The sequence below is a fragment of the Brevundimonas sp. T2-11 genome (assembly GCF_055397675.1).
Map to the genome: position 1 here is coordinate 113,206 of NZ_AP027920.1, position 115,343 is coordinate 228,548.

Annotated in this window: 86 protein-coding genes, 4 tRNA genes and 3 rRNA genes (2 of these 93 only partly in view); 40 read left to right on the forward strand and 53 right to left on the reverse strand. The window is 67.7% G+C overall.

Annotated elements, in window-relative coordinates:
* A protein-coding gene (locus ACZ5XO_RS00610; protein ID WP_464163417.1) for a benzoate/H(+) symporter BenE family transporter crosses the window boundary here: on the reverse strand, window positions 1-787 show its 5' portion. The gene continues 386 nt to the left of window position 1, outside the view; the window shows 787 of its 1,173 coding nt (coding positions 1-787); the start codon lies at window positions 785-787; its stop codon lies beyond the left edge, outside the window.
* Between the two features lie 92 nt (window positions 788-879).
* A complete protein-coding gene (locus ACZ5XO_RS00615) occupies window positions 880-1,677 on the reverse strand; it encodes an enoyl-ACP reductase FabI (RefSeq protein ID WP_313040424.1) in 798 nt (265 codons plus the stop codon).
* 131 nt (window positions 1,678-1,808) lie between these two features.
* Here ACZ5XO_RS00615 and ACZ5XO_RS00620 point away from each other — a divergent pair, with 131 nt between their 5' ends.
* On the forward strand, window positions 1,809-2,150 hold the full coding sequence (locus tag ACZ5XO_RS00620) for a DUF2794 domain-containing protein (RefSeq protein ID WP_464163418.1): 342 nt from the start codon (window positions 1,809-1,811) through the stop codon (window positions 2,148-2,150).
* A gap of 107 nt (window positions 2,151-2,257) precedes the next feature.
* Here ACZ5XO_RS00620 and ACZ5XO_RS00625 read toward each other — a convergent pair whose 3' ends face one another.
* Window positions 2,258-3,007, reverse strand: coding sequence for a Bax inhibitor-1/YccA family protein (locus ACZ5XO_RS00625; RefSeq protein WP_464163419.1), 750 nt, complete (start codon window positions 3,005-3,007; stop codon window positions 2,258-2,260).
* Between the two features lie 125 nt (window positions 3,008-3,132).
* On the opposite strand from ACZ5XO_RS00625, the gene thpR reads away from it, so the two are divergent.
* From thpR to mmcB, 3 genes are read left to right on the forward strand one after another with little or no spacing between them, the layout of a single operon-like run.
* Window positions 3,133-3,672 carry an RNA 2',3'-cyclic phosphodiesterase gene (thpR, locus tag ACZ5XO_RS00630; protein ID WP_464163420.1) on the forward strand — a complete coding sequence of 180 codons (540 nt, stop codon included), beginning with the start codon at window positions 3,133-3,135 and terminating at the stop codon, window positions 3,670-3,672.
* On the forward strand, window positions 3,669-4,235 hold the full coding sequence (locus ACZ5XO_RS00635; protein WP_464163421.1) for a GNAT family N-acetyltransferase: 567 nt from the start codon (window positions 3,669-3,671) through the stop codon (window positions 4,233-4,235). Before thpR ends, ACZ5XO_RS00635 begins: the two co-directional genes overlap by 4 nt.
* A 26-nt stretch (window positions 4,236-4,261) precedes the next feature.
* A complete protein-coding gene (mmcB, locus tag ACZ5XO_RS00640; protein ID WP_464163422.1) occupies window positions 4,262-4,708 on the forward strand; it encodes a DNA repair putative endonuclease MmcB in 447 nt (148 codons plus the stop codon).
* A gap of 142 nt (window positions 4,709-4,850) precedes the next feature.
* On the opposite strand, the gene ACZ5XO_RS00645 is transcribed toward mmcB, so the two are convergent.
* Together ACZ5XO_RS00645 and ACZ5XO_RS00650 are read right to left on the reverse strand one after the other, a co-directional pair.
* Entirely contained in the window at window positions 4,851-5,405 is a 555-nt protein-coding gene (locus ACZ5XO_RS00645) for an ActR/PrrA/RegA family redox response regulator transcription factor (RefSeq protein ID WP_464163423.1), read from the reverse strand.
* 50 nt (window positions 5,406-5,455) lie between these two features.
* Window positions 5,456-6,985, reverse strand: a complete 1,530-nt coding sequence (locus ACZ5XO_RS00650; RefSeq protein ID WP_464163424.1) for an ActS/PrrB/RegB family redox-sensitive histidine kinase — start codon at window positions 6,983-6,985, stop codon at window positions 5,456-5,458.
* Window positions 6,986-7,043: 58 nt separating this feature from the next.
* Between ACZ5XO_RS00650 and ACZ5XO_RS00655 the strand changes: the two genes are divergently transcribed.
* The 3 genes from ACZ5XO_RS00655 (at window position 7,044) to ACZ5XO_RS00665 (ending at window position 9,733) form a co-directional block, all read left to right on the forward strand.
* Complete coding sequence (locus ACZ5XO_RS00655; RefSeq protein ID WP_464163425.1) at window positions 7,044-7,676, forward strand: SCO family protein; 633 nt, start codon at window positions 7,044-7,046, stop codon at window positions 7,674-7,676.
* Between the two features lie 97 nt (window positions 7,677-7,773).
* Window positions 7,774-9,054 carry a polyhydroxyalkanoate depolymerase gene (locus ACZ5XO_RS00660; protein ID WP_464164946.1) on the forward strand — a complete coding sequence of 427 codons (1,281 nt, stop codon included), beginning with the start codon at window positions 7,774-7,776 and terminating at the stop codon, window positions 9,052-9,054.
* Window positions 9,020-9,733, forward strand: a complete 714-nt coding sequence (locus ACZ5XO_RS00665; RefSeq protein ID WP_464163426.1) for a M48 family metallopeptidase — start codon at window positions 9,020-9,022, stop codon at window positions 9,731-9,733. Before ACZ5XO_RS00660 ends, ACZ5XO_RS00665 begins: the two co-directional genes overlap by 35 nt.
* A 14-nt stretch (window positions 9,734-9,747) precedes the next feature.
* On the opposite strand, the gene ACZ5XO_RS00670 is transcribed toward ACZ5XO_RS00665, so the two are convergent.
* The 3 genes from ACZ5XO_RS00670 to ACZ5XO_RS00680 form a co-directional block, all read right to left on the reverse strand.
* A complete protein-coding gene (locus ACZ5XO_RS00670) occupies window positions 9,748-11,826 on the reverse strand; it encodes a transglycosylase domain-containing protein (RefSeq protein ID WP_464163427.1) in 2,079 nt (692 codons plus the stop codon).
* Between the two features lie 86 nt (window positions 11,827-11,912).
* A complete protein-coding gene (locus tag ACZ5XO_RS00675; RefSeq protein ID WP_464163428.1) occupies window positions 11,913-12,533 on the reverse strand; it encodes a class I SAM-dependent methyltransferase in 621 nt (206 codons plus the stop codon).
* Window positions 12,530-13,465: an alpha/beta fold hydrolase gene (locus tag ACZ5XO_RS00680; RefSeq protein ID WP_464163429.1), complete on the reverse strand. Its 936-nt coding sequence runs from the start codon at window positions 13,463-13,465 to the stop codon at window positions 12,530-12,532. The genes ACZ5XO_RS00675 and ACZ5XO_RS00680 overlap by 4 nt, the downstream gene beginning before the upstream one ends.
* 99 nt (window positions 13,466-13,564) lie before the next feature.
* Here ACZ5XO_RS00680 and ACZ5XO_RS00685 point away from each other — a divergent pair, with 99 nt between their 5' ends.
* The gene (locus ACZ5XO_RS00685) at window positions 13,565-14,680 is read left to right on the forward strand and encodes a Rieske 2Fe-2S domain-containing protein (RefSeq protein ID WP_464163430.1); all 1,116 of its coding nucleotides are present in this window, start codon (window positions 13,565-13,567) and stop codon (window positions 14,678-14,680) included.
* Between the two features lie 168 nt (window positions 14,681-14,848).
* Here ACZ5XO_RS00685 and ACZ5XO_RS00690 read toward each other — a convergent pair whose 3' ends face one another.
* Together ACZ5XO_RS00690 and ACZ5XO_RS00695 are read right to left on the reverse strand one after the other, a co-directional pair.
* Window positions 14,849-15,508, reverse strand: coding sequence for a TetR/AcrR family transcriptional regulator (locus ACZ5XO_RS00690; protein ID WP_464163431.1), 660 nt, complete (start codon window positions 15,506-15,508; stop codon window positions 14,849-14,851).
* A gap of 239 nt (window positions 15,509-15,747) precedes the next feature.
* A complete protein-coding gene (locus ACZ5XO_RS00695; RefSeq protein ID WP_464163432.1) occupies window positions 15,748-17,598 on the reverse strand; it encodes a cation:proton antiporter domain-containing protein in 1,851 nt (616 codons plus the stop codon).
* A 152-nt stretch (window positions 17,599-17,750) separates the two neighbouring features.
* Here ACZ5XO_RS00695 and ACZ5XO_RS00700 point away from each other — a divergent pair, with 152 nt between their 5' ends.
* The gene (locus ACZ5XO_RS00700) at window positions 17,751-19,877 is read left to right on the forward strand and encodes a M13 family metallopeptidase (RefSeq protein WP_464163433.1); all 2,127 of its coding nucleotides are present in this window, start codon (window positions 17,751-17,753) and stop codon (window positions 19,875-19,877) included.
* A gap of 371 nt (window positions 19,878-20,248) precedes the next feature.
* On the opposite strand, the gene hisS is transcribed toward ACZ5XO_RS00700, so the two are convergent.
* The 5 genes from hisS to ACZ5XO_RS00725 form a co-directional block, all read right to left on the reverse strand.
* On the reverse strand, window positions 20,249-21,742 hold the full coding sequence (gene hisS, locus ACZ5XO_RS00705; protein ID WP_464163434.1) for a histidine--tRNA ligase: 1,494 nt from the start codon (window positions 21,740-21,742) through the stop codon (window positions 20,249-20,251).
* A gap of 57 nt (window positions 21,743-21,799) precedes the next feature.
* Complete coding sequence (locus tag ACZ5XO_RS00710) at window positions 21,800-22,984, reverse strand: DUF418 domain-containing protein (RefSeq protein WP_464163435.1); 1,185 nt, start codon at window positions 22,982-22,984, stop codon at window positions 21,800-21,802.
* A 115-nt stretch (window positions 22,985-23,099) separates the two neighbouring features.
* Window positions 23,100-23,663: a hypothetical protein gene (locus tag ACZ5XO_RS00715; protein WP_464163436.1), complete on the reverse strand. Its 564-nt coding sequence runs from the start codon at window positions 23,661-23,663 to the stop codon at window positions 23,100-23,102.
* Window positions 23,663-24,541: a 3-hydroxybutyryl-CoA dehydrogenase gene (locus ACZ5XO_RS00720; protein ID WP_464163437.1), complete on the reverse strand. Its 879-nt coding sequence runs from the start codon at window positions 24,539-24,541 to the stop codon at window positions 23,663-23,665. The genes ACZ5XO_RS00715 and ACZ5XO_RS00720 overlap by 1 nt, the downstream gene beginning before the upstream one ends.
* Before the next feature lie 132 nt (window positions 24,542-24,673).
* Window positions 24,674-25,003, reverse strand: a complete 330-nt coding sequence (locus ACZ5XO_RS00725; protein WP_464163438.1) for a YggT family protein — start codon at window positions 25,001-25,003, stop codon at window positions 24,674-24,676.
* A gap of 124 nt (window positions 25,004-25,127) precedes the next feature.
* Between ACZ5XO_RS00725 and ACZ5XO_RS00730 the strand changes: the two genes are divergently transcribed.
* Window positions 25,128-25,203 (forward strand) — tRNA-Ala (locus tag ACZ5XO_RS00730).
* Window positions 25,204-25,252: 49 nt separating this feature from the next.
* On the opposite strand, the gene ACZ5XO_RS00735 is transcribed toward ACZ5XO_RS00730, so the two are convergent.
* The 3 genes from ACZ5XO_RS00735 to ACZ5XO_RS00745 all read right to left on the reverse strand — a co-directional run bounded on the left by ACZ5XO_RS00735 (window position 25,253) and on the right by ACZ5XO_RS00745 (window position 30,588).
* Complete coding sequence (locus ACZ5XO_RS00735; protein ID WP_464163439.1) at window positions 25,253-26,275, reverse strand: NAD-dependent epimerase; 1,023 nt, start codon at window positions 26,273-26,275, stop codon at window positions 25,253-25,255.
* Between the two features lie 57 nt (window positions 26,276-26,332).
* Window positions 26,333-28,219 (reverse strand): M20/M25/M40 family metallo-hydrolase, encoded by a 1,887-nt coding sequence (locus ACZ5XO_RS00740; protein ID WP_464163440.1) that lies wholly within the window; start codon window positions 28,217-28,219, stop codon window positions 26,333-26,335.
* A gap of 113 nt (window positions 28,220-28,332) precedes the next feature.
* Window positions 28,333-30,588, reverse strand: a complete 2,256-nt coding sequence (locus tag ACZ5XO_RS00745) for a TonB-dependent receptor (protein ID WP_464163441.1) — start codon at window positions 30,586-30,588, stop codon at window positions 28,333-28,335.
* 250 nt (window positions 30,589-30,838) lie between these two features.
* On the opposite strand from ACZ5XO_RS00745, the gene ACZ5XO_RS00750 reads away from it, so the two are divergent.
* A complete protein-coding gene (locus tag ACZ5XO_RS00750) occupies window positions 30,839-32,215 on the forward strand; it encodes a metallophosphoesterase (RefSeq protein ID WP_464163442.1) in 1,377 nt (458 codons plus the stop codon).
* On the opposite strand, the gene ACZ5XO_RS00755 is transcribed toward ACZ5XO_RS00750, so the two are convergent.
* The 3 genes from ACZ5XO_RS00755 to chpT form a co-directional block, all read right to left on the reverse strand.
* Window positions 32,192-33,007 carry a CheR family methyltransferase gene (locus ACZ5XO_RS00755; protein WP_464163443.1) on the reverse strand — a complete coding sequence of 272 codons (816 nt, stop codon included), beginning with the start codon at window positions 33,005-33,007 and terminating at the stop codon, window positions 32,192-32,194. The genes ACZ5XO_RS00750 and ACZ5XO_RS00755 overlap by 24 nt on opposite strands.
* Window positions 33,004-33,387: a response regulator gene (locus tag ACZ5XO_RS00760; protein WP_464163444.1), complete on the reverse strand. Its 384-nt coding sequence runs from the start codon at window positions 33,385-33,387 to the stop codon at window positions 33,004-33,006. Before ACZ5XO_RS00760 ends, ACZ5XO_RS00755 begins: the two co-directional genes overlap by 4 nt.
* A gap of 100 nt (window positions 33,388-33,487) precedes the next feature.
* Entirely contained in the window at window positions 33,488-34,180 is a 693-nt protein-coding gene (gene chpT, locus ACZ5XO_RS00765) for a histidine phosphotransferase ChpT (protein ID WP_464163445.1), read from the reverse strand.
* A gap of 89 nt (window positions 34,181-34,269) precedes the next feature.
* Here chpT and cysQ point away from each other — a divergent pair, with 89 nt between their 5' ends.
* Window positions 34,270-35,055: a 3'(2'),5'-bisphosphate nucleotidase CysQ gene (cysQ, locus tag ACZ5XO_RS00770; protein ID WP_464163446.1), complete on the forward strand. Its 786-nt coding sequence runs from the start codon at window positions 34,270-34,272 to the stop codon at window positions 35,053-35,055.
* A gap of 6 nt (window positions 35,056-35,061) precedes the next feature.
* Here cysQ and ACZ5XO_RS00775 read toward each other — a convergent pair whose 3' ends face one another.
* From ACZ5XO_RS00775 to map, 5 genes are all read right to left on the reverse strand, one after another.
* Entirely contained in the window at window positions 35,062-35,979 is a 918-nt protein-coding gene (locus tag ACZ5XO_RS00775; RefSeq protein ID WP_464163447.1) for an aldo/keto reductase, read from the reverse strand.
* Between the two features lie 2 nt (window positions 35,980-35,981).
* Window positions 35,982-36,224: a BolA/IbaG family iron-sulfur metabolism protein gene (locus tag ACZ5XO_RS00780; RefSeq protein ID WP_464163448.1), complete on the reverse strand. Its 243-nt coding sequence runs from the start codon at window positions 36,222-36,224 to the stop codon at window positions 35,982-35,984.
* Between the two features lie 66 nt (window positions 36,225-36,290).
* A complete protein-coding gene (locus ACZ5XO_RS00785) occupies window positions 36,291-36,815 on the reverse strand; it encodes a GNAT family N-acetyltransferase (RefSeq protein ID WP_464163449.1) in 525 nt (174 codons plus the stop codon).
* Complete coding sequence (gene radC, locus ACZ5XO_RS00790) at window positions 36,812-37,543, reverse strand: RadC family protein (protein WP_464163450.1); 732 nt, start codon at window positions 37,541-37,543, stop codon at window positions 36,812-36,814. The genes ACZ5XO_RS00785 and radC overlap by 4 nt, the downstream gene beginning before the upstream one ends.
* Before the next feature lie 26 nt (window positions 37,544-37,569).
* Window positions 37,570-38,391: a type I methionyl aminopeptidase gene (map, locus tag ACZ5XO_RS00795; protein WP_464163451.1), complete on the reverse strand. Its 822-nt coding sequence runs from the start codon at window positions 38,389-38,391 to the stop codon at window positions 37,570-37,572.
* Window positions 38,392-38,532: 141 nt separating this feature from the next.
* Here map and ACZ5XO_RS00800 point away from each other — a divergent pair, with 141 nt between their 5' ends.
* Window positions 38,533-39,291 (forward strand): competence/damage-inducible protein A, encoded by a 759-nt coding sequence (locus tag ACZ5XO_RS00800; protein ID WP_464163452.1) that lies wholly within the window; start codon window positions 38,533-38,535, stop codon window positions 39,289-39,291.
* Between the two features lie 181 nt (window positions 39,292-39,472).
* Window positions 39,473-40,765, forward strand: coding sequence for an OmpP1/FadL family transporter (locus ACZ5XO_RS00805; protein WP_464163453.1), 1,293 nt, complete (start codon window positions 39,473-39,475; stop codon window positions 40,763-40,765).
* Between the two features lie 90 nt (window positions 40,766-40,855).
* On the opposite strand, the gene ACZ5XO_RS00810 is transcribed toward ACZ5XO_RS00805, so the two are convergent.
* Entirely contained in the window at window positions 40,856-42,331 is a 1,476-nt protein-coding gene (locus ACZ5XO_RS00810) for a DEAD/DEAH box helicase (RefSeq protein WP_464164947.1), read from the reverse strand.
* A 283-nt stretch (window positions 42,332-42,614) separates the two neighbouring features.
* Window positions 42,615-43,265, reverse strand: a complete 651-nt coding sequence (locus tag ACZ5XO_RS00815) for a DUF1345 domain-containing protein (RefSeq protein ID WP_464163454.1) — start codon at window positions 43,263-43,265, stop codon at window positions 42,615-42,617.
* 89 nt (window positions 43,266-43,354) lie between these two features.
* Between ACZ5XO_RS00815 and ku the strand changes: the two genes are divergently transcribed.
* Window positions 43,355-44,194, forward strand: coding sequence for a non-homologous end joining protein Ku (ku, locus tag ACZ5XO_RS00820; RefSeq protein WP_464163455.1), 840 nt, complete (start codon window positions 43,355-43,357; stop codon window positions 44,192-44,194).
* Here the strand turns inward: ku and ACZ5XO_RS00825 are convergent, their stop codons facing one another.
* From ACZ5XO_RS00825 to ACZ5XO_RS00835, 3 genes are all read right to left on the reverse strand, one after another.
* The gene (locus ACZ5XO_RS00825; protein ID WP_292084701.1) at window positions 44,195-44,377 is read right to left on the reverse strand and encodes a DUF3606 domain-containing protein; all 183 of its coding nucleotides are present in this window, start codon (window positions 44,375-44,377) and stop codon (window positions 44,195-44,197) included. It abuts the gene before it with no gap.
* A 90-nt stretch (window positions 44,378-44,467) separates the two neighbouring features.
* A complete protein-coding gene (locus tag ACZ5XO_RS00830; protein ID WP_464163456.1) occupies window positions 44,468-45,652 on the reverse strand; it encodes an MFS transporter in 1,185 nt (394 codons plus the stop codon).
* 17 nt (window positions 45,653-45,669) lie between these two features.
* A complete protein-coding gene (locus ACZ5XO_RS00835; RefSeq protein ID WP_464163457.1) occupies window positions 45,670-46,704 on the reverse strand; it encodes an aldo/keto reductase in 1,035 nt (344 codons plus the stop codon).
* Between the two features lie 88 nt (window positions 46,705-46,792).
* Here ACZ5XO_RS00835 and ACZ5XO_RS00840 point away from each other — a divergent pair, with 88 nt between their 5' ends.
* Window positions 46,793-47,704 (forward strand): LysR family transcriptional regulator, encoded by a 912-nt coding sequence (locus tag ACZ5XO_RS00840; RefSeq protein WP_464163458.1) that lies wholly within the window; start codon window positions 46,793-46,795, stop codon window positions 47,702-47,704.
* On the opposite strand, the gene ligD is transcribed toward ACZ5XO_RS00840, so the two are convergent.
* Genes ligD through ACZ5XO_RS00860 form a run of 4 tightly spaced genes read right to left on the reverse strand, consistent with a single transcriptional unit; the run spans window position 47,701 to window position 57,595 of the window.
* Complete coding sequence (gene ligD / locus ACZ5XO_RS00845; protein WP_464163459.1) at window positions 47,701-50,214, reverse strand: DNA ligase D; 2,514 nt, start codon at window positions 50,212-50,214, stop codon at window positions 47,701-47,703. The genes ACZ5XO_RS00840 and ligD overlap by 4 nt on opposite strands.
* 53 nt (window positions 50,215-50,267) lie before the next feature.
* Window positions 50,268-51,596 carry an ammonium transporter gene (locus ACZ5XO_RS00850; protein WP_464163460.1) on the reverse strand — a complete coding sequence of 443 codons (1,329 nt, stop codon included), beginning with the start codon at window positions 51,594-51,596 and terminating at the stop codon, window positions 50,268-50,270.
* Between the two features lie 42 nt (window positions 51,597-51,638).
* Window positions 51,639-56,165: a glutamate synthase large subunit gene (gene gltB, locus ACZ5XO_RS00855; protein WP_464163461.1), complete on the reverse strand. Its 4,527-nt coding sequence runs from the start codon at window positions 56,163-56,165 to the stop codon at window positions 51,639-51,641.
* The gene (locus tag ACZ5XO_RS00860) at window positions 56,162-57,595 is read right to left on the reverse strand and encodes an NAD(P)-dependent oxidoreductase (protein ID WP_464163462.1); all 1,434 of its coding nucleotides are present in this window, start codon (window positions 57,593-57,595) and stop codon (window positions 56,162-56,164) included. The genes gltB and ACZ5XO_RS00860 overlap by 4 nt, the downstream gene beginning before the upstream one ends.
* A gap of 263 nt (window positions 57,596-57,858) precedes the next feature.
* On the opposite strand from ACZ5XO_RS00860, the gene ACZ5XO_RS00865 reads away from it, so the two are divergent.
* A complete protein-coding gene (locus ACZ5XO_RS00865) occupies window positions 57,859-60,666 on the forward strand; it encodes a M16 family metallopeptidase (RefSeq protein ID WP_464163463.1) in 2,808 nt (935 codons plus the stop codon).
* Between the two features lie 156 nt (window positions 60,667-60,822).
* Entirely contained in the window at window positions 60,823-63,258 is a 2,436-nt protein-coding gene (locus ACZ5XO_RS00870; protein WP_464163464.1) for a membrane-bound PQQ-dependent dehydrogenase, glucose/quinate/shikimate family, read from the forward strand.
* 103 nt (window positions 63,259-63,361) lie between these two features.
* Here ACZ5XO_RS00870 and ACZ5XO_RS00875 read toward each other — a convergent pair whose 3' ends face one another.
* The 5 genes from ACZ5XO_RS00875 to ACZ5XO_RS00895 all read right to left on the reverse strand — a co-directional run bounded on the left by ACZ5XO_RS00875 (window position 63,362) and on the right by ACZ5XO_RS00895 (window position 71,844).
* Window positions 63,362-64,624 (reverse strand): glutamate-5-semialdehyde dehydrogenase, encoded by a 1,263-nt coding sequence (locus ACZ5XO_RS00875; RefSeq protein ID WP_464163465.1) that lies wholly within the window; start codon window positions 64,622-64,624, stop codon window positions 63,362-63,364.
* Entirely contained in the window at window positions 64,621-65,796 is a 1,176-nt protein-coding gene (gene proB, locus ACZ5XO_RS00880) for a glutamate 5-kinase (RefSeq protein WP_464163466.1), read from the reverse strand. The genes ACZ5XO_RS00875 and proB overlap by 4 nt, the downstream gene beginning before the upstream one ends.
* Window positions 65,797-65,929: 133 nt before the next feature.
* The gene (locus ACZ5XO_RS00885; protein ID WP_464163467.1) at window positions 65,930-67,369 is read right to left on the reverse strand and encodes an efflux transporter outer membrane subunit; all 1,440 of its coding nucleotides are present in this window, start codon (window positions 67,367-67,369) and stop codon (window positions 65,930-65,932) included.
* Window positions 67,369-70,644: an efflux RND transporter permease subunit gene (locus tag ACZ5XO_RS00890; RefSeq protein ID WP_464163468.1), complete on the reverse strand. Its 3,276-nt coding sequence runs from the start codon at window positions 70,642-70,644 to the stop codon at window positions 67,369-67,371. Before ACZ5XO_RS00890 ends, ACZ5XO_RS00885 begins: the two co-directional genes overlap by 1 nt.
* A gap of 6 nt (window positions 70,645-70,650) precedes the next feature.
* The gene (locus ACZ5XO_RS00895; RefSeq protein ID WP_464163469.1) at window positions 70,651-71,844 is read right to left on the reverse strand and encodes an efflux RND transporter periplasmic adaptor subunit; all 1,194 of its coding nucleotides are present in this window, start codon (window positions 71,842-71,844) and stop codon (window positions 70,651-70,653) included.
* Window positions 71,845-72,124: 280 nt separating this feature from the next.
* Here ACZ5XO_RS00895 and ACZ5XO_RS00900 point away from each other — a divergent pair, with 280 nt between their 5' ends.
* Window positions 72,125-72,610 carry a TetR/AcrR family transcriptional regulator gene (locus ACZ5XO_RS00900; RefSeq protein ID WP_464163470.1) on the forward strand — a complete coding sequence of 162 codons (486 nt, stop codon included), beginning with the start codon at window positions 72,125-72,127 and terminating at the stop codon, window positions 72,608-72,610.
* A gap of 59 nt (window positions 72,611-72,669) precedes the next feature.
* On the opposite strand, the gene leuB is transcribed toward ACZ5XO_RS00900, so the two are convergent.
* From leuB to ilvD, 9 genes are all read right to left on the reverse strand, one after another.
* A complete protein-coding gene (leuB, locus tag ACZ5XO_RS00905) occupies window positions 72,670-73,770 on the reverse strand; it encodes a 3-isopropylmalate dehydrogenase (RefSeq protein WP_464163471.1) in 1,101 nt (366 codons plus the stop codon).
* Window positions 73,770-74,360, reverse strand: coding sequence for a 3-isopropylmalate dehydratase small subunit (leuD, locus tag ACZ5XO_RS00910; protein WP_464163472.1), 591 nt, complete (start codon window positions 74,358-74,360; stop codon window positions 73,770-73,772). The genes leuB and leuD overlap by 1 nt, the downstream gene beginning before the upstream one ends.
* Window positions 74,353-75,765, reverse strand: coding sequence for a 3-isopropylmalate dehydratase large subunit (leuC, locus tag ACZ5XO_RS00915; RefSeq protein WP_464163473.1), 1,413 nt, complete (start codon window positions 75,763-75,765; stop codon window positions 74,353-74,355). The genes leuD and leuC overlap by 8 nt, the downstream gene beginning before the upstream one ends.
* On the reverse strand, window positions 75,752-76,720 hold the full coding sequence (locus tag ACZ5XO_RS00920) for a branched-chain amino acid transaminase (protein ID WP_464163474.1): 969 nt from the start codon (window positions 76,718-76,720) through the stop codon (window positions 75,752-75,754). The genes leuC and ACZ5XO_RS00920 overlap by 14 nt, the downstream gene beginning before the upstream one ends.
* Window positions 76,704-77,960, reverse strand: a complete 1,257-nt coding sequence (locus ACZ5XO_RS00925; RefSeq protein WP_464163475.1) for a 2-isopropylmalate synthase — start codon at window positions 77,958-77,960, stop codon at window positions 76,704-76,706. The genes ACZ5XO_RS00920 and ACZ5XO_RS00925 overlap by 17 nt, the downstream gene beginning before the upstream one ends.
* Window position 77,961: 1 nt before the next feature.
* Entirely contained in the window at window positions 77,962-78,213 is a 252-nt protein-coding gene (locus ACZ5XO_RS00930) for an ACT domain-containing protein (RefSeq protein WP_375853567.1), read from the reverse strand.
* Between the two features lies 1 nt (window position 78,214).
* A complete protein-coding gene (ilvG, locus tag ACZ5XO_RS00935; protein ID WP_464164948.1) occupies window positions 78,215-79,834 on the reverse strand; it encodes an acetolactate synthase 2 catalytic subunit in 1,620 nt (539 codons plus the stop codon).
* Between the two features lie 129 nt (window positions 79,835-79,963).
* On the reverse strand, window positions 79,964-80,977 hold the full coding sequence (ilvC, locus tag ACZ5XO_RS00940; protein WP_207823861.1) for a ketol-acid reductoisomerase: 1,014 nt from the start codon (window positions 80,975-80,977) through the stop codon (window positions 79,964-79,966).
* 3 nt (window positions 80,978-80,980) lie between these two features.
* Window positions 80,981-82,684, reverse strand: coding sequence for a dihydroxy-acid dehydratase (ilvD, locus tag ACZ5XO_RS00945; RefSeq protein ID WP_464163476.1), 1,704 nt, complete (start codon window positions 82,682-82,684; stop codon window positions 80,981-80,983).
* Between the two features lie 1,093 nt (window positions 82,685-83,777).
* Between ilvD and ACZ5XO_RS00950 the strand changes: the two genes are divergently transcribed.
* The 8 genes from ACZ5XO_RS00950 to ACZ5XO_RS00985 all read left to right on the forward strand — a co-directional run bounded on the left by ACZ5XO_RS00950 (window position 83,778) and on the right by ACZ5XO_RS00985 (window position 96,119).
* Window positions 83,778-85,238 (forward strand): 16S ribosomal RNA (locus ACZ5XO_RS00950).
* Window positions 85,239-85,439: 201 nt separating this feature from the next.
* A tRNA-Ile gene (locus tag ACZ5XO_RS00955) sits at window positions 85,440-85,516 on the forward strand.
* 40 nt (window positions 85,517-85,556) lie between these two features.
* Window positions 85,557-85,632, forward strand: a tRNA-Ala gene (locus tag ACZ5XO_RS00960).
* A 244-nt stretch (window positions 85,633-85,876) separates the two neighbouring features.
* Window positions 85,877-88,656, forward strand: a 23S ribosomal RNA gene (locus ACZ5XO_RS00965).
* 80 nt (window positions 88,657-88,736) lie between these two features.
* Window positions 88,737-88,851: ribosomal RNA gene (gene rrf, locus ACZ5XO_RS00970) — 5S ribosomal RNA — on the forward strand.
* The 16S, 23S and 5S rRNA genes sit together here with 3 tRNA genes alongside, the layout of an rRNA operon.
* 96 nt (window positions 88,852-88,947) lie before the next feature.
* Window positions 88,948-89,024, forward strand: a tRNA-Met gene (locus ACZ5XO_RS00975).
* A gap of 270 nt (window positions 89,025-89,294) precedes the next feature.
* Window positions 89,295-91,001 carry a ShlB/FhaC/HecB family hemolysin secretion/activation protein gene (locus ACZ5XO_RS00980; RefSeq protein WP_464163477.1) on the forward strand — a complete coding sequence of 569 codons (1,707 nt, stop codon included), beginning with the start codon at window positions 89,295-89,297 and terminating at the stop codon, window positions 90,999-91,001.
* A 27-nt stretch (window positions 91,002-91,028) separates the two neighbouring features.
* Window positions 91,029-96,119: a beta strand repeat-containing protein gene (locus tag ACZ5XO_RS00985; RefSeq protein ID WP_464163478.1), complete on the forward strand. Its 5,091-nt coding sequence runs from the start codon at window positions 91,029-91,031 to the stop codon at window positions 96,117-96,119.
* A gap of 72 nt (window positions 96,120-96,191) precedes the next feature.
* Here the strand turns inward: ACZ5XO_RS00985 and ACZ5XO_RS00990 are convergent, their stop codons facing one another.
* A complete protein-coding gene (locus ACZ5XO_RS00990; protein WP_464163479.1) occupies window positions 96,192-97,250 on the reverse strand; it encodes an NAD(P)-dependent alcohol dehydrogenase in 1,059 nt (352 codons plus the stop codon).
* Between the two features lie 232 nt (window positions 97,251-97,482).
* On the opposite strand from ACZ5XO_RS00990, the gene ACZ5XO_RS00995 reads away from it, so the two are divergent.
* From ACZ5XO_RS00995 to ACZ5XO_RS01020, 6 genes are all read left to right on the forward strand, one after another.
* A complete protein-coding gene (locus ACZ5XO_RS00995; RefSeq protein ID WP_464163480.1) occupies window positions 97,483-98,133 on the forward strand; it encodes a phosphoribosylanthranilate isomerase in 651 nt (216 codons plus the stop codon).
* A 41-nt stretch (window positions 98,134-98,174) separates the two neighbouring features.
* Window positions 98,175-99,389 carry a tryptophan synthase subunit beta gene (trpB, locus tag ACZ5XO_RS01000; RefSeq protein WP_464164843.1) on the forward strand — a complete coding sequence of 405 codons (1,215 nt, stop codon included), beginning with the start codon at window positions 98,175-98,177 and terminating at the stop codon, window positions 99,387-99,389.
* A 2-nt stretch (window positions 99,390-99,391) separates the two neighbouring features.
* Complete coding sequence (locus tag ACZ5XO_RS01005; protein ID WP_464163481.1) at window positions 99,392-99,889, forward strand: hypothetical protein; 498 nt, start codon at window positions 99,392-99,394, stop codon at window positions 99,887-99,889.
* 310 nt (window positions 99,890-100,199) lie between these two features.
* Window positions 100,200-101,042 (forward strand): tryptophan synthase subunit alpha, encoded by an 843-nt coding sequence (trpA, locus tag ACZ5XO_RS01010; protein WP_464163482.1) that lies wholly within the window; start codon window positions 100,200-100,202, stop codon window positions 101,040-101,042.
* Window positions 101,043-101,052: 10 nt separating this feature from the next.
* Window positions 101,053-101,943 carry an acetyl-CoA carboxylase carboxyltransferase subunit beta gene (locus ACZ5XO_RS01015; RefSeq protein WP_464163483.1) on the forward strand — a complete coding sequence of 297 codons (891 nt, stop codon included), beginning with the start codon at window positions 101,053-101,055 and terminating at the stop codon, window positions 101,941-101,943.
* An 8-nt stretch (window positions 101,944-101,951) separates the two neighbouring features.
* Window positions 101,952-103,238: a bifunctional folylpolyglutamate synthase/dihydrofolate synthase gene (locus ACZ5XO_RS01020; protein ID WP_464163484.1), complete on the forward strand. Its 1,287-nt coding sequence runs from the start codon at window positions 101,952-101,954 to the stop codon at window positions 103,236-103,238.
* 18 nt (window positions 103,239-103,256) lie between these two features.
* On the opposite strand, the gene ACZ5XO_RS01025 is transcribed toward ACZ5XO_RS01020, so the two are convergent.
* Window positions 103,257-103,877 (reverse strand): TetR/AcrR family transcriptional regulator, encoded by a 621-nt coding sequence (locus tag ACZ5XO_RS01025; protein WP_464163485.1) that lies wholly within the window; start codon window positions 103,875-103,877, stop codon window positions 103,257-103,259.
* Between the two features lie 143 nt (window positions 103,878-104,020).
* On the opposite strand from ACZ5XO_RS01025, the gene ACZ5XO_RS01030 reads away from it, so the two are divergent.
* The 7 genes from ACZ5XO_RS01030 to ACZ5XO_RS01060 all read left to right on the forward strand — a co-directional run bounded on the left by ACZ5XO_RS01030 (window position 104,021) and on the right by ACZ5XO_RS01060 (window position 112,962).
* Window positions 104,021-104,731: a Coq4 family protein gene (locus tag ACZ5XO_RS01030; RefSeq protein WP_464163486.1), complete on the forward strand. Its 711-nt coding sequence runs from the start codon at window positions 104,021-104,023 to the stop codon at window positions 104,729-104,731.
* Between the two features lie 29 nt (window positions 104,732-104,760).
* Window positions 104,761-105,159, forward strand: coding sequence for a DUF2147 domain-containing protein (locus tag ACZ5XO_RS01035; protein ID WP_464163487.1), 399 nt, complete (start codon window positions 104,761-104,763; stop codon window positions 105,157-105,159).
* 79 nt (window positions 105,160-105,238) lie between these two features.
* Window positions 105,239-107,734, forward strand: coding sequence for an acyl-CoA dehydrogenase (locus ACZ5XO_RS01040; RefSeq protein ID WP_464163488.1), 2,496 nt, complete (start codon window positions 105,239-105,241; stop codon window positions 107,732-107,734).
* Window positions 107,734-109,062, forward strand: coding sequence for a 3-oxoacyl-ACP reductase (locus ACZ5XO_RS01045; protein ID WP_464163489.1), 1,329 nt, complete (start codon window positions 107,734-107,736; stop codon window positions 109,060-109,062). The genes ACZ5XO_RS01040 and ACZ5XO_RS01045 overlap by 1 nt, the downstream gene beginning before the upstream one ends.
* The gene (locus ACZ5XO_RS01050; protein ID WP_464163490.1) at window positions 109,059-109,946 is read left to right on the forward strand and encodes a MaoC family dehydratase; all 888 of its coding nucleotides are present in this window, start codon (window positions 109,059-109,061) and stop codon (window positions 109,944-109,946) included. The genes ACZ5XO_RS01045 and ACZ5XO_RS01050 overlap by 4 nt, the downstream gene beginning before the upstream one ends.
* Entirely contained in the window at window positions 109,940-111,226 is a 1,287-nt protein-coding gene (locus ACZ5XO_RS01055) for an acetyl-CoA C-acetyltransferase (RefSeq protein WP_464163491.1), read from the forward strand. Before ACZ5XO_RS01050 ends, ACZ5XO_RS01055 begins: the two co-directional genes overlap by 7 nt.
* Window positions 111,223-112,962 (forward strand): AMP-binding protein, encoded by a 1,740-nt coding sequence (locus ACZ5XO_RS01060; RefSeq protein WP_464163492.1) that lies wholly within the window; start codon window positions 111,223-111,225, stop codon window positions 112,960-112,962. The genes ACZ5XO_RS01055 and ACZ5XO_RS01060 overlap by 4 nt, the downstream gene beginning before the upstream one ends.
* A 249-nt stretch (window positions 112,963-113,211) precedes the next feature.
* On the opposite strand, the gene trxA is transcribed toward ACZ5XO_RS01060, so the two are convergent.
* Together trxA and addA are read right to left on the reverse strand one after the other, a co-directional pair.
* Window positions 113,212-113,544, reverse strand: a complete 333-nt coding sequence (gene trxA / locus ACZ5XO_RS01065) for a thioredoxin (protein ID WP_105564921.1) — start codon at window positions 113,542-113,544, stop codon at window positions 113,212-113,214.
* A gap of 124 nt (window positions 113,545-113,668) precedes the next feature.
* Window positions 113,669-115,343, reverse strand: the 3' end of a protein-coding gene (addA, locus tag ACZ5XO_RS01070; RefSeq protein WP_464163493.1) for a double-strand break repair helicase AddA. 1,778 nt of this gene lie beyond the right edge of the window; only the last 1,675 of its 3,453 coding nucleotides appear in the window; its start codon lies beyond the right edge, outside the window; the stop codon is at window positions 113,669-113,671.

The following is a 115,343-nucleotide window of genomic DNA, read 5'->3' on the forward strand; positions in this document are numbered from 1 at the left end:
CGCCGAAGGGGGCCAGAAGCGTGCTGGTCAGTCCGCCCCAGAAGATCAGCTTTCCGGCGGGCGGGGCGTAGCCGGCGGCCCTCAGCACCACCAGGCCGGGCAGGTTCTGCGACGCCAGGGTCACCAGGTAGAGGGGCAGGGCCAGGCTGATCGCCGCCTTCCAGTCAAAGGCGGGCATGACCGGCGACAGCTGGCCGAACAGGCCGGTTCCGGCGGGCAGGCCGACCTGACCGCGCAGGGCCAGGGCCGCGAAGGCCGCGACCAGAACCGCGGGGAGGGCCCAGGCGGCGGCGACGCGGCGCATGATCAGAAAGACCGCCAGCAGGCCCGCCGCCAGCGCCATATCGGTCGGGAAGACCAGAAAAAGCTTGAGGCAGAAGGGCAGCAGCACCCCCGCCAGCATGGCCGAGGCGACGGCCGCCGGAATGCGCTCGGCCAGCCGTCCCAGGGCCGGGACCAGCCCCGTCAGCACCATCAGGAGCCCGGCGATGACGAAGGCGCCGACGGCGGTGCTCCAGCCCAGTCCCAGCGTCGAGGCGGCCAGCAGGGCGGCGCCCGGCGTCGACCAGGCCAGGACGACCGGCATCTTCAGCCGCCAGCTGAGCACCGCGCCGGGCAGGCCGATGCCGAGGCACAGCGCCGTGACCATGGAGATGATCTGGGCGGGCGAGGCCCCCAGCGTCTGTCCCGCCTGAACGATCAGGGCGACCGTGCCGCCAAAGCCGATGACGGTCGCTACGGCGGCGGCGGAGAAGCTGGCGGGGGGAGGCAGGCGCGACGAACTCATATGGTCAGGCTAGGCCGGGCGACGGCGCCCTGAAAGCAAAAAGGGCCGCCGGCTTCCCGACGGCCCTTCTCATATCCAGAACCCGGTCGGGTTCAGCCCTCCATGTCGTCCGGCAGGCCGACGGCGTGGAAGCCGGCGTCGACGTGGACGACCTCGCCCGTGGTCGAGCGGCCCAGGTCGGAGCACAGCCACAGGGCGGCGCCGGCGACGCCCTCCATCGAGGTCTCTTCCTTGATCAGCGAGAACTGCGCCGACTTGGAGTGCAGGCCGCGACCGCCCGAGATGCCGGCCAGCGACAGGGTGCGCATCGCGCCCGCCGAGATGGCGTTGACGCGGATGTTCTTCGGACCCAGGTCGCGGGCGATGTAGCGGGTCGCGGCTTCCAGGGCGGCCTTGGCCACGCCCATGGTGTTGTAGTTGGGGATGACCCGTTCCGATCCCAGATAGGTCAGGGTGATCATCGAACCGCCGTTGGGCATCAGCCTGGCCGAACGCTTGGCCACGTCGACGAAGCTGAAGGCCGAGATGTTCATGGCCAGCAGGAAGCTGTCGCGCGTGGTGTTGTCGACGAAGGAGCCCTTCAGCTCGTCCTTGTTGGCGAAGGCCACCGAGTGGACGACGAAGTCGATCGTGCCGAACTCTTTCTCCAGCTCCTCGAAGGCCTTGTCCATCGAGGCGTCGTCGGTGACGTCGGCCTGGATCAGCAGCTTGGCGCCGACGCTTTCGGCCAGGGGGCGCACGCGGCGCTCAAGGCCCTCGCCGAGGTAGGTGAAGGCCAGCTCGGCGCCCTGGGCGGCCAGTTGCGAGGCGATGCCCCAGGCGATGGAACTGGAGTTGGCCACCCCCATGATCAGGCCCTTCTTGCCCTTCATCAGGTCGCCGGTGGGCATATCCCAGCCTTCGCTCGTCGCCATGGGTTCGTCTCCGTATCTGAACTTGAACCGCCTTTTGGACGCGTGGCGGGCGGGTGACAAGTCGCGGCGCCGCTGGCGTTTCATCAGGAGCGGTCTAAGTTGGGACCATGAGCCTGGATGCAGACAGTCCCGATGGGCAGCCTCAGACCGGCCCGGTCTTCTTTGACCGGCGCGAACTGGATCAGGTGTTGCGGGTCTATGGCCGGATGGTCGCCGCCGGGGAGTGGCGCGACTACGCCATGATCGGCCACAAGGAGGTAGCGGAGTTCGCCGTCTTCCGCCGCTCGGGCGACGCGCCGCTCTACCGGATCGAGAAGCGCCCGGCCCTGCGCCATAAACAGGGCCAGTGGGCCGTGATCGGCGAGGGCGGGCATGTGCTGAAGCGAGGACGGGATCTGGCCCAGGTGCTGCGGGTCTTCGACAGCCGCAAGTTCAGCGTGGTGGAATAGGGGCGCCGGCCCCGTTCATCCCTGCGGAAGCGGCCCAGTGTGACGGCCAAAGAAAAAGGCCCCGACATCACTGCCGGGGCCTCTCCGAACTCAGTCGTCGCCGACTTCTATTCCCGGCTGCCGCCCATGAAGGCCAGCAGGAACTGGAACAGGTTCACGAAGTTGATGAACAGGCTCAGGGCGCCGAAGCCCGTGGCCACGCCCATGGCTTCCTGATTACCGCCGAGCGCGTAGTAGGTCATCTTCAGGCGCTGGGTGTCGTAGGCGATCAGACCCGAGAAGATCAGGACGCCGAGACCCGAGATGATCAGGTAGAGCGTGCCCGACTGCATGAACATGTTGACCAGCGAGGCGATGACCAGGCCGATCACGCCCATGATCAGGAAGCTGCCCATGGCCGTCAGGTCCTTCTTGGTCGTGTAGCCGACCAGGCTGAGACCGCCGAAGGCCGCCGCCGTGACGAAGAAGGTCGAGGCCAGCGAACCGCCGGTGTAGCGCAGGAACAGGACGCCCAGACCGGCGCCGATGGTGGCGACCACGGCCCAGTAGAGGGTGTTCACCCCCCTGGCGGTCGGGTTCTTCATGAAGAACATGGAGCCGAACAGCATGACCAGCGGCGAGAACTGGATGATCATGCCCAGCAGGGTCAGGCCGATGCGGCCGTCGTCGGTGCGGGCGAACAGCAGCTGTTGCACGGCCGGCACGTTGCCGGTGACGTAGGCGAGGGCGCCGGCGACCACCAGGCCGAGGGCCAGCTTGTTGTAGACGCCCAGCATGAAGGCGCGCAGACCGGCGTCGACGGACATGTCCGCCGACTGCGGAAGCGGGCGCGCATAACCGTTATTGAAGTCGCTCATCGCGAAAGTAGTCTCCTAAGTGGACGGCAAATGCCGACCTTGAGCGGAAATATCGGGACGGACGACCCGCCTTGCAAGGAAAACCCGTCTTCCGAACACCCGTTCCGCCCGCTACCAAGGGTCGCATGTTGCGCCTGTTCACCGCCATTTCGATCCCGGAAGACGTCGCAGAGACGCTTCAACGTCGTCAATCCGGCCTGCCCGGCGCGCGGTGGCGGCCGCTGGACGCCCTGCACGTCACCCTGGCCTTCTATGGCGAGGCGTCGGAACGGACCGCCGACGACCTGGCCTCGGAGCTGAGCCGGGCCGAGGGCGGCGGGGCCTTCGAGATCACCCTGAACGGCGTCGGGGCCTTCGGCGACGCCCATCGCACCCACACCCTGTGGGCCGGGCTGGAGCGGTCGGAGCCGCTGAACGTCCTGGCCGGGCGCTGCCGTTCGGCGGGCGAGCGGGCGGGCGTGCCGCCCGAGAAACGCGAATACCGGCCCCACGTCACCCTGGCCTATCTGAAGCCCCAGGCGAACCCGGATCGGATCGGGGCCTGGATCGCCGGGCACAACCTGTTGCATTCGCCGCCGATCCGGGTGGACCGCTTCGGCCTCTATTCCAGCGTCCTGACCGGCGACGGCAGCGTCTATACGCTGGAGAGGGAGTATCTGCTGTGATCGAGCGTCCGACTTCGCCTCTCGGCCCGACGCTGGAGACGGAGCGGCTGTTCCTGCGCCCTCCGACGCTGGATGACTTTCCGCGCTGGGCCGACTTCATGAGCGACCCCGAGACGACCCGCTTCATCGGCGGGGTGCAGTCCAAGCACGAGGTCTGGCGCGCCATGGCCTCGGTCGCCGGCATGTGGGCCCTGCAGGGCGAGGGCATGTTTTCGGTGATCGAGAAGGCGACGGGGAACTGGATGGGGCGCATCGGTCCGCTGCATCCCTATGACTGGCCGGGTCGGGAGGTGGGCTGGAGCCTGCACCGCGATGCGACGGGCAAGGGTTATGCGGTCGAGGCCGCCGCCGCGACCATGGACTACGCCTTCGACGTCCTGGGCTGGGATGACGTGATCCACTGCATTGACCCCGACAACCTGGGCTCGGAGAAGGTGGCGCTGCGATTGGGCTCGAGCAATCGCGGGCCGGGCCGCATCCCGCCGCCGTTCCAGGATCATGTGGTCAACCTGTGGGGCCAGACACGGGAAGAATGGCGGGTGAACCGGCAGCGCTTGCGATAGGAACATAGGCGGAACATAAAGGTCGTATGGCCGCCGCTTCGCTGCATCTGGAACTGGTCTTCAGCCGCCCGGAGACCACCCTGTCGGTCACGCGCGGGGCGGCGCGGCTGATGCGGGACATGGGCTATGCACCCCTGCTGGAAGTCTGCCTGCCCAATGGGCGGCGCGCCGACGTCATGGCCCTGGGACCCAGGGGCGACGTGGTCATCTGCGAGGTGAAGTCGGGCGTCGACGACTATCGCGTCGATCGCAAATGGCAGGAATACGGGCCCTACTGCGACGCCTTCTACTTTGCGGTGGCGCCCGAGTTCCCGCAGGACATCCTGCCGGACGAGCCAGGTCTGATCGTCGCCGACGGCTTCGGCGGGGCGGTGATGCGTGCGGCGCCGATCACGCCTCTGGCCCCGGCGCGCAGGAAGGCGCTGACCCTGGCCTTTGCGCGGCTGGGCGCGCTCAGGACGATGCGGGATTGACTTTCCTCCCTGTCGCGCAGCGATGGGGAGGTGGATCGGCGGCGTAGCCGACGAGAGGGAGGGGCGGCCCGACGTCAACCGTTCGCGTCGCCCCCTCCACCACTTCGTGGTCCCCCTCCCCACACGTGGGGAGGAAAGAGGGCTACCTCGGCGCGCGTTTCGCCAGGATGCGTTGAAGGGTCCGGCGGTGCATGCCCAGACGGCGGGCGGTTTCCGAGACATTGTGGTCGCACAGCTCATAGACGCGCTGGATGTGCTCCCAGCGCACCCGGTCGGCGCTCATGGGGTTTTCCGGCGGTTCGGGGGCTTCGCCCACCGACAACAGGGCCTTGACCACGTCGTCGGCGTCGGCAGGCTTCTGCATGTAGTCGACGGCGCCGGCCTTGACCGCCGCGACGGCGGTGGCGATGGCGCCGTATCCGGTCAGCATGACGATGCGGGCGTCCTCGCGGCGTTCGCGGATGGCCTCGACCACCTTCAGTCCGTTGCCGTCCTCCAGCCGCATGTCGAGCACGGCGAAGGCGGGGGCGGAGACGCGCAGGGCGTCGCTCGCTTCGGCCACCGAGCCGGCCAAGGTCACGTCGAAGCCGCGCGCTTCCAGCGCCCGACCCATGCGGGTGCGCAGGGCCGCGTCGTCGTCCAGCAACAGCAGGGTCTTGTCGGCCAGGGTGGCGATGCGGGCTTCGAGTTCGGACATTCGGTTCTCCTGACGCTCAGGTCGTGCGTCTGCGCCGCATGGTCAAGGTTTTAGCTCCTGACTGCGACATCAGGTTCCACCTGGGCGCTGCGGGGTTCAAGGGCGGGATCGGCGACCTCCAAGGCCTGTCGCGGCCATCGGACGGTGACGCGGGCGCCCTTGGGCTGACCCTTCTCGCCGTCGCCGGAGCCGACCGAGACCTTGCCGCCGCTGCGTTCCAACAGGGTGCGGGCGATGAAGAAGCCCAGGCCCATGCCGCCCTGGCTGGGGGCGATGGGGGCGGTCACGGGAGGCGGCGTCTTGCGGCCCCTGGCGCGTGAGCCGCCGGGTGAGGCGGCGGCGGCGATCTGGGCCGCGAGCGCCCGGCGCGCCTTGGCCTGGGGGCGGCTGGTGACATAGGGCTCGCCCAGGCGCGGCAGGATTTCCGAGGCGAAGCCCGGACCGTCATCGAGGATGTCGATCTCGATCCAGCCGGCGTCGACGATGGCGGTGACGCGCACCCGGCTGTGGGCGAAGTCGGCGGCGTTCTCGATCAGGGTCGACAGGCCGTGGATGACCTCGGGCAGGCGGTGGACGCGGGGCAGGGGCTGGCCCGGCGGGGCCTTCACAGCCGTCTGGAAGTCCAGATCAAAGCCGCGATGCGGTTCGACCACCTCTTCCAGCAGGGCCTTCAAATCGACGTCGGCGTAGAGGGCGTCGCCTTCCTCGGGCTGGGCCGAGAGCTGTTTCAGGATGTCGCGGCAGCGCTCGGCCTGCTGCAGCATCAGGGCGGCGTCCTCGGCCACCGGGCTGTCGGGAGGCGAGGCGCGCAGCAGTTCCTTGGCCACCACCTGGATGGTGGCCAGCGGCGTGCCCAGCTCATGGGCGGCGGCGGCGGCCAGACCGCCCAGGGCCGCCAGCCTCTGTTCGCGTTGCAGCACGTCCTGGGTGGTGGCCAGGGCCAGTTCCAGCTTCTCGGCGTCGGCGGCCACCTTCCAGGCATAGCCCGAGGTGAACAGAACCCCGGTGGCCAGGGCCAGGCCCATGCCGAAGCGGTAGAGGGGCGGCAGGACCAGATGCTCGTGCAGGCGCCACGGCAGGGGCAGGGACCAGGAGAAGAGGACGGCCAGGGCGATCAGGGCCATGACCCCCAGCACCAGGGCCTGACGCGAGGGCAGGGAGGCCGCCGCGATCGTCACCGGCGCCACCAGCAACAGACAGAAGGGGTTGTCCAGCCCGCCGGTCAGGGCCAGCAGGGTGGCCAGTTGCAGGATGTCGAAGCCCAGCTGGGCCGCCGTCTGCGGGCCGTTGGGCAGGCTGCCGTCGATGCGGCGGGCACGAGCCATGGTGGCCAGGTTCATCACCACCCCTGCGCCGATGGTCGCCAGGCACTCCCACAGGGGCAGGGGGAAGTGCAGGGCGAAATAGGCGGTCAGGATGGCGCAGGTCTGGCCGAAGACGGCCAGCCAGCGCAGCACGATCAGGGTCCGCAACGACAGCCCGCGCCCGCGCCGGGGACGCTCGCGCAGGGCCTCCATGACGCCGGGGCGGCCGGCGGCCTTCACAGCCTGCGACAGGGAGGGGGCTTCTGTGCTGCTCACGCCTCTTCTATAGACCGCCAAGCTGACGGCTGCACCCTCGCCGTCGCAGGAGAAGCCGATGCCGCGTCGTCCCGTTATTCTGTTCGCCGCCGCCTGTGCGGTCATCGCCCTGGCGCTCGGGCTGATCACCATGGTCGTGGTCAAGGGCCGCGAGCAGTCGGCTCAGGTTGCGGAAACGGGAACCGGCCAGCCGACCGTCGGCGGCCCCTTCACCCTGACCAACCAGGACGGGCAGGTGGTCGACCAGTCGATCCTGCAGGGCAAGTGGACCCTGGTCTTCTTCGGCTTCACCTACTGCCCTGACTACTGCCCGACGACGCTGGGCGTGCTGAAAGCCGTGCAGGAGCGCCTAGAAAAGGACCTCGGCGACAAAGCCAGGGACCTGCAGATCGTCTTCATCAGCATCGACCCCGAGCGCGACACGCCGCAACTGCTGAAGGATTATCTGTCGTCGGACGGCTTCCCCACGGGCGTCATCGGCCTGACCGGCACGCCGGAACAGACGTCCCAGGTCGCCAAGGAATACCGCGCCTTCTACCAGAAGGTCGGAGAGGGCGAGGGCTATACGATGAACCACAGCCTGACCGTCTATCTGATGGGGCCGGACGGCCAGTTCCGTAGCGCCGTGGCCCATGACCTGGGACCGGACCGGACCGTGAAGCTGATCGAGAACGCCATGGAGCGCGGCTGATCACCTTTCCCTGATCGGGGGCGACCTTGGTCTGTTTTGCGTCTGAATGCGTTATATGCTGCACTGCCGCATCGGCGGGGGCCGCAGTCGGGGTTTCATGCTCTACGCATTTCACGAGCTCGCCTATCATTCGGCGACGCCGTTCCGGATCGGGGCCCAGATGGCCCGCCAGTTCTGGACGTCGCCCTTCAATCCGGCCTCGGACACGGCCATCGGCCGCACGGCCTACGCCTCGGCCGAGGTGTTCGAGAGCCTGACGCGGCGCTACGGCAAGCCCGCCTGGGGGCTTGAGACCCTCGATATCGACGGTCATGCGGTGCGCACGACCGAGCAGGTCGTCTGGTCCTCGCCCTGGTGTCGGCTGGTGCGCTTCAAGCGCGACGCGGGCGACCTCAAGAAGGCGGGCAAGCCGACCGACGCTCCCGCCGTCCTGATCGTCGCGCCCCTGTCAGGCCACTACGCCACCCTGCTGCGCGGCACGGTCGAGGGCTTCCTTCAGGACCACGACGTCTATGTCAGCGACTGGGAGAACGCCCGGCAGGTGCCGGTGCTGGAAGGCCGCTTCGACTTTTACGATTACATCGACCACGTCCGCGCCATGCTGACGGCCATCGGTCCGCGGGCCCATGTCGTCGGCGTCTGCCAGCCGGGCCCGCCGGTGCTGGCGGCCTGCGCCGTCATGGCGGCCGAAAACGACCCCAACCGGCCCGCCTCCATGACCTTCATGGGCTCGCCCATCGACGCTCGCCTGTCGCCGACCGTGACCAACCAGCTGGCCGAGGCAAAGCCCTTCACCTGGTTCAAGTCGAACATGATCCACACCGTGCCCTGGCCCTATCCGGGGTTCGGGCGCCGCGTCTATCCGGGCTTCGTCCAGCTCTACAGCTTCATGTCGATGAACGAGGACAAGCACGTCGACGCCCATCACCGCTACTTCGAGAGCCTGGTGGTCGGCGACGGCGACGGGGTCGAGAAGCACGAGCAGTTCTACGACGAGTATCTGTCGGTGCTGGACCTGACCGAGGAGTTCTATCTCCAGACCATCGATATCGTCTTCCAGCAGCACCTGCTGGCGCGCGGCCTTCTGGAGCATCGCGGACAGAAGGTCGATCTGACGGCGATCACCGACATCGGCCTGGCCACGGTCGAGGGCGAGAAGGACGACATCTCGGGCGTGGGCCAGACCCAGGCGGCGCACGGTCTGACGCCCCATATCCCTGATGACCGCCGCCTGCTCTATGTCCAGCCGGGCGTGGGCCATTACGGCGTCTTCAACGGCCGCCGTTTCCGCGACGAGATCTATCCGCGGGTGCGCGACTTCATCGCCCAGAACGAGTCCCTGAGTGCAGTATCGGAACGGTCAGCGGCTGCCGCTTGAGGGCGGGGGCGCCCTTCGCCTGTCGGTGAATCCGCGCGCGCGGCGGCTGTCGATCCGCATCGACGCCCGCGCCGGCGAAGCCGTGGCCGTGGCGCCCTCTGAACGGCGTCTGGGCGAGGTGGTGGCCTTTGCGCGCACCAAGTCCGACTGGATCGCCGACCGGCTGGCCGCGCGGGTGGCGGGAACGCCGCTGGAGCCCGGCGCGACCGTGTCCTGGCTGGGCCGCAGCGTGCGGCTGGAGGCGGTCGGCGGGGCCGGGGCGGCGCGTCTGGTCGAGACGCCGGAGGGGCCGGTGATCCGCTCGGGCGGCGAGGGCGAGGCCTTCTCGCGCCGGGTCGAGAACTGGTTCAAGCGGGCGGCGCGAGAGTTTCTGGTCGCCCGCACGGAGGTGCATCTGAGCGCGCTGGGCCAGAAACCGGTCAAGGTGTCGATCGTCGACACCCGTTCGCGCTGGGGCTCGTGCAGTCCGCACAACCGCTCGATCCGCTATTCGTGGCGGGTGATCATGGCCCCGGCCGAGGTGGCGGATTATCTGGCCGCGCACGAGGTCGCCCATCTGGTTCACGCCGACCATAGCCCGGCCTATTGGGCGGTGGTGCATCGACTGGTCGGCGACCATCGGCCGTTCCGCCAATGGCTGCGCGACCACGGCGCGGCCCTGCACGCCGTGGGGCGCTAGCCGCCTTCACCTGCCTAGAAGAAGTCGGCGTCGGCCTTCTTCTCCGCGCGGGGGGCTTCCTTGACGGTCGGTTGAGGCGAGGTCGGCCGGATGACGGGCTGGTCGCCAGGCAGGGGCGCGGGTGTCGGAACCGGCTGGCCGTCGATGATGGGCGGGCCGGGCTCGCCCTCGACCGGCTGGGCGTAGGGGTCCTGAACCTGACCCATCATGTCGCCGACGGGATCGGGCGCGACCCAGCCTTCGGGCAGGGGCGGACCGTTGGGGATGGGCTGGACCGCCAGCCGGGGCAGGGCGGCCTCCATGAAGCCGCGCCAGATGGCGGCAGGCGAGGAGCCGCCGGTCACGCCGCGCATGGCCTTGTTGTCGTCCTTGCCGACCCAGACGGCGGCGACGAAGCCGCCGGTGTAGCCGACGAACCAGGCGTCCTTGTAGTCCGAGGTGGTGCCGGTCTTGCCGGCGATGTCGCGTCCGCCGATGGCCGCCGAACGACCGCTGCCCGAGGTGATCACGCCGCGCAGCATCTGGTTCATGTAGTAGAGCGACGGGTTGTTGATCGTCTGGCCGTTTTCGCCGGCGCCATGGCTGTAGATGACGCGGCCCGAGGGGGTGCGGATGCGGCTGATGCCCCAGGCCTCGACTCGCTTGCCGCCGTTGGCGAAGGCGTCATAGGCCTGGGCCATCTCCAGCGGGCTGACCTCGACGGCGCCCAGGGCCATCGACGGCTGCAGGCCGATCTCGCTGCTGATCCCCAGGCGACGGGCGGCGCGGGCCACGGCGTCGCGGCCGACCTGATCGGCGACATAGGCGGCGACCGTGTTGGTCGACTGGGCCACGGCTTGCGCCAGGGTCATCTGGCCCGAGAAGTTGCCGGAATAGTTCTTGGGCGACCAGCCGCCGATGGTGACGGGCTGGTCCACGACCGGGGTGGTCGGGGTGTAGCCGGCCTCGACCGCGGCCAGATAGACGAAGGGCTTCCACGCCGAGCCGGCCTGACGGCGGGCGTCGGTGGCGCGGTTGAACTGGCTGTCGGCGTAGGAGCCGCCGCCGATCATGGCGCGGACCCGGCCTTCGCCGTCCAGGGCCACCAGGGCCGCCTGTTCGACGCCCCGGCCCTTGTCGCGGTCGAGGATGCGGCGCACGGCGCGTTCGGCGTCGGTCTGCAGGGTCAGGTCCAGGGTGGTTTCGACCACCATGTCCTCGGTCGGTTCGCCGACCAGGCCGCGGATCTGCTTGTCCAGCCAGTCGATGAAATACTGGGCGTGCTGGCTGGCCAGGGTGCGCGAGACGCGGACCGGCTCGGCCACGGCGGCGTCGCGCTGGGCCGGGGTGATGGCGCCGACCTCGACCATTTCGTTCAGCACGACATTGGCGCGGGTGGCGGCGCGTTCGCTCTCGGACACGGGAGAATAGCGCGACGGCGCCTTGAGCAGGCCCGCCAGCAGGGCGGATTCACCGACCGTCAGCTTGTCGGCGCTCTTGTCGAAGTAGCGCTGCGAGGCGGCCTCGATGCCATAGGCGCCGGCGCCGAAATAGACCCGGTTCAGATAGAGGGCGAGGATTTCCTTCTTGGTGAACTTCATCTCCAGCCAGACGGCCAGCATCAGCTCCTGAACCTTGCGCTTCATGTTCTGATCGGGCGTCAGGAACAGGTTCTTGGCCAGCTGCTGGGTGATGGTCGATCCGCCCTGGACCACACGCCCGGCTTTCAGGTTCGAGGCCATGGCCCGGCTCATGCCGATCGGGTCGAAACCGGGGTGGTGATAGAAGCGACGGTCCTCGATGGCGACGAAGGCGGCCGGGACGTAGTCGGGCAGGGCGTCCAGATCGACGGGAGGCGCCATCTGGGTGCCGCGCACCGCGATCAGGGCCCCGGAGCGGTCCAGATAGGTGATCGAGGGCTGGCGATCGACCTCATACAGGCTGGAGGTGTCCGGCAGGTCGCGTGCGAAGATCGCGAAGAAGACGACCGCGAAGATCAGGCCCCAGACGGCCAGAACCGCGCCCCAGTAGAAGAGGTTGCCAAGGAAGGACCGGCGCGGTTTCCTGCCGCCGCCGTGCTCGTTGCGGTCCGGTCCGCCGTCTTTACGCGCCATGAAAGTCCCTCTTGCCAGCGACGCGACCCTAGCCGGTCATGTCGCTGCAGAAAACGCCCCGCTTGAGTTCACGCAAGCGTGAGCGTCTATTTCGCCGAAAGAATGGCGCGCCGGGCCAGCCAGACCCCGTTGTCGCCGCTGTTCTCCACCGTCAGTCCGGCCTCGATCAGAAGGCTGTTGTAAACCTCCGGGGCCAGGCTGCCGTGATAAAGGGGTTCGCCCCGCCATTCCCCGATCGCCTCGCCATGGGCGGGGCCGGCGGTGAACATCAGTCGGCCGCCGTCGGCCACGCGGGCGGCCAGCGCCGGCAGGAGCAGGGTCTGGGCCTCGGGCGTCAGGTGAAAAAGGCTGTGCCAGGCCAGAACTCCGTGGAAGACGCCCTCCGGCAGAGCCTCGCGCATGTCGCCGATGCGCCAGTCGCCCGAGGGCAGGGTGGCGCGGGCGTGGACGATCAGGTCGGGCGCGGCGTCCTGGCCGATGACCTTGAAACCGCGCTCCAGCAGGGCGGCGCCCATGGGCCAGCCCGAGCCGCAGCCGACGTCCAGCACACGGGCGCCGGGCGGCCAGTCCGCCGTGAAACGGTCCAGCCAGGCGACCTCGTCCCAATCGCCTTCATGCTGGCGCAGGGCGGCGCCCCGGTCGCGGATCCAGTCTGCGGCCTTGTCCTGATAGAGGCCGATGATCCGGTCCGCGGCCGGGTGGTTCATCGGGCCAGGAAGGCGTCCAGGTCGCCGTAGAAGGCGGTCGGCTGGTCCAGCATGATGAAGTGGGCGCTGTCGTCGATGCGCTTCAGCCTGGCGCCCGGCAGGTTGGCGAACGACATCTGATAGATGGCGTCGGTGATGGCGTCGGTCATTCGCGGGTCGTTGAACTTGACGTAGAGGACCTCGACCGGGGCGGTGATCTTGCCCAGCTCAGGCCGCAGGTCGGTGACGATCAGTTCGCGGAAGGCGGCGGCCGAGACCTGCTGGTCGCTGTTTTCCACATCGGCCAGGGGGCCGGAGCGGGCGGCCTCGGTCTTGATCATGCCGGTGACGGCGGCCCTGGCCTGGGTCAGATACTGATCGCGGGGGCTGGCGGACTGTGCGGCATAGACCTGATCGGCGACGGGGACGACGCTTTCCGCCGTGGTTCCGGGCGGGCCGAACATGGCGCCCATGAAGGGGATCATGTCCACGACCATCAGCTTGCCGACCAGATCGGGATGACGCGCGGCCAGCATCATGCCCATGGTCCCGCCCATGGAGTGGCCGACGACGGCGGGCCTGGTCAGGCCCTGTTCGCGGATGTAGCGGGCGATCTCCTCGGCCACCGGGGCGGCCACGGGGCCGGTTGCATTGCCCTTGGCCGGGGCGCCGGCGAAGCCCTGTACATGGACGCGGTGAACACGGTAGGCGCCGTTCAGGTGATCGACCGTCCCCTGCCAGACGGCGGGCGAGGAACTGAGGCCGGGGATGAAGATGACGTCCGGGCCCTGGCCCTCGACGGCCACATGGATCCGGTCAGAGGCGAAGGCGGCGTGCTGATGGCCATGACCGGCGGCGTGATTGGTGTGGCCGTCCTGGGCCAGGGCGGGCTGGGCGGCGGCCAGCAGCAGGGCGGCTGCCCCGGAAGCCAGGATGTAAGCGGCGCGGATCATGAAGTCCTCTCCCCGAAGAATTTGACCCAGATTAATTCATCGAGCGAGGAAGGGAATGGGCTTTGGACGACAGGCGGCGCCTGCTGCTAGATAGCGGCCATGACCGTTGACGCTGCTGCACCCTCCGCGACCGCCCCCGAAGCCAAGGCTCCGCCGACCGCCTTCGGCAAGGGCTTCGTGCGTGACGCCTGGTATTTCGTGGCCCTGGCGCGGGATGTGCCGGTCGCCAGCCTGAAGCGCTATGAGGTGATGGACGAGCCGGTGCTGGTCGGCCGGACCCGCGCGGGCGAGGTTTACGCCATGCGCGACATCTGTCCTCACCGCGCCGCGCCCCTGTCAGCCGGGCGTCTGGTGGACAAGCCGGGCGAGGGCGAGACGATCGAGTGCCCCTATCATGGCTGGCGCTTCCGCCCCGACGGCGTCTGCGCCGCCATTCCGTCCCTGGTCGAGGATCAGGCCTTCGAGGCGAACCGTATCAAAGTGCGGTCCTATCCGGTGCGCGAGAGCCAGGGTCTGGTCTTTGTCTGGATGGCCGCCGACGCGCGCAACCCGTCCGAGCCGGACCATGAGCCGCCGCTTTTCCCTGGCGCCGAGGGCGAGGCCAGGCTGGTCGAGGCGATGGATTTCGACAGCCATATCGACCACGCCGTCGTCGGCCTGATGGACCCGGCCCACGGACCCTTCGTTCACCAGCAGTGGTGGTGGAGATCCGAGCATTCGATGCACGAGAAGGCCAAGACCTTTGCGCCGCGCGACTATGGCTGGGCCATGGTGCGCCACGCCCCGTCGTCGAACAGCCGCCTCTACAAGATCCTGGGCGGGGCGCCGGCGACCGAGATCACCTTCCGCCTGCCCGGCTATCGCTGGGAGCATATCCAGGTGGGCGCCAGACAGGTGCTGGCCCTGACCTGCCTGACGCCTGTCACCGAGACCAAGACGCGGATCACCCAGATCTTCTGGTCCGATCACTGGGTGTTCGGGATCGCCAAGCCCTTCCTGCGGATGGGCGTGGTCGCCTTCCTGAAGCAGGACGGCGGCATGGTGAACCTGCAGAACGAGGGGCTGAAATACGACCCGGCCCTGATCTGGATCGACGACGCCGACAAGCAGGCCAAGTGGTATCAGCAGCTGAAGCGTGAATGGACGAAGAGCCGCGCCGAAGGCCGCGCTTTCGTCAACCCGATCAAGGAAGTGGTGCTGCGCTGGAAGAGCTGAAGCTCTTCTAGTGCGCTATGCTCGGGTCGCGGACCCTCGCAGCTTGAGCGCATTCGGCTCTTCAAGCAGCACGACGGTGCTCGGTTAGGCGCGCGAAGCGCCAGGCCGCGTCGGGTCGGGAGGTCCCGGAGGGCCGACGACCGCGGCCCTCCAAGAATGCGGCGGTTCTTACTGCCGTGCGAGTTGGCTGGAGAGGATCAGGTCCAGCTGCTTGCGGATGTGCGGCGTCAGCTCCTCGATGCCCCAGTGGTCGTAGGCGGCGTAGCGGAAGTTGGCGACGAAGACGTCCCAGATCATCCGGCCCATGACCATCTGGTCCAGGTCCTGACGCAGTTCACCCTCGCGGATGCCGCCCTGCAGCACGGCGATGATGGCCTCGATGATCGGTTTGACGAAGGTGCGCGAACGCTCGTCGGCGGCTTCGGGCTGGAACCACGAGCGGGCGATCATGGCCTGCATTAGCGGCAGGTGCTCCAGCGAGCGATGGTAGCCGGCGGTCAGGCCCTCGGCCAGACGCTCGGCGACGCGGCCGTCATGGCCGGCGGCGGTCTGGATGTCCTGCAGCAGGCCGCCCATTTCCTCGGCGAAGACGCACTCGAACAGTTCAGCCTTGTCCTGGAAGTTGGCGAAGACGGCGCCGGTCGACATGCCCGCGCCCTTGGCGATGTCGCGGATGGTGGCGGCGTCGTAGCCGCGCTCGGCGAAGAGGGCGCGTGCGGCGTCCAGCACCTTCTGACGGGTGCGGATCTTGGCGGCCTGGCGGCGGTTCAGCCGGGGCTGACCCTCGGCTTCAGCGGTCTCGGGGGCGGACAGGGTGGTCTCACGCATCAATTAACTACTCTGGCTCGGGAAGGGCTGACGCCCGCCGGTCGTGGAGGGCGACAACCGCGTCAGCTCAGGTTTGCGCCGCCTCGGCGTGAACCTGGTGCAAGACGTCGACTAGCGTCCCAGGGGGGAAGGCGAACTTTCATCACCGAACAATGACCAAAATGGGTCATGAAACGAGAGCAAATCCTGTCGAAGCTTGGCCTTAAGCGCAATATTCATAAGGAATATTACGTAGACGATCAGTCGTCAGCAGGAGGCGTGGCCGTCGCCCGAACAGAGCGGAAGGCGCGCGCGGGTCGCGTCCCGCGATCGTTGGGAGCGGCCGCCTGGAAGGTTCGGCGGAAGCCGTCGCGACGTTCGTGGATGGAGGCGAGAACCAGTCCCATGGGCACGCCGAGATCGACCAGGGTGTTCTCCGCCAATTGAAGGCTGGCCTCGGTTGTCTCGGGCACAGCGTCGGTGACGCCCAGGGCGTAGAGCCGCGCCGCGTGGTGGTCGTCGCGCGCGCGCGCGATCAGGATCAGGTCCGGCCGCAGGGCGCGAGCGGTCTTGACCACTTCATCGACCTTGGCGGGGCTGTCCATGGTGACGATGAGGGCCCGGGCGGCGGACAGGCCGCAGGCGTTCAGCATCTCGGGGCGAGCGGCGTCGCCGTAATAGACCTCATGGCCGTCGGCGCGACCGGCGCGGACGGACGTCGGGTCGGCGTCCAGGGCGATGAAGCGTTGATCGTGCTCGACCAGAAGTTCGCCGACCAGCCGCCCGACCCGACCGAAGCCGACGATCAGCACGGCCCCGTCGGGCGCCAGGACGGCGGCGTCCGGAGACAGGCCTTCGACCTTCGGATCGGCGACGGGCGCGGCGCGTTCGGTCAGCAGGCGGGCCAGGACGGCGAGCAGGGGGACGGTGAACATGCTGAGCGTGGCCGCCAGCATGGCCTTGCGGGTCAGTTCCGGTGTCGCCAGGCCCTCGACCAGCCCGGTGGACAGGATGACGAAGGCGAACTCGCCCGCCGGGCCCAGCACCAGGGCCGTCTCGATGGCCGAGCGGGCGGCCAGGCCCCAGGCGCGGGCCAGAATGAAGATGATCAGAGCCTTCAGCACGATCAAACCGGCGGCGAGGCCCAGCACGGTCGTCGGGTCGGCGGCCACCGCGTCCAGATCCAGCCCAATGCCGACGCCGATGAAGAAGACGCCGAGCAGCAAGCCCTTGAACGGGTCTATGGCGACCTCGACCTCGCGCCGGAACTCGGTTTCGGCCAGCAGGACGCCGGCGACCAGGGCGCCCAGGCTCATCGACAGGCCGACCGCCTGGGCGCCGAGGCCGGCGGCGACCACGACCAGAAGCGAGGCGGCGACGAACAGTTCGCGTCCTTCGCCACGATGCTGGGCGCGGGCGACGGAGCGGAACATGGGGCGCAGTACGAGGCGGCCCAGCAGCACCATCAGGAACAGCCCGCCCGCCGCCGGCGCCAGGGTGAAGAGCGCACGCCCCAACTCGGCGGGCTCCACCGAGGATCCGCTCTGGGCGAGCGTGGCCAGGACCGTGACCGTGATCAGTATGGGGGCGACAGCCACGTCCTGGGCCAGAAGGACGGCGAAGGTGGCGCGGCCGGTCTCGCTGTTGATCCGCCCCTGGGCGGCCAGGACGGGCATGACCACGGCGGTCGATGACAGGGCCAGACCCATGCCGAGGACCGCAGCGCCGGCCAGAGGCTGGCCCAGGGCCATGAAGACGATGGCGATGGCGACGGCGCAGGCGGCGATCTGCAGCATGCCCAGACCGAAGACCAGGCGCCGCATGGCCTTCAACCGCTCCCACGAAAGCTCCAGGCCGATCATGAACAGCAGGAAGGCGACGCCCAGTTCGGAGAGTTGCCGGATTTGCGCCTGATCGCCGATCGTCAGCCAGCTGAGCCAGCCGTCTGACTGGGCGAAGCGCCCCAGACCGTCAGGCCCCAGCAGGACCCCTGCGGCGAGAAAGCCCAGGACGGGGCTGATCTTCAGGCGATTGAACAGGGGCACGACCACGCCCGCCGCCGCCAGGAAGACGACCAGATCCCGATATTCGCCGCCGTGTCCCTGCGTCATCGCGCCTCCGTGGGCCTATTGTGGCGCATGCGATCACAGTATGGCGAGCGGGGTCGCGCCCTAGATGAACTTTTTTTAAGACGCATCGTCGTCCGGGCCGGGACTAGGGTCCGGACCAACGGGCGTTGGGGCCCCATGAGGATTGCTTACGAATGAAGAAATTGCTTGTCGGGGCCGCCGTCGGCGCCCTGTTGATGCCGGCCGCTGCGTTCGCGCATGACGGTCATGATCATGCCTGCGTCGATGACGCCTGCACCGTGTTCGAACTGTTCCAGGCGCCGGCGCCCCAGGGCGGCGCCCAGGGTTGGCAGGGCACGGAAGCGCCCAAGTACGGAACCTGGGGTTTTGATCTGGCGGGACGCGACACCTCGGTTTCGCCGGGCGACAGCTTCTTCCGCCACGCCAACGGCGCGGCCTTCGACAAGATCCAGATACCGTCCGACCGCACCTCCTACGGTTCGTTCGCCCTGCTGCGCGAACTGTCGGACAATCGCATGAAGGCCCTGGTTCAGGGGCTGGCCGCGCGCACGGACCTGACCGCCGGCTCTGATGAGCAGAAGATCGCTGACGCCTATCGCAGCTACACCGACGAAGCCCGGATCGAAGCGCTGGACGCCCAGCCGCTGCAGCCCTTCCTGACCGCCATCCGCGCCGCCGACACCCACGAGAAGATCGCCGCCTATATGGGACAGACCCAGGGGCGCGTGGGCTCGTCCTTCTTCGGCACGGGCATCACCATCGATCAGAAGCAGCCGACGCGTTACGCCGTGACGACCGGCCAGTCGGGCATCGGCATGCCGAACCGCGACTATTATCTGGGCGCGCGTTTCGCGGACAAGAAAGAGAAGTACCAGGCCTATATCGAGCGGATGCTGACCAACATCGGCTGGGCTGATCCGGCGGGCCACGCCGCCGCCATCCTGGCGCTGGAAACGCGGATCGCCGAGGCGCACTGGACCCCGATCGAAAACCGCAACCGCGACAAGACCTACAACGAATACACCATCCGGACCCTGGCGGCTGAAGCGCCCGGCTTCGACTGGAACGGCTACTTCAACGCCGCGGGCCTGGGGTCCATCGAGCGACTGATCGTGCGTCAGAACACGGCTATGCCCAAGATCGCCGCCATCTTCGCCGAGACCCCGGTCGATACGCTGCAGGCCTGGCAGGCCTTCCACACGACCGACGACGCCGCGCCCAATCTGTCGAAGCGTTTCGCGGACGCCCAGTGGGAGTTCCGTGCGCGCGACCTGGCGGGGCAGCCCGAGCAGCGCACGCGTGAGAAACGCGCCATCAGCTTCGCCGAGGGGGCCCTGGGCGAGGCGGCGGGTCGACTGTATGTCGCCGAATACTTCCCGGCCGAGTCCAAGGCCAAGATGGAAGAGCTGGTCGCCAATCTGCGCACCGCCCTGTCGCATCGTATCGACAACCTGACCTGGATGGGCGCCGAGACCAAGGCGGCGGCCCAGGAGAAGCTGCGCAAGTTCACCGTCAAGATCGGCTATCCGAACAAGTGGCGTGACTATTCGGCCCTGGATATCCGCGCCGACGACCTGTTCGGCAATGCCCAGCGCATCGGCCAGTTCCAGTGGAACTATCAACTGAACCGCCTGAACCAGCCGGTCGACAAGGACGAGTGGGGCATGACGCCCCAGACGGTGAACGCCTATTACAACTCGGCCAATAACGAGATCGTCTTCCCGGCCGCCATCCTGCAGCCGCCCTTCTTCGACCCGAGCGCGGACCCGGCGGTCAACTACGGCGGCATCGGCGGCGTCATCGGCCACGAGATCGGCCACGGCTTCGACGACCAGGGCTCCAAGTCCGACGGCGACGGCGTGCTGCGCAACTGGTGGACCGATCAGGACAAGGCGAATTTCGAAGGTCTGACCAAGCGCCTGGGCGCCCAGTACGACTCCTATGAGCCCCTGCCGGGCTTCCACGTCCAGGGCGGCCTGACCATGGGCGAGAACATCGGCGACGCCGCCGGCACGGCCGTGGGTCTGGAGGCCTATCACCTGTCGCTGAACGGCCAGCCTGCGCCGGTGATCGACGGGACGACCGGCGACCAGCGCTTCTTCTACGGCTGGGCCCAGGTCTGGCAGTCGAAGTACCGTGAGGACGCGCTGAAGAACCAGATCGCCACCGACCCCCACAGCCCGGCCGAGTTCCGCGTGATCGGGCCGGTGCGCAACGTCGACGCCTGGTACGAAGCTTTCGGCGTCAAGCCGGGCGACAAGTACTACCTCGCGCCGGAAGACCGCGTCCGCATCTGGTAAGGGCGTCGTTTGATGAATGAAGAGGGCCGGAGCGTCGCTGCTCCGGCCCTTTTTCATGGGGCTTCAAATTGTCGACGATCATTCGAGAATTGAGCGCTGTCCTGTCGATCTGTGGGCGGATCAGTTGGGTTTCAGGCATGAAAAAGCCCGCTGCGGGGGATACATCGCAGCGGGCTTTATCGCTCTCTAAGGAGCGGACGTTTCCTCCCCGAAACGCCTTCAAGATGTCGCTGCGTTTGATCGCTGCGCCTCTCGAGTGAGACCAAATGACGCGAAGGCGGGGGGCAAGTCAATCGAGTCCGGCGCCAAAAAGCAGGCATTTATGACTAAACGTCGATAACCCATGTCCGCAACGCGGATTTACTCGAAGCTTATTCGATAATGCTGCGGATGGTTGCGACCAGATCGCCGCGAGCCACCTTCTGCTGTCCGGGGCGTTCGGCCTTCCAGGCCTCGTTGTCGGCGATCGCGCCCGCGCGGGCGCGTCCGGCGTCCAGATCCTTGATGGTGACTTCGCCAGCGGCCAGTTCGTCGCCGCCGAGGATGACCACGGCGGGTGAGCCGCGACGGTCGGCGTACTTCATCTGCGCCTTCATGCCGGCGCGACCGAGGTAGAGCTCGGCGGCGATCCCGGCGGCGCGCAGTTCCGACACGGCGTCGAGGTAGTGCTGCATGTCGTCCTCGGAGAAGACGATGACCACGACCGGGCCGCGTGTCGCGTCATCGGCGCCGCGACCGGCGGCGCGCAGGGCCGAGGCCAGGCGCGAGACGCCGAAGGAGAAGCCGGTGGCGGGCGTCGACTGACCGGTGAAGCGCGCCACCAGGTCGTCGTAGCGACCGCCGCCGCCGATGGAGCCGAAGCGTACGGTGCGGCCCTTGTCGTCCTTGGTGTCGAGCAGAAGTTCGGCCTCGAAGACCGCGCCGGTGTAGTATTCCAGCCCGCGCACGATGGTCGGGTCGAACTTCACCTCGGCCTCGCCGACGCGCATGGCGGTCAGGGCGCGGTCGATGGCCGACAGCTCGGCCAGGGCCGCTTCGCCCGCCACGCCCAGACCGGCGCCCGCATTGGCGACGGCGTCCAGCACGCCCGCGCGGCTCAGGCCGGGGGTCTCGGCGGAAACGAGGAAGGCTTCGACCGCGCCGATCACGCTGGCGGGCAGGCGGGCGCCCTTGGTGTAGTCGCCGGACTCGTCCAGACGGCCCTCGCCCAGCAGGGCGCGCACGCCTTCCAGACCCAGGCGGTCGTATTTGTCGACGGCGCGCAGGGCGGTCAGGCGCTGGACCGCGTCGGTCACGCCGCCGGCGTCGAACAGGCCGTCGAACAGCTTGCGGTTGGAGACGCGGATCACCGACTGGCCGTCGCCGAGCCCGGCGGCGCGCAGGCCCTCGCAGCCCATGGCGATGATCTCGGCGTCGGCCTCGGGGCGGTCGGAGCCGACGGTGTCGGCGTCGCACTGCCAGAACTCGCGGAAGCGGCCGGGACCGGGCTTCTCGTTGCGCCAGACCGGGCCGTAGGCGTAACGGCGGAAGGGCTTGGGCAGGGTCTCCCAGTTCTGGGCGGCGAAGCGGGCCAGGGGGGCGGTGTGGTCGTAGCGCAGGGCCATCCACTCGCCCGGCTCCTCCGATCCGGCGTCGTCCTGCAGGGCGAAGACGCCCTCGTTGGGGCGGTCGGCGTCGGGCAGGAACTTGCCCAGGGCGTCGGCGTATTCAAAGGCCGGGGTCTCCAGCGCCTCGAAGCCCCAGCGCTCATAGACCTCGGACACGCGCGCGACGATGCGGCGCTCGGCGGTCAGGTCGCGGCCGCGACGGTCGGCGAACCCGCGCGGCGAGCGGGCTTCGGGGCGGATGGGGGCTTCGTCGGTCATGGGGCGGCGATTAAGCCATCAGTTCCGCCGCCGCAACTCACAGTCCGCCCGACGCCCTCAGGCCGTGCGGCGCAGCGGCAGATCGTGTCCATAGCTCAAACGCCGCCACAACCACTCGAACGGCCCCATGGTGAACCTCGACAGCCACAGCGGCGACCAGATCAGCTGCAGCGCCCAGACGCCGACGACGATGGCCCACTGCATCGGATAGTCGACCTGACCGAACAGACGCGGCCCCCATGGCATGTAGAAGATGGTCGTCATGATTAGGGTCTGGGTCAGATAGTTGGTGAAGGCCATCCGCCCCACCGGCGCCAGCCTCTTGCGCAGCCAGCCCACGCCGCGCGTCGTCAGCAGGATCAGCACCGAGGCGTAGGCCAGGGTGATGATCAGCGGATAGGAACCCACCGCCATGGCCCAGCCGCCGGTCGCCTCGACGTCGGCGCCGGCCTGGATCTCGAGCCATTCCAGCACGCCCAGCAGGGCCAGAACCGCCGCGCCGGCCGCCATCAGCATCCCGTAGACGCGCGTCGGAACCCGCCCGTGGAAGAAGCCCGCCTTGAACAGACCCAGGCCCAGCATCATCAACGGCACGGTCGAGAACACATACATGAGCAGGCTCATGCCCTGGGCGACGGCCCAGGCCTTCAGATTCTCCAGCGCCGCGCCTGCCCAGCCGCTCTGATAGGCGGCGATCGAGGCCGCGACCGCCCCGTCCGAGGCGCCGCCGCTGCTCATGGCCTCGGGGAAATGCACTGTCAGCAGCATCATTGCGGCCTGGAGCGTCGCCAGAAGGACGGTCGCCCCGGCGCCGATCCAGATCAACGGTCGGGCGGGCATCGACCGCATCAGCATCATGAACAGGCCGGACCAGGCGTAGAGCAGCAGAATGTCGCCATACCAGAAGGCCGCGCCGTGGATCAGGCCGAACAGGGCCAGGAACAGCAGGCGGCGACGCAGGACGCGCCCCTTCGCCTCGTCGCCCCGTTCGCCGCCGACCAGGAAGATCGACACGCCGAACAGCATGGAGAACAGGGTGACGAACTTCTGCTGGAAGAAGACGGCCACGACCCATTGCGCCACGCCCGACGCATTGGGTCCCGCCGGAAAGGGCGACTGGCCGCTCGTCATCTCGATCGTCATCATCGGCAGGGCGAAGGCGGCGGCGTTGACGGCCAGGATGCCCAGAACAGCCGCGCCGCGCAGCACGTCCAGAGTCTGGATGCGGGCGCCGGCGGACACAGGCCGCGGTTCTTCCGTGAAAATAGTCTGATCCGTCACAGCTTCGCCTCTCCCCCAAAGAGCAGACTGCTCATGGGGGCTTGGACCCGCCGGGGCACCTTAAATCGCCGTAATGTCAGCCGGCGCCGTTCTGCATCAGGCCCATGCGGTTCTTGACGACGGGGGCGGGCGCAAAGGCGATGAAGGCCACGCACAGACCGGCCCAAAGGGCGTAGCTGACGCCCACCAGCACCGCCAGCGGCAGGCCCGCGACGCCGAAGATCAACAGGGTGGTCTCCATCGCGCCCAGGCCCTGGATCAGGCTTTGTGACGCGATCACCGACAACAGGGACATGATGACGGCGATCAGGGTCTGGACTCCGGCGGCCAGCAATCCGCCGAACACCATGAAGCGGCAGACCACGCCGAGACGGGTCGAGGGGCGACCGACCCGCGCATGGGTCTGGCGGAGCAGCCACAGACCGACGGGCGCGGCGATCAGGCCCAGGACCAGCAAGACCAGCCGCCAGTCGGTGTCGACGCCCGAAGCCCAGTTCTCGGGCGGCCAGACGATCAGGGTCAGGATCAGGGGCGGCCAGGCGGCGGCGGCAAGCGCGGCCAGAACGAGCCTTTGCGTCGAACGCTGAGGCGCGACGCGCTTGAGGCCGGGCAGGTCCTCGATCCGGTCGAGGCGCAGCATCAGCGGGTCGGAACCGGCGTGGCGCCGGAATAGTCGTAGAAGCCGCGTCCGCTCTTCTTGCCCAGCCAGCCGGCCTCGACATACTTCACCAGCAGCGGGCAGGGGCGGTACTTGCTGTCGGCCAGGCCGTCGTAGAGCACGTTCATGATGGCCAGGACCACGTCCAGGCCCATGAAGTCCGCCAGCTCAAGCGGACCCATCGGGTGGTTGGCGCCCAGTTTCAGCGCCTTGTCGATCGAGGTGACGTCGCCGACGCCTTCATACAGGACGTAGATGGCCTCGTTCATCATCGGCACCAGGATGCGATTGACGATGAAGGCGGGGAAATCCTCGGATTCGGTGGTGATCTTGCCCAGGTTTTCGGCGAAGGCGACGGCGGCCTCATAGGTGGCGGCCGAGGTGGCGATGCCGCGCACGATCTCGACCAGCTTCATCGTCGGCGCCGGCTTCATGAAGTGCAGGCCGATGAAGCGATCCGGCCGGTCCGTGACCGAGGCCAGGCGGGTGATCGAGATGGACGAGGTGTTGGACGCCAGCAGGGTGTCAGGGCCCAGGTGCGGGGTCAGGTCGATGAAGACCGACTTCTTGACGGCCTCATCCTCGGACGCGGCCTCGATGACCAGATCGGCCTTTGCAGCCTCGGCCAGGGAGGCGACTGGCTGGATGCGGGCCAGGGCGGCGTCGGCCTCGGCCTGGGTCGTCAGGCCGCGCGCGGCGCGACGCGCCAGGCTGGCCGCGATTTCGCCCAGGGCCAGGGGGACCCGTTCGGCCGACAGGTCATAGAGCCGCACCTCATGGCCGCCGACGGCCACCGCCTGAGCGATGCCCGAACCCATTTGCCCGGCGCCGATAACGGCGACTGTCCTGATCGTGGTCATGAATACGCGAATTCAGCGGCCCCGTCGGGACCAGTCGCGCGCACCTTAGGAGCCCGTCCGCCGGGCGCAAGGGGCGGAATGGGGCGGGATTAAGATTCCTGACCGCCCGTGTCCGCGTCTCAACGCTTCGTCTCAGTATGCGCCGACAAGGTTCAGCGCAGCCAGGTGCAGCGGCGGCAGCAGATAGGCCTGCACGCCCTGGATGATCAGCAAGGCTACGATCGGCGTCAGGTCAATGCCGCCCAGGGGCGGTATGATCCGCCGCAGCGGCGCCAGGATGGGGCTGGTGAACCGGTCCAGGAACTCGGCCACCTGGGCCACGAAACGGTTGCGGTAGTTGATCACGTCGAAGGCGAACAGCCAGCTGAGGATCGCATTGGCGATGATGGCGAACAGCAGAAGCTGCAGCAGCGCGCCCAGCACGAAGAAGATGAAGCCGATGACGCCGGCGCCGATGCCCATGAACGAAGTTCCCTTGAATGCAGACCCGTTTCTAGCGGGGCCTTGCGGTAACGCCAAGGATTCCTCCGCGACCCGTTGACACCCCCCCGCGCCGCCCTCTATCTCCCGCTTCTGCCTGTCGGTCGGGGCCGTAGCTCAGTTGGTAGAGCGCGTCGTTCGCAATGACGAGGTCAGGGGTTCGACTCCCCTCGGCTCCACCAAGGCGTTTCCAGACAATCGGATGTCGAGACGGCGACTGTCCGCGCGCGCTCAGTTCTCGCGGTAGAAGTTGCAGTACCAGTCGACGAAACGGCCGACGCCGTCTTCGACCGGGGTCGAGGGGGCGTAGTCGAGGGCGGCCAGGGTGTCGGTCACGTCGGCCTCGGTATTGGCGACGTCGCCGTCCTGCATGGGCATGAGGTTCAGCTTCGCCTTGCGGCCCAGCTTTTCCTCCAGCACCTCGATGTAGCGCATCAAGGCGACCGGGCGGCCGGCGCCCAGGTTCAGGATGCGCCAGGGGGCGACGCCGCTGGTGGCGGGGTTCGGGGCCTTGGCGTCCCAGGTCGGGTCGATGGCGGCGGGGCGATCCAGCGCTGCGACCACGCCCGTGACGATGTCGTCGACGTAGGTGAAGTCGCGGCTCATCTTGCCCTCGCCGTAGACGTCGATGGGCTCGTCCCTGAGGATGGCGCGGGTGAATTTGAACAGGGCCATGTCCGGGCGGCCCCACGGTCCATAGACGGTGAAGAAGCGCAGGCCCGTGGCCGGGAAGCCGAACAGGTGGGCGTAGGAATGGGCCATGGCCTCGTTGGCCAGCTTGGTCGCCGCATAGACGGTCAGCGGGTGGTCGGCCGGATCGCGCACCGAGAAGGGCAGGGCGGCGTTGGCGCCGAAGACCGAGCTGGTCGAGGCGAAGACGAGGTTGGCGGCCTTGGTCGCGCGGCAGCCCTCGAGGATGCTGAGGAAGCCGACGACGTTGGAATCCACATAGGTCTCGGGCGCTTCGAGGCTGTAGCGGACCCCGGCCTGGGCGGCGAGGTGGACGACGCGGCGCGGGGCGTGCTCGGCGAACAGGGCGGCGACACCGGCGCGGTCGGCCAGATCGAGCGTGTAGTGGCGGTAGTTCGGATGGTCTTGCAGCAGAGCCAGGCGGGCCTGCTTGAGCGCCGGGTCGTAGTAGGCGTTGAGGTTGTCCAGGCCGATGACCGTTTCGCCGCGCTCCAGCAGCCGCCGGGCGGTGTGGAAGCCGATGAAGCCGGCGGAGCCGGTGACGAGAACGGGATCGTGGGACATCAGGCTGCGATAGACGTTTGGACGGGGTTTCGCCAGCGGGGCGCGGTCAGGGCAGGGTCAGGGAAGACTCTGGGCCACGGCGGGCGTCGGCTCGGCGAAACGCGCGGCGAAGGTGAGGCCGCAGGCGAGGACCAGGCAGGCGGCGGCCCCGATCAGCACCGGGCGGATCGTGCTGACGGGCGGGCTGAGCGGTCGCAGGAAAAGCAGGGCCAGCAGGCCGATCAGGGCCAGGGCGCCGGGCAGGTCCATGCCGACGCCGAGGAAGACGAAATGGCCCAGACCCATCAGCCAGGCGCCGCCGAGAACGCCCGCGACGGCGGCGGGAATCAGGCTGACCGGGCGGGTCAGCTCCGGACTGATCAGGGCCGCCAGCGCCGCCGCCGTCGCCGCCAGCAGGACGGGCCAGACGAACAGCAGGGCGGCCTCGGGCGCCGCGCCCTGAACCATACAGGCCAGCAGGAAGACGGTGGCGATCAGGCCCAGCCAGCCGCCCCAGGTCGAGGTCGGCGCCTTGACCGGCCACAGCGACAGACCGACGGCGATCACGCCTGCGCCGAGCAGGACCGGGCTGAAGCCGCCGATCAGCAGGACCAGCAGGGTCAGGACGGCGACGGTCGCCGCGACTGTGCGCGGACGCGACCGGCGCGCGCCGGTCAGGAACAGCAGGGCGAGCGCCAGGATGGTCAGGACGGCGCCGGCCTCCATCCACGGCAGACGACGCAGCAGGATGTAGTAGGTTTCGGACGAGGCGGCGCGGCTCGACATCGGCCCGGCCAGCAGGCGCACGGCCTGGGCCAGAACCAGTCCGGCCGACAGGAACCACAGGCCGTCCAGCAGACCGCGCCCGACCTGTCCGGCGGACAGGTTCGTCGCGCGGCGGGCGCGCCAGGCGGCGAAGCCGCCGAACAGGGCGGTCAGGCCCAGCAGGAGCCATCCGGTCGCCGCCGAATGACTGAGCATCAGGCGGCCGAAGACGTCGGCATAGACGGTGTTCGGCCCCTTGGCGGGCAGGGCAGGCGCGCGCAGCAGGGCGTCGGCGGCCTCGAGAGCCTGAGAGCCGAGATGCTGCAGGGCGCCCTGATCGAGATTGTCGGGGGTGGAGTCGGCCGCATGATATTGAGCCGGGCGGCCGATGAAGGCGAAGTTCAGCCCGCCGATCCCGCGATCCTTGGGGATGGTGAAGTCGGTGCCGTTGGGCATCTGCTCGTACATGAAGACGGCCAGGGAGGTGGCGGTGGTCCCGCCATCGGCGTGCATGGCGGCGCGGCGGAACAGGTCGACGGTGGGGCCGGCCTCGCGCCCGGTCTCGAACATGGCGGCGCGACCGCCGCCGCCGCGCGCCTCCAGATTGACCACGGCGCCGATGCGGTCGCGTAGCGGATGCCCGCCGAAGAAGATGCGGGCGCCGTCCAGACCCAGCTCCTCGGCGTCGGTCAGCAGGACGACCAGATCGCGCTCGGCCGGGCCGCGCGCCTGGATGGCGCGAACGGCCTCGAGCACGGCGCCGACGCCGGTGGAATCGTCGGCCGCGCCCGGTGAGCCGACCACGGTGTCATAGTGGGCCATCAGCATGACGGCGGGCTGGCTGCGGTCTTTTCCGGGCAGGACGCCGACCAGGTTGATCGCCTGATTGTTCGCGGCGTCGGGATCGCCGCCGGCCCTTTGTAGCCGCTGGATCGCGCCAGGCGACAGCGGCCCTGCCTGTTCCTGCGGCGACAGGCCCAGCTGGGTCATGCGGGCGGAGAGGTAGGCGCGGACGCGGGCGTGCTCGGCCGAGCCGACCGGGTGCGGGGCCCGGGCGATCTGTTCGATATCGGTCATGGCCCGCGCGGCCGAGAAGGCGGCGACGGGCGCGTCGGCGGGACGGGGCCTGGGAACCTGGGTGGTCCAGACGGCCAGCAAGAAGGCGAGCGTCAGCGATCCGAACAGCAGGGCCAGCCGCATGTGAAAGATCCTCCCCGATCTGTCCGGCAGTAGGACCAAGCTGGACCGGAATGGCAAGAGGGCGGTGACAGGTCTCCCCGTCGCCGCCCTCCGATGCGATCAGCCGTAAAGGCTTAGAAACGCTTCGACAGCTCCACGCCGTACATGCGCGGTTCGTTGACGAAGGCCGTCAGGTTGTTGAAGTCGATGGCGCCGATGACATTGGCCTCGTCCGTGATGTTGCGGACATAGGCGGCGGCTTCCAGACCACGGTTCAGATCCCGCCAGCCTGCGCGCAGGCCGCCTTCGAAGTTGGCGTCCTGACGGAACTCGACCGCTTCATAGAGGAAGAGGTTGAAGTCCTTCTGCATTACCCAGTCGGTCGAGGCGAACAGCTCCTGGTCGTCGCCGATGGGGCGGACGTAGGACAGGGTCAGGTTGGCCGAATACTCCGGGGCTTGCGGGAAGGGGTTGCCGTCGATGGCGGCGCGGTCGCTCGCGCCGACCTTCACGATCGGATCGGTGATGGTGCACAGGTGGTTGCCGCAGATGGCGACCAGCAGGTCCTTGTCCTTGATCTCGGTGTGGTTCCAGGCCACGCCGCCGGCCAGGGTGAAGCCCGCGCCCAGGTAGACGTCGCCGTCGATTTCCAGACCGTAGCCCTGACCCTTGTCGGCGTTGATCAGGCGGTTGGAGTTGTCGATGCCGCCGATGGCCGTGAACTGCATGTCCTCGACGTTGTAGAGGTAGGCCGTGGCGTTCAGACGCGCGCGGCCGTTCCACAGGCGCGACTTGAGGCCGGCCTCATAGGACATGACGGTTTCGGAGTCGGCCGTGGTCAGGACCGGCAGGTTGCGGCCCTGGATCGACGGACCGCGATAGCCGCTGGCCACGCGGGCGAACAGGTTCAGGCTGTCGTTGACCTCGTAGAGGGCGCTGACGTCCCAGCTGACCTTTTCGTCGCCGACCGAGACCTGGCCCTCGGCGTTGGCGGGCGTGCCGACCGTGATGCGGCCGTGATAGTCGCGGTTGTCGTCGGTGTAGCGAAGACCGCCGGTCAGCTTCAGGGCGTCGGTGACCTGATAATTGGCCTGACCGAAGATCGACCAGGAGTCCGACTTCTGCACGATGTCGGTGACCTTGGTCGGCATCAGACCGCCCGTGCCGTTGAAGGTGCCCGACACAAGGTTGATACGCTCGTCCCAGTAGAAGGCGCCGACCTGCCAGCCCAGACGGCCTTCGCCGTTCGAGGCCAGGCGCAGTTCATAGGTGTTCTGCAGCAGGTCGCTGGAGAGGGTGCCTGACTCGACGTTGAACGGGGTCTTGTAGCCCGAACCGACGGGAGCCGAGGCCACGCCGCCGTCGATGTCGCCGTCGCCCTGGCTCCAGCCCTGGAAGGAGCCGACGACGCCCGTCAGGGTCGCCGGACCGAAGTCATAGGCGACCTGCAGCGACTGCGAGGTGGTCTGCTGCTTCTGGAAGTTGTTGCGGCCGCCGTCATACCAGACCGTCTCGCGGTCGAAGTTGTCGTTCAGCTTGTTCGAGCCCTTGGTCAGGACGTTGGCGCGGTTCATCGTGCCCGTGCCCTCGTAGTCGCGGGCCTGCAAGGTCAGCAGGGTCGACAGGCGGTCGGTCGGGGTCCAGGCGACGTGGATGCGGCCGGCCATGTCATCGAAATTGCCCAGGTCCTTGCCGTCCTTGCTGGCGAAGGGGGCGTCCCAGGCGTTGTTGATATAGTCGTCGCGGTGGTTCCACAGGGCGGCGACGCGCACCGACAGGGTGTCGGAGGCGGGCAGGGTCACGGCGGCTTCGGCGCGGGTCGAGCCATAGTTGCCGTAGGTGATCGAGCCGAAGCCGGTGAAGTCGTCGCCGGGCTTGGTCGTGTCGATCTTGATGACGCCGGCGGGGGTGTTGCGGCCGAACAGGGTGCCTTGCGGTCCGCGCAGCACTTCCAGCTGCTTCACGTCAAACAGGGGGAAGCCCTTCAGATAGACGCTTTCCAGAACCAGCTCGTCCATCACCATCGACACGGGCTGCGAGGCGGTGAAGTCGAAGTCCACGTTGCCGAGGCCGCGGATGTAGAAGCGCGGAGCGTAACGACCGTTCGAGCTTTCGACCTGCAGGCTGGGCACCCGGCCCGACAGACTGAGGATGTCGGCGCCGCCCGCTGAAACGGCGGTCAGGGTCTCGGTGTTCATCGCGGTGACGGCGAAGGGCACGTCGCGGATGTTCTCGCTGCGACGCTGGGCGGTGACGACGATTTCATCGACGCTGACGGCCTGTTCGGCGGCGACGTCGGCCTGGGGCGCAGTCTGGGCCAGGGCCGGGGCGGCGATGAGCAGGGCGAGGCTGCTGGCGGAAACCGCGAGGGCGGTGAGGCGAGGGGACATGGGGGAGGGTCCTCATTGAAACTGGCGAGGGCCTAGGTCCATGGCGACGCTTTTTCCAGTATGGACGACGCCTGTTCGATGAAGCTTTCGCGACACGGACACGGTGGCGGAAAACTCGACGCCAATGGGGGAGAAGCCGCGACCGACTCTATTGTGCGGCGCAATGTCTCATGCGAAACGGCGGGGCTGCGCCGCCTGTTTTCGGTGAGATTTCCCTGAATGCGCCGGGCGCGACTGACAGGGACGCCCCATGACGATGACCCCCCTCCATCGCCGCCGCTTCTTCCAGTTGATGGCCGTGGCCGCTTCCGCGCCGGGACTGGGCGCTCTGACGCCCGTGTCCGAGGCGCGCGTTCTGGGCCGGGTTCTGGCCATGTCGGACCTGCATTCGGCCTATGAACGGACAGGACGCTTGCTGGCGGCCCTCGAGGCCGAGATCGCGAGATCGGCTGCGCCGCACCTGATCGCCGTCGACGGGGACGTCTTCGAGCACGGCAATGTCGTCTCGGTGCGATCCGGCGGGGCCATCGACTGGGCCTTTCTGGCCGAGTTGCCGAAATTGGCGCCGACGGTGGTCAATCTGGGCAATCACGACAACGATCTGACGCCTGACCTGCACGAGGTCGTGGCGCGGATGCGGGCGCTGGGGATCGTCGTCGTCAGCAATATCATCGATGCGCGCGACGGCCGGGCCTACGCGGATGCGGTCGTCACCCTGCCTTGGGGCGACCGCAGGCTGCGCATCGTCGGGGCGGGCACGAATGCGCTGAACACCTATCCCAAGGCCAGCCGCGACTGGTTGACGATCCCCGAGCCAGGCGCGTGGGCGAAGGGCGATCTGGCGCGCCTGCTGGACGGAGCCGACCTGATGCTGGTGATGAGCCATGCGGGGGTGGCCGGAGATCGCGACATCCTCCCTCTGCTGCCCGACGGCGCCCTGATGATCGGCGGCCACAACCATCTGCTGTTCCAGAACGAACAGGGGCGCAGCGTCTATGCTCATACCGGATCGTGGAGCAACGCCTATACGACGGCGACGCTGTATGACGACGGGCGGATCATGCTGGGCTCGACAGCCGTGGACCTGGACGCCGCGCCGTCGCCGCGTATCGCCGACCTGATCGCGACGACCCTGGCGACGCATCTGACCGCTGAGGAGAAGGCGGTGCTGGGCGTCAGTCCGCGCGCCCTGACGCTGGGCGAAACGGGGCGCGCCGTCGCCGCCGCCATGGCGCGGGCGGCGGGCGCGGATGCCGGTTTCATCGGCCACACGACCTTGGGAACGGGCCTGCCCGCCGGGCCGGTGACGCGCTACGCCTTCGACGCGGTGGTGCGTTTCGACGGCAAGTTGATGGTCGCTGAGGCGCCGGCCGAGCGGTTGGCGGGTTTCATGGCGCGGGCCAATCAGGACCGACCCATGCCTTTGGCGGAACGCAGCGGCGATTTTCTGTATGGCGCGGGCGTCGAGGGCAGGCGGCCCACGGCGCGCCTGGTCACGACAGACTGGTGCGCGCTGAATCAGGCCGAGTATTTCGGCGTCGATGATCTGGTGTTCAGCGAGTTCGCGGGGCCAGGGGTCAAGGCGACGGCGGCGGCAGGCCTGCTAGGCGGCGCGGCGCAGGGCTGAGGGCGCCTTGACGTAAAGACCCTTGCGGCCGGCCACGGGGCGGAAGGCGATGCTGTCGCCTTCGGGACGTTCGTCGAGGCCGAGGAAGAGGCAGCCGTCGTCCACCAGGCGGCGTTCCAGCATGTCCAGGACGCGGGCGCGTCGCGCCGGCTCAAGATCATTGAGCACGTGGCGGCAGAAGATGACGTCGAACTTACGATCGTCGGCGGGTTCGTCCAGAAGATTGGCGCGCTCGAAGGTCACGGCGCCGCGCAGTTCGGGGCGTGCGCGCCAGTGCTCGTCGACCTGTTCGAACCAGCGCAACATTGTGCGAGCCGAGAGGCCGCGTTGGATCTCGAACGACGTATAGAGGCCGGAGGTCGCCTTTTCGATGGCCGGTCGTGAAAGGTCGGTGGCGATGATTTCGGCGTCCGCGCGGGCTTCGAGCGCGGCGATGGCCAGGGAGTAGGCTTCCTGGCCTGTCGAGGCCCCGGCGGACCACAGGCGGACCTTGCCGCCGGGGCGGGCGGCGGTCAGGGCGGGCATCAGTTCACGCGAGAAAACGTCAAAGACGGCCCGGTCGCGACGGAACCAGGTCTCGCTGTTCAGCAGGGCCTCGATCACCGCCCAGCCGAGCGAGGCGACCGGCTTGCTCCAGAGGCTGGACAGCATGGCTTCGACATTGTGGTAGCCTTCGCGACGGGCGACCGGGCCCAGTCGGTGCTCGGCCAGATGCATCCGGTCGCGCGTCAGCCGAAAGCCGGCGCGCGTCGCCAGCAAGGTCTGAAGACGATCGAAATCTTCCGGCGTCATGACGGTGACTGAACAGCTCCCACTTCGGCGAGTTTCGAAAGAAGGATCTCGCCGTCAAAAGGCTTCATAACATAATCGTCGGCTCCTGCGGACAGGGCTTCTGCAATACGGTCCGCCCGGGTCTCGATGGTGCAGAACAGAACCTTGGGCGTCCGACCGTTCGGCAGATCGCGCAGACGGCGCAGGAAGGCCAGTCCGTCCATGACCGGCATCTGCCAGTCCAGCAGGACCACATGGGGCATGACGCCCATGCAATAGGTCAGGGCTTCGGCGCCGTCGGCGGCTTCGTCCACCTCGAATCCGAGGTCTTCAACAATGCGGCGAGCGACTTTCCGGATGATCCGACTGTCATCGACGATCAGGCAGGTCCTGGGGTCCAAGAGCTTCTTCCCGTTGCGCGCAAGACCGGAGCGCGGCTTGTGCCATGATCGCGCGCGGATGTTAACGGACGATTGGAGGGGCGGTTCAGCGACGTGTCGTCTAGGCGGGGAGGCGGGCGATCAGGCCGACGCGACCCTCGTCGCCAGCGACATCGAGACGTCCCCCGGCCTGGTTGACGGCCAGCCATAACCAGTAGGGCTGGATCCATTGGCCGGCCAGACCCTCGGTCAGGCGTTCACCCTTCAGGCCGGTCAAGGCCTCGGGCTTGAGCCGGGCGCGATTGCCCTCGGCCGAGCCGATCAGCAGAAGACGGCTGTCCTCCTGGCCCGCGGTGATGGTGGCGACGCCGCCGGTGGGCAGGGCGCCCAGGGTCATCCACGCCAGATTGATCAGGATGCGGGCCTGGGTCTTGGTAAAGGTCGCTTCGTCGGCGATGCGCCAGTCGAGCGTCGCCCGTCCGCCCTCGGACAGGTTGGCGACCAGGCCGCGCAGTTCGGCCGAAACGAATTCTTCGCTGGTGGTGGCGGCGCCGAAGGCGACCCGGGCGAAATGGACGTGGGCGACCATCTTCTTCGCGCTCTGGCGGATCAGGCCCATGGCGTCGTCGCGCATGTCCTGAGCCGTCGGATCCTCCAGCAGGTCCAGCCCCGACATAATGGCGCCCGCCGGACTGATGAAGTCATGGCACAGCTTGCCGGCGATGAAGGCGGCCAACTCGGCGCCGCCCAGCGGCAGATCGGCGGCGTTCAGTTCGCCCGGGAGCGCTGCGGCGGGAAGATCGGAGAGGGTCATCGGTCGGACGGTTTGCTGGCGGGAATGGCCAAGGCTGACCTGATTTGCCGGTTCTTGAAACCGGGCGCATGGGCTATCGAAGCGATGACATGACGCACGCCCTTGAAACCGACCTCGCCTCTGGCGCCCTCGCCGAGACCATCGCCGATATCGCGGAAGAGGCGGCGCGTCTGATCCTGCCCTACTGGCGCAGCGGCACGGCGGTCGAGACCAAGTCTGACGCCAGTCCGGTGACCGAAGCGGACCGCGCCGCCGAAGCCTTGATTCTGCAGCGACTGGCGGAGCATTGGCCCGATGTCGAGGCCGTGGCCGAAGAGGCTTCCGCCGCCGATGGCGTGCCCGCCGCCGTCGGAGAATGGTTCTGGCTGATCGACCCGCTGGACGGCACCAAGGGCTTTGTTCAGGGGCGCGAGAGCTTCACCGTCAACATCGCCCTGATGCGCGGCGACGCGCCGGTCGCGGGCGTGGTGACCGCCCCCGCCACGGGGATCACCTGGGCTTCGACGGCGCCGGGCAAGGGGGCGGTGCGTCGCGTCTTCGGCGAGGCCTGGCGGCCGATCAAGGTGCGCGACCGTCCGGCCGAGGGCGTCGCCCTGTTGAGCCACAGCATGACCGACGAGGAGGCGACGCGTCTGGCCGCGCGTCATGGCTGCAGTCAGTGGCAAGGCACGGACTCGTCTTTGAAGTTCTGCCTGATCGCCGAGGGGCGCTTTGACGCCTATCCGCGCACGGGTCCGACCAGCGAATGGGATACGGCGGCGGGTCAGGCGGTGCTGGAGGCCGCCGGGGGGCGGGTTCTGGGCGCGGACGGCCAGCGTCTGGCCTATCGCAAGCCGGGCTTCCTCAACGGACCGTTCACGGCGCTCGGCGGCTAGCGCGCTTCAAGCGGCTGCCGAGCCGACGCGCGCCATCTCTATCTGGGCCGACAGGCCGGGCGGCAGGTCGCGCTCGGGCACGGCGGCCAGGGCTTCCATGCGCTCCGGATTGATGGCGTTGACCATGACGCTGGCGATGGCGGGGTCGGTCAGGGTGAAGGCCAGGCAGATCTCCTCTGCCTTCCAATTCGGCGTCTGGTGCAGGAAGGCGAAGGAGCCGGCGTTGGCCAGGCCCGGTTCGACGGTCTTGGATGCGAAGCCGAACAGACCCTTCTTTTTGGGCGTCGCGCCCGCACCGGCGGCCTTGCGTTCGGTCGACAGGCTTTCGGGGAAGTAGTCGTAGGTGAAGATGGCCATGTCGCGCTCGCGGGCGGCGCGCATCCTGGACCGGATGCGCCATTCCACATTGGCGTGGAAGGGCGTGTAGAGCACGTCGAAGGCTCCGGTCGAGACATAGACGTCCATCACGGGCGCGTCGCCTGATACGCCGAGCAGGCGCACGTGCCCGGCCTTGCGCTGAGCCTTCAGAACGACGAGGGAGGCTTGCGGCAGTTCGTCGTCGGCGGGTTCATCCAGCACGGCCACGTCGAACCAGCCCAGGCCTGAAGCATGCAGGGCCTGATCGATCGCATGGCTCAGCGCCTCCGCCGAAAAGTCGCGATGACCCTTCCTGCGGCCGTCGCCGACGCCGAGAGTCAGGCCGACGCAGACCAGCCGCCGTTCGACGTGACCCAGGGCTTCGCCGACGACCTCGGCCAGAACCGGGTCGGCGTTCTCCAGATGATAGCTGTTCACCCCCGCCTCGAGCGCGGTGAAGATCAGTTCGCTGAGAGCGGCGCGGCCGCGCCCCAGGGCTTCGCTTCCGAGGCGCAGGGTCAGGTTGGAGACCGCCGCGCCGGTGGCGCCGAACGGGCGATACCTCATGTTCAGCCAGCCTCGACGGGGGCCGAGGTCTCCAGCGCCAGGGCGTGCAACTCCCCGCCCATCTGACCCTTCAGCGCGCCATAGACCAGTTGGTGCTGGCGCACGCGCGGCAGGCCCTTGAAGGCGTTGGAGACGATCCTGGCGCGATAGTGGTCGCCGTCGCCCGCCAGGTCCTCGATGGCGATGTCCGCATCGGGGAAGGCCTCGACCAGGTGGGCGCGAAGGACGTCGACGGACATGGGCATGAAGCTACTCTCGAAACCGGAAGGTCGGATCTGAACTGTAAAACCTAAAGAGGTATCCGCCCGCTGTCAGCCCGCAACCGCGCGGGGCCGTTCAAACAGGGTGACGCTTGCCCCCTTGTAGCCGGCATGGGCATAGGGGCGGTAGCCGACCCGCTCGGCCAGCTTCACCGAGGGCGTGTTCTCGGGCGAGATCATGCAGACCGTGCGGGGCTCAGGGCGATGGGCGTCCGTCCAGACGAGGGCCGCCCGCAGCGCCTCGAGCGCCATCCCCTGACCCTGGAAGGCGGGGGCCACGCCCCAGCCCAGCTCCGGCGCGTCGAGCGGCGGGTCGATTTCGCGGCGGTAGTCCAGAACCCCGACGCTGCCGACGTAGGCGCCCGTGTCCGTCTCACGGATCGACCAGTTGCCATAGCCCCTGGCCTGCCAGTGGCCGATGTCGCGCAGCAGACGGAACCAGACCTCTTCCTCCGACAGGCCGCGCCCCATGATGTGGCGCGTGAACCCGGCGTCGGCCCACAGGGCGGTCAGGTCGTCCATGTCATCGACGGCGACGGGCGCCAGGGTCAGACGCGCGGTCGAAAGAACAGTCACATCAGTCCCAGTTGCTTGAAGCTGGCCACGCCCTCGCGGCCGACGACGAGGTGGTCGTGGACCTGCAGGCTGAGCGCGCGGGCGGCCTCGATCACCTGCCTGGTCATGTCGATGTCGGCGCGGCTGGGGGTCGGGTCGCCCGAGGGGTGGTTGTGGACGATGATCATGGCGCTGGCCGACAGCTCCAGCGCCCGACGGACCACCTCGCGGGGGTAGACGGGGGCGTGGTCGACCGTGCCCCGGTTCTGGATCTCGTCGAGGATCAGCTGGTTCTTCTTGTCGAGGTAGAGGACGCGGAGCTGCTCGCGCGGCTCATGCTGCAGCGACAGGCGGACATAGGCCAGCAGGGCCGTCCATGACGAGATGACGGTGCGCTTGTTGGCCTCCTCCTTGGCCACGCGGCGCGAGACCTCGTGCAGGGCGGCCAGATCCAGGGCGGTTTCGGCGCCGACGCCCTTGGATCGGCCGCGTGAATCCTCGGCGCGAACGGTCATCAGGTCTTCTACCGAAGCCGCCAGCACCGCCGCCAGCGAACCGAAGCGGGTCAGCAGGGCCTTGGCGATCGGTTTGACGTCGCCCTGCGGCTGACTGCGGAACAGAAAGAGCTCCAGCAGCTCATAGTCCGGCAGATGGTGGAGGCCCGCCGTGCGAGCGCGTTCGCGCAGCCGCTCGCGATGGCCGGCATGGTGCGGCCTGGCTTTCGGTTGTTCCGGCGGTTGATCCAGCATCAGCCTCCCCCGAGGGGGAGACTAACTCAGAATTTCGGGCGGAACAGGCCCTTGGGCGAGGCGGTGAAGATTTCCAGCCCGTCCTCGGTCACGCCGATGGTGTGCTCGCATTGCGACGACAGGGACTTGTCCCGGGTCACCGCGGTCCAGCCGTCCGACAGCACCTTCACCGCGGGCTTGCCCAGGTTCACCATCGGCTCGACGGTGAAGAACATGCCCGGCTTCAGCACGGCGCCCTCGCCGCGACGACCGTAGTGCAGGACGTTGGGGCTGTCGTGGAAGACCCGGCCGATGCCGTGGCCGCAGAAGTCGCGCACCACGCTCATGCGTTGGGCCTCGACGAATTTCTGGATGGCGTAGCCGATGTCGCCGAAGGTGTTGCCCGGTTTGACCTGGGCCAGGCCCAGTTCCAGCGAGTCATAGGTGACATCGATCAGTTTGCGCGCACGGGCGTTGATCTCGCCGACCGGGAACATGCGGCTCGAGTCGCCATGCCAGCCATCGACGATGACGGTGTGGTCGATGTTGACGATGTCGCCTTCCTTCAGGACCTTGTCGCCGGGAATGCCATGGCAGACGACATGGTTGATCGAGGTGCAGATCGTCCGGGTGTAGCCCTTGTAACCGAGGCAGGCGGGCACGCCGCCATTGGCCAGGGTGAAGTCGCGGATCAGGTCATCCAGTGCGCCGGTGGTCACGCCCGGTTTCACATGCTCGCCGATCATGTCCAGGGCCTCGGCCACCAGACGGCCGGCCTTGCGCATGCCTTCGAAGGCCTCCGCGTCGTGGATGCGGATTTCGTGGCTGCGGACGAAGGCGTCGGTGTCCAGGTCGGGGGTCTCGTACATGATCTGCTTTCGGGCGAGCCGCGAAACGGGGGGAGCGGCCAGGCTGTTGTCTTGAGCGTCAGATGGCGAGCCTAGCACAAAAGCTCAACCCCGTCAGGCGGCGCCGATGACGCGGCGGAAGGCGGCGCCTATCTGAGACGCATGACTGAAACCGCCGCACCCACCGCCGCCGTCCTGATCATCGGGGACGAAATCCTGTCCGGCCGGACCCGGGACACCAACCTGAACGTCATCGCCCGTTTTCTGGCCAGCCTGGGGATCGACTTGCTGGAGGCCCGCACGGTCGGTGATCGCCAGGATCAGATCGCGGGCGCGCTGAACGTCCTGCGCGAGGCCCACGACTATGTCTTCACCACCGGGGGCATAGGCCCGACCCATGACGACATCACAGCCGACGCCGTCGGCGCGGCCTTCGGCGTGGCGGTGCGCGAACATCCCGAGGCCCTGGCCATCCTCGAGCGGCGCTATGGACCAGGGGAGTTCAACGCCGCGCGTCGTCGCATGGCGCGCATTCCTGACGGCGGCGGACTGATCGCCAATCCCGTCACCGACGCGCCGGGGTTCCAGATCGGCAATGTTTTCGTCATGGCCGGCGTGCCGAAGATCATGGAGGCCATGCTGCAGGACGTGGCCCCGCGCCTGCGGACCGGCGCCGTGGTTCACGTTCGCACGATCAAGGTCCTGGGCGTCGGCGAAGGAGCGATCGCGGAGGTGCTGAGAGCGGCCGCCGACGCCCGCCGCGACCTGTCGTTCGGCAGCTATCCCTTCGGCTTCGGCGGCGATGGAGAGGTCGGAACCCAGCTGGTGATTCGTGGTCGCGATGAGGTCGAAGTTGACCTTGCGGAACACGATCTTTCCCAAGAACTGCGTTCTATGGGCATTGATATTGCCGTAACGTAACCTCACCAAGGTGTGAAATTGTGCGACTTCGCGGCCACGGTTTGGCCGATTTGCGGTCCGACAGGGGCCTTGGGCGCAACGCTTTCATGACACAGGCGCTGTGGCTGTTAGCGTCGCCTCTCTCCCCGAACAACGACCCGGCCAGCAGTAAGGTCGGGCGGTCCCACATAGGTGAAACAGTATGACTCCCAGGAACATGGCCCGCATCGGCGGCCTCGCGATCCTCATGGCCTCCGTGGCCGCTCCGGCCTTCGCCGGCTCCTTCTATCTGCAGGAACAGTCGGTGCGCGGCGCCGGTCGCGCCTTCTCGGGCGAGGCCGCCGATCGCGGCACGGGTTCGATGTGGTGGAACCCCGCCGCCATCGCCCGCAGCGGTCGTGAGCTGTCGTTCGGCATGCACGCCATCCGCATCGACTCGGAAGTGAAGAACGCCGGCTCTTACGTCACCTATCCGGGTGGAACCAATGTGCCCGTGGTCAATCCGCGCAACACCGAAGTCGACCCGATCGAAAGCGGTCTGGTGCCCAACTTCGCCTTCGCCACGCCCATCGGCGAACGCTTCGCCGTCGGCGTCTCGGTGGCCGCGCCCTACAACTTCACCACCAAGTATGAGCCGGGCTCCTTCGCCCGCTACGACGCCCTGACGTCGGAGCTGCGCTCGGGCGACGCCAGCCTGACCGTGGCCTATCAGGTCAATGACTGGCTGGACGTCGGCGCCGGCCTGAACGCCCAGTACGTCAAGGCCAAGCTGACCTCGGCCATGCCGTCGGTCTCGCCCCTGCTGCCGGACGGTTCGTCCTCGCTGGAAGGCGACGGTTGGGATTTCGGTTGGAACGTCGGCGCCCAGGTTCACAAGGGCCCGTGGGACTTCGGCCTGTCCTACCGCTCCAAGATCGAGCATGAGCTGGACGGTGACGTGAACATTGTCCTGACCGGCCCCCTGGCCCCCAACAGCGTCTCGACCGGCGGCATGGCCAGCTTCAACACGCCCTGGTTCGCCTCGGCCTCGGTGCGTTACGCCGTCAACGACAAGCTGACCCTGAACGCCCAGGTCAACCGCATCGGCTGGTCCGAATTCGACGCCATCAACGTCGAGTATCCGGGCGGTGGAGACTCCATCCATCAGAACTACAAGGACGTGACCACGGGCGCGATCGGCCTGGACTACGCCCTCAGCGACAAGACCACCCTGCGCGCCGGCGTCGGCTATGATCCGACCCCGACCCGCGACAGCCTGCGCACGGCGCGCATCCCGGACGCCGACCGTCTGCTGGTTTCGGTCGGCGGCTCGACCGAGGTGACCGAGGGCGTGACCTTCGACGCCGGTCTGACCTACATCGCCTTCAGCGACTCGGACATCTACGACGACCGCACCTTCTACGCCGGCACCCCGGCGGCTGTGACCTCGCACCTGCGCGGCACGGCCGAGGGTTCGGCCCTGGTCGCTTCGCTGGGCGCGCGCTGGGCCTTCTGATCCCGGCCATAGGCTGAAACGGAAAGGGCGGCTCCTGCAAAGGAGCCGCCCTTTTTCTTTGCCTTCAGATCGGGGCCGAAGTCCGGATCATCAGCCTTGCGAGCCGTAGCCCTTGCCGCCGTTCGACGGGCGACGACGGGGGCGGCGCTTCATTTCGCTGACCGGCTTGGGCTCGGCCGCCGGCTGGGCGCGCGGCGAGGACTTGGGACGTTCGCCCGCCATCGGATCATAGGCCGCCGCCGGACGCTCGGCGTGGTGGGTACGGTCGCGGCCGCCCTTGCGCTGACGATGCGGCTGGCCGCCGCCCTCGGGGCGAACGCCCTCGCGACGGGGGTTGCGGGCGCGGTTGCGGCCTTCGCCGACGCCCCGACCTTCACGACCTTCGCGCTCGGGCAGGGTCGCCTTCTTGGCCACGCCCGCCGCCATGATGGAGGCGTCCAGCTGGGCCAGGGCCTTGTCGTTGCGACGGTCCACGGCCGGGATCTTCTGGCGGGTGACCTTCTCGATGTCCTTCAGCAGCTTCATCTCGTCGCCGGCGACGAAGCTGATGGCCGTGCCGTCCTTGCCAGCGCGGGCCGTACGGCCGATGCGGTGGACATAGGCTTCGGGCACATAGGGCAGCTCGAAGTTCACCACGTGGGTGACCTTGTCCACGTCGATGCCGCGGGCGGCGATGTCGGTGGCGACCAGGACGCGCAGCTTGCCGTTCTTGAAGGCCTCAAGCGCGCGCTCGCGCTGGGGCTGGCTCTTGTTACCGTGGATGGCGCCGGCCTCGACGCCGCCGGCTTCCAGATAGGCCGCGACCTTGTCGGCGCCGTGCTTGGTCTTGGTGAAGACCAGGCAGCGCGTATAGGCGGGGTCAGAGAATAGCTCGGTCAGCAGGGCGCGCTTGCGGCCCTGTTCGATGTGGATGACCGACTGCTTGATGCGCTCGACCGTGGTCGACTGCGGCGTGACCTGGACCTTGACCGGGTCCTTCAGCAGCTCGCCGGCCAGCTTGCCGATCTCCGAGGGCATGGTGGCCGAGAAGAAGAGGTTCTGGCGCTTGGCCGGGATGCGGCTGACGATCTGACGGATCGGCTTGATGAAGCCCAGGTCCAGCATCTGGTCGGCTTCGTCCAGGACGAAGATCTCGCAGGTCGACAGGTCCAGGGTCTTTTGCTGGATGTGGTCCAGCAGACGGCCGGGGGCGGCGACCAGGACGTCCAGTCCCTGCTGCAGGGCGCGTTCCTGGGCGCCGTACTTCACGCCGCCGAAGATGACGGCGACGCGGAAGCCCAGATGGGCGCCGTACTGCTTGAAGCTCTCGCCGATCTGGGTGGCCAGTTCGCGCGTCGGCGACAGGATCAGGGCGCGTGTGGTGCGCGGGCGCGGCGGGATGCGGTTCTCGGCCAGGCGATGCAGGATCGGCAGGGCGAAGGCGGCCGTCTTGCCGGTGCCGGTCTGGGCGATACCCAGCAGGTCCTTGCCCGCCATGACGTCGGGGATGGCCTTGGCCTGGATCGGCGTCGGCTTCTCGTAGCCGGTCGCGGACAGGGCCTGGAGGATGGCCTTGTTCAGGCCCATGGATTCAAAGGTGGTGTTGCTCACGTCTGTCTTTCACGTACGGCGACGATCGCAGCCGGATAAGACCGGGCGGGCGCGCGTCGCCTGCCCGGAAGCCGGGCGGGGAACGGGCGCCGCCCCGCGTGTATGGACGACGTATGAACTTGAATGTCCGGCCGCTCGACAGACAGGTCTTCCGGAGAGGGAAGCCCAACACGCGCTGGAACGGGCCGGTCATCGCATTGTGCGATGCAGCGCAGATGGGCCTCAATAGCGGCCAAGTCAAGGCGGGCGGCTGGAAAGTCTAGAGCAGGCCGACCGCCATATTGACCGCCAGGGCCAGGATCACCGTGTTGAACAGGAAGGCGACCAGGCTGTGCAGGGTGGCGATCCGGCGCAGCTTTCGACTGCTGATCTGGATGTCGGCGGTCTGGCTGGCGACGCCGATGATCAGGGCGAAGTGCAGGAAGTCCCAATAGTCGGGGTCATCCTCGCCCGGGAAGATCAGTCCCTGCCGGTCGCCGTCCCCGCTTGCTTCGGGTGCGTAGAACTCATGGGCGTAGTGCAGGGTGAAGATGAGGTGCACGAACAGCCAGGACAGGGCGATGACGCCGATGGAGAAGAGGGCGCTGGTCGCCGACGAACGCCCTTCGCCCGCCGCCTCCATGACGATGATGAAGACGCTGGCGGCCGCCGCCAGCAGGCTGAGGGGCAGGACCGCGCCGCCGGCCTGATCCAGTTCGGCGGCGCGCCGGCGAATGGCCTCGACCGAGCGGGCGCGCATCAGGCGGACGAAGGTCAGGGCCAGGAAGGCCGCGGCGCCCGCGCCCCATCCCGCTGCGATCCGCGTCGGCCAGTCTTGGGCGCCGGGCGTCAGGGCGATGACCGCGCCCAGCACCGCCAGCCCCAGCCACAGGGCGGCGTGCAGACGGAACAGGCGGACGATCCAGTTCATGCGGCGGATGATTACGCGCTTCTTCGGGCGGAGCCAGAGCCTGAACGAATCCCTGACCCATCCGTTGAAACGGGCTGGAGGACCGGATCATGGCCGCGCGACCGACCTGGCAAGGGCATTTGAAGCTGTCGCTGGTGACCTGTCCCGTCGCTCTCTACACCGCCACCAGCAGCGCCGCCGACGTGCGCTTTCACCTGATCAACCCGGCGACCAATAACCGCATCCGCATGGTGACGACGGACCCGGACACGGGCCCGGTCGAGCGGTCTGACCTGGTCAAGGGCTATGAGGTGTCCAAGGACCAGTACGTCCTGTTCGACGAAGCCGACTTCGACAAGGTGAGGCTGGAAAGCACCAAGACGATCGCCATCGACCAGTTCGTCGAGGAGGCCGACATCGACCGCCTCTACTGGGACGACCCCTTCTATGTCGTGCCGGAGAAGGGCGTGGGGGTTGAAGCCTTCGCCGTGATCCGCGAGGCCATGAAGGCGGCGGGCAAGATCGCCCTGGGCCAGCTGGTGCTGCGCGGCAAGGAGCGGCAGCTGGCCCTGGAGGTCCACGGCAAGGGGCTGGTCGCCTACACCCTGCGCGCCCACGACGAGGTGAAGAAGGCCGACGACTTCTTTGACGATATTCCGACGGTGACGGCGGACGCCGACATGGTCGAGATCGCCGCCCGCATCATCGGACAGAAGGAGGCGGAGTTCGATCCGACCCGCTTCCACGATCGCTACGACGAGGCCCTGCGCGAGATGATCGCGGCCAAGCAGGCGGGTGGAAAGGGCGTGGTCTCGGCCCCCGAGCCGGACGACACCAATGTCATCGATCTGATGGCCGCACTGAAGGCCAGTCTGAAGGGAGGGGCGTCGAAGTCGGCCCCGGCCAGGCCCGCCGCGAAGAAGGCCGCATCGAAGAAGAAGGCAGGTTGATCAGCGCTTCTTGCCCAGCTCGGCGGCGATGTCCTTGGTCATGCGGCCGACCTTGCGGTGGGCGGTGACGATCTGGTCGCGGGTCACGCCCCAGCGCTTCATCCAGTATTCGACGGCCTGACGTTCGGACAGGTCCAGCCGGTCCTTGTCGATGAAGCCGCGCTTGTCCTTGAGGCCCGCCATGAGGGTGTTCCTTGATCGCAAAGACCAAGCCTAGCACCAAAGCGGCGAAGCGGCCCCTCCCTCGGATGAAGAAGGGGCCGGTCTTTCGAACTAGCAGCGGGCGGCAGCCGTCTCCGCCACGCGAGCCTCGCGCCGAACGAGCAGCAGAACCAGGACCAGGCCCGAGGCCGCCATCGCCGCCCCGGCCAGGGCCACGGCCGGATAGCCGAGGTTCAGGCCGATGACCGCCCCGCCCAGGGCCGCGCCGATGGCGTTGCCCAGATTGAAGGCGCCGATGTTCATGGCCGAGGCCAGGTTGGGCGCGTCGGCGGCGGCCGTCATGACCCGCATCTGCAGAGGCGGCACCAGGGCGAAGCTGGCCACGCCCCACAGGAAGATGACCACGGCGGCGGGCGCCTGCCAGGGCATGATGACGGCGAACAGGACCAGAAGGGCGGCCAGGGCGCCGAGAGTGACGATCAGGGTGCGGTCCACCGACCTGTCGGCGAAGCGGCCGCCCAGCCAGTTGCCGACCGTTAGGCCGACGCCATAGACGACCAGCATGGCGGTGACGAAGGCGCTGGAGGCCAGGGTCTGCTCCTTCAGGATCGGCGCGATATAGGTGAAGACCGTGAACATGGCGCTGGAGCCGATGACGGTCAGGGCCAGGGCCGCCAGCACCGGACCGCGCTTCAGCACTGCGAGCTCGGCCTTCATGGCGCCGCCGTCAGTCGCTGTCTCGACCTTGCCGTGCGGAAGGGTCAGGCGCAGGGCGATCATGGCCAGGGCGCCCAGTCCCGCAATGCCCCAGAAGGAGGCGCGCCAGCCCAGGGTCTCGCCCGCCCAGGCGGCCAGGGGCACGCCGGTGATGTTGGCGATGGTCAGGCCCATGAACATGGCGGCCACGGCGCCCGCGCGCCTGTTCGGCGCCACCACGCTGGCCGCGACGATGGAGCCGACGCCGAAGAAGGCGCCGTGGTTGAACGAGGTCACGACCCGCGCCGCCATCAGGCTCCAGTATTCCGGGGCGATCGCCGACAGCAGATTGCCCAGGGTGAATATGCCCATCAGGCCGATCAGCAGGGTTCGGCGCGGCACGCGGCCGGTGGTCAGGGTCATCAGCGGCGCCCCGATCAGGACGCCGAAGGCGTAGGCGCTGACCAGCAGACCAGCCGCCGGAATAGAGACGCCCAGGTCGCCGGCGATGACGGGCAGCATGCCCATGGGCGCGAACTCGGTCACGCCGATGCCGAAGGCGCCGACGGCGAGGGCCAGAAGAGGGGGATTGAGTTTCATGGGGAGGAAACCTTGGCTCAGACCAGGGCCGGGTTCAGACGGGCGAACCCTTCCTGCTGGCGATAGGGCGTGTGGGGATAGGGCGGCAGGACATGGCTGGCGGCGTCGAGCGCGGCGACCTGTTCGGGCGTCAGGCTCCAGCCCACGGCGCCGAGGTTCTGGCGCAACTGTTCTTCGTTGCGGGCGCCGATGATGACCGACGAGACGGTCGGGCGTTGCAGCAGCCAGTTGATCGCTACCTGGGGCACGGTCTTGCCGGTCTCGGCGGCGACGGCGTCCAGGGCGTCGACGACGCGATACAGATGCTCGTCCTCGACCGGCGGCGCGAAGGCGGCGGTCTGATGCAGGCGGCTGCCGTCGGGGATGGGGGCGTCGCGACGGATTCTCCCGGTCAGCCGGCCCCAGCCCAGGGGGCTCCACACCAGGGCGCCGACACCCTGATCCGCGCCCAGCGGCATCAGGTCGGCCTCATAGGCGCGGCCGATCAGGGAGTAGTAGACCTGATGGGCGACGAAGCGGGGGCGGGCGTGGCGGTCGGCGGCGGCCTGCGCCTTCATCAGGGCCCAGCCGGGATAGTTGGACACGCCGGTGTGGCGCACCTTGCCCGAGGTCACCAGCAGATCCAGCGTGGCCAGAAGCTCCTCGACCGGGGTCGAGGCGTCGAAGGCGTGCAGTTGCAACAGGTCGATATGATCGGTGCCGAGGCGACGCAGGGCGGTCTCGACGGAGCGGATCAGCCGGTCGCGCGACACGCCCCAGTCGTTCGGCCCGTCGCCGGTCGGCAGGCCGGTCTTGGTCGAGATCAGCACCTGATCGCGGCGGCCCTTGATGGCCTGACCCAGGACGTCTTCGGAGGCGCCGTCGGAATAGACGTCGGCGGTGTCGAACAGATTGACCCCGGCCTCCAGGCAGATGTCGATCAGGCGGCGCGCCTCGGCCACATCGCTATTGCCCCAGGCCCCGAAGAGGGGGCCGGAGCCGCCGAAGGTGCCTGTGCCGAAGCTGAGAACCGGCACGCGCAGGCCTGATGATCCGAGTTGACGATAGTCCATGACGGTCGCTTCCGTTCTGTTCGAAGGCGCACAGATGGACGACGGCGGCCGCGCGCGTTAGAGGCGGTTCAGGCCAAGGATTTTTGAAATGAACGCAAAGATGCAGCCGGGCGGCGCCGATCGGGCGCGCGAAATGGCGGTCTTCGGGGCGGTGGCGGACAGCGGCAGTTTTTCCGCCGCCGGGCGCGAGCTGGGGCTGACGCCCTCGGCGGTCAGCCGGACCCTGGACCGGATCGAGGCGCGGCTGGGGGTGCGGCTGATGCTGCGCACGACCCGGACTTTGACCCTGACGCCGGAGGGGCAGGCCTATCTGGGCGCGGCGCGGCGCATCCTGTCCGATCTGGACGACGCCGAGCAGGCTATCGCCGATCAGGGCGCGCCGCGGGGCCGGCTGCGGGTCAGCGCCTCCCTGTCGCATGGACGGCTGTGCGTGGTGCCTCTGCTGGGCGACTTCGTCGCGCGCTATCCGCACATCCTGGTCGATATCAACCTGACCGATGTGGTGGTCGATGTGGCGGCGGGCCAGGCGGATGTGGCCATCCGTTTCGGCCCTCTGGCGGACAGTGGTCTGACGGCGCGCAAGCTGGGCGAAACGCGGCGCGTCATCGTGGCCTCGCCCGCCTATCTGGCCGCGCGCGGCACGCCGGGAACGCCCGAGGATCTGCACGACCACAACTGTCTGAACTTCAACTTCCGACGCGTCGAGCCGGTCTGGCCGTTTGTGCGTGAAGGTCGGGAATACAGCCTGTCGGTCAGGGGCGATGTCGAGGCCAACAACGGCGAGACCCTGGGCCAGCTGGCTGCGGCAGGCGTGGGGGTGACGCGGGTCGGGGCCTTCAGCGTGGCCGACGAAGTGGCGGCGGGTCGGCTGGTCCCCCTGCTGGAGGATTTCAATCCGGGCGATGTGGAGAACATCCACGCCGTCTTCGTCGGCGGGGCCAACACCCCGGCGCGGGTGCGGGTCTTCGTCGACTTTCTGGCCGAGCGGCTGAAGGCCTAGCCCAGCTTGCGCAGGGCGGGCTTCAGCGACGCCGCCGAGACGCGAAACTCCGCCCACGGATCAGGTGTCCGCAACAGGTCGGCGGCGGTCAGCAGGTTGAAGGCGGTCGGGTCCAGTCCTGGCCTTACCTGATCCCACGACAGGGGGCAGGCGATTCCGGCGCCGGGCCGGGCGCGCGGCGACCAGGGGGCGACGGCGGTGGCGGCCCGCCCGTTGCGCAGATAGTCGAGGAAGATTTTCCCGCCCCTCGCCTTCTTGGCCATCGTCGTCGTGAAGCGGTCAGGATGGTCGGCTTTCAGGGCTTCGCAGAAGCTCTTGGCGAAGGCCTTGGCCTGGTCCCAGCCGATGCGGCTGCGGGCGTCGGCCTTGATCGGGGCGACCACGTGCAGACCCTTGCCGCCGGTGGTCTTGACGAACGGCGTCAGGCCCAGGGCCTCCAGGCGCGGCTTCAGCAGGTTGGCGGCGGCGACCACGGCGTCGAAGTCGAGGCCCTCATCGGGGTCGAGGTCGAAGGTGATCTGATCGGGGGTCTCGGGATCGCCGGGTTTGCAGCCCCAGGGGTGCAGCTCCAGCCCGCCCGACTGGCCGATGGCGATCAGGCCGCTGAGGTCGGCGACGGCGACATAGGGCCGACCTTCGCCCACATCGACGTCTCTTAGTCCGGAATGGCGGCTCGTCAGGGCGTGGCGCTGGAAGAAGCGCTGGCCGTCGATGCCGTCGGGCGCGCGGATGATCGACACGGGGCGGTCGAGGATGTGGGGCAGGAGGCGTTCGGCGGCGGCTTCGTAATAGGCGATCAGGTCGGCCTTGGTGACGGCGGCGTGGTCATCGGTGGCGGGCCACAGAACCTTGTCGGGGTGAGAGATGGTCACCCCCGCCACGACCATTTTTCCGGCCTTGGCGGTGGACGACGGCGGCTGCGGCGGGGGGCTCACGTCGGCGGGGCTCTTGTCTTCGCGCAGACCCTTGAAGGCGGCCTGACGCAGGACGCCGTCCCTGGAATAGCCCACATGTTCGATCTCGGCGACCAGAACAGGGTTGACCCAGTGCAGTTGGTCCTCCGCATCGGGCGTGGCGATGAAGGGCGAGCGCTCGGCGGCGGCGGCTTTCAGCGCGGGCAGCAGGGTCCGGGTCAGGGCCGCCGAATAGCCCGTGCCGACCCGACCCAGATAGCGCAGCCCGCCCTTCGCCTTGACCCCGACCAGCAGGGAGCGGAAGCGGCTTCCGTCCTCGGAGGACCAGCCGCCGATCACCACCTCGTCGCGGCCCCGGCACTTGGACTTGAGCCAGGCGGCGGAGCGGCCCGCGCGATAGGGGGCGTCCAGTTTCTTGGAGATGACGCCCTCCAGTCCCATGCGGCAGGCGCCTTCCAGAACGGCCGCGCCCTTGACGGCGAAATGGTCGGCGTAGCGCAGGCGCGCGCCATGAGATTTCGCCACTCGGTCGCACCAGGCCTGCAGCCGCGCCTTGCGGTGCGACAGGGGCAGGGGGCGCAGGTCCTCGGCCCCGTCGAACAGCAGGTCGAAGGCGAAATAGACGAGGGCGTCGGTTTTTCCTTCGGCGATGGCGGTCTGCAACGCCGAGAAGTCCGGCAGGGCGTCCATGTCCAGGGCGCACAACTCGCCGTCGACTACGGCGTCGGGCCAATGGGCGGCGTCTGCGGCCAGTTCGGGAAAGCGGTCGCTCCAGTCCAGACCCTTGCGGGTGCGCAGGGTCGCCCGCCCGCCGCCGGTCGCGACCTGGATTCGATAGCCGTCGAACTTGATCTCGTGCACCCAGCCGGGCGTCGCGGGCGGGCGTTCGGCGACCTGACACAGCTGGATCGACACGAAGGCGTGGGGCTTGGCGAGGGCTTTGGGGGCGACGGCGGGCTTGGGGGCCGTCTTGCGGGCCGCGGGCTTGGACGATGTCCATTCGGCATGACCTTCGGCGATCTCGGCCAGACTGCGCCCGCTGACGACCGAGGCGTCGATCTCGGCCAGGGCGTCGCCTTCTCCATCGACGGCGTGAGCGTCCTTCTCCTTGATCAGCAGCCAGTTGGCGCGCTTGGACGGTTTGCCGCGATCCGACTTCAGCCGGATCAGGGCCCACCCCCCCTTCAGCCGTTCGCCGTCGAGGGTCAGCTTGACGACGCCCTTTGCGAAGGCGGCGTCGAGATCCTTGTCCTGCGGGGTCCATTCGCCGACGTCCCACAACTGCACCGTGCCGGCCCCGTAGTTGCCTGAGGGGATGGTCCCCTCGAAGTCGCCGTAGTCGAGGGGATGGTCCTCGACCTCGACCGCCAGCCGTTTGACGTGGGGGTCGCGCGAGGGGGCCTTGGTCACGGCCCAGGACTTCAGCACCCCGTCGTGTTCGATGCGGAAGTCGTAGTGCAGATGCGACGCGGCGTGGCGCTGGATCAGGTAGCGCAGGCCGCTCTGGCGGGGCTTGGCCTTGCGGCCCTTCGGCTCGGGCGTGACGCCGAAGTTCCGCTTGGCCTGATAGGTGTCCAGTTCGCCGCGTGCGCTCATTCAGCCTGAACGCAGAGGGGCGGGGAAGGCTTCATGCCCGCCCCGCCCGTGAGTCAATGCAGGGCCTCGCCGTGCTGGCTGTAGTCGAGGCCCTCGATCTCGGCCTCTTTCTCGACGCGCAGGCCGACGGTGTATTTGCAGATCATCAGGACGACGAAGGTGCCGACGGCGCTCCAGGCCATGGCGCCGCCCAGGCCGATGGCCTGCTTCCAGACGGTGGCCCCTTCGGCGACTGGGTTGATGGCGGCGTTGGCGAAGAGCCCGGTCAGCAGGGCTCCGGCGATGCCGGCGATGCCGTGGACCCCGAAGGCGTCGAGGCTGTCGTCATACTTGAGTTTGTGTTTCAGCCAGACCGCGCCGACATAGGCGACGGGGCCGGAGATCAGGCCGATGAAGAAGGCACCCTTGGGGTCGACGAAGCCGGCGGCCGGGGTGATGGCGACCAGGCCGGCGACGACGCCGGTCAGCAGGCCCAGCAGGGTCGGCTTCTTCTTCAGCGTCCACTCCACCGCGATCCAGCCGACGGCGGCGGCGGCAGGCGCCAGCAGGGTGTTGAAGACGGCGACGGCGGCGATTTCATTGGCGCCCGCGGCCGAGCCGCCGTTGAAACCCATCCAGCCGACGAACAGCAGACCCGTGCCGATGGCGGTGAAGGCCAGGTTGTGCGGCGCCATGTTGTCGCGACCCCAGCCGTGGCGCGGGCCGAGCACGATGGCGCAGACCAGACCGGCCACGCCCGCATTGACGTGGACCACGGCCCCGCCGGCGAAGTCGAGCACGCCCAGTTCGCCCATCCAGCCGCCGCCCCAGACCTGATGGCAGATCGGCGCATAGACGATCAGGTGCCACAGGGTGAAGAAGAGGACGCTGGCCGAGAACTTGATCCGCTCGGCGAAGGCGCCCGCGATCAGGGCCGGGGTGATGATGGCGAAGGTCAGCTGATAGCCGATCCACAGGAACTCGGGCAGGCCGGGGGTCAGTGCGTGGGCCGTCTTCACGCCGACGCCGTTGAGGAACAGGGCCTGAAGGCTGCCGATGAAGCCGTTGGCCGGGCCGTCGACGGTCCCGAAGGACAGGGTGTAGCCGGCGACGAACCACAGGACGGTGACGATGGCCATGGCCGCCGTCGAATGGGCGATGGTGGCGATCAGGTTCTTCTTGCGCACCATGCCGCCGTAGAAGAGCGCCAGCCCCGGCAGGGTCATCATCAGGACGAAGGCCGTCGAGGTCAGGATCCAGGCCGTGCCGGGACCGTCCAGCGCCAGCGGGACCTGATGCGCCAGCAGATCAGGCGGGGCGGCGGCGAAGGCGGGCGCGCAAAGCGCAACGGCGAAAAGGCCGCAACAGAATGCTGCGGCCCTGGTGATCGTCGGTGATGTCATGAAGGTCTCGGGGAGAAGACGCAGGTGAAAAGGAAGGCGACGTCAGGCCGGTTGGGCCAGCCTGACGTCGGGGGTTGCGGCCTCGGCGGCGAGGACGGTTTTCGGCGCGATGCGGACGAAGCGCGGCGCGAACGACGTCCAGTCGGCCAGGATGCGCCGCGCCAGAGGCGAGGCGGTGGCGTTGGCGTGGGCCTCGATCAGGGCCTTCAACCGGGCCTCCGCCTCGGCGTCGATGGCGCCGACGCCGGCCATGTCGCCGTTCAGGGCTTGAGCGGCCCGGCCCTCGGCGTCGAGCACGAACAGCTCGCCGCCGCTCATGCCCGCCGCCAGGTTCCAGCCGACCGAACCCAGAACGATCACACGACCGCCGGTCATGTATTCGCAGCCGTGCGCGCCCAGACCCTCGACCACAGCCTCGGCGCCCGAGTTGCGGACGGCGAAGCGTTCGCCCGCTGCGCCCGCCACGAACAGACGGCCGGAGGTGGCGCCATAGAGGGTGGTGTTGCCGCAGACTTGCTGATCCGCGCGCCACTCATGGGGGCGGACGTGGATGTCGGCGCCCGACAGACCCTTGCCGACGTAGTCGTTGACCTCGCCGGTGACGTCGAGGATCAGGCCGCGTGCGCCAAAGGCGCCGAAGCTCTGACCGGCGATGCCTTCCAGCTTCAGCTTTAGACGGCCCTGCGGACCCTGTGGGCCGAACTTGCGAACGATGGCCGAAGAGACGCCTGCGCCCGCCGTGCGCTGGGTGTTGTTCAGCGGATAGGACAGCTCCAGCGTCTGGCCGCGCTCCAGGAAGGGGGCGGCGTCCTTCAGCACCTGGGCGTCCAGGCTCTCGGGGACGGGCTGGCGCACCTTGTCGGCCCAGCGGCCGGGCCGGTCGACGTCGACCTTCATCAGCAGGGGGTTGAGGTCCAGATCGTCCAGATGCGAGCCGCCGCGCCGCGTCTGACGCAGCAGGTCGGTGCGGCCGACGATCTCGTCGATCGTGCGGGCGCCGATGGAGGCCAGGATCTCGCGCACCTCCTCGGCGATGAAGGTGAAGAGGTTGACCACCTTCTCCGGCGTGCCGGTGAACTTGGCGCGCAGGCGTTCATCCTGCGAGCAGACGCCGACCGGGCAGGTGTTGGAATGGCACTGACGCACCATCAGACAGCCCATGGCGATCAGACCCGAGGTGCCGATGCCGTATTCCTCGGCCCCCAGCAGGGCGGCCAGAACCACGTCGCGGCCGGTGCGGATGCCGCCGTCGGCGCGCAGGGACACCGACGAGCGCAGGTGGTTCAGGCTGAGCACCTGATGCGCTTCGGCCAGGCCGATTTCCCAGGGCATGCCCGCGTGCTTGACCGAGGTCTGGGGCGAGGCGCCCGTGCCGCCGTTGTGACCGGCGATCAGGATGGCGTCGGCCTTGGCCTTGGCGACCCCTGAGGCGATGGCGCCGATGCCGGTGGCCGAGACCAGTTTGACCGTGACCTTGGCGTCGGGGTTGATCGCCTTCAGGTCGTAGATCAGCTGGGCCAGATCCTCGATCGAATAGATGTCGTGGTGCGGGGGCGGGCTGATCAGGGTTGTGCCCGGCACGGCGTGACGCATCCGGCCGATGAACTCGGTGACCTTGAAACCGGGCAGCTGGCCGCCCTCGCCGGGCTTGGCACCCTGGGCCACCTTGATCTCGATCTCGCGGCACTGGTTCAGGTATTCGGCGGTGACGCCGAAGCGGCCCGAGGCCACCTGCTTGACCGCCGAGTTGGCGTTGTCGCCGTTGGGGCGCGGCACATAGCGGGCCGGGTCCTCGCCGCCCTCGCCGGAGACGGCGCGCGCGCCCATCCGGTTCATGGCGATGTTGAGGGTCTCATGCGCCTCAGGGCTGAGGGCGCCCAGGGACATGGCCTGGGACAGGAAGCGGCGGCGAATGTCAGAGACGCTTTCGACCTCGTGCAGCTGGACCGGGGTCAGACCATCCTTGAAGTCCAGCAGGTCGCGCAGGGCCAGGTCCGGCTGCTCGCGGACGGCGGCGGAGTATTGCTTGAAGCGCTTGTAGTCGCCGCGGTTCACCGCGTCCTGCAACAGGTGGATGGTCTTCGCGTCATGGGCGTGGGCTTCGCCGCCCGCACGGATGCGGAAGAAGCCGCCCATCGACGGGGAGGGCACGGCCGCGCCGAAGGCGACGCTGTGACGCTTGAGCGCGGCCTGCTCCAGACCGGCCAGACCGATGCCCGAGATGCGCGAGGGGGCGCCGGGGAAGAACTCGGCGGCCAGGGCGCGGGACAGGCCTAGGACCTCGAACTCGCAGCCTCCGCGATAGGCGGAGATGATGCTGATACCCTTGCGCGCCAGAACCTTGAGCAGGCCCGCTTCGATACCGTGCTTGTAGTTCAGGCAGGCGTCGTGGAGCGTCAGGCCCGGATAGGCGCCGCGATCCAGGCGCTCCTGGAACAGTTCCTGCGCCAGCCACGGATTGACGGCGGTGGCCCCGACCCCGACCAGAACGGCGAAGGCGTGCGGGTCCAGGGTCTCGGCCGAGCGAACGACCAGAGAGCAATAGGTGCGCAGGCCCGCCGCGATCAGGCGGCCGTGCGTCCCGGCGGTGGCTAGGATCATCGGCGCGGCCAGCCGCTCGGCTGAGGCGTGCTCGTCGGTCAGGACGATCAGGGTGGCGCCGTCGCGGGCGGCGGCCTCGGCCTCGTCGCGGATGCGGTCCAGGGCCTGACGCAGGCCGGCGCCGGGGCGATCGCCTTCAGCGGGGACCGGATAGGTGCAGTCGATCACCGTGGTCGAGCCATCGGCCACGACGCCCAGCAGGCGCTGGTACATGCCGGTGGTCAGGACCGGGCTGTCCAGCACGAAGACCTCGGTCTGGGCCTCGTCCTGGGCCAGGATGTTGCCCAGGTTCTTGAAGCGGGTCTTCAGGCTCATGGCCCCGGCTTCGCGCAGGGGGTCGATGGGCGGGTTGGTGACCTGGGAGAAGTTCTGGCGGAAGTAGTGGGCCAGAGGGCGCGGCAGGCTGGACAGGACGGCGGGCGGGGCGTCGTCGCCCATTGAGCCGACCGCCTCCTTGCCGTCGCGGACCAGGGCGTCCAGCAGCAGGTCCAGATCCTCGCGGCTGAAACCGGCGGCGATCTGGCGGCGGATCAGGGCCTCACCGACGGCGGCGCGGGGCTCGGGTCCGGGGCCGATGATGGGCTCCAGATCGACCATGTTCTCCAGCCAGTCGGAGTAGGGCTGGGCGGCCGCCAGGGCGTCGACGGCCTCATGCTCGTCATAGATCCGGCCATGCTTCAGGTCGACGGCGATCAGCTTGCCGGGGCCGATGTGCAGGCGGCGCTTGATGCGGCCCTCGGGCAGGGGGACCAGACCGGCCTCGGAGCCGGCCAGCAACAGGCCGTCCACGGTTTCCACGGCGCGCAGGGGGCGCAGGCCGTTGCGGTCCTTGCCCGCCACGACCCAGCGGCCGTCGACGGCGCACAGGGCGGCGGGGCCGTCCCACGGCTCCATCACCGCGTTGCAATAGGCGTAGAGGGCGCGGTGCTCGGGCTTCATCACCACGTCGTCGGAGGACCAGGCCTCGGGCACCAGCAGGGCCTTGGCCAGGGGCGCGGGACGCCCGGCGCGGACCAGAACCTCGAAGACATTGTCCAGAGCCGCGGAGTCCGAGCCGCCCGGCTGGACCACCGGCTTGACCTCCTGGTCGCGGTCGCCAAAGGCGGAGGCCGCCATGCGGATCTCGTGGGCGCGCATCCAGTTCAGGTTGCCCTGAAGCGTGTTGATCTCGCCATTGTGGGCCAGCATGCGGAAGGGCTGGGCCAGCTTCCATTCGGGGAAGGTGTTGGTCGAGTAGCGCTGGTGGAAGACGGCGTAGCCGGCCTCGACCGTGGGGTCGTTCAGGTCGTGATACAGCTGGCCCAGCAGCTCGGCGCGGACCATGCCCTTGTAGACGATGGAGCGGGCCGACAGCGAACACAGGTAGAAACCGTTCAGGCCCGACGCCTGCACCGCCTTTTCGATGCGGCGGCGACACAGGAAGAGCTCGCGCTCCAGTTCCTCGATCTCCATGCCTTCCGGCGCGGCCAGCATGATCTGCTCGATCTCGGGCCGGGTGGCGTCGGCGCGGACGCCGACGACCGACAGGTCCAGCGGCGTCTGGCGCCAGCCGTAGATGTAGAAGCCCGAGCGGATGGCTTCGGCCTCGACGATGGCGCGGGCGTGGTCCTGGGCGCCCAGGTCGGTGCGCGGCAGGAAGACCTGACCCACGGCGATGGGGCCGGGGCGCAGGGTCTGGCCGACGGCGCGCACCTGGGCCGCGAAGAAGGCCTGGGGCAGTTCGATCATGACCCCGGCGCCGTCGCCGGACAGGCCGTCGGCGTCGACCGCGCCCCGGTGGGCCACGGCCTTCAGCGACTTGATGGCCATCTCGACGATTTCGCGGCGGGGCTTGCCGTCGATGGCGCAGACCAGGCCCACGCCGCAGGCGTCGCGCTCCGACCAAGGGTCATAGGCGCCGCCTTCGATCAGGCGGGCGCGGTTTTCTTCATACTGGGCCAGCCAGTTCTGTTGCGATGCGTCAGTCATGCTGCGGCTTCCTCGGTACGCGCGCGCAGGTAGCGGTCGATTTCAGCCGCAGCGTCCTGGCCGTCGCGCACGGCCCAGACGACGAGGGAGGCGCCGCGCACGGCGTCCCCGGCGGCGAACACGCCGGGCAGGGTGGTGGCGAAACCGCCACGCGCCACCTGCAGGGTGTTCCACTTGGTCAGGCCGAGCTCGGCGTCGAGCTGCTCGGCGAAGGCCTCGGGCTCAAAGCCGAGGGCCTCGATCACCAGGTCGGCGGGCAGGTCGAAGTCCGAGCCGGGTACGGGCGCGATGTCGCGGCGCTGGCCGGGAGCGGCTTCCGTCAGGGCCATGCGCTGGGCGCGGACGGCGGTCACGGCCTCGCCCTTGGACATCAGGGCCTTGGGCGCGCCCAGCCATTCGAAGCGGACGCCTTCCTCTTCGGCGTTCTGCACCTCGCGCGCCGAACCCGGCATGTTGTCGCGGTCGCGGCGATACAGGCAGACGACGCTGTTCGCGCTCTGGCGGATGGCGGTGCGGACGCAGTCCATCGCCGTGTCGCCGCCGCCGACCACAACGACGTCGCGACCGGCTGCGTGGGGGGCGGAGGCGTCGGCGGGGTCGCCGCAGTCGACGCGGTTCTGGGCGATCAGGAAGTCCAGGGCGGCGACGGTGTCGTTCGGTCCGCGCCCGGGCACGCTGAGGGTGCGGGCCTGATAGACGCCCATGGCCAGAAGGACGGCGTCATGGCGCGACCGCAGCTCGTCCATGGTCACGTCGATGCCGACGTTGGTGTTCAGCACGAACTGGACCCCGCCCTCGATCAGGCGGTCGATGCGCCGCTGGACGATGCGCTTCTCCAGCTTGAAGCCGGGGATGCCATAGGTCAGCAGGCCGCCGGCGCGGTCGTGACGGTCATAGACGGTGACGGCGTAGCCCTCGCTGCGCAGGCGGTCGGCGGCGGCCAGACCGGCGGGGCCGGAGCCGACGATGGCGACACTCTGGCCGCGCTCGGCCAGGGGGCGGATAGGCTCGACCCAGCCGTTGTCAAAGGCGGTGTCGGCGATCCAGGCCTCGACCGAGCCGATGGTGACGCCGTCCCAGCCGGACTGCTGCAGGGTGCAAGCGCCCTCGCATAGACGGTCCTGCGGGCAGATGCGGCCGCAGATTTCCGGCATGGTCGAGGTGGCCGAAGCGACCCGCCAGGCCTCGCGCAGGTCGCCGTCCGCCGACAGGGCCAGCCAGTCGGGGATGTTGTTCTGAAGCGGGCAGGCGTTCTGGCAGAAGGGCACGCCGCAGTCAGTGCAGCGCGACGCCTGGACCGTCCCGCCGGCGGCGGTCGGTTTGAGCGTGATCTCCGTGAAGGCGCGCACGCGCAACTCAGCGGGCTGTTTCTCCAGCCGACGCTGCTCGATCAGAAAACCACCAGGGTTGGAACGTCCACCTTTTTGCATCTGCTCATTAAGCGAAACATGAGGCGATTGTGCAAATATTTTCCGTAGCAAAGCCTAAAAATGATGTGTTTGGGCATGAAGTCGGATCGATATTTGTAGTTGGCGCATATTGCGACCGATTATCGGTGTGCGACGCAGCATGAAAATTCCGTACCTCAGCGTGATGGGCGGCCCTGGAGGCGGATTAAATTTCCGAAAGGTTGGTTTCTGGCGGCGTAGCGCCGTTACGGTCCCGCCATCGCGACACCGCACTGGGGGACTTCATGACCATCGCCGTACGCCGCCTGGCCCTTATGGGCGGGGCCGCCGCCAGCCTTTTGGCCGCCGCCGCTCACGCTTCTCCGGCGCCCGCTGCGCCGCCCGCCGCCGCCCAGAACCGGGCCGCCGTCGCAGCCCTGCCGGCCCTGCCTGACGTGGACATTCCCTTCACCAGGATGGTGCTGCCGAACGGTCTGACCCTGATCGTCCACGAGGACCACAAGGCGCCGATCGTGGCGGTCAACATCTGGTATCACGTAGGGTCCAAGAACGAGCCGGTCGGTCGCTCTGGCTTCGCCCACCTGTTCGAGCACCTGATGTTCAACGGGTCCGAGAACTTCAACAACGACTTCTTCAAGGCGACCGAGCTGCTGGGCGCCACCGACCAGAACGGCACCACCAACACCGACCGCACCAACTATTTCCAGAACGTGCCGACCTCAGCGCTGGACAGCGTCCTGTGGCTGGAAAGCGACCGCATGGGCCACCTGCTGGGCGCCATCGACCAGGCCCGTCTGGATGAACAGCGCGGCGTCGTCCAGAACGAGAAGCGCCAGGGCGAGAACCAGCCCTATGGCCGTGTGTGGGACGCGATCACCGAGGCCACCTATCCGGCGGATCATCCCTATGGCCACACCGTCATCGGCTCGATGGCCGATCTGGACGCCGCCAGCCTGGACGACGTGAAGGGCTGGTTCCGTGACTACTATGGCGCCGCCAACGCCGTCATCGTCCTGGCCGGCGACATCACGCCCGAGGAGGCGCGCGCCAAGGTTGAGCATTATTTCGGCGACATCCCCTCGGGCCCGCCCGTCACCCAGCCGCAGCGCATGATCGCCAAGATGGAGGGCGCCCAGCGCGAGGTCATGTACGACCGCGTCGGCCAGCCGCGGCTCTACAAGGTGTGGAACGTGCCGCCGACCGGCGACGCGGCGACGGACTACCTGGGCCTGCTGGGTCAGGTCCTTTCGTCGGGACGCACCTCGCGCCTGCACAAGCGCCTGGTCTTCGACGATCAGGTCGCCACCAGCGTCTTCGCCGGCACGTCCGAGAGCGAGATCGGCAGCCAGTTCCTGGTCATGGTGACGGCCAAGCCGGGTCAGGATCTGGGCGCTATAGAGCGCGTCGTCGACGAGGAAATGGCTCGCTTGCTGCGTGACGGCCCGACGGCCGACGAACTGGAACGCGCCCGCACCGTCAACGGCGCCGCCTTCGTGCGCGGCCTGGAGCGGATCGGCGGCTTCGGCGGCAAGTCCGACCGCCTGGCCGAGAGCCAGGTCTTCCTGGGTGATCCCGGCGCCTGGAAGACCAGTTATGAGCGTCTGCTGACCGCCACGCCCGCCAACCTGACGGGCGCGGGTCGCGACTGGCTGACCGACGGCAGCTATGCGCTGGAGGTCCTGCCCTTCCCTGATTTCACCACGGCGTCGGCCGGTGCGGACCGGTCCAGAATGCCTGATCCGGGGGCGGCGCCCCAGGCCGACTTCCCCAGCTTCGAGCGCTTCACCCTGTCCAACGGGCTGAAGGTGGTGCTGGCTCCGCGCACGGGCGTGCCGACCGTCAGCATGAACCTGATCGTCGAAGCCGGTTCGGCTGCCGACCCCGCCGGCAAGAACGGCGTGGCCCAACTGGCGCCTGCCGTCATGACCAACGGCACCGACCGGCTGAACGCCTTGCAGATCAGCGATCAGCTGCAGTTGCTGGGCGCTTCGCTCGGCGCCGGTTCGGCGGTCGATTACACCAACGTCTCGTTGAACGCGATCGAGTCGCGCCTGGAGCCGTCGTTGGCCCTCTATGCCGACATCATCCAGAATCCGGCCTTCCGACCCGAAGATTTCCAGAGGGCCCAGATCCAGCAGGTGTCGGGCATTCAGCAGTCCAATCGCAACCCCGGGGCCATCGCCAGTCGGGTGCTGGCGGCCAATGTATTCGGACCTGAAAATCCGTACGGCCGTCCGACTTCGGGCACCGAGGCCAGCGTCCAGGCTTTGACCCCCGCCGACGCCGAAGCCTATCACGCCACCTGGTTCCGTCCCGACAACGCCACCCTGGTGGTGGTCGGCGACACGACTCAGGCCGAGCTGGCCCCGGCGCTGGAGAAGGCCTTCCGCACCTGGCGCGCGCCCTCGACCCCGCTGCCGGTCAAGCCCGCCGCGCCCGCCCTGCCGTCGCAATCGGCGCCGCGCGTGCTGATCGTGGATCGCGCGGGCCCGCAGTCGTCGATCACCGCCGGCCGTCTGGCTCCGGCCTTCGACGCCGCGACAGAAGGGGCCGTCGATGTGGCCAATACGGCGCTGGGCGGCGCCTTCACCAGCCGCATCAACATGAACCTGCGCGAGGACAAGCACTGGTCCTATGGCGCGGGATCGGGCATCCGCACCACGCGCGGCGAGCGCATGTTCCTGGTTTCGACCGGGGTTCAGTCGGACAAGACGGCCGAAAGTCTGGTCGAGATCCGCAAGGAGCTGAGCGAGGTCTTCGGCGCGCGTCCGTTGACGGAAGAAGAAATCGCCGCCGTCCGGTCCAACCTGGTTCTGGGGATGGCCGGCAATTGGGAGACCAACGCGGCGGTGGCCGGCGATCTGACCAGCATGGTCGTCTATGGCGTGCCGGAAAACTACTACGACGGCTACGCCGCATCGGTGAACGCGACCACTCCGCAACGGGCCACGGTCGCGGCGAGGGCCCTGATCGGCGACGGTCCGACGACCTGGGTCGTGGTGGGCGATCGCGCCGCCATCGAGCCCAAGATCCGCGCCCTCAACCTGGGCGAGGTTCAGGTGGTGGACACCGAGGGGCGTCCGGTCAACTGACGGAACCGGTTCAGACCGGACAGGAGAGGGCGGCGCTGCGGCGCCGCCCTTTTTTCCATGGTCGCTTTCTCGCCGTATTCTGGAACGGCTCGGCTTCGGGGGTGTTGAGGCAAGGCCAAGCTGAACCCTCAGGCGGAACCTCAGGAGTCGTGCGACATGTCCTCCATTGAACGCGGGCGCGGATTCGGAAGCGTCCTGGTGCGATTGCTGGGGGTGGTCATCGCCCTGATCGGCCTGACGCTGACCATCGGCGGCGGGCAACTGATCATGCTGGGCGGCTCGCCCTATTATCTGGTCGTCGGCCTCTTGATGATCCTGTCCGGGGCGCTGCTGGCCCTGCTGAGGATGACGGGCGCCTGGCTCTATATTCTGATCTTCATCGGCACGGTGCTCTGGGCCCTGTGGGAGGTCGGGCTGAACGGCTGGGCCCTGGTCCCGCGTGTCATCGCGCCCCTGGTGCTTCTGGTCCTCGTGGTTCTGTCCTTCCCGGCGCTGAAACGTGAAGGCGGGGGCGGAAAGCTGGCGCTCGGCGGGATCGGCCTGATTGTCGTCCTGGGTCTGATCTCAGGCGTGGTGGTGGCCCAGGCCAACAAGGCGCGGGTGCAAAGTCCTGTCCCGGCGGCGGGGCAGGGCGGGATCGGCGACCCGGCCCTGATCAGAACGGGCGCCGACTGGCCGGCCTGGGGCGGAACCGACAGCGCCCAGCGCTACTCCCCGCTGAACCAGATCAACAAGGACAATGTGAAGGGCTTGCAACGCGTCTGGACCTTCCGCACCGGGGACCTGCCGGAGGAGCGGTTCGGGGCGGAAACCACGCCGCTGAAGATCGGCGACACCCTCTATCTGTGCTCGGCCCGCAATCGGCTGTTCGCCCTGGATGCGACGACCGGCAAGCAGAAATGGACCTATGACCCTCGGGTCGCTGACGATCAGATTCCCTATACCGCCGCCTGCCGGGGCGTGACCTATTACGCCCAGCCCAATGTCGATGCGGCCCAGCCTTGCGCCACGCGGATCATCGAGGGGACCCTGGATGGGCGGCTGGTGGCGGTGGACGCCCGTACCGGGGCGCCGTGCGCCGGCTTCGGGACCAATGGCGCGGTCAGCATCAAGACCGGGATGGGCGACCCCTATCCGGGCATGGTCTCGATCACCTCGGCCCCGGTCATCGTGCGCGGGGTGGTGGTGACGGGCCATCAGGTTCTGGACGGGCAGAAGCGCTGGAACGCGTCCGGCGTCATCCAGGGCTTCGACGCCGTGACGGGCCAGTTGCGTTTCGCCTGGGACATGATGCGGCCGGACATCACCACCCTGCCGCCGGAGGGCCAGACCTATACTCCCGGCACGCCGAACATGTGGACCACGGCCACGGCGGACGAGGCTCTGGGCCTGGTCTTCCTGCCGATGGGCAATTCGGCGGCGGACTATTATTCCGGCCTGCGTCGCCCTGCCGAGAACAAATACTCGACCTCTCTGGTGGCTCTGGACGTGACCACGGGCAAGCCGCGCTGGCATTTCCAGACTGTGCGCAAGGACGTCTGGGACTATGACCTGGGCTCGCAGGCGACCCTGGTCGACATGCCCGGGGGCGTGCCGGCGGTGATCCTGCCGTCCAAGCAGGGCGACCTCTACATCCTGGACCGGCGCACCGGCCAACCGTTGCACAAGGTCGAGGAGCGTCGCGTGCCGCAGGGGGGCGTCGAGCCCGCGCAACGCAGTCCGACCCAGCCCTTCTCCCTGTTCCATACGCTGCGGAAGGCGGACCTGACCGAGCGCGACATGTGGGGCATGTCGCCGATCGATCAGATGTTCTGCCGTATCCAGTTCCATCAGGCGGCCTATGAGGGCTACTTCACGCCGCCGACGGCGGACAGGCACTGGATCCAGTATCCGGGCTACAACGGCGGCTCGGACTGGGGCGGCGTCGCCGTTGATCCGGCGCGCGGCGTGATCGTGGCCAACTACAACGACATGCCCAATCATAACCGGCTGGTGCCCCGCGCCGAGGCCGATCGTCTGGGCTGGTTCGCGCGCGACGATCCTCGCTACATCGAGCGCGAGAAGGAGGCGGCCAACCGCGGCGGCAACCTGTCCAAGTCCAAGGCCGAGGGTGCCGGCGATCCGCAGGCGGGCGTGCCCTACGCCATCGACGTCAACGCCGGCTGGCGGGTCAAGTTCACCGGCCTGCTGTGCAAGCAGCCCCCCTATGGCGGCATCCGCACCATCGACCTGAAGACCGGCCGAACCCTGTGGGACCGCCCCTTCGGCACGGCGCGCAAGAACGGGCCGTTCGGCATTCCCTCCATGCTGCCGGTCGAGATCGGCACGCCGAACAACGGGGGCTCGGCGGTGACGGCGGGCGGACTGATCTTCATCGCCGCTGCGACCGACGACCTGATCCGGGCCATCGACATAGAGACGGGCAAGACCGTCTGGTCCGACGTCCTGCCCGCGGGCGGTCAGGCCAACCCGATGATCTATGAGCAGAACGGCCGCCAGTACCTGGTCATCATGGCCGGCGGGCATCACTTCATGGAGACGCCGGAGGGCGACTACGTGATTGCTTACGCCCTGCCGGAAGGCAGGTCGTAAGCTTCTTTTCTGGGCCTATCGCCCTTCGGGCTCCTTGAGGCCGATAGGTGGAATTGGGGAAGGCCGGGGCTTTGGTTCCGGCCTTTTCTGCACCAGGGTCGGATCAGGGCCGGGTCTGGCCCTGGCCGCGCACCACGTATTTGTAGGTAGTCAGCTGCTCCGCCCCTACGGGGCCGCGTGCGTGCAGCTTGGAGGTCGAGATGCCGATCTCGCCGCCGAAGCCGAACTCGCCGCCGTCGGCGAACTGGGTCGAGGCGTTGATCAGGACGATGGCGCTGTCGACGCCGTTGGCGAAGCGCTCAGCGGCGTCGGCGTCGGTGGTGATGATGGCCTCGGTATGGCCCGAGCCGTAGCGGCGGATGTGATCCACCGCCCCGTCCACGCCATCCACGACCCGCACCGACAGGACGGGGGCCAGATATTCGGTGGTCCAGTCAGCCGCGGTCGCTTCGGCTGCCTCGGGGACGAGGGCGCGCGTCGCATCGTCGCCCCGCAGTTCGCAGCCGGCCTTGATCAGGTCATCGGCGACGGCGGGCAGCAGGCGCTCGGCGGCGGCGCGATCCACCAGCAGGGTCTCGGTGGCGCCGCAGACCGAGACGCGGCGCATCTTGGCGTTGACGGCGACGCGGCGGGCGACGTCGAGGTCGGCGGCGGCGTCGAGATAGGTGTGGCACAGGCCTTCGAGGTGGCCCAGCACAGGGGCTTTCGCTTCGACCTGAACGCGGGCGACCAGGCTCTTGCCGCCGCGCGGAATGATCAGGTCGATGGCTCCTTCGAGGCCCGACAGGATGGCGCCCACGGCTTCGCGATCAGGGACGGGGACCAACTGGACGGCGTCGGCGGGCAGACCGGCCTCGGTGACGGCGCGGCTGACCACGGCGGCGATGGCGCGCGAGGATTCCAGGCAGTCCGAGCCGCAGCGCAGGATGGCGGCGTTGCCCGAGCGCAGGCACAGGGCGGCGGCGTCGGCGGTGACGTTGGGCCGGCTCTCATAGATGACGCCCAGCACGCCGATGGGGGTGCGAACGCGGGCGATGTCCAGCCCGTTGGCGGGGGTCCAGCGGGCCATCTCGGCGCCGACCGGATCGGGCTGGGCGGCGATGGTCGCAACGGCGACGGCCATGCCCTCGACGCGAGCGGGGGTCAGGGCCAGACGGTCGATCAGGGCCTCCGAAAGACCCGAGGCGCGAGCGTTCTGGATGTCGCGGGCGTTGGCGGACAGGATCTCGGCTTCGGCGGCGCGCAGGCCGTTCGCCAGACGCGTCAGGGCCTCGGTGCGGGCCTCCGGCGTGGTGGCGCGCAGAGCGTCGGCGGCGGCGCGGGCGCGGCGGCCCATGTCCAGCATAAGGGTGTTCACATCGGTCATCGGGTTTCCAGCACCAGGTCGTCGCGGTGGATCACGACCGAGGGGCCGCGATAGCCGATCAGGGTCTCGATCTCGTCGGAATGGCGGCCCCGGATCAGGGCGATCTCGTCGGCCGGATAGGCGGCCAGGCCGACGCCGATCACGGCGCCGGTCGCATCCAGCAGACGCAGGCTTTCGCCCTTTTCAAACACGCCGCTGACGGAGACCACGCCCGAGGGCAGCAGGCTCTTGCCCGATTTCAGGGCGCGCACGGCGCCGTCGTCGAGGGTTAGCGAACCGCCCGGCGCCATGCTGCCGGCGATCCACTGTTTCCAGGCGGCCAGAGGCGTGGCCGGGGCGGTGATCAGGGTTGCGCGGGCGCCCTCAGTCACCGCCTTGAGCGGATGGCGCGTCAGACCCGAGGCGATGACGGTGGCGCAGCCGGCCGAGCGGGCGATCTGGGCGGCGGCCAGCTTGGTGGCCATGCCGCCGGTGCCGACGCCGGCGTCCGCATTGGCGCCGCTGGCCATGCCGAGGATGTCGGGGCCGAGGCTTTCGACCAGGGGCAGGTGGCGGGCGTTCGGGTCGCGACGCGGGTCGGCGGTGTAGAGGCCGTCCACGTCGGACAGCAGGACCAGCAGGTCGGCGCGCGCCAGTTGCGCGGCGCGGGCGGCCAGACGGTCATTGTCGCCGTAGCGGATTTCCTCGGTGGCGACGGTGTCGTTTTCATTGACCACGGGGATGACGCCGTGGGCCAGCAGGGCCTCGACCGTGGCGCGGGCGTTGAGCCAGCGGCGACGGCGTTCGGTGTCGTCGCGGGTCAGCAGGACCTGGGCGGTGATCAGGCCGTGGGGGGCCAGGGCTTCTTCCCAGGCGTGCATCAACAGGGTCTGGCCGACGGCGGCGGCGGCCTGCTTGTCCTGCAGGCGACCCGGCGAGGTCTTCAGCCGACCGCGACCCAGGGCCACGGCGCCGGAGGAGACGACGATGACCTCGCGGCCCTGCCGGCGCAGGTCGGCGATGTCCTGGGCCAGGGAGGCCAGCCAGTCGCGGGTCACGGCGCGGGTGGCGGCGTCTACGAGCAGGGATGAGCCGATCTTGACCACGACCCGTCGCGCATGGGCCAGCGCCGTCGCAGGCGAGGCCTCGGCGGCGATCTCGGCGACGGGGGAGGACGCGGCGGGATCGATCATGCCTCATCCCTAGAGCATCAATCGGGCCGGGGTCACGCCCGGAGGCGTGAAAATCATGCGCGATCGGTCAAAAGAAAACGCCCGGCGGGGTTGAACCTGCCGGGCGTCTTCATTTTCAACGATGAGCCGAAGATCAGGCTTCCGGATCGGGGGCCTGATCCCAACCACCGGCCAGGGCCTTGAACAGGGCGATCTGGTAGGTGGTGACCTGGGCTTCCGAGGCGGCGAGGGCCGCGTCGGCCCCGGCCAGGGTCCGTTCCGAATCCAGCACCGTCAGGAAGCTGTCGGCGCCGGCGTCGAAACGCAGACGCGACAGGCGGGCCGCCGTCGCCGCCTGATCCCGCGCGGTGCGCAGGGCCGTGCGGCGGTCCAGCTCGTTGGCGTAGCTGCTGAGGGCCGTTTCCGTCTCTTGCAGCGCCGTCAGCACGGTCTGGTCGAAGGTGGCCAGGGCCGCATCGGTCTGGGCGTCGGCCTGTTTGATGCGGGCGCGGGCCACGGCGATGTTGGGGAAGTTCCAGCTGATCAGCGGGCCGACGCTGAAGCGGAAGTTGGCGTCTTCGCCCAGATCCGAGGCGTCCAGCGCGGTCGAGCCCAGCGAGCCCCCCAGGCTGATCGACGGATAGAGGCTGGCGGTCGCCACGTTCACGCGCGCGGCGGCGGCGGCCAGGCGAGCCTCGGCCTGACGCACGTCTGGACGACGGGCCAGCAGGGCCGCGCCGTCGCCGATGGGAATCGGTTGTGACAGCTGCGGCGGCGACTGGCAGCCGCGGGCCGCCTCGCTGGCCTCGGCCGGGGTGCGCCCGGTCAGGGTGGCGAGGCGATACAGGGCGCCGTCGCGCGACGCCCGCAGCGGCGGCAGGCTGGCGCGGGTCTGTTCCAGGGCTGCGCGCGCGCGGGCCACGTCCAGACCATTGCCCGAACCGCCGTCCAGCAGACGCTGGGTCAGGTCGACGGTCTTGCCCTGCAGCTCGATGGTGCGTTCGGCCACCGCGATCTGGGCGTTGGCCGAACAGGTGTCGGCATAGGCCCGGGCCGTTTCAGCGGCCACGGTGATCCGCACCACCTCCAGCGCCTCGGCGGCGGCGGCGGCGTCAGAACGGGCGGCGCGGACGGTGGACTCTACCCGGCCGAACAGGTCGACCTCGTAGGAGACGTCCAGGCCGGTCGTGTAGGTGTCGACGTCGTCCAGCGTGGCGCCGTTGGCGGCGGGGTTGGTGATCGTCGAGGCGCGGCTGCGGGTGAAGCCGGCGCTGGCGTTGGTGGTGGGCAGACGGCCGGCGCGGGCTTCGGACAGCGAGGCGCGGACGGCGCGCAGGTTGGCTGCGGCCGCCTCAAGCTCGTTGTTCTCGGTCAGCGCCTGCTGGATCAGACCATCCAGCGTGGCGTCGTTATAAAGCCGCCACCAGTCGGCGCGGGCCGCCTCGGTCGAAACCGAGGCGGATTGCGAGCCGATGAAGGCGCCCTGGCCCTGGGCCGGGATCGTGGGATCCGGCGCCTTGGGCCCGACCGCGCAGGCGGCGAGCAGAAGCGCGGCGCCGGAAGCGGTCAGGAGGGAGAGGACTTTACGGTTCATCAGGCGTCTCCCAGGCGCGGGCTGGCCGTGGTCGGGGCCGCCGGCGCGGGGTCGGTGGGGTCGTACGGATCATGGGCGGGCGCGCCGTAGGTGGTCGGCAGGTCGCGCGGTTTCTCCGGCGTCTTGGGCAGTTTGCCCGAGAGCCAGCGCATGATGACATAGAAGACCGGGGTGAAGATCAGACCGAAGAAGGTCACGCCCAGCATGCCGGAGAAGACCGACGTGCCCAGCGACTGGCGCATTTCGGCGCCAGGGCCGGTCGCCAGCATCAGCGGCACGACACCGAAGATGAAGGCGAAGGACGTCATCAGGATCGGACGCAGACGCACCTTGGCGGCGTAAACAGCCGCTTCGAAGCGATCCATGCCCTCTTCCTCTTCCGCCTGCTTGGCGAACTCGACGATCAGGATGGCGTTCTTGGCCGCCAGGGCGATCAGAACGACCAGGCCGATCTGGACCAGGATGTTGTTGTCCAGACCGCGGATGTTTACCCCGATCATGGCCGCCAGCAGACACATGGGGACGATCAGCACCACCGCGAGCGGCAGGGTGAAGGCCTCATATTGCGCCGCCAGAACCAGGAAGACGAAGACCACGGCCATGATGAAGATCATCGAGGCGCCGCCCGAGGCCTGCTTCTCCTGCAGGGCCAGTTCGGTCCACTCGTAGCTGAAGCCTTGCGGCAGGGCTTGAGAGGCCAGTTGCTCCATCGCCGCGATGCCCTGACCGGACGAGACGCCCGCCGCGGCCTGGCCCTGCAGCTCGGAAGCCGGGAACAGGTTGTAGCGGACGACGCGGGCCGGACCGGAGTCCTCGCGCAGGTTGGCGACGGCGCCGATCGGCACCATGGCGCCGGAGGCGGAGCGGGTCTTCAGGTTGGCGATGTCGGCGATGTCGTCGCGGGCCGAGGGTTCAGCCTGGGCGGTGACGCGGAAGGTGCGTCCCAGCAGGTTGAAGTCGTTGATGTAGGACGAGCCCAGATAGACGCCGAGGGTGTCGAACACCGCCGACGGCTGGACGCCCATCATCAGGGCCTTGTTGCGATCGACGTCGGCGGCGATGCGGGGCGAGCCGGTGTTGTAGGTCGAGAAGACCTGCTGCACCTGATCGGGCATCTGGGCCGCGCCGCCCATCATGGCGAAGGTGGCGCCTTCCAGCGCGCGGTAGCCCGCGCCGGAACGGTCCTGGATCATCATCTTGAAGCCGTTGCCGTTGCCCAGGCCCTGAACGGCCGGGGGGGCGATGACGAAGATGTTGGCTTCCTCGATGCCGCCGGTGGCGCCGGTGATGGCGCCGGCCAGAGCGGTCGCGGCCTGTTCCTTGGTGCGGTCCTCGAAGGCGTCGAGGCGCACGAAGATGGTCGCGGCGTTGGAGCCGAACGAGAAGCTGGAGCCGTCCAGACCGGCGAAGGCCACGGTGCCGTCGACGCCCTCGGTCTTCTGGATGATCTCGTTGGCGCGCTTCATCACGGCCTCGGTACGGTCCAGCGAGGCGCCGGCCGGAAGCTGGATGACGCCGATCAGGAAGCCCTGATCCTGTTCCGGGATGAAGCCCGAGGGCGTGTCCACCAGGCGCCAGCCGGTGAGGGCCAGCAGGCCCGCATAGACGATCATGACGACCATCAGCGAACGCACCAGGCGGGCGGTCAGGCGGCCGTACTTGTCGGACAGCCATTCGAAGCCCTGGTTGAACTTGTCGCCGGCCCAGCGGACGTAATAGGTGACCGCGCCCCACAGGCCCGGCTTGCGGACGTTGTCGTGGTGCTGGTGCGGCTTCAGCAGCAGGGCCGCCAGAGCCGGGGACAGGGTCAGGGACACCACCAGCGAGATCAGCGTCGCCGAGGCGATGGTGACGGCGAACTGGCGATAGAAGATGCCGGGGATGCCGGGGACGAAGGCGGTGGGCACGAACACCGCCGTCAGCACCAGGCCGATGGCGATCAGGGCGCCGGAGACCTCCTGCATCGAACGATAGGCGGCCTCCTTGGGAGTCAGTCCTTCTCGTAGATATCGCTCGACGTTCTCGACCACGATGATGGCGTCGTCGACGACGATGCCGACGGCCAGAACCAGGGCGAAGAGCGACAGGGAGTTGATCGAATAGCCCAGGGCCAACTGCACCGCGAAGGTGCCGACCAGGGCCACCGGGATGGCGATGATGGGAATGATGGCGGCGCGCCAGGTCTGCAGGAAGACCAGGACCACGATGGCCACCAGGACGACGGCTTCGAACACGGTGTGCTGCACCGCCTCGACCGAGGCGGCGACGAATTCCGTCGGGTTGTAGGGGATGGAGATGGCCATGCCGGCCGGCAGTTCGGCCTTGACGGCCTCGACCTCGGCCAGGACGCGGTTGGCGGTGCCGAGCGCATTGGCCCCCGGCTGCTGGACGATGGCGACGCCGACGCCGCGTTCGCCGTCGAAGAAGCCGCGGATGCCGTAATCCTGGGCGCCCAGCTCGACGCGGGCGATGTCGCGGACGCGGGTCACGCGGCCTTCGGCGTCGGTCTTGATGACCACGTCGCCGAACTGATCGGGATCAGACAGACGGCCCTGGACCTGAACCGGCAGCTGGAAGGCGGCGGCGTTGGTGGCGAAGGGCGGCTGGCCGATGGAGCCGGCGGCGGCCTGGACGTTCTGGGCGCGCAGGGCGGCGACGATGTCGGGACCCGTCAGGCCGCGCTCGGCCGCCTTGGCCGGGTCGATCCAGACGCGCATCGAATAGTTGCCGCCGCCGAACACCTGAACCTGACCCACGCCGTCGATCCGCAGGAGGCGGTCGCGCAGCGTCGAGTTGGCGTAGTTGCCGACATAGTCGTTATCCAGGCTGCCGTCCGGCGAGGTCAGGCCGACGATCATCAGGAAGCCGCTTTCGGCCTTGTTGACCGTCACGCCGATCTGGCGGACCTGCTCGGGCAGCTTGGGTTCGGCCAGGGCGACGCGATTCTGGACCAGGACCTGGGCGGAATCGAGATCCGTCCCGGGCTGGAAGGTCACCGTGATCGCCACGGCCCCGTCCGAGGTGGACGAGGAGGTCAGGTACAGCATCTTCTCGACGCCGTTGACCTCTTGCTCGATGGGGGCCGCCACGGTCTCGGCCAGGGTCTCGGCCGAGGCGCCGGGGTAGGCGGCGTTGATGGTGATGGTGGGCGGCGCGATCTCCGGATACTGCGACAGGGGCAGCATCGGATAGGCGAACAGGCCGATCAGGGTGATGAACACCGAGATCACGCCCGCGAAGATCGGCCGATCAATGAAGAAGCGGGAGATGTTCATTTAGGTTCAGCCAGCGTTGGCGAAGGAGGCGCTGGAAGCCGGCGCCGCCTGGGTGACGGGGGCCGCGTTCGGCTGCTGGGCGACCGGGGCGATGGTTCCGTTCTTCGGCTGGACCTTCATGCCCGGCATCTGGATGCGCTGACCGCCGGCGATGATGACGCGGTCGGTCGGCTTCAGACCCGAACGGATGACACGCAGACCGTCGACCAGGGGTCCGGTCTGGACGGCGCGCGGTTCGGTCGAGCCGTCGGGCTTGACGACGATGACCACACGGCGGGCGGCGTCGGTCGAGATGGCGGCGTCGGGGACCAGCAGGGCCTGATAGGCGCCGGCGCCGGCCAGTTGGGCCTGACCGAACATGCCGGGCTTCAGGAAGCCGTCGGCGTTCGGCACCACGGCGCGCAGGCGGATGGTGCCCGAGGCCGGGTCGATGGCGTTGTCGGTGAAGTCCAGCGTGCCGACGCGGTCGTAGCTGGTTTCGTCCTGCAGACGGATGCGGATCGGGGCGGCGCCGCCGGTGCGGGCGTCGCGCTGATACTTGAGCGCCAAGGCTTCGGAGCCGTCGAAGACGAAGTAGATCGGCGAGGCCGAGACCACGGTCGTCAGGACGTCGCCGGCCGAGGAGCCGCCGCCGACCAGGTTGCCCGGATCGACGCGGCGGTCGGAGACGCGGCCTGCGATCGGGGCAGTGACGCGGGTGAATTCAACGTCCAGCTGGCGGGCGCGAATGGCGGCGTTGGCGGCCGAGACGGCGGCCTGGGCCTGGGCCACGGCGCTGCGCTTGGAATCGACCTCGGCCTGGGACACGGCCTGGGAGGCCAGCAGGCCTTCCGAACGGGCGAACTCGGTGCGGGCCAGGGTCAGCTGGGCCTGGGCTTGGGCCAGTTGAGCCTGGGCGGAGGCGAGGGCGGCCTGGGCCGGACGCGGGTCAAGCGTGAACAGCAGCTGGCCCTGGCGAACATAGTCGCCGTCCTTGAAGTGAACCGACTGGATATAGCCGCCGACACGGGCGCGCACATCGACGGTGCGCGGGGCTTCAAAGCGGCCCGTGACCTCGTCCCAATCGACGATCTGGCGGGCCAGGGGCAGGGCCACCGTCACCGGCGGAGCCTGGGGGGCGGGCGCTTCGCCGCCCTTGGAACAGCCATAGAGGGCGGTCGCCATCAGTACGGACGCGGCCGCGATCTTCACCGTGCGCATCGGCGCATTCTCCTTGGGAGGGGATTTTGACGTAACAGACATAGAGGAGCAGCGATCATCGGGGGAGGATGCGCCAGTCAACATCGGGTGACTTAATGATGATCATGGTTGCGCTTGTCAACGCCTGATGACAAAGCCATATAGGCGATAAGGTTTATAGGAGTACGACCACTTGGTCCTGTGCGACGCCCCCCGACCACGCAACGCGAACGCGACCCGCCAGGCGATTCTGGAAGCGGCGCGCGAGCGTTTTTGTTCCGACAGTTATGACGACGTCGGAATGCGCGACGTCGCGCGCGACGTCGGCGTGGATGCGGCCCTGATCAGCCGCTATTTCGGGTCCAAGGAAGACCTGTTTGTCGCCGTTCTCGACAGTTGCAAGAACGGTCGCGACCTGATGGAAGGCCCGCGTGAGGATTTCGGCGATCGCCTGGCGCGCGAGATCGTCTATGGGGATCTGACGCCCTGCGAGGCGGACGGCGGCGGGGCCCGGATGCGGGGCCTGCTGATCCTGTTGCGCTCGGTCGGTTCGGCCAAGGCCATGGACGTGATGCAGCGCACCTCCAACAACCGTTTCTTCGACCCTCTGGCCGCCTGGATCGGCGGGACGGACGCCCCGGTGCGGGCGCGTCTGGCGGCGGGCCTGATCATGGGCATGGCGATCGGACGCGAGTTGTCGGGCGGCTATTCGGCGCTCGACGATCAACAGAAGGCCGAGCTGGCGCGGCGGATGTCGGCGGCCTTGCAGGGTCTGATCGACAACTGAATGCAAAAAAGGGCGGGCCGCGAGGCCCGCCCTTTCTCTTTGAGTATCGGCGCCGGGGCTCAGGCCCAGTGCATGGGGACATGGCGGGCGGCGGCCCAGTGGATGGCGCGGATGGCGTCGACGATGGCGCGGGTGGCCTCGACCGTGCCCAGGGCCCCGCCCAGATCGGCGGTGACGGCGCCCGAGGCCAGGACGGCGGCGACGGCGGCTTCGATCGAGTTGGCTTCGTCTTCCAGATCGAAGCTGTGGCGCAGCATCATGGCGGCCGACAGCACCATGCCGACCGGGTTGGCCAGGTCCTGACCGGCGATGTCGGGCGCCGAGCCGTGGATCGGCTCGAACAGGCCAGGGCCGTCGGCGCCCAGCGACGCCGAGGGCAGCAGGCCGATGGAGCCGCCCAGCACCGAGATCTCGTCCGACAGGATGTCGCCGAACATGTTCTCGGTCAGGATGACGTCATACTCGCGCGGCTTGCGGATCAGGTGCATGGCCATGGAGTCGACCAGGGCGTGCTCCAGGGTGATCTGCGGATACTCCTCGGCGTGGATGCGGGTCACGACTTCGCGCCACAGGCGGCTGGTCTCCATGACATTGGCCTTGTCGACTGAGGTGACCTTGCCGCGACGCTGGCCGGCGGCCTGGAAGGCGGCGCGGGCGACGCGTTCGATCTCCTCGACCGTATAGACGCACAGGTCCGAGGCGCTGGTTTCAGTGCGGGTCTTCTCGCCGAAATAGACGCCGCCGGTCAGTTCGCGGAAGACGATCAGATCGACGCCCTCGACGATCTCCTTTTTCAGCGGCGAGCGGTGGGCCAGGACGGGCGAGACCTGCAGGGGGCGCAGGTTGGCGTACAGGCCCATGGCCTTGCGGATGGCCAGCAGGCCCTGCTCGGGTCGAACCGGCGCGCCGTCCCACTTGGGCCCGCCGACCGCGCCCAGCAGGACGGCGTCGGCAGCCAGGCAGGCGGCCTTGGTGTCTTCGGGCAGGGCCTCGCCGGTGGCGTCGATGGCGGCCCCGCCGATCAGGTGTTCAGTGAACTCGAAGCGGTGGCCGTAGATATCGCCGATGCTGGTCAGAACGCGCTGTGCGGCCAGGGCGACTTCAGGGCCGACGCCGTCGCCGGGCAGGACCACGATGTTGAAGGTGCGGGTGTTGGGCATCAGGCGGTCTCCGGTTCACGGAAGCGTTCGTAGGTATGAATGTAGGGCAGCTTGGATTGCAGCCAGCCGAGGGTGTCGACGCCGTCGAGCAGGCACTGGCGAGCGAAGGCCTCGACCTTGAACGGGACGGCCGGGGCGTTGCCGCGTCTGATCTCGTTCGCGTCCAGATCGATGGTCACAGGCTGTTCCGGGTGGGCCGCCAGGTCGTCCCAGACATCCTGATCGACGACGATGGGCAGCAGACCGTTCTTCAGGGCGTTGGAGGTGAAGATGTCGGCGATCTCGGTCGAGATGACCGCCCGGAAACCGTAGTCCAGCAAGGCCCAGGGCGCGTGCTCGCGCGACGAGCCGCAGGCGAAGTTGGGTCCGGCCAGCAGAATGCGCTGTTCGGTCGGATCGATGCGGTTCAGCACCGCCTCCGGCCTGGGCGAGCCGTCGGCCTCATAACGCCAGTCGTGGAAGGCGTGGGCGCCCAGACCCTCGCGGGTCGTGGTCGTCAGGAAGCGCGCGGGGATGATCTGGTCAGTGTCGATGTTGGCCTGACTCAGGGTCAGGGTCTTGGATGTCAGAACCTTGAACGCTTCAGACATGGGCCGTCTCCGACAGATAGGCGCGCGGATCGGTCAGGACGCCGGCGACGGCGCTGGCCGCAGCGGTGGCGGGGCTGGCCAGGATGGTGCGGGCGCCCTTGCCCTGGCGGCCTTCGAAATTGCGGTTGGAGGTCGAGACGGCCAGTTGGCCGGGCGCGACGAAGTCCCCGTTCATGGCGATGCACATGGAACAGCCAGGGATGCGCCATTCGGCGCCCGCCTCGGTGAAGACCTTGTCCAGACCTTCGGCCTCGGCGTCGCGGCGCACGGCCTCGGAGCCGGGCACGACCAGCATGCGTACGCCGGGCTGGACCTTGCGGCCGCGCAGGACGTCGGCGGCGGCCCGCAGATCGGGCAGGCGGCCGTTGGTGCAACTGCCGATGAAGACGACATCGACCTTGTGGCCGGTGGTCGCCTCGCCGGCGGTGAAGCCCATGTAGTCGATGGCCTTGCGGTCCGAGTCCGAGCGCGGCTGCGGCACCGGGGCGCCGACGGGGGCGCCGGCGTCGGGGGTCGTGCCCCAGGTGGCCATGGGACGGATGGCGGCGCCGTCCAGCACGACCTCCTTGTCGAAGGTCGCGCCGGGATCGGAGGCCAGGGTCAGCCAGTCGGCGGCGGCGGCCTCATAGTCGGCGGGGACGTGGCGGCGCCCGCGCAGCCAGTCGATGGTGACACGGTCGGGGGCGATCATGCCCGCGCGGGCGCCCGCCTCGATGGACATGTTGCACAGGGTCATGCGCCCCTCCATGTCCAGTGAACGCACGGCCTCGCCCGCATATTCGATGACGTAGCCGGTGCCGCCGCCGAAGCCGATGGCGGCGATGACGGCCAGAGCCACGTCCTTTCCGGAGACGCCGGGGCGCAGAGCGCCATCGACGGTGACGCGCATCGACTTGGCGCGGCGCTGCAGCAGGCACTGGGTGGCCAGGACGTGGCCGACCTCCGAGGTGCCGATGCCGAAGGCCAGGGCCCCGAAAGCGCCGTGGGTGGCGGTGTGGCTGTCGCCGCAGACCACGGTCATGCCCGGCTGGGTCAGGCCCAGCTCAGGGCCCATGACGTGGACTACGCCGCGCTGGTCGGACTCCCAGCCCGCCAGTTCGACGCCGTGGCGGGCGCAGTTGGCCTCCAGGGTTTCGACCTGGGCCTTGGCGGCCTTGGTGAAATAGGGGCGCTGGCCGCTCGCGTCGGCCGGCAGGGTGGGGGTGGAGTGGTCCAGGGTGGCGAAGGTGCGGTCGGGGCGGCGGACCTTCAGTCCGCGCGCCTCGATTTCGGAAAAGGCCTGGGGCGAGGTGACCTCGTGGACCAGGTGCAGGTCCACATACATGACGCCCGGAGTCTCGGCCGTTTCCGGCACGACGACGTGTCGATCCCAGACCTTTTCATACAGGGTCCTAGGCTGGCTCATGCACGCGCTCCTTGGGAGAGGCGGCGGCCTCGCCGATGGGCTCCAGCCAGCCGAAGCGGTCGGGGGTCGTGCCGTCGAACAGGCCGCGGAAGGCCTTGTTGACGGCCTTGGTGATCGGGCCGGGGCCGTTGGCGCGGGTGGCGATGCCGTCGATGGAACGGACGGGGGTGATCTCGGCGGCGGTGCCGGTCATGAAGACCTCGTCGGCGACATAGAGGGCCTCGCGCGGCAGGATCTGTTCGCGGGCCTCATAGCCCAGACCGCGCGCCAGCTTCATCACGCTGTCGCGGGTGATGCCTTGCAGGATGGAGGCGGCGGCGGGCGGGGTCATCAGCACCCCGTCCTTGACCACGAACAGGTTCTCGCCGGCGCCTTCAGACAGACGGCCGTCCACGCCCAGGGCGATGCCTTCGCCGAAGCCGCCGACGCGGGCCTCACGTCCGATCAGATAGCCCGACAGATAGTTGCCGCCCGCCTTGGCGCCCGCCGGGATGGTGTTGGGGGCGACGCGGTTCCAGCTGGAGATGCAGGCGTCGACGCCCTTCTCCAGGGCTTCCTCGCCCAGATAGGCGCCCCAGGGGAAGGCCGAGATCATGACGTCGGTGCGGATGTTCTCAGGGCTGGGGGTCACGCCCATGCCGCACTCGCCCAGGAAGGCCAGTGGGCGCAGATAGGCCGAACGCAGGCCCTCGGACCTGACCACGTCCTTGCAGGCCTGAACCAGTTCGTCCTCGGTGAAGGGCAGGGGGAAGTGATAGATGCGCGCGCTGTCGAACAGGCGGCGGATATGGTCGGTCAGGCGGAAGCCGCACGGGCCGTTCGGGGTGTCATAGACGCGGATGCCTTCGAACACCGAGGTGCCATAGTGAAGGGCGTGGCTCATGACGTGGATCTTCGCGTCGGCCCACGGCGTCAGCTCGCCATTGATCCAAATATTCTTAGCCAGCGGCTGCATAGGTCTTGTCCATCTGTGCGGAGGCGCCTCCGGCCGTCACGGCCGCGATGATGGCGGTCAGCTCCGCGTCATTGATTTCGCCGATCTGGTCGGCGCGTTGCTTGAAGCCGGCGAAGACGTCGGCCAGGCGCTGGCCTTCCAGCACGTGACCCAGGGCCTCGGCCCGCTTGCCGACCGCGTGGCGGCCGGAATGCTTGCCCAGCACGAAGTAGCTGCCCTCGAAACCGACGTCCTCGGGACGCATGATCTCGTAGGTGCGGGCGTCGGCCATCATGCCATGCTGGTGGATCCCGGCCTCGTGGGCGAAGGCGTTCAGGCCGACGATGGCCTTGTTGCGGGCGATGACCGTCTCGGTCACGTCGCGCAGGGTCTGTGAGGCCCGCACCAGGTGGCGGCTCTCGGCGGATACTGTGACGCCATAGCGGTCCGCGCGGGTGCGCAGGGCCATGATGACCTCCTCGATCGAGGCGTTGCCGGCCCGTTCGCCGATGCCGTTGATCGCCCCCTCGATCTGACGCGCCCCGCCTTCGACGGCGGCCAGGGAATTGGCGACCGCCAGGCCCAGGTCGTTGTGGGCGTGCGACGAGAAGATGATGTCCGCGTGGCGCGGGCGGATGATCCCGTCCAGCCAGGCGAAGCGCTGACGCGCTTCTTCGGGCGTGGCGTAGCCGACGGTATCGGGCACGTTCAGCGTCTGGGCGCCCGCGTCGGCGGCGGCCATCAGGGCCTCGGCCAGGAACTCGGGTTCCGTGCGGAAGGCGTCCTCGGCGGAGAACTCGACGTCGTCGAACATGGAGGCGGCGTATTCCACCGTGCGCGAGATGGTGGCCAGCACCTCGTTGGTGCTCATCCGCAGCTTGGCCGAGCGATGGATCGGGCTGGTGGCCAGGAAGACGTGGCAACGGCGATGCGATTTCGGCGCCGGGGCCAGGGCGCGGAAGGAGGCGTCGATGTCCTTCTCGTTGGCGCGCGACAGGGAGGCGAAGACCGGTCCCTCGATCTCGCCCGCCACGCGGCGGATGCATTCCTCGTCGCCCGGCGAGGCGGCGGCGAAGCCGGCCTCGATCACGTCCACGCCCAGGTCGCGCAGGACATGGGCCATCTTCAGCTTGGCCTCGGCCGACATGGAGAAGCCGGGCGCCTGTTCGCCGTCCCGCAGGGTGGTGTCGAAGATGATGACGCGGTTGGGATCGGACGCCGCGATCTCGGCGGTTCTGGATACGCGTTCTACTCGGGACATTTTACGCGGCCTCGGATTGGTAGGCGGGGGCGCTGATGCGAGCGACGCCGAACAGGCGGTCGATCTGGCAGCCCAGATTGTCGATGGAGCGCGCGGCGTCGCGGCCGCGCACGGTCAGGGCGATGCGGCGCGAGGCGCCTTCGTCGGCCATGCTCATGCCGTCGATGTGGAAGCCGCGGCGTTCCACCAGGCCGATGAGACGCTGAAGCGAGCCGTCGGCCCGGTCGATCTGGATGTGAATGGTGTCGCTCATTTCATGCGCCTTCCATCATTTCAGCGTTGCTCTTGCCCGGCGGAACCAGGGGCCAGACGTTCTCTTTGGGGTTGATGACCACGTGGGCCAGGCAGGGGCCGTCGGCCGCCAGCAGGCGGGCGATCCCGTCCTCGACCTGATCGCGGCGGTCGATGCGGAAGGCCTCGACGCCGAAGGCCTCGGCCACCTTCACGAAGTCCGGGTTGTCGGACAGATCGACCTCGGAATAGTTCTCCTCGAAGAACAGCTCCTGCCACTGGCGCACCAGACCCAGCGAGGAGTTGTCCAGCAGGACGATCTTCAGCGCGACGCCATAGCGTTTCAGCGTCGCCAGCTCCTGGATGTTCATCATGAAGCCGCCGTCGCCGGCGATGGTGACGACCGTGGCCGACGGGTCGGCCAGCTTGGCGCCCAGACCGGCGGGCAGGCCGAAGCCCATGGCCCCCAGTCCGCCGGAGGTGATGTGGGCTTCCGGCCTGGAGAAGCGGCAGTGCTGGGCCGCCCACATCTGATGCTGGCCAACGTCACAGGCGGCGACGAAGCGGTCGCCGGCGGCTTCGGACAACTGCTTCAGCAGGGCCGGCGCATAGACGCCCTCGCCCGGCGCGTCATAGCGGGCGGCGTGATGCGCGGCGGCCGAGGTGCAGCGGATGACCCAGGGGTCGATGGTCAGAGGGGCGGCGGCCAGACGGGCGGTCAGAGCCTCGACGCCGGGCTTCAGCTCGCCGGCGACCGCGACCTGGGTGTCGCGCAGCTTGCCGATTTCGGAGGCGTCGATGTCGAAGTGGACGACGCGGGCGTGGGGGGCGAACTCGGCCAGCTTGCCGGTGGCGCGATCATCGAAACGCGCGCCCAGGACGATCAGCAGGTCGGACGCCTGGACCGCCTCGTTCGCCGCGCGCGTGCCGTGCATTCCCAGCATCCCCAGAAAGCCGGGGGCGTCGGTGGGCACCGTGCCCAGGGCGTTCAGGGTCGAGACGGCGGGAATGCCGGTCGCCTCGGCGAAGGCGCGGACGGCCTCGGTCGCGCGACCGATCTTCACCCCGCCGCCGATATAGATCAGCGGACGTTCGGAATTGCGGATAAAGCGCTCGGCCTCGGCGACGGCGTCGTGGTCGACCTCGGCTGTCTCATTGGGGATGTTGAAACCGAACGGGGCGACGGCGGTGGCGAACTGGACATCCTTGGGCAGGTCGACCAGGACCGGGCCGGGGCGGCCCGAGGCGGCGATGTGGAAGGCCTGTTCGACGGCGGCCGGGATCTCGGCCGCGTCGCGCACCAGGATGGAGTGCTTCACGATCGGCAGGGTGACGCCCAGGATGTCGATCTCCTGGAAGGCGTCGGTGCCCATGACGCCCTGGGGGACGTTGCCCGTGATGCAGACCATCGGCACAGAATCCATCATGGCGTTGGCGATGCCGGTGATCAGATTGGTGGCGCCGGGGCCTGAGGTGGCCATGCAGACCCCGACCTTGCCCGAGGCGCGGGCATAGGCGTCGGCGGCGAAGGCCGCGCCCTGTTCGTGGCGGACCAGGATGTGCTTCAGGCCCGTACCGGTCAGGGCGTCGTAGATGGGCATGATGGCGCCGCCGGGGTAGCCGAAGACCACCTCCACGCCCATCCGCTCCAGGCTGGAGACGAGCAGGCGCGCGCCGGTGGCCGTGTCGTGCACGGTCGCCGGGGCGGAGGCGGTTTTCAGGGCGGGCGCGGCGGCGCTCATCGGGTCAGTCTCTCTTTATATATATGCGGGTCAGGCGGCTTCAGACTTGGGGGTCTGCAGCCAGGCCATGCGCTCGCGCAGGCGGGCGCCCGTCTGCTCGATGTGGGATTGGCGATCGGCGTCCAGCCAGGCCTGGTACTGCGGCTTGCCGGCCTCGTTCTCGGCGATCCAGTTCCTGGCGAAGGTTCCGTCCTGGATCTCGGTCAGGACCTCCTTCATGCGGGCGCGGGTCTCGTCGGTGATGACGCGCGGGCCTGAGGCGACGGCGCCCCACTTGGCCGTTTCCGAGATGAAGTGGTGCATCTTGGAGATGCCGCCCTCGTAGAACAGGTCCACGATCAGCTTCAGCTCGTGCAGGCATTCGAAGTAGGCGATCTCGGGCTGGTAGCCGGCCTCGACCAGGGTGTTGAAGCCCGAGATGACCAGCTCCTTGGCGCCGCCGCACAGGACGGCCTGTTCGCCGAACAGGTCGGTCTCGGTCTCTTCGCGGAAGCTGGTTTCCAGCAGGCCGCCGGTCGCGCCGCCGATGCCCTTGGCGTAGCCCATGGCGCGGTCGCGCGCCTTGCCGGTCGCGTCCTTCTCGATGGCGAACAGCGAGGGAACGCCGCGGCCGCGCGCGAACTCGCGACGGACCAGGTCGCCCGGCCCCTTGGGCGCGACCAGGATGACGTCCATGTCGTCGCGCGGGGTGATGCGATCGTAGATGATCGAGAAGCCGTGGGCGAACAGCAGGGCGGCGCCCGGCTTGGCGTTGGGCTCGATGATGTCGCGATAGACCTCGTTCTGGATCATGTCCGGGGTCAGGATGGCGATGATGTCGGCGCCGCGAACGGCCTCGGCCGGCTCGGCGGTGGGGACGCCGTCGGCCGTCGCATGCTTCCAGCCCGTGCCGCCCTGGCGAACGCCGACGACCACGTCATGCCCCGAGTCCTTCAGGTTCTGGGCGTGGGCGCGGCCCTGCGAGCCATAGCCGATGACGGCGATGCGCTGGCCGGCGATGGCGCCCGGCTTGATGTCGTCGTTGGTGTAGATGGTGATGGCCATGGTTCAGGCGTCCTCAGAGATGGCGGCGTTGGAATAGGTGGAGGCGGCCAGATCTGCGGGGATCTGGGCCGGCGGCGGATTGGGAATGGTCACGGCCCCTTGCGAGGCGGAGGCGACGGCGGCGCGGTATTTCGCGAAAACGCCTTGCGCCGGACGGACCCGGTTGGGGGCGAAGTCCGCCCGGCGCGCCTCCAGATCGACGAGCACATCGATCCGGCGGTTGGTGACGTCGATGACGATCGGATCGCCATCGCGAATGAGTGCAATCGGGCCGCCGACCGCCGCTTCGGGCGAGACGTGGCCGGCGACGAAGCCGTAGCTGGCGCCCGAGAAGCGACCATCGGTCAGCAGGGCGACGTTCTCGACCTTGCGGCCCTTCAGGGCGGCGGTGACCTGCAGCATCTCGCGCATGCCGGGGCCGCCCTTGGGCCCTTCGTAGCGGATGATGATGACGTCGCCTTCGCCGACCGAGCCGTCCTGAACCGCGTGGAAGGCGTCTTCCTCGCAGTCGAACACGGCGGCCGGGCCTTCGAAGCGGTCGACCTTGTGGCCGGTCAGCTTGATCACGGCGCCCTCGGGCGCCACGTCGCCGTAGATGACGGCGTAGGAGCCGCGCGCCATGACCGGGGCGTCCATGCTGGTCACGACCTGCTGGCCCGGGGTCTCCTCGGCCTCGGCGGCCTCGGCGAACAGGCTGCGGCCCGAGACGGTGGGCGTATTGACGATCTTGTCCGCCTCGGCCAGTCGCTGGGCGACCAGGCGCGTGCCGCCCGCGGCGAACAGGTGCGAGGCCAGGAAGCGACCGCCGGGCTTCAGGTCGCAGATGACCGGGGCCTCGACGCAGGCCTGGTGGCAGTCCTCGATGCCGAAGTCGACGCCGGCCTCGGCGGCGATGGCGGTCAGGTGCATGACGGCGTTGGTCGAGCCGCCCGAGGCCGAGACGGCGACGGCGGCGTTCTTCAGGCTGGCCCTGGTGATGTACTTGCGGGCGGTGTCCCCGGCGAAGACGCGCTCGACGATCAGACGGCCGCAGCGCTCGCCTTCCGCGCCCTTGCCCGGATCGACGGCGGGCACGTCGTTGGCGCCCATGGGGCTGATGCCCATCATCGACAGGGCCATGGCCATGGTGTTGGCGGTGAACTGACCGCCGCAGGCGCCGGCGCCGGGGCAGACCGCGCTCTCGACCGCCTTCAGACCCTCGTCGGACAGGGCGCCGGCGCCGTGGGCGCCGATGGCCTCGAACACTTCCTGGACCGAGACCTCCTTCTCGCCGATCCGGCCGGGCAGGATGGTGCCCCCGTAATAGACCAGGCCGGGGATATCCATCCGGGCCAGAGCCATGGCCGCCGCCGGGATGGTCTTGTCGCAGCCGACGATGCAGACGACGCCGTCCAGCTGATGCCCCTCGACCGCCAGCTCGATGGAGTCGGCGACGACCTCGCGGCTGATCAGCGAGGCCTTCATTCCCGCCGTGCCCATGGAGATGCCGTCGGTGACCACGATGGTGTTGAAGTCGACCGGATAGCCGCCCGCCGCGATGATGCCGGCGCGCACGTCCTTGGCCAGACGATCCAGGTGCATGTTGCAGGGCGTGACCGTCGACCAGGTGTTGACGATGGCGATCATCGGCTTGTCGAAGTCGGCGTCCTGCATGCCTGCCGCGCGCAGATAGGACCGCGCCGCGGCCCGGTTCGGACCATGGGTCACGGCGGAACTGCGTGCGTTGGGTTGTTTTTTGCTGTCAGACGAGTTGGTCATCGGATTTTTGGAAGGTTCTGCCTGTCGGCTCTGTCTCGGGCACATGAAAAACCCCGCTGCCGGGTGGGAGCGGGGTGAAGCGGGCGATTTTGACTGGTTTAGGTCAGGTCGCAGGCATCCACACCGCTCGGCTAAGCGGAATAAGAATTACCGAAAGAAGGAGTACGCCCAGCGACAGCACGCGCAGATCGGCCGCCGCTTTCGCGGGGCTCAGGATCGCAGCGATGGCGGCGCGGTGGGACACAGGAGAACCTTTCAACTGGGCGCTCTTATGCCGTCGTCCGTGCTGCGATGCAACCCGCCGCGACCGGAATGTGGAAGAAAAATGCTTCAACATGCGCTGTCGCCTGTTTTGCGCGCATTCAGGTCTCGGTCTTCTGGGTGTGGCGCAACATTTTACCGATGCGGATCGCACCCTCTATATGTGAGGTCCGGACGGAGGTGCGAGTGCGGGTGGCGCGGCGTTCTGTTTGTGACTCTGGTTCGTTGAGATAGTTCGTATTTCTGTCATTTGAGGGTTGTGGATTCGGGGCTGTGTCCGTATATCCGCCGCTCGCTCGGGAACGGGCGTGGCGCGGGGTTCGGAGACGGGCTTTGCGAAGTGGATCCGGGGCATTGGCTTCCGGGTTTGCGGAAGGGCTGAAAAGCCTGGTTGACTTGGAGGATTGGTTTCCTTAGAAGGCCGCCTCCGCTGGGGCTCTCGGGTTCCGGGAAGTGTTGAGAAAGTTCTTTAAAAAGAACTGGTTGACACGGAAAATCAGGGGCGCTAAACACCGCCTCCGCCGCGAACGGGCGTTAAACGGTTCGGCCGGTTTTACCGGTTGTGGTCTTTGAAATCGTTGATCTGGAAAGAGAAACGCAGGCGGCGGTGTCCTGGCGAAGTTCTTCGGAACTTTAGTCGACACTGACAATCTGCGGTCTTTTTGAAAAGACATACCATGTAACTGGTCTTCGGATCGGTGACGTGGGATCTCGTCAATAATACGTAGAACTAACGCCAAGACGATTTAGTCGTCTTAAGCTTAGGTCAGATAAGTCAACTCAACCTGAGAGTTTGATCCTGGCTCAGAGCGAACGCTGGCGGCAGGCCTAACACATGCAAGTCGAACGGACCCTTCGGGGTTAGTGGCGGACGGGTGAGTAACACGTGGGAACGTGCCTTTAGGTTCGGAATAGCTCCTGGAAACGGGTGGTAATGCCGAATGTGCCCTTCGGGGGAAAGATTTATCGCCTTTAGAGCGGCCCGCGTCTGATTAGCTAGTTGGTGAGGTAATGGCTCACCAAGGCGACGATCAGTAGCTGGTCTGAGAGGATGACCAGCCACATTGGGACTGAGACACGGCCCAAACTCCTACGGGAGGCAGCAGTGGGGAATCTTGCGCAATGGGCGAAAGCCTGACGCAGCCATGCCGCGTGAATGATGAAGGTCTTAGGATTGTAAAATTCTTTCACCGGGGACGATAATGACGGTACCCGGAGAAGAAGCCCCGGCTAACTTCGTGCCAGCAGCCGCGGTAATACGAAGGGGGCTAGCGTTGCTCGGAATTACTGGGCGTAAAGGGCGCGTAGGCGGATCGTTAAGTCAGAGGTGAAATCCCGGAGCTCAACTTCGGAACTGCCTTTGATACTGGCGATCTTGAGTGTGAGAGAGGTATGTGGAACTCCGAGTGTAGAGGTGAAATTCGTAGATATTCGGAAGAACACCAGTGGCGAAGGCGACATACTGGCTCATTACTGACGCTGAGGCGCGAAAGCGTGGGGAGCAAACAGGATTAGATACCCTGGTAGTCCACGCCGTAAACGATGATTGCTAGTTGTCGGGCTGCATGCAGTTCGGTGACGCAGCTAACGCATTAAGCAATCCGCCTGGGGAGTACGGTCGCAAGATTAAAACTCAAAGGAATTGACGGGGGCCCGCACAAGCGGTGGAGCATGTGGTTTAATTCGAAGCAACGCGCAGAACCTTACCACCTTTTGACATGCCTGGACCGCCACGGAGACGTGGCTTTCCCTTCGGGGACTAGGACACAGGTGCTGCATGGCTGTCGTCAGCTCGTGTCGTGAGATGTTGGGTTAAGTCCCGCAACGAGCGCAACCCTCGCCATTAGTTGCCATCATTCAGTTGGGAACTCTAATGGGACTGCCGGTGCTAAGCCGGAGGAAGGTGGGGATGACGTCAAGTCCTCATGGCCCTTACAGGGTGGGCTACACACGTGCTACAATGGCGACTACAGAGGGTTAATCCTTAAAAGTCGTCTCAGTTCGGATTGTCCTCTGCAACTCGAGGGCATGAAGTTGGAATCGCTAGTAATCGCGGATCAGCATGCCGCGGTGAATACGTTCCCGGGCCTTGTACACACCGCCCGTCACACCATGGGAGTTGGTTCTACCCGAAGGCGATGCGCTAACCGCAAGGAGGCAGTCGACCACGGTAGGGTCAGCGACTGGGGTGAAGTCGTAACAAGGTAGCCGTAGGGGAACCTGCGGCTGGATCACCTCCTTTCTAAGGATGCTTCTCCAGTCTCTCACGAGGCTATTGAGGCTCCGATTTAGTCGGGTGCTTAGGCACACTGACATTATGCGGGACGCCGCCGTCTCCGTTTCTCTTTCCAACCATTCGTCATCACGACCTTGAGCCATGTGGGTTCATGACAGTGATGGCGTGATCGCGAGCCTGGTTGTCTTGGGCTGTCGCGCTGCCTGAAGGCCCGTAGCTCAGGTGGTTAGAGCGTACGCCTGATAAGCGTAAGGTCGGCAGTTCGAGTCTGCCCGGGCCTACCAGCACGACGGAAACCGAAGCTCTCCTGGCTATTCCCTGATTGGGGCCTTAGCTCAGTTGGTAGAGCGCCTGCTTTGCAAGCAGGATGTCATCGGTTCGAATCCGTTAGGCTCCACCATTTCCCTTGGGGCTACCGCCTGGCGGCTACTTGAGCCCCGGCGAGTATCGCGATCAAAACAAGTTTGCAGCTGATCTTCGGATCGTCTGCATTGACATTGTGAAGGAAGAATTTGTCCGGCCCCTCATAGGCTTTCAGGACAGGTTCGAAGAAGACATCGTCTGGCAAGTAAAACCAGGTGTAGGTCCGGCGGATACCTCTTTCCATCCCCCGGATAGCCTATGCATGGGTTTTGCTGAGAAACGATCAAGCGTTTAAGGGCTTCTGACGGATGCCTTGGCGTAGAGAGGCGATGAAGGACGTGGCAAGCTGCGATAAGAGCCGGGGAGGCGCTAGCACCCTTTGATCCGGCTATTTCCGAATGGGGGAACCCACCTTTACAGTCTTCCAACTCTGCTTTTCGGAGCAGCGATTGGTGGATTGTTGAAAGGTATAATGAGCTGAATACATAGGCTTCATTAAGCGAACCCGGTGAACTGAAACATCTCAGTAACCGGAGGAAAGGACATCAACCGAGACTCCCGTAGTAGTGGCGAGCGAACCGGGACCAGGCCAGTGCTCTTGTGAAATAAAGGCGAACGATCTGGAAAGATCGGCCATAGCGGGTGACAGCCCCGTAGCCGTCAAACAGCAAGAGACTCGAGTAGGGCGGGACACGTGAAATCCTGTCTGAACATGGGGGGACCACCCTCCAAGCCTAAGTACTCCTCTACGACCGATAGTGAACAAGTACCGTGAGGGAAAGGTGAAAAGCACCCCGACAAGGGGAGTGAAACAGATCCTGAAATCGGAAGCCTACAAGCAGTCGGAGCCCCCAAGCGGGGTGACGGCGTACCTTTTGTATAATGGGTCAGCGACTTCATGTGTCGAGCAAGCTTAAGCCGTTAGGTGTAGGCGCAGCGAAAGCGAGTCTGAATAGGGCGCTAAGTTCGACGTATGACGACCCGAAACCAGGTGATCTATCCATGAGCAGGTTGAAGGTTAGGTAACACTAACTGGAGGACCGAACCGGTGAATGTTGAAAAATTCTCGGATGACTTGTGGATAGGGGTGAAAGGCCAATCAAACCTGGACATAGCTGGTTCTCCGCGAAATCTATTTAGGTAGAGCGTCCGACGAATACCCTGGGGGGTAGAGCACTGGATGGTTGCGGGCTGCGCGAGCGGTACCAATACTAACCAAACTCCGAATACCCAGGAGTACTATCGGGCAGACACACGGCGGGTGCTAACGTCCGTCGTGAAAAGGGAAACAACCCTAACCATCATCTAAGGCCCCCAAGTCATGGCTAAGTGGGAAACGATGTGGGATTGCTTTGACAATCAGGAGGTTGGCTTAGAAGCAGCCATCCTTTAAAGAAAGCGTAACAGCTCACTGATCAAGCGATCCTGCGCGGAAAATGTAACGGGGCTAAAGCCATGCGCCGAAGATATGGGTTTGCAGTTTACTGCAAGCGGTAGCGGAGCGTTCCGTAAGCCTGTGAAGGTCAACCGTGAGGTTGGCTGGAGGTATCGGAAGTGAGAATGCTGACATGAGTAACGACAAACAGAGTGAGAAACTCTGTCGCCGAAAGACCAAGGGTTCCTGCGTAAAGCTAATCTGCGCAGGGTTAGTCGGCCCCTAAGGCGAGGCTGAAAAGCGTAGTCGATGGGAAGCAGGTAAATATTCCTGCACCAGCTGGAAGTGACGGATGGCATAACTTGTAAGGGCTTATTGGATTGTCCTTGCAGGGGCGTTGTCCCTGGAAATAACTCCAGCAGAGACCGTACCCGAAACCGACACAGGTGGTCAGGTAGAGCATACCAAGGCGCTTGAGAGAACTGTGCTGAAGGAACTCGGCAAATTGCACGCGTAACTTCGGAATAAGCGTGACTCACCTTGCGCAAGCAGGAATGAGTGGCACAAGCCAGGGGGTAGCGACTGTTTAGCAAAAACACAGGGCTCTGCGAAGCAGCAATGCGACGTATAGGGTCTGACGCCTGCCCGGTGCCTGAAGGTTAAAGGGAGGAGTGAAAGCTCCGAACTGAAGCCCAGGTAAACGGCGGCCGTAACTATAACGGTCCTAAGGTAGCGAAATTCCTTGTCGGGTAAGTTCCGACCTGCACGAATGGCGTAACGACTTCCCCACTGTCTCCAGCACAGGCTCAGTGAAATTGAATTCCCCGTGAAGATGCGGGGTTCCCGCGGTCAGACGGAAAGACCCTATGAACCTTTACTATAGCTTCGCCTTGGCGTTAGCGACCGTATGTGTAGGATAGGTGGGAGGCTATGAAACCGGGGCGCCAGCTCTGGTGGAGCCATCCTTGAAATACCACCCTTACTGTCGTTGACGTCTAACCGAGGGCCGTTATCCGGTCCCGGGACATGGCGTGGTGGGTAGTTTGACTGGGGCGGTCGCCTCCCAAAGTGTAACGGAGGCGCGCGATGGTGAGCTCAGAGCGGTCGGAAATCGCTCGTCGAGTGCAATGGCATAAGCTCGCCTGACTGCGAGACTGACAAGTCGAGCAGAGACGAAAGTCGGCCATAGTGATCCGGTGGTCCCGAGTGGAAGGGCCATCGCTCAACGGATAAAAGGTACTCTAGGGATAACAGGCTGATTTTGCCCAAGAGTCCATATCGACGGCAAAGTTTGGCACCTCGATGTCGGCTCATCACATCCTGGGGCTGGAGCAGGTCCCAAGGGTATGGCTGTTCGCCATTTAAAGTGGTACGTGAGCTGGGTTCAGAACGTCGTGAGACAGTTTGGTCCCTATCTGCCGTGGGTGTTCGAAGCTTGAGAGGATCTGTCCCTAGTACGAGAGGACCGGGATGGACATACCTCTGGTGGACCTGTCATGGCGCCAGCCGTGCAGCAGGGTAGCTAAGTATGGAATAGATAACCGCTGAAAGCATCTAAGCGGGAAACTAACCTCAAAACAAGGCTTCGCTGAGGATCGTGGAAGACTACCACGTTGATAGGCCAGGTGTGGAAGCGCGGTGACGTGTGAAGCTTACTGGTACTAATAATCCGATCGGCTTGATCGTTTCTCAGCAAAACTCATTCGGTTCTACTTGCCGATAACAATACGCGACGATGTCTTCTTCTGTCTTATGTGTTTGGTTGACCCCGTGGCTATGTCGGAGGTTCCACACCCGATCCCATTCCGAACTCGGTCGTTAAGCCCTCCAGAGCCAATGGTACTTCGTCTCAAGGCGCGGGAGAGTAGGTCGCCGCGGGGTCTACCAACCACATAAAACAGTCTTCTTGTCCTATCGCCCTTCGGGCTCCTTGAGGACAGTCTTCGAACCCCATTCTTCCCTCACTCTCCGGCTTGCCGCGGGATGGAGCAGCCCGGTAGCTCGTCAGGCTCATAACCTGAAGGTCGCAGGTTCAAATCCTGCTCCCGCACCCAAACATCTCAAAGCCCCGCTGACACACTCGGCGGGGCTTTCTGCCGTCCGCGCCCAAAACAGCGACGCCATGCCGTCCTGCACTTCCTTCTGGAACACGCATCTTCGCCTGTGACGCCCTGGCTGCAGGCGCGCCGGATCGCCGCGGCAAAAAACGTGAACTCCGAACATGTAATTCGAAGATCGATGTTACACTTCCGGATCGGCGTCATGATGGCGCCCGGCCGGGGGTGTCTGGCGCGAGGGTCGAGGGGGCTGTGTTGAAAAGCTTGTTGAGAAGCCGCGGGCTTGTTCTGATGGCGGGCGTGACGGCCTGCCTGGCGGCGAGTTTCGCCGTCGACGCGCCGGCTGACGCTCAGGTGGCGTTGCCGTCACGACAGGAATTGGATCCGGCCAGCGCCGCCCCGATCGCCGCCGCTCCGCGCGGGGATCTGTTCAAGGGCATGGAGGCGGGACCCTGCGCCATTCGAGAGAGTCCGATCAAGGTCACCTTGAGCGCCGTGGAGTTCAAGGGGGCGACGTCGGGTCGCCTGGCCGTATCGGATCAGATCCTGGCCTCGACCTATGCTGACTTCATCGGCCGCGAGGCGCCCCTGAGCGCGGTCTGTGAAATTCGCGATCGGGCCGCGATGCTCTATCTGCGTAGCGGGATCCTGGCGAACATCATCATTCCCGAGCAGCGGATCGTTGATGGCCGTCTTGTCCTGATGGTGGTCGAGGCTCGGATTGCTTCGGTCAATTATCATGGCGACGCCGGTCCGGCCCAGAAGCAGGTCGAGCGTTTCCTTGACCATCTGCGCGACATGGCGCCGTTCGATCTCGATGTCGCGCAACGCTATCTGCTGCTGGCGTCAGACGTGCCGGGCGTGAGCATTCAGTCGGCGTTGCGGCCGTCTGCGGCGGGCGACGGTTCGCTGGATCTCGAGATCGGCATCTCCCGTGATGCGGCGAACGGTTCGGTCATGGCCCAGAATTACGGCTCAAGGACTGTCGGGCGTGATCTGGCGCTAGCGCGCCTGGACTTCAACGGCATGACGTCGCTGGGCGATCGGACATCCATCCTCGGCTACGGCACCCTGTTCAGCGATGAACAGCGCGTGGTTCAGATCGGCGAACGCTTCTATATCGGAGGCGAGGGGCTGGTGGCCGATCTGTCAGGGGCATGGGGCTGGACCAAGCCCGGTGATGTTCTCGCGCCGCTGAACCTGGAGGGGGTTTCGTTCGCGGGCAGCGCGCGTCTGACCTATCCCTTGGTGCGCCATCGCCGTCACAACCTCAACATCGGCGGCGGCATGGAATGGATCGACCAGAAGGTCGAGTTCGGCGGCGGCATGGCCGTGCTGACCGAGGACCACCTGCGGGTCTTCTTCATGCGCGTGGACGGCCACTATGCGCCCGAGAGCCTGGCGGACCATTCCGTGGCCATGACCGGCGTCGTCGAGATTAGAAAGGGAACCGGGGAACTCGGGGCCAGCGACTACGGCGACCCTGCGGCGTCGCGGTTCAAGGGCCGGCCGGACGCCCTGGTGCTGCGAACCGAGGGAGAAATCGGCGGTCGTCTTGCGGGGCCGCTGGTCGGCAGGCTCGCGCTGGCCTGGCAGCACACCGAGGATGCGCTGCTGTCCTACGAGGAATACGGCGTCGGCAATCTGACGATCGGGCGGGGTTATGATCCGTCGGTCGCGTCCGGCGATCGCGCGCTGTCAGCTTCGATCGAACTGAGCACGGTCTCGCTACCCATAGCGGACGGGCGCGCCGCCTGGCGGCCCTATGTCTTCTATGACGTCGCCGGGTTGAGGAACCTGGGCGTCGGCGGAGGCAAGCTGAGCCTGGCGTCGGTCGGTGCGGGAGTGCGGGCCCAACTCACGTCGCGAGCGGCTCTGGATCTGACATGGGCCCAGCCGCTCGACGACCCGTTCGGAGGGCGTGACACGCCTTCGTCACGGGTGCTGCTCTCGCTTTCCGCTGCTCTTTTCTAATCCGCTGAAGTTTCCGGAGCGTCCCTCATGACCCCGTCGAACACCGCCTTTAGTTCCGTCATTCGTCAGAACCGCGCGCGCCGTACAGGCCTGTTGGCGGCCTCGGCCCTGTGCGGCGTCGCCGCAATGCTGGCGCATCCGAGTTCCGCCGGCACCCTGCCCGGCATACCGGGGGCAGGGAGCATCACGGTTTCGTCGGGCGGGTCGCAGCCGGTCATCACCGCCCCGGACGCCGCCACCCTGCAGATCGACCTGAACGCGTCGCGGACGGTGATCAACTGGTCCAGCCTGCATGTCAGCAGCGGCGACACGATGAACTTCCTCTTCGATAGCGCCAGCGACATCGTCCTCAACAAGACCACGAGTCAGATCGCGATCGACAACGGCGCCGTCATCAGCGGCAAGGTCGGCGCGGCGACGGGGGGCAATATCTGGTTCTACTCGCCGCAGGGGGTCATCGTCTCTCCCGGCGCGACCATGACCGCCGGCGGCTTCGTCTTCGCCGGCGGAACAGGCCTGAATGATGCGACGTTCGTCAACGCCGCCGATCCGACGGCCGTGCTGCGGGCGGCGTCCAACGGCCTGATCCGGATGTCGACGCTTTCTTCGGCGACCAGCGCATCGGTCAACGCCGCCGGCGATGTGGTGCTCAGCGCTTCCAGCGGCGCGCTCAGCGTCCAGACGGCTTATGGACAGACGGTCCAGATCAGCACGACCTCCGGGTCGATCACCGCCAGCGAAGTCACCGCCAGCGCGGGCGCGGCGACGGTCGCGGCCGGCGGGCCGGGCGCCACCGTCACCCAGATCACGGGCGCCACCGGCGTGACGGTCTCATCGTCGAACAACAGCTCGGTCGGTGCGGCCACCACGACGACGTCGGGCGATATTCTGATCACCAGCAACGGCTCGGCGTCCCTGACCCTCGGCAACTCGGCGCGGGACCTTACACTCAGCGCGCCTCAGGTGTTTCTGAGCACGGTCGATGCAGTGCGTAGCGTCTATGTCACGGGTACGACCCAGGCCTATGTGACCAACCGCATCTTCGCCGGAGACGACATCGAGATCACAGCCGACGGCAATGTGACGGCGGGCGGCGCCTATCTGAAGGCGACGGGAGCAGGTGCGGACGATTCCCATATTCTGATCCGCTCCACGTCCGGTTCGGCGTCCGGCGGCACGCTGTTGACTCAGGGGACGGGAACCCAGGCGGGCGACATCACCGTCAGCGGCGCGACCAGCGCGACGCTGACGACGGGTAGTTCCAGCCGCAATCTGAGGATCAATGGGGCCAGCGCCAGCGTGGCGAACGCTGCGGCCGCCGGCGATGTGTTCGTGACGGCCTCGAACGGCAATGCGAGCGTCACGTCATCGGCCATGGCCGGGGACGACGTCGAGATCACGGCGTCGGGCGGCGACGTCCTGGCCAGCGGCGCGACCCTGACATCGACGGGCGCCGGCACCTTGGACGATGCTCACGTCCTGGCGCGTTCGACCACCGGCGCGGTCAATGTCGGCTCGGCCGTCACCCAGGGGGGCGGAGGCGCAGCCGGCGACATCGTCATCGAAGCCTCCGACATCGCGACCCTGGGCTCGGCCTCATCGGCGCGCAATCTGGACTGGACGGCTGCGGGCGATCTGACGTTGACCGGGAACTACAGCGCCTCCGGGACCGTCGAACTGTCTTCGAGCGGCGGCGCGATCAGCCAGACAGGCGGGAGCGTCACCACGGACTTTCTGGCGGCCGAGAGCGCCACGGGCGTGAACCTTGGCGGCGCCAATATGATCAACAGGGTGTCCAGGCTCCAGGCCGTTGCGAACGATGTCTCGCTGAGCAACGCCAAGGACCTGTCCATCACAGGCGATGTCGCTGGACGGGATGTCGCCATCACCACCACAGCGGGCCTCTTGTCCGTCGCGCCGGCCGGCCAGGTTCAAGCGACGCGCGACCTGACGCTGACAGGCGCGACGGGCTTCAGCAGCAGCGCCGGCGCCGGAGGCCTGGTCTCAAGCGGCGGAGACCTTGTCGTCACCGCGACGACGGGCGACGTGGTGGCGGGACAGCTGACGTCCAGCGGCTCGATTCTGGTGCGGGCTCTGGACGGCGCCGCGACTCTGCGCGGGGCTGCGATAACAGGCGGCGGCGCGCTTGAGGTCGCCGCAACAGGAACCGCCACCCTGGGCGCGGACAGTCAGGCGGGAGTGGCGACCACCAATATCGTTCAGCGCACGGGCGGGTTCGGAACCCTGGACGTCGCGTCTTCGGGCGGCGATGCGCATGTCTTCCTGAACGGTCTGCCGGGCGGCTTGACTTCGGTGGTCGCCGACGCCGCGTCCGGCACGGCCTCGATCGGGATCAGCGGCGGTTTCACCGCAGGGACGGTCAGCGGTCATAATGTCGCGCTCCATGGAGGAGGCGGGACGGTCAACGCCGCCGCGATCACCTTCAGCGGCGGCGACTATACGGCCACGGCGCCCGCCTGGGCCGGCGCAGCCCTGAATCCGGCAGGGACGATCCGCAATCTGTCGATCACGGATACGGACGGCGGCCTGATCTTGACGCACGCCCTCACGGCTACAGGCGATCTGAGGCTGGAATCCCATGACGGCCTGACAAGCGCCTACGCGCTTGTCGCCGGTGGTGATGCCGATGTCTCCGCCGCAGGCGACATTGATCTGATCTCGACCACGGCCGGCGACGACATCCTGATCCGCTCCACCGGCGGGCAGGTGGTCCTGCGTCGGGCCGAACTGACCGGCGCGGGGACAGGACGTGACCTCGACATCACCGCTACAGACGACGTGGTGCTGGGCGCCTCCGATGACCTGTCGATCGCTGCGAGCAATGTCTTCAGCAGGTCGGGCGGCGGCGCGGGCAGGGCTGACCTGTCCTCGAACGGTGGCGACGTCAGGGTTCATCTCGCCGCCAGCGACAGGATCGACGCCGCAACGGCCGTATCTTCCATCCTGGTTTCCACTTCGACGGGAACCGCCAGCCTGGGCGCCGCCACCCTGACCGGGACAGGGACCAACAGACTGACCCTTCGGTCCGCGAACGGCGACGCCGTTCTGGGCGCGCCTGCGTCCGGGGGCGTCACGTCGGCCAATATGGTTACGTCGGCGAACGCGGGGGCTGTCGTCGAGGCCGTGGCCGCGAACGGGCGTGTCGACGTCAATCTGGATCGTGTCGTCAACGCGAACCTCACGACTGTCAGCGGGTCGGAGGGCGTGGCGGTCCACGTGGTCAATGGTTCGCTGCGTATTGTCGAGGCGGATTCGACGAACGGTGCGGTCCTGATCGACGGACCGGACGGAGCCCTGACCGTTGAGCGATTGACGGCCGATACAGCCTCCCGGATCAGCGGTGGCGGCGACGTTCGCCTGGTTTCGGCCATCGTGTCGGACGATCTGTCGGTGACGTCCGTCGCAGGCGCGCTGGCCCTGGGCGATACCGGGCCGGGAAGCGTGGTCGACGTCGAGGGCGCCTTGTCCCTGAAGGCGGCGACGGGGATCACTCAGCAAGCGGCGTTGCAGGCCGCGTCACTCGGCGTGACGTCTGGCGGCGCTGTGGTTCTGCTGGGCGACAATCGTGTGGCCACTCTTGATGCGGTCACGGTCGCCGACGGCGGCTTCGCCTTCAACGATCTTGTCGGCCTCCACATCAATGGTCCGATCACAGCTGTCGGCCAGACTGTCGAACTGCGCTCCGGTCAAGCCGTCACACAGGCGACGACGGGGGGCGTTACCGCGCAAAGGCTGATCGGGTCATCGGTTGGCGGGGCCGGATTCGAGGCGGCCAACCAGGTGGCTCAGCTCGGCGATTTCACCAATACGGGCGGACAGCTCAAGCTGAACAATGACCGCGCCCTGGTGGTCGATGGAGCGGTTCGCAGTACGGGTAGCGTCGCCCTGACGTCCCATGGGGGCATGGGCTTCACCGCCAACGGCTTGATCCGGGCTGATGGAGCAGGCGACGCGGTGGTGCTGGCTTCCGACGGCGTCTTCACCAACGGACGCGGCGCGGACGCCGTGGCGGCGTCCAACCCGGCGGGGCGTTGGCTGATCTATACCCAGGCGGCCGGCGACCCGACGGGCTCGACGGCGGGCAACGCCTTCAACGGCTTGGCGGGCAAGTCCTACTATGGCGCCGCATACGACTTCTCGACCGGGACGTTTGCTGCGACGCCCAACGCCGGGAACCGCTTCGTCTACGCCTACCAGCCGACCCTGACGGTGACGCCCGACAGTCAGGTCGTGACCTATGATGGCGGCGTACCCGTCGTCACGACGACGATCTCCGGCCTGGTCAACGGCGATCTGGCGGCTGAAGCCTGGTCCGGTGCGGCCACGGTTTCCGGCGCGACCGGCAAGAATGTCGGAACCTATGTCTTGAACGCCGGTCTCGGCAGTCTGGCGTCGGACTTCAACTACGCCTTTGCCCTGGAGACGGGCGTGCTGCGTATCGACGCCAGGACGATCACCGGGGTGCTGGATGCGACCGACAAGACCTATGATCGTACGGTCGCCGCTGCGGGCTCCATCATCTTGAACGGCGTCGTGGCCGGCGATGATGTTTCCGCGGCGGGCAGCTACGCCTTCACCGACTGGAACGCCGGCGTCGCCAAGACGGTCGTCGCTTCAGGGGTGGCGCTGTCGGGCGCGGACGCAGGCAACTATATTCTCTCTCCGGTCGCGGCGGCCCAGGCCGACATTCTGCGCCGGCAGATTGCGGTGTCCGCCGACAATGGGACCAAGATGTTCGGGCAGGCCGACCCGAACCTGGCCTATCGCATTACGGCAGGCGGCCTCGTGGCCGGAGATGATTTCACGGGCGGTCCCACGCGTGTCGCGGGCGAGGCGCCGGGAGCATACAGGATCGGCCAGGGCACGCTGGGGCTGTCAGCCAACTACGACATGACCTTCACAGGAGCGGTGTTCACCATCGATCCCTTGCCGGCGAGGGGGCAGGACGGATCGGCGCTGTTGAAGCATGTGGCCCAGTCGCCGGACTTCACTCTGGACTGGGATCCGGAGCCCAAGCTTCAGACTCAAGGCAGCTTCTGTCCCGAGGCTGAGTGCCGACAGCAGGCCGTCACGGTCGTTGGAGGCGGCAATCCGTGAAGCAGCCGCCGCTGTCTCATCAGGGGCAGGACCCAGGGACAGCGGCGGGTGCTGGACGTATCGAGCCTGTTCTCAGGACGTCGCCAGGCTCGCGCTGTCGATGACGAAGCGATATTTCACGTCGCTCCTGGTCATGCGGGCGTAGGCGTCCTCGATCTGCTGGATCGGAATCATCTCGATGTCGGCGACGATGCCGTGCTCGGCGCAGAAGTCGAGCATTTCCTGGGTTTCGGCGATGCCGCCGATCATCGAGCCGGCGATCGCCTTGCGGCGGAAGATCAGCGAGGCGAACTGGGGCGAGGGGTGGTTGTGTTCGGGCACGCCGACCAGAACCAGGGCGCCGTCACGACGCAGCAGGCTGGTGTAGGCGTCCAGATCGTGGCTGGCGGCCACTGTGTTGATGATCAGGTCGAAACTGCCGCGATGCGCCTTCATCTCGTCGGCGTTGCGCGAAACGACGACCTGGTGAGCGCCCAGGGCCCTGGCGTCTTCACGCTTGTTTTCCGAGGTGGTGAAGGCCACGACTTCGGCGCCCAGGGCGCGGGCCAGCTTGACCCCCATATGGCCCAGGCCGCCGATGCCTACGACGCCGACCTTCTTGCCGGGACCGGCGTTCCAGTGCCGCAGCGGCGACCAGGTGGTGATGCCGGCGCACAGCAGGGGGGCCACGGCGGCCAGTTGATCCTCGGGGTGGCTGACCTTCACCACGAACTTGTCGCTGACGACGATGCGTTGCGAATAGCCGCCCAGGGTGTGTCCCGGGGCGTCCGGCGTGGGGCCGTTATAGGTGCCGACCATGCCCGTGCCCTCGCAGTATTGCTCCAGCCCTTCGTCGCAGGAAGCGCAGGCCTGGCAGCTGTCGACCATGCAGCCGACCCCGACCAGATCGCCTTCCCTGAAACGACTGACATGGGCGCCGACGGCGGAAACGCGTCCGACGATCTCGTGGCCCGGCACGCAGGGATAGAGGGTTCCGGGCCATTCGCCGCGCACGGTGTGCAGGTCGGAATGGCAGACGCCGCAATAGGCGATCTCGATCTGGACGTCGTGCTCGCCAGGCGCGCGCCGGAAGATGTCGAGGGCTTCGAGCGGCTTGTCGGCGGCATGGGCGCCATAGGCTTTGACGGTCATGGTGTTTTCCTCGGGGAGGCGGACATGGGCGTTCAGGCGGTCCGGACGGGGGACAAGATATGCCGCCTGTGTCCCATGCGCCATCCAGGCCGGGGAGCGACGGGGCGCCGGGAAGTCAGCCGGCGTTCCTGTATCGCCAAGCCTGATTTTCAATCGGACCGCGAGGGCCTGAAGGTGTGAGGCGCCGCCCGGCGCTTGACCGGAAGGGCGCTCTCGCGCACCTCCCTTGTCGATGACCCAGCTTCAGACCTTGGCCAAGATTTGCGGACTGACGACGCCCGAGACGCTGGAGGCGGCGCTGCACGGCGGCGCGGCCTTCGTCGGGGCGGTGGTGTTTGAAAAGAGCCCGCGCCATATCCCGCCCCTGCACGCCGCCCCCCTGTTCGACCGTGCGCGCAAGCGGGCGAAGATCGTGGCGGTGCTGGTCGATCCCGACGACGCCCTTTTGACCGAGGTGGGCCTGATCCTGCGGCCCGACCTGATCCAGTTGCATGGTCATGAGACGCCGCAGCGCGCCGCCGAGGTGCGGCGGCTGACCGGGGCGGGGATCATCAAGGCCCTGCCGATCCGTAACGAGGCCGACTTCGCCGGCGTGCCCGATTGGGCCGATGTCGCCGACCATCTGCTGTTCGACGCCAGGCCGCCCGAGGGGTCCGACCTGCCCGGCGGCGTGGGGGCATCGTTTGACTGGGCGCTGATGAAGAACCGGGCGCTTCCGGCAAACTGGTTCCTCGCAGGCGGGCTGGATCCGCAAAATGTCACCGAGGCGGTGCGGATTTCGGGGGCGCCTTTGGTCGATGTCTCCTCTGGCGTCGAAAGCGAACCCGGTGTTAAGGACCCTGACCGCATCCGCGCCTTCCTTGAGGCCGTATCCCGGTCCTGATTTCGTCGCCTTCTCGCGAAAGACTGCCGCTCGTGAACGCAATCCTCCCGAATTCCCCCGAGCCTTACAGCTGGCCTGACGCCGAGGGCCGCTTCGGTCCCTATGGCGGCCGTTTCGTGCCCGAAACCCTGATGCCGCTCATTCACGAGCTGAACGCGGCCTATGAGGCGGCCAAGGCCGACCCGAGCTTCCAGGCCGAGCTGGACGGCTTCCTGACTCACTATGTCGGTCGCGAGAGCCCGCTCTATTTCGCCGAGCGCCTGACCGATCACTTCGGCGGGGCCAAGATCTGGCTGAAGCGCGAGGACCTGAACCACACGGGCGCGCACAAGATCAACAACTGCATGGGCCAGATTCTGCTGGCGCGGCGCATGGGCAAGACGCGGATCATCGCCGAGACCGGCGCCGGTCAGCACGGCGTGGCCTCGGCCACCGTCTGCGCCCGCTTCGGCCTGCCCTGCACCGTCTATATGGGCGCGGTCGATGTCGAGCGTCAGCAGCCCAACGTCTTCCGCATGAAGCTGCTGGGGGCCGAGATCGAGGCCGTTACGGCGGGGGCGGCGACGCTGAAGGACGCCATGAACGAGGCGATGCGTGACTGGGTCACCAACGTCGAGGACACCTATTACATCATCGGCACGGCGGCGGGCCCGGCCCCCTATCCGGCCATGGTGCGCGATTTCCAGTCGGTGATCGGCAAGGAGATCAAGCGCCAGTCGCTGGCCCAGATCGGGCGTCTGCCTGACGCCGTGGTGGCCTGCATCGGCGGCGGCTCCAACGCCATCGGCGCCATGCACCCCTTCATCGAAGACGAGGGCGTGCGCCTGATCGGCGTCGAGGCGGCGGGTCATGGTCTGGACACCCCCGAACACGCCGCCAGCCTGAAGGGCGGCCGCCCCGGCGTGCTGCACGGCAACCGCACCTATCTGTTGCAGGACGCCGACGGTCAGATTCTGGAAGGGCACTCGATCTCGGCCGGGCTCGACTATCCCGGCATCGGGCCGGAGCACGCCTGGCTGAACGATCTGGGGCGTGGCGAATACCTGTCGGCCACCGACGACGAAGCGCTGGAGGCCTTCCAGCTGCTGTCGAAACTGGAAGGCATCATTCCGGCTCTGGAGCCTTCGCACGCGCTCGCCCGCATCGGCGAGGTGGCGAAGGAGGTCGGCAAGGACGGCGATGTTGTCCTGGTCCTGTCAGGACGGGGCGACAAGGACATCTTCACCGTAGCCAAGCATCTGGGCGTGGAGCTTTGAGCATGAACAGTCTTCTGATCGCGGCCCTCGCCGTTCTGGCGTCGCCGACCCTGACCATGGCCAGGACCCAGGCGGCGCCCGCCGCGCCCGCGCCGGTTCAGGCCCCCGCGCCCGCCGCGCCGTCCTTTGGTCCCGGCGTCGCCGCGACGGGGGTGCCGGTCCTGGCTCCGGCCGTGGTCTCGCCCGACTGCGGGGCCCAGCTGCGCAGCCCCGCCTTCTGCGTCACCGCGCAACTGGACCAGGTCAGTGATCTGGCTGACGCCTACCTGGCGCAGCTCGAAAAAGAGGGCTGGTTGCCCGCCGCCGGTGAAGAGAACCGCGTGGTCCTGATCAAGCGCCGCGAGGGCGGTGGTTGCGACGGCATGCAGATGATCGCCTTCTATGACGAGACCAAGCCGGCTGAAGCGACGTCGCCGGGCTACCTGGGCTTCGCCACCATCCCCGGCGACGTCTGCGCCGGCCAACCCGCCGCGCCGGCCGCAGGAGCGACGCCCCAGTGACGGGGCGGCAGGGGGCTGTTGGCCTTGGGTTGATCTTTCTGGTCGCGTCCTGTGTTTCAGCGCCGCTAGAGAATTCCGTCGAGGCGGCGGGGGCGACGATTGCGCGTTCCGCCGACATCGTTGCGTGCGGCAAGGATGGCGACACGCGGACTATTCGAGGCGCTTCGGTGCGTGACCAGTTGGTGTGTGATCGACATCTGATCCCGTCTGCGCCGGGATTGGCCTATGGTTCGCGCTGCTATCCTGTTTCGGATTTCCAATGGTTCGCCGTGCCCGCTGAGGCCATGCAGAAAGTTTGTGAGGTAGCTCAGTGACGACTGCTCGTATCGACGCCCGTTTCGCCGCGCTGAAGGCCGAAGGCCGGGCGGGATTTATTCCCTATGTCATGACCGGCGATCCCAGCCGCGACGAGGCGCTGGAAATCCTGCGCGGTCTGCCCGCCGCCGGGGCCGACCTGATCGAACTGGGTCTGGCGTTTTCGGACCCTATGGCCGAGGGGCCGCCGATCCAGCGCGCGGCCCTGCGCGGGCTGGCGGCGGGGATGACCTTGCGAGGCACGCTGGATCTGGTGGCCGATTTCCGCAAGGGCGATGACGCCACGCCGGTCATACTGATGGGCTATCTGAACCCGGTCGAAAGCTACGGCTACGAGGCCTTTGCGCGCGACGCGGCGGCGGCGGGCGTGGACGGTCTGATCGTGGTGGATTGCCCGCCGGAAGAGGCCGGGCCTCTGGCCGCCGCGCTGGACGCGGCCGAGGTGTCGTTGATCCGTCTGGCCACGCCGACCTCGGACGACGACCGGCTGAAGGTCATCGCGCGCGGCACCTCGGGCTTCGTCTATTACGTCTCCGTCGCGGGCGTGACGGGCGTGAAAGAGGCGCAGGCCGCCGCTGTGGCCCCTGCCGTCGAGCGGGTCCGCAAGGCGGCGAACCTGCCGGTCGCCGTCGGCTTCGGCGTCAAGACGCCCGAGCGCGCCGCCGAGATCGCCCGCGTGGCCGATGCGGTGGTGGCCGGGTCGGTCTTCGTCGATGAAGTGGCCGCGGCCCTGGCGGCGAACGAACCGGCTGTGCCCCGCGTTCTGGCCAGGGTGAAGGCTCTGGCCGATGCGGTGAAAACCGCCAGAACTAGTGCTTCCGTCGCGGAAACCGTCTAAAGGCGCGCTCATGGTCGACAAGAATCCTGAGAACAAGCCGCGTGGCGGCTGGCTGTCCCGCTTCGCTCCGGGCGTGCGCAAGATCGTCAGCCGGCGCGACACGCCCGACAATCTGTGGGTCAAGGACCCGGACAGCGGCGAGATGCTGTTCCGCACGGACCTGGAGGCGGCCCTGTGGGTCACGCCGTCGGGCCGTCACATGCGGATCAATGCGCCGACGCGTCTGAAGGCCACCTTCGACGACGGCGTGTTCGAGAGCATCGACACCCCGGACGTGCCGGAAGACCCGCTGAAATTCTCGGACGGCAAGCCCTACAAGGATCGCCTGAACGCGGCGCGCAAGGCTGCGGGCCGCAAGGACACCATGGCCATCGGCTATGGCAAGATCGACGGCGTGGCCGCGGTCGTCATCGTGCAGGACTTCACCTTCATGGGCGGCTCGCTGGGCATGGCGGCGGGCGAGGCCTTCGTCGCCGCCGCCCGTGAAGCCGTGAAGCGCGGCGTGCCCTTCGTCTGCTTCACCGCCGCCGGCGGCGCGCGGATGCAGGAAGGCGCCCTCAGCCTGATGCAGATGGCCCGCACCACCCTGGCGGTGCAGGAGGTGAAGGCGGCGCAGCTGCCCTATGTCGTCGTCCTGACCGACCCGACCACGGGGGGCGTCACCGCCTCCTACGCCATGCTGGGCGACGTCCACCTGGCCGAGCCGGGCGCCCTGATCGGCTTCGCCGGTCCGCGCGTGATCGAGACCACCATCCGCGAGAAACTGCCGCCGGGCTTCCAGCGCGCCGAGTATCTGCAGGGCAAGGGCATGGTCGACAAGGTCGTGGCGCGCGGCGATTTGCCGACCGTCCTGGGCCAGATCCTGTCCATGCTGATGGGCGGCAAGCGCAAGGCGGCCTAAGGCCCTCTATGGACCCGATCTCGGAACGCCTGCGCGCCCGCCATCCCCAGCGCATCGACCTGTCGCTGGACCGGATGCGGGCGCTGTGCGCGGCGCTGGGAAATCCGCAGGATCGCCTGCCGCCGGTGGTTCATGTCGCGGGGACCAACGGCAAGGGCTCGACAGTATCCCTGATCCGGGCCATCGCCGAGGCGGCGGGTCTGCGGGTCCACGCCTACACCTCGCCGCATCTGGTGCGCTTCAACGAGCGCATTCGTCTGGCCGGGACGCTGATCGGCGACGACCATCTGAACGACGTTCTGGACCGCATCGAAGCCGCCATGGCCGAGACCGGCGGCGAGGCCACCGTGTTCGAGAGCACGACGGCCGCCGCCTTCCTGGCCATGAGCGAGACTCCCGCCGACCTGGCTGTCATCGAAGTGGGGCTGGGCGGCTCGCTGGACGCCACCAATGTTATCGACCGGCCGCTGCTGAGCGTCATCACCCCCGTCGATCTGGACCACGCCGAGTTTCTGGGGGACCGGATCGAGGGCGTCGCCGCCGAGAAGGCGGGCATTCTCAAGGCCGGGGCGCGCGGGATCATCGCCCGCCAGTCCGAGGCCGTCATGTCGGTGATCGAGCGTCGCGCCGCCGAGGTCCGCTCGCCCCTGACCGTCATGGGCGTGGACTTCGACGCCTGGGCCGAGCGCGGCGGACTGGTCTATCAGGATCAGGAACGCTTTCTCGACCTGCCGCCCCCGGCGCTGAGCGGCCCGCACCAGTTCGACAACGCGGGCGTGGCTGTCGCTGTCGCGTTGGAGCTGGGCCTGGGCGAAGCTGACATTGCGGCGGGACTGAGCGCAGTACGCTGGCCGGCGCGGATGCAGCGCCTGACGGCGGGCCCCTACGCCGAGAAGGCCCAGGCCGCCGACGTCGAGCTGTGGCTGGATGGTGGACATAATCCCCACGCCGGACGGGCGTTGGCCCGATCCCTGGCCGAGCGTCAGGCGCGGGCGCCGCGCCCCCTGGCCCTTATCGTGGCCATGCTGGCGAACAAGGACGCGGGTGGCTTCTTTGAAGCCCTGAAGGGCGTCGAAGCTCAGGTTTTCACCGTCGGTTTCGACGGTTCCGCCGCCGACCCCGCGGCCTTGGCGGCGGTGGCTCAGGGGCGCGGACTTGGGGCCATGGCGGCGGGGACGGTGGGCGAGGCGATGGACCGGGCCCTGGCCCTGGGCGCCGGCCGCATCGTTATTTGCGGCTCGCTTTATCTGGCGGGCGAGGTGTTGGGCGCGAGCCGGGACACCTGGCCGACCTAAACGGTCTGCAGGGCGGCTTCAGCCGTCGTGCGCCGGTTTGCGGATGAAGCTGGGCAGGAGGCTGGCCACGACCTTGCGACCGGCGTCGTCGGGCTGATCCAGCATGGCGCGCAGCGGCGGGCCGATCAGGGCCTCGCCGAAGGCGCTGAGCGCGATGAAGAGCACGGCCGAGCCGATACGCTCACGCGCTTCGCCGTCGTCGCCCATCTTTTCAGCGATGGCGTTCACCAGGTTGAGAACCGCATCGCGGACCGGTTCCAGATGCGACAGGTCGCCCGACAGGGCGATCCAGGCGGCCAGACGTCCCGCGCCGCCTTCGGCGAAGGCGTCAAACACCGCGTTGATCAACTCCAGAGGCGCCCCTTCGTCGGTGCGCAGCCGCGCGACAGCGGTCTCCAGCGCCTGATTCAGGTCATCGACCATCGAACCCATCAGCGCGGACTGCAGACCGGCGGCCGATCCGAAATGGTGGATAAGATTGGCGTGGGTCACGCCGATGTCAGCGGCCACCGCCGACAGGGTCACCGCCGTGGGGCCTCCGGACAACAGCAGGGCGCGAGCCGAGACCACGGCCTCTCGTCGCGCCTCTTCGGGCGAGCGGCGACGACGGCGCGGTTTTTCAAGGGCGGTAATTGACATATCTGTAAATGACATTCATGTAGATAGTTACTCTTCCTAGGCTTCCGCAAAGGAACCCGCAAGTGCAAGCCGCCTCGACTTTTCCGGCTTTCGAGCCGTCCAGCGATCATTCTCGTCGGCCCTCGCAACTGACGGCTGGAAAGGTGCAACCGGTCCGTGCGTTGCGCGCCCTGCGCCGCCTGGTGGCGGACAAGGACGACACTGAACAGGTGTTCGAGATCATGAACGCCCTGTCCGGGCGATCGCCCGACTGGGGCTACAGTCGCCTGTTGCAGACGCCGGAAGGCGGGCGGCAGGCCTATCATCGCCAGGAGCTGGCGGACCTTCTTCAGAACAGGGTGTGGCTGGATCAGTTCGGCGAGGGCACGGTGGGGGCCGCCTACCGCAACTTCATCGACGCCCAGAACTTCTCCGCCTACGGCCTGGCCGACGAAAGCCGCAAGGTCGCCGACAGCGAGATCGAGGCGGCCCATCCGCGCGCCTGGTTTGCGCGACGGATGCGCGACGTCCACGATATCTGGCACGTGCTGACCGGCTATGAGGCGGACGCTCTGGGCGAGGCCTGTCTGGTGGCGTTTTCGTTGCCGCAGACGCGAAGCGCCGGTTTCGGCCTGATCGCATCGGGCATCGCCGTCCAGTTCATGCGCGCCCGCACGGGTTATCCGTGCGCGCGCGCCGTCTTCCAGGCGTGGCGCGACGGTCGCCGCGCCGCCTGGCTGCCGGGCGAGGACTACGAGCGTCTGTTCGCCGAGCCGCTGGACGTGGCGCGGCGGCGTCTGAAGATCGCGACCCCGACCATCTACCAGCGCGTGCCGCCTTCGGTCCGAAACGCCTATCAGGGCGGCAAGGTATGAGGCGAGGCGTATGGGCTCTGGGGGCCGTCGTGGCGGCCTCGCTCGCCTCTCCGGTCATGGCGCAGGATGAGGCCCTGCTGGGGCGCTGGCGCACCCCGGCCCAGAACGGCGTGGTGGTGATCGAACGCTGCGCGACGGGCCTGTGCGCGCGGGTGGCGGACGCCGCCGCCCTGCGGGCGAACCCGGATCAGCGCGACGTGCGCAATCGGGATCCGGCGTTGCGCTCGCGTCCGGTCAAGGGACTGACGGTCGTTCGGGCGGCGTCCGGCGGGCCGCGCGTCTGGAGCGCCGGGCCGCTCTATGACCCGGACAGCGGCCAGGGGGCGGCGACGGGGACGCTGACCCTGATCGAGCCGGATCGGCTGGCGGTGCGGGGGTGCATCGCCCGGATGCTGTGCCGGACCCAGACCTGGACGCGGGCGCGCTGAGCGCAACTCGGCCGGACTGCTGAGGCTTGTAACGAGAGAGGCCGCCGGGGGGGACCGTGTCGGTCATGAGGAAAGAACCATGCTGATCTGGATTGGCGTTCTGGCCCTGGGGGCCTTCGTCCTGACCTTCGTGCAGGCGCGGATGACCGTGTGGGCGTTGGCGGTCGTCGCCTGGGTCGCGGCGGGCTGGGGGGCGCAGGTGATCGCGCCCACGACGGCGGGGGTCGTGGCGGCGGTGCTTGCCCCGGTGCTGGTGCTGCTGACCGTCAGGCCGCTGCGTCGCGCCATCCTGTCGCGGCCGGCCATGGCGGGCTTCCGTCAGATCATGCCGAAGATGAGCCCGACCGAACAGGCGGCGGTGGAGGCGGGCAATGTCTGGTGGGACGCCGAACTGTTCGCGGGCAGGCCCGACTGGAAGCGGCTGCTGGCTACGCCCGCGCCGGGGCTGACCGCCGAGGAGCAGAGCTTCCTCGACAATGAGACCGAGCATCTGTGCGACCTGGCCAATGATTGGGAGACCACCGCGGTCTGGCAGGACCTGTCGCCGGAGGCCTGGGCCTACGCCAAGGACAAGGGCTTTCTGGGCATGATCATACCCAAGGCCTACGGCGGCCTGGGTTTCTCGGCCTATGGCCACAGTCAGGTGATCCAGAAGCTGTCGACGCGCTGCTCGGCGGCGGCGGTCTCGGTCATGGTGCCCAACTCCCTGGGCCCGGCGGAACTGCTCCTGCACTACGGCACGGAAGCGCAGAAGGACCACTATCTGCCGCGTCTGGCGCGCGGCGAGGAAATTCCGTGCTTCGCCCTGACCAACCCCTATGCGGGGTCCGACGCCGCCTCGATCACCGATACCGGGGTGGTCTGCAAGGGTATGTGGAGGGGCGAGGAGACCCTCGGTTTCCGCATCAGCTGGCGAAAGCGCTACATCACCCTGGCCCCGGTCGCGACCGTGCTGGGGCTGGCTTTCCGGGCGACCGATCCCGACGGCCTGCTGGGCGGTGAGGCGGAGCCAGGCATCACCTGCGTCCTGATCCCGCGCGACCATCCGGGCGTGAATATCGGACGGCGCCACTGGCCCCTGAATGCGGTCTTCCAGAACGGCCCGACCAGCGGCGACGACGTCTTCGTGCCGATGGACATGGTCATCGGCGGGCGCGAGCAGGTCGGCAACGGGTGGCGGATGCTGATGGAATGTCTGGCTGCGGGCCGGGCCATTTCGCTGCCGTCGTCCAATGTCGGCATGTCCAAGCTGGCCGTGGGCATGGTCGGCGCCTATGTCGCCATCCGGCGCCAGTTCAACCAGCCCATCGGCGCCTTCGAGGGCGTGCAGGAGGCCTTGGCCCGGATGGCCGGCCATCTCTACGCCTCGGACGCCGTGCGGCGTCTGGCGGCGGCGGCGCTGGATCAGGGCGAGAAGCCCTCGGTGGTCTCGGCCATCGCCAAGTATCACGTCACCGAGCGCGCCCGCATCATCATCAATGACGGCATGGACGTGGTCGGCGGCAAGGGCGTCTGCATGGGGCCCGGCAACTTTCTGGCCCGCGCCTATCAGCAGATTCCGGTCGCCATCACCGTCGAGGGCGCCAATATCATGACCCGGACCCTGATCATCTATGGTCAGGGCGCCATCCGCTGCCATCCCTATGTCCTGACCCTGATGCGGTCAGCGGGCGCCGGCGAGCTGAAGACCTTTGACGCGGCCCTGTTCGGCTATGTCGGCTTCCTGTTCCGTAATATGGCGCGGGCCCTGACCTTCAGCCTGACCGGCGGTCTGCTGATCGCCGCGCCGGGCGGAGCGGCGCCCCGGCTGAGGCGTTACTATCGCGCGGCCACCCGGTTCTCGACCCTGCTGGCCCTGGCGTCGGACCTGTCGATGGCCACGGTCGGCGGCGCCTTGAAGCGCAAGGGAGCCATGACCGGGCGGATGGGCGACATCCTGTCCCAGCTCTTCATCCTGTCCAGCGTGCTGAAGCGGTTCGAGGACGAGGGCCGCCCGGTCGAGGACCTGCCCTTCGTCCACTGGGCGGCGCAGGACGCTCTGGCGCGGGCCGGGACGGCGTGGCGCGACCTGCTGGCCAACCATCCGAACCGGGGCGCAGCCCTGTTCCTGAAGCTGGTCGGTGCGCCGTTCGGGTTGCGGACGCCCGCACCGGACGACCGGTGCGCCGCCGCTGTCGCCGGACTGATCCAGACGCATGGTCCGGCGCGCGACCGCCTGACGGCCGACTCCTGGTCGGCGCGGATCGAGGTCGATCCTATCGCTGCCACCATCGTCGCCTTTGCCCTCTATCCCCAGGTCGAGGCTATCGAGCGCCGCCTGAAGGACGCCATCCGTGCGGGCCGCATCGCCCGTGCGCCGCAGAACCTGACCCTGCTGAACGCCTGGGCCGCCGAGGCCGAGGACCGGGACCTGATCAGCGCCGACGAACGCGCCGTCATCGCTCGCTTCGCCGCCTATGCCGATCAGGCGATCCAGGTCGACGACTTCGCGCCGGACTTCGACATCGCCGCCGGGCTGGAGCGGCGGCAGGCGGCGGAGACCGCGCCTCGCAAGACGAGCAAGAAGGCGGCCTGATGAGCGACCGGTATCTGGATTTCGCCAATTCGGGCGTCGGCGGCTGGCTGACGGGGGCTCTGGGTCTGCCGCGTCCCGCGCCCTTGAAACGTCGCGCCGAAGCGGGGGCGGGCCTGATCGGGCCTCTCCTGCTGGGGCCTGACGGAAGCGGTCGTCTGGCGGCGACGCTGAAGCGTCTGGCCAAGGCCTCGGGGCATGCGCTCCACGCTGAATGGTCGCCGGACGTGCGTTATGGCGGGCTGGTGTTCGACGCCTCGAACTGCATCGACGCGGCCTCGGCCCAGGGGCTCTATCGCTTCTTCCATCAGGCGATCCGTTCGGTGGCCGAGCATGGCCGCATCGTGGTGGTCGGCATGCCGCCCGAGCTGATGATCGACGCGGGGGGCGAGGCGATCCAGCGCGGGCTGGAGGGCTTTGTCCGCTCTCTGGCCAAGGAGGCGCGACGCAGCATCGCCGTCCACATGCTCTATGTCGCGCCGGGGGCGGAAGGCGCTGCCGAAAGCACGCTGGAATTCCTGCTGTCGCCGCGCTCGGCCTATGTCTCGGGACAGCCGATCCGTGTCGCGGCGCTGGTCGCGACCGATGAAGCAGGTGTGGGTCACAAGGGACGACGCGTTCTGGTCACCGGCGCCTCGCGCGGCATCGGCGAGGCCATCACCCGCCTGTTCGTCGCCGAGGGCGCGCAGGTCGTCGCTCTGGACGTGGCGGGAGCGGCGGAAGGGCTGTCGACCCTGAAGGCCGGGCTGGGCGTCGAGACCCTGGCGCTGGACATCACGGCGCCGGACGCCGCCGAAACCCTGCTGGCCGACGCCCGGGCGCGCGGCGGCTATGACGTGGTGATCCATAATGCGGGCATCACCCGCGATCGCACCATCGCCCGCATGGAGCCGCGCGAGTGGGACAGCGTCATGGCGGTCAACCTGACGGCGCCCCTGGCCATCACGCGGACCCTGGTCGAGGGCGGGGGGCTGCGTCCCAACGGGCGGATCGTCGCCGTCTCCTCGCTGAGCGGTATCGCCGGTAACATGGGGCAGAGCAACTACGCCCTGTCGAAGGCGGCCTGGATCGGGGCGGTGCGGCGACTGGCGCCGCAGCTGGCGGAGCAGGGGATCACCATCAACGCCGTGGCTCCCGGCTTTATCGAGACGCAGATGACCGCAGCCATCCCCTTCGCCATCCGCGAGGCCGGGCGGCGGATGAACAGCATGGGGCAGGGCGGTCATCCGGCCGATGTGGCCGAGACCATCGCCTGGCTGGCCGATCCGGCCTCGGGCGGGGTCAATGGACAGGTGGTGCGCGTCTGCGGCCAGAGCCTGCTGGGCGCATGACGGCGGCGGAGGCGATCGAGCGGTTCGACGCGCCGCTGTCAGGCGCTGCTGTGGTCGGCGGAGCCCTGCGGGGGATGGTGCGAGCCAGGCCGGCCGAGGCGATCCTGCCGCGCCGGGTGCTGCAACGCGACGTGACGCTGGAAGTCGGGACGGTCGGCGCCTACGCCCGGCTGTGCGGCTTTGAGCCCGAACAGGGCGTGCCGATCACCGCCCCGCATATCCTGGCCTTTCCGCTGCAGATGCGGCTGATGCTGGGGGCGGACTTCCCCTACCCGGCGATGGGGCTGGTGCATCTGCACAACCGCATCCGCCAGCACGGCCGGCTGAACATCGGCGACCGGCTGACGCTGACGGCGCGGCCGGGCCGGTTCCTGAGCCACGAAAAGGGGCAGGGCTTTACGCTGGAGACCACGGCGACGCGCGACGGTGAGACGGTGTGGGAAGGCAGCAGTCTCTATCTGCGTCCTGGGCGTCGCGGACAGGGTGATCCGGTTCCGGTCCCGGGCGGGGGAGAGGCGGACCGGCTGGTCGAGACCTGGACCCTGCCGGCTGATCTGGGGCGTCGCTACGCCCGGGTTTCGGGCGACGCCAATCCCATCCATACCTCGGCCCTGGGGGCGCGGCTGTTCGGGTTTCGCCGTGCCATCGCTCACGGGATGTGGACCAAGGCGCGGGCCGTCGCCGCCCTGTCGCCGTCGGCGCCTCTGGACGTCGCCGAGGTGGAGGTGGCCTTCCGCGCGCCGCTCTTCCTGCCCGGACAGGTCGGGCTCTATGCGGGACCTGTCCGCGACATCCGTGATTTCGAGGTGCGCGACGCCACCGGGGCGCGCGCCCATCTGCGGGGTCGGTTGACCCTTTCGCCTGAGGATAGTGTTGTATGCTGACCGCTTCCGCGCCGCGCCGGGTCGCCATTCTGGGCGGCAACCGCATTCCCTTCGCCCGGTCCAACACCGCCTATGCCGAGGCCTCCAATCAGGAGATGCTGACGGCGGCGCTGCAAGGTCTGGCCGACCGCTACAGCCTGCACGGGCTGAGGCTGGGCGAGGTGGCGGCGGGGGCGGTGCTGAAGCTGTCGCGCGACATCTCCCTGACCCGCGAGAGCCTGCTGGACACCACCATCGGCCATGACACCCCGACCTATGACGTCAGCCAGGCCTGCGGCACCGGGCTGGAGGCGGCCATCCTGGTGGCCAACAAGATCGCCCTGGGCCAGATCGAGGTCGGCGTCGCCGGCGGGGTGGACACCACCTCGGATGCGCCCATCGGGCTGAATGAGAAGTTCAGGAAGGCCCTGCTGGCCGCCAACCGCGAGAAGACCACAGGCGGGCGGATCAAGGCCCTTCTGGGCGCCGGTCTGACCGCCCCCTTCAAGCCCGAGCCGCCACGCAACGCCGAGCCGCGCACCGGCCTGTCGATGGGCGAGAGCTGCGAGGTGATGGCCAAACGCTGGGCCATCCCGCGCGAGGATCAGGACGCTCTGGCGGTGGCCAGCCACCGCAACGCCGCCGCCGCCTGGGAGGCCGGGCTGTTCGATGATCTGGTCACGCCCTTCCGGGGGCTGAAGCGCGACAACAACCTGAGGCCCGACATCGACCCGGCCAGGCTGGCGACGATGAAGCCGGTGTTCGACCGCGCCAACGGCACGCTGACGGCGGCCAATTCCACGCCCCTGACCGACGGAGCCTCGACCGTGCTGCTGGCCAGCGAGGACTGGGCGAAGGCGCGCGGCCTGCCGGTGCTGGCCTATTTGCGCACCGGCGAGACGGCGGCGGTGGACTTTGTGAAGGGCGACGAGGGGCTGTTGATGGCGCCCGCCTACGCCGTGCCGCGGATGCTGGCCAAGCTGGGGCTGACGCTTCAGGAATTCGACCTCTACGATATCCACGAAGCCTTCGCCGCACAGGTGCTTTGCACGCTGAAAGCCTGGGAGGATGAGGGCTACGCCCGCACCCGTCTGGGCCTGGAGCGGGCGCCGGGGGCAATCGATATGAGCAAGCTGAACGTCAATGGCGGCTCGCTGGCGGCAGGGCATCCGTTCGCGGCGACCGGCGGGCGCATCCTGGCCAATCTGGCGACCATGATCGACCGGCGTGGCGGAGGACGCGGCCTGATCTCGATCTGTGCGGCGGGCGGTCAGGGCGTGGTGGCGGTGGTGGAGAAATGACCGGGACGAGCGCCCTCAGCATCGCCGCCGCGGCCGAGGCTGACCGGCTGTGGGCCGAACGCTTCTGGACCAGGCAATACCGTCCGGGGGTCCCGCCGCGCATCGAGGACGAACTGGCGCGCTGGACGTCAGTGCAGCAGATGTTTGAGGCGGATTCGCGACGCTTCGCCGGGCGACCCGGCTATGTCAGCCTCGGCGCCGCCCTGACCTATGGCCAGGTGCTGACGGCGGCCAAGGCCTTCGGGGCCTGGCTGCAGTCGACGGGGATCCAGCCCGGCGACCGGGTGGCGTTGATGATGCCCAATGGCCTGCAATATCCGACCGCCCTGTTCGGCGTCCTGTTCGCCGGGGCGGTGGTGGTCAACGTCAATCCCCTCTACACGCCGCGCGAGCTGCACCATCAGCTGAAGGACAGCGGCGCGGTCGCCATCGTGGTGATGGACATGTTCGCCCGCACGCTGGAGCAGGCGCGCGAGGGGACGGATGTCCGCCACGTCGTCGTCACGGCGATGGGCGACATGATGCCGGGCCTGAAGGGCGCCGCCGTCAGCGCCATGATGCGTCATGTGCAGAAGCTGGTGCCCGGCTATCGCCTGCCGGACGCGCATCGCTGGAAGCCGATGATGCGGCGGGCGCGGCGGCTGACGCTGAAGCCGGTCGAGACCAGGCCCGAGGACATCGCCTTCCTGCAATACACGGGGGGGACGTCGGGGGTGGCCAAGGGGGCCATGCTGACCCACCGCAACATTCTGGCCAATACGCTGCAGGGCCGCGCCTGGGTGCTGGATCAGATCGATCAGGGCGAGGTGATCGGCAACGTCACCATGCTGCCGCTCTATCATATCTTCTCCCTGACGGCGAACCTGATGATGTTCACCGGGGCGGGGGGCAGGAACATCCTGATCGCCAATCCTCGCGACGCGAAGCGGGTGGAGTGGATCCTGAGGAAGGAGCGTTTCGTCGGCATGACGGGGCTGAACACCCTGTTCTCCAGCCTGCTGAAGACCGAGGCGTTTCGAAACCGCGACTTCTCGGACCTGAAGCTGACCATCGCCGGGGGCATGGCGACGCAGAAGGTGGTGGCCGAGGAATGGGAGGCGGTGACGGGGGCGCCCCTGGTCGACGGTTACGGCCTGACCGAGACCTCGCCGGTGGTCTGCATCGGGAGGGTCGATCTGGAGCATCCCGAGACCATGGGCTTTGACGGGACGGTCGGCCTGCCGGTGCCCTCGACCGAGGTGCGGATGCGCCGCGATGACGGCAGCTGGGCCGGGATCGATGAACCGGGCGAGCTGTGCGTGCGCGGGCCCCAGGTCATGCTGGGTTACTGGCAACGGCCGGATGAGACAGCGAAAGTCCTGTCCACCGACGGCTGGCTGGCGACCGGTGACGTGGGGGTGATGCAGGCCAATGGCCGGGTGCGGCTGGTGGACCGGATCAAGGACATGATCCTGGTCTCGGGCTTCAACGTCTATCCGGGCGAGATCGAGGACGTGGTGGCCAGCCATCCCCTGGTGGAAGAGGTGGCGGCGGTCGGGGTGCCGGATCCCGTGCAGGGCGAGAAGATCAAGATCGTGGTCGTGCCGCGCTCGCCGGAGCTGACGGCGGAGATGCTGATCGCTCACTGCCGGACGCAGCTGACCGCCTACAAGACGCCGCGTCTGGTCGAGTTTCGGTCTGAGCCCCTGCCGAAAACGCCGGTGGGCAAGGTGCTGCGGCGCGAACTGCGGGAGTGATCGCGTCCTTCGCGCAATCCGCTTCCGTCATCCTCCGGCAAGCCGCGCAGCGGCGCTGACCGGGGGACCCAGCGGCGCCGAAGGCGATCTTCACAGCAAGCGTGGAGCGTGGGCTTTTCGCCCTGCGGGCGCCGCTGGGTCCCCCGGTCTCGCTGCGCTCGCCGGAGGATGACGAAGAGGGTGTGCGGCGTGAAAAAGGCGGCGCACCCTGGGATGCGCCGCCTCGTCAGCCTGTGAAGGCGAAGGTCCTCAGTCGGCCTTGACGCCGGCCTCGGCCAGCCATTCGACGATCTTGCCCTTGGGCATGGCGCCGACCTTCATCGAGGCCAGCTGACCGTCCTTGAACAGCATCAGGGTCGGGATGCCCTTCACGCCCATCTTGGACGGGGTCATGGGGCTGTCGTCGATATTGACCTTGGCGATCGTCACCTGACCGGCCAGCTCGTCCGAGATCTGCTCCAGGGCCGGGCCGATCTGCTTGCAGGGGCCGCACCACTCGGCCCAGAAGTCCACCAGGACGGGGGTCGAGGATTTCAGGACGTCGGCGTCGAAGCTTTCGTCGGTGACTTTGACAGTCGCCATAGTGGTCTCCTTAAGAGCGCTACGCTCGCCGCGCGGCGGCTCGCTGCTTGAGCGCATTTGATCGGTTCGCGCCGACGGGGGCGTCAGCGTTCAGATGCAGATGTGGGAGCGAATCCCGCACAAATCAACGCGCATTTGAAAGCGCCGCGTCCATCAGGCCTTGCGGGACGGCCATCAGCTTTGGCCCGTCGGTCCAGACCAGGGCCGCCTCGACCGTGCGATCGGGATAGAGCTGACGCAACACCGCCGTATAGACCGCCATCTGCAGGACATAGGCCGGGTCGGCGTCCTCGACATGGTCCGGGGCCGGACGGTTCGATTTGAAGTCCACCACGAGCACCCGTTCGGGCGTGACCACCAGCCGGTCGATGCGGCCCGAGATCGAGACGCCGGGCGGCAGGTCGGGTGAGGAGCCGGTCAGGGCGACCTCGGCGCGCGAGCCTTCGCCGAAGACGGGCGCAAACCGCGCGTCGTCCAGCACGGCGAAGGCGGCACCGATCATCTCGGTGCGCTGGTCGTCCGACAGGTCGCGCTCGCGCGCCAGCATCCGCACGGCGGCGTCGGGGCGGTCGGGCGCGGCGATGTCGGGCAGACGCTCCAGCAGGCGGTGGATCAGGTCGCCGCGCCGGAAGCGGCCGAGGCCCGCGCCCACTCCCGAATTTGGCCCTTCGCCGCGCGCCAGCGGCGACGGGGCGGGGATGCGCTTCTGCTCCTGCATCTGCGACGGCGAGGCGAAGCGGGCGGAGGCGTCGCGGGCGGGGATCTGGCGTGTCCAGTCGGGGGCTTCGGGCCGAGCCTCGGTCGCGGCGGCCACGGCGGGCAGGACGTCGAGGTCGACGCCGTAGCGGCGGACATTATTGTCGAGCGTCCGCACCTCGGCTCCGAGACGGTCGAAGGTCTCCTCGATGACCGACCACCAGTCGCCGGGCTCGGGCGAGCGTCTGGAGCCGCGCCCCATGACGATGACCCGGTCGCGGGCGCGGGTCAGGGCGACGTAGAGCAGGCGCAGGGACTCATCGCTGACGCGGGCCTCGCGCGCGTCGCGGGCGGCTTTCGAGGCGGCGCAGTCTTCCTTGGACGAGCCCGGGCACATCAGCCAGGCCTCGCCCTCGTCTGTCGCGACCGGCATCAGGCTCGGCCCCTGGGCCTTCGCCTTCATGGTGGTGTCGGGCAGGATGACGACGGGCGCCTCCAGCCCCTTGGCGCCGTGGACGGTCATGACGCGGACCTCGCCGCGCGGACCCTCGAGCTCGCGCTTCACCTCGACGTCGGCGGCTTCCAGCAGGGCGAGGCAGGTCTCCAGATCGACCCCGCCCCGGTTCTCGGCGGCCAGCACCTGATTGAGGGTCTCGTCGATGGCTTCTTCCGCCTCGCGCCCCAGACGGGTCAGGACGCGGGCGCGGCCCGAGACGCCGGTGTCGTCCACCCGGTTCAGCAGGGTCGAGAAGAAGGCGAAGGGGTCGCCGTCGCGCGCGGCGCGGGCGCTCAGGCACAGGTCCAGCGCCCGGTGCCATTCGGGGCGTTCGTCGGCCCGCTGTTTCAGTTCGCGCCACAGGCCCTGACGTTTCTCGCGCCCGGCCAGATCGTAGAGCGAGGCCTCGTCCACGTCGCAGAAGGGACTGCGCAGCACCTCGGCCAGCGACAGGTCGTCGCCCGGGAAGAGCGCGAACCGGGCCAGGGCCTTCAGGTCGTCGAAGACGATGTGGCTGGACAGCTTCAGACGGTCAGCCCCCGCGACGGGCGCGCCCGCGCTCTTCAGGGCGCGGATGATTTCCTCGAAGGTGGCGTCGCGGCGGCGC

What these genes read in the sequence shown, in the direction of transcription:
- ACZ5XO_RS00815 (WP_464163454.1), bottom strand. Translation starts at nt 43,265, where the DNA reads ATGAACTGGATCGTCCGCCTGTTCCGTCTGCACGCCGCCCTGTGGCTG.
- ACZ5XO_RS00920 (WP_464163474.1), bottom strand. Translation starts at nt 76,720, where the DNA reads ATGCAGCCGCTGGCTAAGAATATTTGGATCAATGGCGAGCTGACGCCG.
- ACZ5XO_RS01045 (WP_464163489.1), top strand. Translation starts at nt 107,734, where the DNA reads ATGAGCGACCGGTATCTGGATTTCGCCAATTCGGGCGTCGGCGGCTGG.
- ACZ5XO_RS00695 (WP_464163432.1), bottom strand. Translation starts at nt 17,598, where the DNA reads ATGACGCAGGGACACGGCGGCGAATATCGGGATCTGGTCGTCTTCCTG.
- ACZ5XO_RS00725 (WP_464163438.1), bottom strand. Translation starts at nt 25,003, where the DNA reads ATGGGCATCGGCGCCGGCGTCATCGGCTTCATCTTCTTCGTGCTGGGC.
- gltB (WP_464163461.1), bottom strand. Translation starts at nt 56,165, where the DNA reads ATGACTGACGCATCGCAACAGAACTGGCTGGCCCAGTATGAAGAAAAC.
- ACZ5XO_RS00720 (WP_464163437.1), bottom strand. Translation starts at nt 24,541, where the DNA reads ATGACCACGATCAGGACAGTCGCCGTTATCGGCGCCGGGCAAATGGGT.
- ACZ5XO_RS00810 (WP_464164947.1), bottom strand. Translation starts at nt 42,331, where the DNA reads ATGGGCCTGAACAAGGCCATCCTCCAGGCCCTGTCCGCGACCGGCTAC.
- ACZ5XO_RS00885 (WP_464163467.1), bottom strand. Translation starts at nt 67,369, where the DNA reads ATGAACCGTAAAGTCCTCTCCCTCCTGACCGCTTCCGGCGCCGCGCTT.
- ACZ5XO_RS01050 (WP_464163490.1), top strand. Translation starts at nt 109,059, where the DNA reads ATGACGGCGGCGGAGGCGATCGAGCGGTTCGACGCGCCGCTGTCAGGC.
- ACZ5XO_RS00860 (WP_464163462.1), bottom strand. Translation starts at nt 57,595, where the DNA reads ATGCAAAAAGGTGGACGTTCCAACCCTGGTGGTTTTCTGATCGAGCAG.
- ACZ5XO_RS01055 (WP_464163491.1), top strand. Translation starts at nt 109,940, where the DNA reads ATGCTGACCGCTTCCGCGCCGCGCCGGGTCGCCATTCTGGGCGGCAAC.
- ACZ5XO_RS00700 (WP_464163433.1), top strand. Translation starts at nt 17,751, where the DNA reads ATGAAGAAATTGCTTGTCGGGGCCGCCGTCGGCGCCCTGTTGATGCCG.
- ilvC (WP_207823861.1), bottom strand. Translation starts at nt 80,977, where the DNA reads ATGGCCATCACCATCTACACCAACGACGACATCAAGCCGGGCGCCATC.
- ACZ5XO_RS00625 (WP_464163419.1), bottom strand. Translation starts at nt 3,007, where the DNA reads ATGAGCGACTTCAATAACGGTTATGCGCGCCCGCTTCCGCAGTCGGCG.
- ACZ5XO_RS00740 (WP_464163440.1), bottom strand. Translation starts at nt 28,219, where the DNA reads ATGCGGCTGGCCCTGCTGTTCGGATCGCTGACGCTCGCCTTCTTGCTG.
- ACZ5XO_RS00670 (WP_464163427.1), bottom strand. Translation starts at nt 11,826, where the DNA reads ATGGCGCGTAAAGACGGCGGACCGGACCGCAACGAGCACGGCGGCGGC.
- ACZ5XO_RS00775 (WP_464163447.1), bottom strand. Translation starts at nt 35,979, where the DNA reads ATGAGGTATCGCCCGTTCGGCGCCACCGGCGCGGCGGTCTCCAACCTG.
- ACZ5XO_RS01025 (WP_464163485.1), bottom strand. Translation starts at nt 103,877, where the DNA reads ATGTCAATTACCGCCCTTGAAAAACCGCGCCGTCGTCGCCGCTCGCCC.
- leuB (WP_464163471.1), bottom strand. Translation starts at nt 73,770, where the DNA reads ATGCCCAACACCCGCACCTTCAACATCGTGGTCCTGCCCGGCGACGGC.
- ACZ5XO_RS00615 (WP_313040424.1), bottom strand. Translation starts at nt 1,677, where the DNA reads ATGCCCACCGGCGACCTGATGAAGGGCAAGAAGGGCCTGATCATGGGG.
- ACZ5XO_RS00835 (WP_464163457.1), bottom strand. Translation starts at nt 46,704, where the DNA reads ATGGACTATCGTCAACTCGGATCATCAGGCCTGCGCGTGCCGGTTCTC.
- thpR (WP_464163420.1), top strand. Translation starts at nt 3,133, where the DNA reads ATGTTGCGCCTGTTCACCGCCATTTCGATCCCGGAAGACGTCGCAGAG.
- ACZ5XO_RS00750 (WP_464163442.1), top strand. Translation starts at nt 30,839, where the DNA reads ATGACGATGACCCCCCTCCATCGCCGCCGCTTCTTCCAGTTGATGGCC.
- ACZ5XO_RS00865 (WP_464163463.1), top strand. Translation starts at nt 57,859, where the DNA reads ATGACCATCGCCGTACGCCGCCTGGCCCTTATGGGCGGGGCCGCCGCC.
- ACZ5XO_RS00655 (WP_464163425.1), top strand. Translation starts at nt 7,044, where the DNA reads ATGCCGCGTCGTCCCGTTATTCTGTTCGCCGCCGCCTGTGCGGTCATC.
- ACZ5XO_RS01005 (WP_464163481.1), top strand. Translation starts at nt 99,392, where the DNA reads ATGAACAGTCTTCTGATCGCGGCCCTCGCCGTTCTGGCGTCGCCGACC.
- ACZ5XO_RS00645 (WP_464163423.1), bottom strand. Translation starts at nt 5,405, where the DNA reads ATGTCCGAACTCGAAGCCCGCATCGCCACCCTGGCCGACAAGACCCTG.
- ACZ5XO_RS00990 (WP_464163479.1), bottom strand. Translation starts at nt 97,250, where the DNA reads ATGACCGTCAAAGCCTATGGCGCCCATGCCGCCGACAAGCCGCTCGAA.
- hisS (WP_464163434.1), bottom strand. Translation starts at nt 21,742, where the DNA reads ATGACCGACGAAGCCCCCATCCGCCCCGAAGCCCGCTCGCCGCGCGGG.
- ACZ5XO_RS00870 (WP_464163464.1), top strand. Translation starts at nt 60,823, where the DNA reads ATGTCCTCCATTGAACGCGGGCGCGGATTCGGAAGCGTCCTGGTGCGA.
- trxA (WP_105564921.1), bottom strand. Translation starts at nt 113,544, where the DNA reads ATGGCGACTGTCAAAGTCACCGACGAAAGCTTCGACGCCGACGTCCTG.
- radC (WP_464163450.1), bottom strand. Translation starts at nt 37,543, where the DNA reads ATGCTGGATCAACCGCCGGAACAACCGAAAGCCAGGCCGCACCATGCC.
- ACZ5XO_RS00995 (WP_464163480.1), top strand. Translation starts at nt 97,483, where the DNA reads ATGACCCAGCTTCAGACCTTGGCCAAGATTTGCGGACTGACGACGCCC.
- ACZ5XO_RS00800 (WP_464163452.1), top strand. Translation starts at nt 38,533, where the DNA reads ATGACTGAAACCGCCGCACCCACCGCCGCCGTCCTGATCATCGGGGAC.
- ACZ5XO_RS00715 (WP_464163436.1), bottom strand. Translation starts at nt 23,663, where the DNA reads ATGCTGCGCCTCGACCGGATCGAGGACCTGCCCGGCCTCAAGCGCGTC.
- ACZ5XO_RS00805 (WP_464163453.1), top strand. Translation starts at nt 39,473, where the DNA reads ATGACTCCCAGGAACATGGCCCGCATCGGCGGCCTCGCGATCCTCATG.
- ACZ5XO_RS00780 (WP_464163448.1), bottom strand. Translation starts at nt 36,224, where the DNA reads ATGCCCATGTCCGTCGACGTCCTTCGCGCCCACCTGGTCGAGGCCTTC.
- ACZ5XO_RS00985 (WP_464163478.1), top strand. Translation starts at nt 91,029, where the DNA reads ATGACCCCGTCGAACACCGCCTTTAGTTCCGTCATTCGTCAGAACCGC.
- ACZ5XO_RS00890 (WP_464163468.1), bottom strand. Translation starts at nt 70,644, where the DNA reads ATGAACATCTCCCGCTTCTTCATTGATCGGCCGATCTTCGCGGGCGTG.
- proB (WP_464163466.1), bottom strand. Translation starts at nt 65,796, where the DNA reads ATGATCGATCCCGCCGCGTCCTCCCCCGTCGCCGAGATCGCCGCCGAG.
- ACZ5XO_RS00675 (WP_464163428.1), bottom strand. Translation starts at nt 12,533, where the DNA reads ATGAACCACCCGGCCGCGGACCGGATCATCGGCCTCTATCAGGACAAG.
- ACZ5XO_RS00830 (WP_464163456.1), bottom strand. Translation starts at nt 45,652, where the DNA reads ATGAAACTCAATCCCCCTCTTCTGGCCCTCGCCGTCGGCGCCTTCGGC.
- cysQ (WP_464163446.1), top strand. Translation starts at nt 34,270, where the DNA reads ATGACGCACGCCCTTGAAACCGACCTCGCCTCTGGCGCCCTCGCCGAG.
- ACZ5XO_RS00620 (WP_464163418.1), top strand. Translation starts at nt 1,809, where the DNA reads ATGAGCCTGGATGCAGACAGTCCCGATGGGCAGCCTCAGACCGGCCCG.
- ACZ5XO_RS01060 (WP_464163492.1), top strand. Translation starts at nt 111,223, where the DNA reads ATGACCGGGACGAGCGCCCTCAGCATCGCCGCCGCGGCCGAGGCTGAC.
- ACZ5XO_RS00755 (WP_464163443.1), bottom strand. Translation starts at nt 33,007, where the DNA reads ATGACGCCGGAAGATTTCGATCGTCTTCAGACCTTGCTGGCGACGCGC.
- ACZ5XO_RS00875 (WP_464163465.1), bottom strand. Translation starts at nt 64,624, where the DNA reads ATGACCGATGTGAACACCCTTATGCTGGACATGGGCCGCCGCGCCCGC.
- ACZ5XO_RS01020 (WP_464163484.1), top strand. Translation starts at nt 101,952, where the DNA reads ATGGACCCGATCTCGGAACGCCTGCGCGCCCGCCATCCCCAGCGCATC.
- chpT (WP_464163445.1), bottom strand. Translation starts at nt 34,180, where the DNA reads ATGACCCTCTCCGATCTTCCCGCCGCAGCGCTCCCGGGCGAACTGAAC.
- ACZ5XO_RS00900 (WP_464163470.1), top strand. Translation starts at nt 72,125, where the DNA reads ATGCGCGACGTCGCGCGCGACGTCGGCGTGGATGCGGCCCTGATCAGC.
- ACZ5XO_RS01015 (WP_464163483.1), top strand. Translation starts at nt 101,053, where the DNA reads ATGGTCGACAAGAATCCTGAGAACAAGCCGCGTGGCGGCTGGCTGTCC.
- ACZ5XO_RS00925 (WP_464163475.1), bottom strand. Translation starts at nt 77,960, where the DNA reads ATGTCCCGAGTAGAACGCGTATCCAGAACCGCCGAGATCGCGGCGTCC.
- ACZ5XO_RS00685 (WP_464163430.1), top strand. Translation starts at nt 13,565, where the DNA reads ATGACCGTTGACGCTGCTGCACCCTCCGCGACCGCCCCCGAAGCCAAG.
- ACZ5XO_RS00690 (WP_464163431.1), bottom strand. Translation starts at nt 15,508, where the DNA reads ATGCGTGAGACCACCCTGTCCGCCCCCGAGACCGCTGAAGCCGAGGGT.
- leuC (WP_464163473.1), bottom strand. Translation starts at nt 75,765, where the DNA reads ATGAGCCAGCCTAGGACCCTGTATGAAAAGGTCTGGGATCGACACGTC.
- mmcB (WP_464163422.1), top strand. Translation starts at nt 4,262, where the DNA reads ATGGCCGCCGCTTCGCTGCATCTGGAACTGGTCTTCAGCCGCCCGGAG.
- ACZ5XO_RS00745 (WP_464163441.1), bottom strand. Translation starts at nt 30,588, where the DNA reads ATGTCCCCTCGCCTCACCGCCCTCGCGGTTTCCGCCAGCAGCCTCGCC.
- ligD (WP_464163459.1), bottom strand. Translation starts at nt 50,214, where the DNA reads ATGAGCGCACGCGGCGAACTGGACACCTATCAGGCCAAGCGGAACTTC.
- ilvG (WP_464164948.1), bottom strand. Translation starts at nt 79,834, where the DNA reads ATGGGCGTGGAGGTGGTCTTCGGCTACCCCGGCGGCGCCATCATGCCC.
- ACZ5XO_RS00825 (WP_292084701.1), bottom strand. Translation starts at nt 44,377, where the DNA reads ATGGCGGGCCTCAAGGACAAGCGCGGCTTCATCGACAAGGACCGGCTG.
- ACZ5XO_RS00850 (WP_464163460.1), bottom strand. Translation starts at nt 51,596, where the DNA reads ATGACATCACCGACGATCACCAGGGCCGCAGCATTCTGTTGCGGCCTT.
- leuD (WP_464163472.1), bottom strand. Translation starts at nt 74,360, where the DNA reads ATGTCTGAAGCGTTCAAGGTTCTGACATCCAAGACCCTGACCCTGAGT.
- map (WP_464163451.1), bottom strand. Translation starts at nt 38,391, where the DNA reads ATGTACGAGACCCCCGACCTGGACACCGACGCCTTCGTCCGCAGCCAC.
- ACZ5XO_RS00895 (WP_464163469.1), bottom strand. Translation starts at nt 71,844, where the DNA reads ATGCGCACGGTGAAGATCGCGGCCGCGTCCGTACTGATGGCGACCGCC.
- ACZ5XO_RS01040 (WP_464163488.1), top strand. Translation starts at nt 105,239, where the DNA reads ATGCTGATCTGGATTGGCGTTCTGGCCCTGGGGGCCTTCGTCCTGACC.
- ACZ5XO_RS00840 (WP_464163458.1), top strand. Translation starts at nt 46,793, where the DNA reads ATGAACGCAAAGATGCAGCCGGGCGGCGCCGATCGGGCGCGCGAAATG.
- ACZ5XO_RS00735 (WP_464163439.1), bottom strand. Translation starts at nt 26,275, where the DNA reads ATGTCCCACGATCCCGTTCTCGTCACCGGCTCCGCCGGCTTCATCGGC.
- ACZ5XO_RS00930 (WP_375853567.1), bottom strand. Translation starts at nt 78,213, where the DNA reads ATGAGCGACACCATTCACATCCAGATCGACCGGGCCGACGGCTCGCTT.
- ku (WP_464163455.1), top strand. Translation starts at nt 43,355, where the DNA reads ATGGCCGCGCGACCGACCTGGCAAGGGCATTTGAAGCTGTCGCTGGTG.
- ACZ5XO_RS00680 (WP_464163429.1), bottom strand. Translation starts at nt 13,465, where the DNA reads ATGATCCGCGCCGCTTACATCCTGGCTTCCGGGGCAGCCGCCCTGCTG.
- ACZ5XO_RS00660 (WP_464164946.1), top strand. Translation starts at nt 7,774, where the DNA reads ATGCTCTACGCATTTCACGAGCTCGCCTATCATTCGGCGACGCCGTTC.